The sequence below is a fragment of the Streptomyces naganishii JCM 4654 genome (genome assembly GCF_014650575.1).
In the GTDB taxonomy this organism is placed as follows: Bacteria; Actinomycetota; Actinomycetes; order Streptomycetales; family Streptomycetaceae; genus Streptomyces; species Streptomyces naganishii.
Window position 1 is genome coordinate 228,524 of sequence record NZ_BMVF01000004.1, and the last position, 113,765, is coordinate 342,288.

The window sequence follows — 113,765 nt, forward strand, 5'->3', positions numbered from 1 at the left end:
CGTGATCGACAACTGGAGGACGGATCGGGTCGGTGCTGCTCTGCGGAGGGAGAATCCGACCGTGCTGCGGCGGCTGGAGTCCGGATTCGCGGTGATCGGGGATGTGCAGTTCCTGCCCGGCTATTCGGTGCTGCTCGTGGACGAACCCGGTGTGCAGCGGCTGTCCGAGCTGCCGAGGGCCAAGCGGCTGGCGTTCCTCGCCGACATGGACCGGCTCGGAGAGGCGGTGGAGCGGGCCTGCCGGAAGCTGGACCCGGGGTTCCGGCGGGTCAACCTGGAGATCCTGGGCAACACCGACCCGATCCTGCACGCCCATGTGTGGCCGCGGTTCGCGTGGGAGCCCGCCGAACTGGTGGGCAGGCCCGTCTGGTTGTACCCGTCCGACCGGTGGAGTGACGAGCGGTACGGGCTCGGGCCGCACCACGGTGAGGTGCGGGAAGCCATCGGCGAGGAGCTGGATCGGTTGTGCTGAGGGCTTTCAGGGGGTCGGGCGGGAACGCAGCAGGTTCGTGACCTGGGTGTGGACCACGTGCCAGGCCTCGGCCGGCAGTTGGGCGAAGGCCGTGGCTCGCAGGGTGGCCAGGGTCTGCTCGGGGCCGTTGGTGTACGCGGTGTCGGCGCTGAGGGTCTCGTAGCCGTCGCGGACCGCGACGCGCAGACGGTCGTCGTCGTGGACAGCCGAGGTGACGACCAGCGGCGGTGGACCGCCCGCCACCGCGTCCAGTTTCCGGTACGCGCAGGCGATGGGCTCGCGCCAGCTCAGGCTCAGCAGGACGGGGCGTTTGGCCACCACCTCGGCCAGGTCGGTCTCGCGGACGCCCTCGGGTTCCAGCACGGTCGCCCGGGCGTCCAGGACGAGCGCCGGGGGCAGCAGACAGCGCAGCGCGCTGCCCACCAGGTTGCCGCCGACCGTCGCCGTCCGCCGCACGGCGCCGGTGCCCACCGTGCCTGCCGCCAGGCGCAGCACGTCCGGGACCCGGTCGTCCATCCGCCGCAGGACCACGGCGCCGCCCACCGTCCGCCGCCCCACCGCATTGGCCTCCGGTACGTCCCGCAGGGACATGGCCAGTTCCGGGAAGCCGTCCCGCTGCCAGGTGGCCCACACGAGGGTCGCGCCGCCGACCGGCACCGCCCCCTCGGCCAGACACTCGCGCGCTTCGGACACCGATGTGGGCAGACGCAACAGCACGGCCACCGACCTGCCTTCCCTCAGGGACCGGGTGGAGCGGCGGACGATGGTCTCGGGCCACCGGCCGCCGGTGAGGCAGTCTTCTCGTCCGGCCGGGGGCGCGTACAGGGCTCACACGAGCACCGCCCGCGCCTCGGTCGACGGCCCTGCGCGGGCTACGACCGGCTCAGGGCGCGCAGCAGCACCCGCGCGGCGGCCTCCTCGTCCAGCCCGACCAGGTTCACGGCACTCCGCAACGGCAGCGGCGCCGGCGTGCCGAGTCACCGACCACCACCGGCAGCACGGGTGCCCGCGAAGTCCCCCCGGCGTCACGGGACGCGGCGGACGTCCATGCCTCCCACCGCGCGCGTCCCGCCGTGGAGCCGACGTAGGAGGGGGACAGCAGCACGACGGTGCGGTGGTACCCGCCGTCACCCGCCCCGTCGGACACCTCCCCGGCCACCTCGTCCGCCGTCTCGCCGGCCTCCGCCTCCCCCGGCTGCCGCAGCAGCACCTGGTACCCCTCCGAGGTGAGCAGGACGAGCGCCCACTGCGCCCATGACTCGTCCTGCGGCGCGTGGTCGACGTACACCACCGGCCGTGGCACGCGGGGCCGGCGGCGCGTGAAGGCGTCCCGGTAGCGCAGCCGGATCTCCTCCTCGATCGGCGGCAGCGCCGTGACCTCCCCCTCGGTGATCAGCGCGGTGAGGCGTTCGAAGGCGCTCAGCAGGGAGGCGGGCGTCCCGGCCTGGTCGCCGAAGACCGCGAGGGTCTCCTCGTAGGCGTAGTACGGCCGGTAGGGGATCTCCACGGAGGCCCAGTAGGCGTCCGCGCAGGACGCCGGGACGTCCGGCAGGCCGTCGAACCTCATCCGTGCCAGCGCGCGCCCCGCGTCCGCCCGCTCCCTCTCGCCCTCGTCGATGCGCATGGGGACGGGCAGGATACGGATGCCGCGGTCGCCGTAGCGCTCCCTGATCTCGCGGGCGACGGCCGCGGCGCCGTCGATGCTCTGGTCGCTGAAGGTGAAGCAGTCCACCAGCACGTCGGGCAGGTGGGCGGTGCAGATGTCGGCGGTGTCGCTGAGGCCGGTGCGGCTGTCGAGGAGAACGTAGTCGTAGTGCCGTCTCATGTCGGCGCGCATGGCGTCCAGGAACTGGCCGCCGCCCAGGCGCTCGTAGAAGTTGTCCCAGTCGAAGGCGGTGACCTGGGCGGAATAGCTGCTGCTGCGCCGGCCGGCCGAGACGAGGTCGAGACTGCCGCCGTCCGGGAAGTCCCACTCGACGGAGACGGCGTGGGGCCGGATCCGCGCGTAGGGCAGGTGCCAGGGGCCCGTGTGGGGCCGTCCGTCGGTGACCGCCCAGACGTAGTCGCCCATCATGTCGATGACACCGGTGGTGGCGTCGAGCACGGCCCGGTCGAAGAAGGGGTGGAAGAAGCGGTGCAGTCCGGGGGCCTCGAGGTCCCAGTCCATGGCCAGGACCCGCTTGCCGTTGGCGGCGAGGATCCAGCAGACGTTGGCCAGGGCCATCGTGCGGCCCGTACCGCCCTTGTACGAGTAGAACGTGACGATGCGTCCGTCACGGCCTTCGGTCATCGCCGCTCCCCACCACGCCTTGCCGTCACTCGTGTCGCCGCGCGAGAGCCGCGGGCCCCCAAGGGCGTCCAGGGTAGCCGCCGGGGCGGGTGATTGCCCCGTTCCAGGGGCAGTTGATCCCTGTGGGGACTATCCTCACGGCGGATCACGGACCTTGGGGGCGCATCGTGAAGATTTTCCTGAGCTGGTCCGGGCCCGCGTCCCAGAAGTGCGCCGAGTTGCTCGCCTCGTGGCTGCCCTACTTCAGCGACGAGATCGAGCCGTTCGTGTCCTCGGAGAGCATCAGGAAGGGCGCGCGCGGCCTGACCGAACTCAAGGAGCAGCTCGACCAGAGCTCTTTCGGGATCGCCTGCATCACGCGGGCGAACATCGACGCGCCGTGGATCACCTTCGAGTCGGGCGCGCTGTCGAAGGAGGTGGACGAACACCGCGGCCTGGTCGTGCCGTTCCTGCTGGAGGGGACCCACAAGGACCTGGAGCTGGCGAACAGTCCGCTGCGCCAGTTCTCGTCGACACAGGCCGACGACCCGGCGGACGTGCTGAAGATGGTCAAGGCCATCAGCGCGGTCCTGCGCGAGTCCGCCAACCGCCCGCCCGACGACATCCGGGTGAAGAACCTGTTCGACATGGTGTGGCCCATGCTCCGCGACGGGCTGGCCGCCATCGACCTCACCGCGGACCGCGCCGAACAGGACCCGCCGCGGCGGTCGCCGGAGGAGATGCTGGAGGAGCTCACCCTGCTGGTGCACGAGCAGATCAGCCGGATCACCGACCTGGAGCGGGCGGTGACCTCGCTGCGCGGCGACCACACCGAACAGCCGAGGAAGCGCCCCCGCTTCACCAATGTGTACGACGACTCGATGCGTCTGAACCCGCTCCCCGGCGAGGGGAGCGCGAGCGACCCGGGGTGAGCCCGGCGCACGTGACGGCTTCAAGGAGCTGACGATCACGGCCCATCCGGAGGATGATGAGCGCGTCGACATGCCGGCGCCGGCCGCGTTCGCGCGGAGGCGGTGACGGCGGGGGCCGTGGGGAGGACTGCGCGTGAGCCGGGATGCGGACGTGACGGACGCGCGCGGACGGCCGTACTTCTTCCTGAGCTACGCCCACACACCGTCGTACAGCCCCGGCATGGACCCCGACTTGTGGGTGCACCGGCTGTTCCAGGACCTCAGCGACCACGTCATGGCGATGACGGACCATCCGGCGGGCCACCCGGTGGGTTTCATGGCCCGTCAGATGCGCCTGGGCGAGAGCTGGAGCGAACGCCTCGCGGTGGCGCTCGCCAACTGCCGTGTCTTCGTGCCGCTCTACTCGCCGCGCTACTTCCGCAGCGACATGTGCGGCAAGGAGTGGTACGCCTTCTCCCGGCGCGTCACCCGGCCGCTGATGCGTCAGGCCACCGCCGCGGCGATCGTGCCGGCCCTCTGGGTGCCGGTGCGCCACGAGGACCTTCCCCCCGCCGCGCGGGACGTGTACGCCGACCACCGCGCCTTCGGCGAGGACTACGCCACCGAGGGCCTGTACGGCCTGATGAAGCTGAGATATCTGCGCGACGAGTACGAGCGGGCCGTCTACCAGCTGGCCAAGGCCATCGTGACCACGGCGGAGCGGCGCCCCTCCCCCGCCGGCCGCCCGCTGGACATCGACGAGGTGCCCAGCGCCTTCGAACCGCGGACCGGCTCACGCCGGCTGCGCATCGTCGTCGCCGCCCTGAGCACCCGGCACCGGCTGCCGCCCGGCCGCTCGGCGGACTGCTACGGGCCGTCGTCCGTGGACTGGAACCCGTACCGGGCCGGCGTCTGGGGCGGTGACCACCGGCCGCTCGCCGAGGTCGCCGCCGAGGAGGTGCGGCGGCTCGACTACCTGCCGACGATCGAGCCGCTCGGCGAGGCCGCCGCCGAGCCGCTGACCGGCGAACAGCCGGACGGCCCCGCGGTGGTGCTGCTCGACCGCTGGGCCCTGGCCGACGCGGAACAGCGGCAGCTGCTGGCCCGCATGGACCTCGCCGCCCGGCCCTGGGTCAGTGTGATCGTGCCGTGGGACCGCTCCGACCCGGACGACCCGGCCTCGGGCGACGAGCTTCAGCAGACACTGGAGAAGACCCTCGCCCGCACCCTTCAGCGCGGCCGCAGCGTGTCCCGCGTGGCCACCAGCGGGGTGCCCTCGCCGGACGCGTTCGCGGACGTGCTGCCGACGCTGATCCAGTGGGCGGCGGCGCAGTTCGTGCGGTACGCGCCCGTGCATCCGCCGGAGGGCCCGGCCGTGGCCCGGCCGAGGCTGCGCGGGCCCCTGCCGGGCATGCCGGGGCCAGTGGAGGAGGCGGCCGATGACCGCCGGCCGTGACGGGCAGATCATCACCTTCTACTCCCAGAAGGGCGGCACCGGGCGGACCATGGCGGTGGCGAACATCGCCTGGATCCTGGCCTCCAACGGCTACCGCGTCCTGGCCTCGGACTGGGACTTCGAGGCGCCCGGACTGCACCGCTACTTCCACCCCTTTCTCGGCGCGGCGACCTCCGGCGCCACCACCGGCGTGCTGAACCTGTTCGCCGACTACGTGGCGGACTGGCGCACCAGCACCGACTCACCGGCCGACCTGCGACAGCGGCACGCCCGGGTGCGCCGGCACGCCGTCTCGGTCGAGTGGACCTTCCCCGGCGGCGGCACCCTGGACTACATGCCGGCCGGGCGGCAGGACCAGGAGTACGCGACCCATCTGATGGACTTCAGCTGGCGGGAGTTCACCACCGACCTGATGGACGGGGCCCGCTTCCTGGACGCGCTGCGCCACGACATGAAGAACCGCTACGACTACACCCTCATCGACAGCCGCTGCGGGGTGAGCCATCTGGTCGGGCTGTGCACCATCGACCTGCCGGACGTGCTGGTCAACTGCTTCACCCTGAGCTCGCAGAGCATCGAGGGCGCCGCGGCGGTGGCCCGCTCCATCGCGCAGGACGTCCAGCCGCGCACCCTGCGCATGCTGCCGGTGGCGATGCGGGTCGCCGCCGGCCAGGACGCCCGGCTCGCCGCCGCGCGGGAACTCGTGCGCGCCTCCTTCCCGGACCTGCCCGACGGCTACTGGGCGGGCATGGAGGTGCCCCACCAGCCCGCGTACGCCTACGAGGAGACGCTGGCCACGTTCGGCGACCGGCCGGAGCGGCCCGGCAGTCTGCTGGCCGCGTTCGAGCGGCTGGCGGACCGGATCACCGAAGGGCGCGTACGGCGTTTCCCGTCCCTGGACGAGGACTTGCGCCGGCGGCATCTCGCCTCCTACGCCCGGCCGATGTCGCCCGCCGCGATCCCGCTGCGGCTGTGGTACGCGCCCCAGGACCGGATGTGGGCCGAGTGGACCACCTCGCTGCTCACCCGCTCCGGCTTCGAGGTGCTGGCGCCCGGCGCCGGGGCGGAGCCGGCCGCGGCGGGCCGTGTCCCGCGCACGGTGGCCCTGCTGTCCTCGTCCTTCCTGCGCTCGCCGCAGTCGCGCACGCTGTGGGAGAGCGTCGGTGAGACCGCGCCCGGCGCGCCGCGCGCGCTGATCGTCCTGAGAGTCGAACCGGTCAATCCCACCGCGCGGTTCAGCGAGCACGACCCGGTCGACCTGACGGGGCTCGACGAGCCGCGGAGCGCCACGGCCGTCCTGCGTGCCGTCGGACTGACCGGCGAGGCGACCACGCGGGCGCTGGAGGCGGCGCGGCCCCGGTTCCCGGGACGGACGCCGGCCGTCTGGGACGCCCCTCCGCGCAACCCGTTCTTCGTGGGCCGCGACCGGCTGCTCGACCAGGTGCACGCCACCCTCGACGTCAGCCGCCACCGCGCCGCGGTCCTGCCCGCCGGCGGCCAGGGCGCCGTGGGCCGCACCCAGCTCGCGGTGGAGTACGCCCACCGCTTCCAGGCCGCCTACGACCTGGTGTGGTGGGTCCGCGCCGAGAGCCGGGAGTCGGTGCTGCTGTCACTGGCGCGGCTGGCGCGGCGGCTCGGGCTGCGCGACTCCGGCGGCGTGCCGGACGCGGCGCGCCGCGCCCTCGACGCCCTCGAACCGCCGGACGACGGCGAGGGGTTCGGCCGCTGGCTGCTGGTCTACGACAACGCGGGCCGCCCCGGCGAACTGACCGGGCTGCTGCCCTCCGGCAGGCGCGGGCATCTGCTGGTGTCGTCACGGGACCGGGCCTGGCGCGCGGTGATGGACGCCGTGGAGGTCGACGCCTTCCCACGTGAGCAGAGCATCGAGCTGCTGCGCAGACGGGTGCCGGCCCTGGCCGTCGGCGACGCCGACCGGATCGCGGCGGCGGCCCGCGACAACCCGCTGGCGGTCGCGCAGGCCGCCTGTTGGCTCACGCAGAATGCCTCGCCGGACCAGTTCTTACGGCAACTCAGCGAGCAGGCACAGGACTTGACGGATCAGGACGACCCGGTCGGCGCCTGCACCGCGACGGCGCTGGCCGCGCTCGGCAAACGCGCCCCGGCGGCCCTGCGGTTGCTGGCGGTGTGCAGCCATCTCGCGCCCGCGCCGGTGCCGTTGGAACTGGTGCAGTCCGACACCGCGCTGCACGTCCTGCGCCCCTTCGACGGCACGCTGCACGAGCCCATGCTGCTGGGTCCCGTGGTGCAGGAGCTGAGCCGGCTGGGTCTCGCGGAGGTCGACCAGGTGGGGCAGACGCTGCGGATCCACCGCGTGGTGCAGCGACTGGTCCTGACCCTGCTGCCCGCCGCCGTCACGGAGGCGGCCCGCCACGAGGCGCACAGGCTGCTGAGCGCGGCGGCACCGCGCCGCGACGGCTCCGGCGCGGACGGCCACGCCTTCGAGATGCTGTGGCCGCATCTCGATCACGCCGGGGCCGACGGGTGCGAGGACGCCGGGACCCGGGCCGTGCTCCTGGAGCGGCTGCGCCGCACCGCGCAGTGCGGAATGCCGGAGCAGGCCCTCGAACTGGGGCGACGCCTCGACGAACGCTGGTGCCGGACGGACGGCGCGTCCCCCTCCCACCAGGTGTTCCTGCTGCGCGGTCACCAGGCGGCGGCGCTGCGGGCGCTGGGCCGCCATGCCGAGGCCCGCGCACTCGACGCGGACACCCTGCGGCAGCAGCGGGAACTCCTGCCGCCGGGGCACGCGCACACCCTGATGACCGCCGCCGGCCTGGCGGAGGACCTGCGGGCGCTGGGCAGGTTCGACGAGGCCCTGGGACTCGCGCGGGAGGTGTCGGCCGGGCTGCGGGAGGCGTTCGGTGAGGAGCACCCGCGGACGCTGGCCGCCGCGCAGGAACTGGCCCATTGCCTGCGCCTGACGGGCGACTACGAGGCCGCCGGGGAACGCAGCCTCGCGGCCTGGCAGCGGCGGCGCGACGTGCTCGGGCCGGGCCACCCCTCGACCCTGGCGTCGGCGCTCGGCCACGCCCGTGACCTGCGCGAGGCGGGCGACTACGCCGGCTCGGTGCCGGTACTGCGCTCCGCCCTCGACGAACTGCGCACCCAGGGCGCGCCCGCCGCGCTGCACGCGGCCGTCAGCCTGTCGGTCTCCTTGCGCCGGCTGGGCGAGCGGGAGGACGCCGGCGCGCTGGCCTCGGCCGCCGAGGGGGACTACGGCGGCGCGGTGCCCGAGGACGACCCCGGCCGCCTGGCCGGAGCCGTCAACCTCGCCATGCTGAGGGCCGTCGAGGGCGCATCGCAGGACGCGAGCACCGCCCTGACGGCTCTGCGGGAGCGCTTCGGACGGGAGCGCGGCGCCGACCACCCGGACACGGCCGTCTGCGACCACGACATCGCGGTCTGCCTGCGCATGGCGAACGAGCGGGAGGCGGCGCTGGAGGCGTCCGTCCGCGCGGTACACGCGCTGGGCAAGCGCCTGGGCGACGCGCACCCGTACACGCTGTGCGGCACCGTCACCCTGGCCAACGTCCTGAGCGACCTCGAGCGCTTCGAGGAGGCCGAGCGGACGGCCCGGGCCTGCGCCTCCGCGCTGCGCGGCCGCCTGGGCGCGGCCCACCCCGACACCGCGATCGCGGAGCTCGGCCTGGCCGTCACGCTGCGCGCACTGGGGCGTACGGCGGAGGCCGCACGGCTGCGGGAGAGCGCGGCGGCGGTGCTCGGCCGGCGCCTGGGCGGCGGCCACGTCTGGACGACGGCGGCCAGGGACTGGCGGCGCGTGGACCGGGATCTCGAACCGCTGCTGCCCGTGTGACCTCGCGGGTTGTGCGGCTCCGCCTCGCGGGTTCTGCGGCTCCGCCTCGCGAATCGCGCGACTCCGCCTTGCCGGTTCTCGGACTCCGCCTCGCGGGTCCTACGACTCCGGCTTCCGGCAGCGCAGGAAGAGGTGTTCCTCGGGCGGTACGTCCGGGCCGGCCGGGACACACGTCCACGCGGACTCGCCGACGACTTCGAAGTGCGCCGCCTCGACCACGGCCCGCAACTCCTCCCGCCGGTACCCGGACACCCGGATGCGCCCGCCCAGGAACGGGATCGGGAAGTCGTCCAGGTCCGCCTCCACCATGGACAGCGCGAACAGGCCGCCGGGGACGAGGAGATGACGGATCGTCCGCAGCGCCAGGGGGATCTCCGCGCGGGGCAGCATGAGCAGCGAGAAGAAGGCCGCCACCGCCTGGAAGCGGCCCAGGTCGCGGGGGCCTCCGGGGCGCAGGTCGGCGATGTCCGCGCGGTGGAACTCCCCCGCCGGTACGTGGTCGCGGGCCAGCGCGACCATCACCTCCGACAGGTCGACGCCGACGACCTCAAGCCCGGCCTCGGACAGCCGGCGGGCGGTCGGCACCCCGGTGCCGCATCCCAGGTCGAGGACGCGGGATCCGGCGGGCAGTGAGCCGACGAGCCACTCGGTGGCCGCGAGCTGCCCTTCCTTGTCCGGGAAGGCCTCGTCGTAGCGGCTGCTGATCCGGTCGAACGCCTCGGCCTGCCCTGTGCGGTCGGGGCGCAAGTGCCGGTAGCCGTGCCCATCGTCGTGCTCGTCCTCGTGGTCGTGCTCCTGGTCGTGCTCCTGCTCCGGATCGCCGCTGGGGCCGCTCATGCGAAGTCTCCCGTCCGGTTGATCACGTCGAGCCGGCGAGGCGCCGCCGGTCAGCCCAGCGAGGCGGTCGCCGCGCGCAGGTCCGCCAGCGCTGTCAGCACGTACGGTGCGAGCCCCTCCGCGTCGTCACGATCACTCTCGCACCACTGGGCATACCCCCGCTTGAACGCGAGGACTCCCAGCTCGCCCGCGAGACGCGCGGTCGGGTCGGGGACACCGCGGCGGGCGAGGGCTGCCGTCATGGCGGCGGCGAGACCCCCGCTCTTGAGGGCGTCGCGATCCTGGAGTTCGGTGCCGGCCGCCACGGCCGCCTCCAGGCGCGGGCCGAGCTCGCGGTTGGCCGGGCCCATGGCGCTCGACGCGCACTCGTGACGGGCCGCCACCGCCTCGAGGGGGCCGGCACCCGCCGGCGCCTCGGTGATGCAGTCGGCGAGCAGGAAGAAGGTTGGGAGACCTCATGCACGCGCGACTACAGCACCCCGGAGGCGCTCGTGCGGAGCGTGGCCGAGGAGGGCGCGGCCCTCGCCGCGCTGGGCGAGGAACTCATCGGCAGCGGCGCGAGGTCGTCGCCGACGTCGGCGCAGGACCGCGTACCCCACTCGCCACGCCCGGCGGGGCACGAGGGGCGGGAGTAGGGTCGGTGGCATGAGGCGTGCGCGGGTCGGCGAGGCGCGGCGCCGCCCGAGCACGGCGGCGAGCCGTCACCCTGAAGGCATCCGGTTCCGGTCATGAGCAACCTTCCGCAACACCCAGAAGACCCGCGGGGCGTGCCGGCCGCCACGGAAGGGCTGCGTGAGGCGCTGGTGGCGCCGCTGTCGGAGTGCACGGCCATGCCCGGGGTGCTCGCCGCCGTCGTCTACCTGGCCGAGCCTGGGCGGTCACGGCTGAAGGCGGCAATGATCCAGGGCTCGGTACCCTTTCTGTTCGGCATGCCCGACACCATGCCCGCCGACGCCGGCCACGCCTCGGCCACCGCGTGGCGGACCGGCCGGTTCACGGTCGTCGGCGTCCCCGTGCCCGAACCCGGCACCGTGGCACCGCCCCGGCTGATCCCCTTCCCCTACGCCGCCGTTTCAGCGCCGCTGGTGTCCGGCGGCGGCGCGCGGTACGGAGCACTGACGCTCATCCGCCTCCTGGCCCCCGGCGGGAACTGGGCGGCCGATCCCGCCCAGGAGGCCGCGCTCACAGGCGTCGCGCGGCGGCTCACCGAGCGGCTGGACGCGCTGGCGGCGAGCGGGGCGGCCATCACGCCCGGCCCGAACGTCGTCCTGGTGGCGGGTCCCGACGGCGAGCAGCACGCCGGGGCGGCCGGCTGGGGAGCGCCGGGCGTGCCCGGCTCCGCGGGTCTGTCACTCATGTACCAGGTGCACAACCTCAGTACGCGGCTGACCCAGTTGACGAGTCTGGACGAGATCATCCCCGCGGTGATGACCCGTGTCATGGCCCCCTTCGGCGCGCGCGGAATCGTCGTGGGCCAGGTGACGGGCGAGCGGCTGTGGATCGTGGGCAGCAGCGGCGTGAGCACGTCCCTGGTCCGGGAGTTGCACGGAGCGGACGTGGCGGTGGGCAGTCCGTGGGCCGACTCGCTCCTCACCCACTTTCCCCGCTTCTTCGACAGCCCGGCGGCGCTGCGCCGGGACTACCCCGGCGCGTACGACGGCGACGACTCGGTGCGCGGCTGGGCGTTCCTGCCGCTGTGCGTGGGCTGCCGTCCGGTGGGCGTGTGCTGCCTCACCTTCGGCGAGGAGCGCTCCCTCACCACCGAGGAGCGGGCCGCGTTGATGATGCTCGCGGACCTTCTCGCCTCGGCCGTGGAGCGGGCCAGGCTGGAGGCCTACGAGCACACCCTGGCGGAGAGTCTGCAGCGCACCCTGCTGCCGCGGTCGCTGACCGCGCTGCCGGGTGTGATCACCACCGCGCGCTATGTCCCGGCCCGCACGGAGGCCGGTCTGGGGGGCGACTGGTACGACGTGCTGCCGCTGCCCGACGGGCGCCTCGCGCTGATCGTCGGTGACGTGGAGGGGCACAGCACCGACAGCGCCATCGTCATGGGCCAGTTGCGCAGCGCGGTGATGGCGTACGTCAAGGAGGGGCACGATCCCGCGGCGGTGCTCAGCAGGGCGGGGCGGCTGCTGTCCGACTTGGACACCGGGCTGGTCGCCACGTGCTGCCTGGCGTTCCTCAACCTCGAGGACGGCGTGGTCGAAGCGGCGCGCGCGGGCCATCCCGCGCCCCTGCTGCGCCGTCCCGACGGGCGGCTGGAGCACCTGGACCTCGTGGCGGGCAGGCCGCTGGGACTCGCCGACGCGGCGGGCACGAACTCCTCCGCGGTCGTCCCGCCGGGCAGCACCCTGATGCTCTACACCGACGGCATGTACCAGGCGCGCACCGGGGACTTCTTCCCCCGCACGCTGGACCTCCTGGCCCGCGACGACGCCGACCTGGAGGAACTGGCGGACCGGCTGGTGGAGACCGCGGCGGACGGCCACGACGACGACCTGATCCTGCTCCTGGCCCGCTTCGAGGGCGGGGTCGCGGGGGCCAGTCGGCGCATCGAGCAGCTGGAACTGCCGCGGCACGACCTCGCGGGTGTGGCGGCCGCACGCCGGTTCGTCCACGACTGCCTGCGGCGCTGGGACGCCACAGAGATCTCCGACGCCCTGGAGCTGATCACGTCGGAGGCGGTGACCAACGCCCTCATCCACGCCGACAGCGCCGTCGACGTCCGTGTCCGCGAGTACGACGACCGGGTCCGGCTCGAGGTCCGCGACTCCGACGCCCATCCCCCGCTGCCGTCGGCGATTTCCGTCTGCGACGAGGCCGCGCAGAGCACGGCCGAACACGGCCGGGGCCTGATGATCGTGGACAGTCTGGCCACCGCCTGGGGCAGTTCGCCGCACGGGCGCGGCAAGACGGTGTGGATGGAGCTACGACTCGGTCCCCGGGGCTCCCGGCAACCCGGAACGGCGTCCGCCTCCGTCGGCTGACCGTCCTTTCACGCGCCGCGTCCCGTGCGCGGGGCCACGTACAGGCTCTGCGTGCTGCGGCCGAGCGGGCCCTTCTCGTCGTGCAGGGCGGACTCGGCCAGGCCGATGCCCGCGCCGTCGACCATCGTCCGCGCGTCGAGGCAGACCCACTCGCCCTCGGGATGGCGGTGCAGGCTGACACTGAGGTCGGTGTTGACGAAGACGTAGCGGTGGTAGTCGAGTTCGGCGCTGACACCGTTGCCCGAGTCGGCGGCCGTGAGCACCCGGCTGAGCGGCGCGGTCTCCTCGCCCGCGACCAGGGGGACCCGCATGCGCATCCACGCCGTGGCCGGGCCGGACTCGAGGAACGAACCGGCGGCGAAGCGGACTTCCATGGCCGTGTGGTAGCCCTGGTCCCAGGGGACGGGGAAGAACTCCTTCGCGGGCACCGCCGACGGCCCGGGCACCCGCGGGCCCGGCGACACCTGCGGCACCGAGTCCGGCGCGGTCTTCATCAGCAGGGCCGTCACCTTCATCACCTCACGGCCGTCGTCCGGCGTGAGCACGGCCTCCACGAGTTCCACACTGCGCCCGGACCGCAGCACGCGCGTCGCCACGGTCAACGGCCGGATCGGGACCGGGCGGACGATCTCGTACGTCAGCCGGACGATCCGCGCGTCCGGGCGCGCGCCCCGGCGCCGCTCCACGGCCAGCGCGAGCAGCGCCGCCGGCGGACCGGCGTGCTGGGAGCCGGCGTCCCAGGGGCCCCGGGTGTACTCGGTCGGCAGGAACCGGTCGTCGGCCTCCCGCACGTAGAAGGCCTCCGCTTGCGACGTCATGGCTCTGCCGTCCTTCCTCCACCCGGGATACAACTAAGCGCTTGCTCATTCTGCAACGCACCCACTCCACCCGTCGACACCCGCATCGGCGCGCTTCCCCCTTCACCTCCAGCGGGAGGCGAGCCCGCGCATCAGAAGGGTCGAGGAGGCCGGTGCCGCCTTGACGAACCCGAAGAAGGGGCCGAAGTCCTGCGTGGCCGCGAAGCCGGTCAGGAACAGCCCGGGCACCGTCGTCCCGAAGCTCTCGTCGAGGACGGGGAAACCGTTCCGGGTGGCGATACGGTCCCGGAGCCCGGCCAAGTAGGGCACCCGGGAGAGATCCGGCGCGTACCCGGTGGCGAACACGATCCGGTCCTCTTCCAGTGTTTCGCCGTTAGACAGGCCGATCTCCAGGCGGCCCTCGGCACCCGCGTCCCCGCCCACGGCCACACCCACCACCTCGCACCGCGGCCGGACCCGCACGACCGAGGAGTCCAGACGCGGCGGCAGCCACGGCTCCAGCGTGGCCCGGCCGGCCTCCCGACAGCGGGCGACGACGGCGGCCCGCTCCGCGGCGGTCAGCCTGCGCCACCAGCCTTCCACCCTCAGCGTGCTCTCCACGTAGTCGTCGAAGAAGTCCCAGCTCACGGCCGCGAAGCGGGGCGCGGGGTGGCGGTGCACGATGTCGACGCGCTCCGCGCCGTGCTCGCTCATCAGCGCCGCCCACTCGTACGCGCTCTGCCGCCCTCCCACGATCAGGACGCGCCGCCCCGACAGGGCGTCGAAGGAGACCAGGTCACTGCTGTGGGCCATGCGGCCGGGGGGCACCTCGCGCGCCCAGCCGGGGAGCGAGGCGAAGTAGCCGACGCCGGGGGCGGCGACCACCACGTCGCTGCGCACGCGTCCGCCGCCGGACAGTTCGGCCTCGAATGCGCCGTCGCGCCGTGCGATGGCGGTGACGAGTTCCTCCCTGACCTCGATCCCTTTGGCGGCGCGGAACCAGTCGGCGTAGTCGAGGAAGACACCGACGGGGATCGGCTCGAAGCCGTCCGGGGTGAGACGCCGGTCGTGCAGGTAGGCCCGCAGGGTGTGCTCCTCGCTCGCGTCCAGGTGCCAGCCGGGGCCCGAGCGCAGGAGCATCCCGTCCGGCATGCGCTCGCGCCAGAAGCCCATCGGCCGGCCGACCGTCACCACGTCGACGCCCTGCTCGCGGGCGAGCGCGGCCGCGGACAGGCCGAACGGGCCCGCGCCGACGACGAGCATGTCCGTGGAGGTGGTGTGGTTCATGATCCGGCTTCCTGTCCCCCGGCCCGCTCGCGCGCCCGGGTGACCGCCCCGCTCCTGCCCAGGATCGGCCGGGCGCGGACCACACGGCAACCCGGCCCCGGTGCCCGGGTCCGGCGTAGGGTTGGCGCATGGCCGCGTACGAGCACCTCACCGTGGAGGCTCGGGGAGAGCACACCTGGGTCACCCTCGATCGTCCCGAACGCAGGAACGCCCTCAGCTGGGGCATGCTCCGGGACCTGCGCAAGGCTCTCACGGAGGTGGCGGGCTCCCCGGCGACGGGCATCGTGCTGGCCGCCAACGGCCCGGTCTTCAGCACCGGGCACGACTTCGCCGACGTCCTCGCCGCGGACACCGACGAAGTCCGCGAGCTGCTGGAGCTGTGCACCGAGGTGATGCGGCTGGTGCAGACCGTGCCGCAGGTCGTGGTCGCCCGGGTGCACGCCCTGGCCGTGGCCGCGGGGTGCCAGCTCGTGGCGAGCTGCGATCTGGCGGTGGCGGCGGAGTCCGCCGGATTCGCGCTCCCCGGCGGCAAGGGCGGCTGGTTCTGCCACACGCCGGCCGTCGCGGTCGCCCGCTCGATCGGGCGCAAGAGGCTCATGGAGATGGCCCTGACCGGCGACGTGACCGACGCCCGTACCGCCGCGGACTGGGGGCTGGTCAACCGGGCGGTGCCCGACGCGGAGCTCGACGCGGCCGTCGGGGACCTGCTCACCCGCGCGACCCGGGGCAGCCGGGCCAGCAAGGCGCTGGGCAAGCAGGCCCTCTACGCCCAGCTGGACCGCCCGGAGGCCGACGCCTACGAGATCGCCTGCGAGGTCATGGCCGACTCGTCCCAGTCCCCGGCGGCCCGCGAGGGCATCGCCTCCTTCCTGGAGAAACGCAAGCCGCGATGGCCCGAGTAGGGCCCTTGTCGAAGCCTCACCCGGGCAGCCAGGGCGTAGCAGCCCGTCGAGACGGGGACGCGGTTCCGGCCGGGACCTTCGCGGCGAGGCCACCGTTCGGGATTTCCGGCACCACGCGGTCCCCAGTCGGCGCTGAATCGCGAAAGTGATGGTCAACGGGGCGTATCAGGGGGGAAGATGGCGACCATGACGGTAGAAGGTTCCTCCATCGACCCCAGCAGGCCCAGCATCGCCCGCGTGTACGACTACCTGCTCGGCGGCAAGGACAACTACGCCGTCGACCGGGAGATCGGCGATGTGTTCAAACGCGACCTGCCGGGTTCGGTGGCCATCGCCTTCGCCAACCGCGCGGCCCTGACCCGGGCGGTCCGGGAGATCGCCACGACCACCGGCGTACGGCAGTTCATCGACCTCGGCAGCGGCCTGCCGACCGCCGACAACGTCCACCAGGTCGCGCAGCGGCACGCCCCGGAGTCCCGGGTGGTGTACGTCGACATCGACCCCCAGGTGCTGATCCACGGCCGTGCGCTGCTGGAGGAGAACGACCGGACGCGCGTCCTGGCGGCCGACGTGCGTGACCCCGAGGCGATCCGCACCCACCCGGACACCGCCGAGCTGATCGACTTCGACCAGCCCGTCGCCGTCATGTTCAGCGCCATCCTCCACCACGTGAACGACGAGGAGGACCCGGCCGCCATCGTCCGCTACTGGCGCCAACACGTGCCCTCCGGAAGCTACTTCTTCGTCAGCCACTTCCGTTCCGGCAGCAACCCCGAGACGGCGGAGGCGGAGAAGGTCCTCCAGGAGACGTTCGGCCGCGGCCGGTGGCGTACGGACGAGGAGATCGCGTCCCTGCTGGACGGCCTGGAGATCGTCGAACCCGGGATCGTCCCGGCGTCCCTGTGGCATCCGGACGAGGCCGAGGTCGAAGACCCGTGGAAGAGCGGGGGCGAGCGGGAACTGACCGTCTGGGAGCGGCTCATCGCGGCCGGTCTGGCCCGCAAGCCCTGAGTTCGCGGACCTGTGCGGCCGCGTCCCCGGCCCGGCGCCGGGCCTGACGCACCTCACGGCCCAGGTCCCGTGCGCGCTCCTGTGCCTGCCGGGCGGCCTCACGTGATCGCTGCTGCTCGCGCTCGGCCTCCCGGAGGCGGCGGGAGAGATCGGTGACACGCTCCTCGGCCTGCCGCTGTTCCGTCTCCGCCCGCGTCCGCTCCTCCTCGGCGGCGGCCAACTCGCCTTCCCGGTACTGAAGTTCCTGTTCGGCCTGCGCCGCCTGCCGCCGGGCCTGCTCCAGGCGCTCACGCTGTTCGCGGCGGCGGGCCCGCGCGGCCTCCAGATCGGCCACCTCTCCTGCGGACCGGGCGGCACGGCGCCGCGCGGGGCCGGGGCCGCTCGCCGTGCGGATGCGGCCGAGTCCGCGGCGGCGGCGGGGAAGCCGACGGGTGCGCTCAGGGGCCTGTCCAGACGGCCCTTCGCCCACTCCTCGGCCGCCTCCGGGTCGGCCAGCACCGCGTGCAGGGTGTCCTGTACCTCCTGGCGGGCGGCCTCGCTGATCCGCCGGCCTTCCCGTGCCGCAAGCTGCCCGGCCTGCCGGGCCAGGGCCAAGGTGAGCTGGTGCTGCCGCGCCGACAGCTCCCGCAGCTGATCTCCGTCCAGGTCCTGGTGGGCCTGACGCAGCGCCTCCCCGAGTTGGAGCAGGCCGTCCACCTCGTCCGGGCTCTCGCGCACCAGCAGGTTGCTCGCCCACGCGGCCAGCGTCGGCCGGCGCAGGCGGCGGATCCGCCCGGCCAGCTCCCGGTCACCGGCGGCCCGGGCCTCCTCGGCCCGCGCGTCCCGTACGGCCGTGAAGTCACCCGGCGCGAGGGCGTACAGCTCGTCGACGACAGCGTCCAGCTCCACTCGCGCCTCCCAGCCGCATCGCCCCCAGTGCCACGATTCTGGCACTGTTCGCCCCGAATGCCCTGAACGCCGAAGGTGCGGCCCGGGACCTGCTCGCAGTCCAGGTCCCGGGCCGCACCGGCATGCTCCGCCGGTCAGTACTGGGTGGAGACGGTCACCCCGGAGAAGCTCTGCGCTCCGTAGAGGGTGATGTAGTTGTAGCCGGCCGGGGGGTTGGTGAGGGTCAGGGTGTGGCTGTTGCCCGCACCGGTCGCGCGGCTGGTGTAGCTGGTGCTGGTGGCCCAGCCGCTGCCGCTGTAGTACAGGTCGGCGTCACCGCTGCCGCCGGACGTGGTGATCTTGAGCTGGCCCACGCCGGACGGCAGGTAGATGTAGAGGTAGTCGTTGCCGCCGGCGGCGGCGGAGCGGTTGCTGCGCTTGCAGTTCTGGTCGAGCATCCGCGTGTCGGCGCCGGTGCACTCGGTGCCGGTGCCGCCGCCGGAGCCCACCGTGACCGTCTTGGTGACCGTGCCGATCGCGCCCTTGTCGTCCTTGACGGTGAGCTTGACGCTGTAGGCGCCCGCCGCGCTGTACGTCTTGCTGGGGTTGGCGGCGGTGGAGGTGGTGCCGTCACCGAAGTCCCAGGACCGGGAGGCGATGGTGCCGTCGGAGTCCGTGGACTGGTCGGTGAAGGTGGCGGTCAGGTTGCTGACGGTGGCGCTGAACGCGGCGGTGGGGGCGTTGTTGCCGGGCGGGTTGGTGCTCCCGCCGCAACTGCCGGCCGCGCAGCCCGCCAGCCAGGTGTACCAGTCGCTGTCGTAGCGGCTGCCGATGGTGCCGGTGAGGTAGGAACGGGCGGCGTTCCAGTTGCCGGAGCGGTAGTAGCCGAGGACGGTGTTCATGTCGGAGGGGTGGTTCTCCAGCATGTACCGGACGGCGAGGTAGCCCCAGCGGTAGATGCGCGTGGTGTCGTTGCTGTAGGTGGTGTCGAACAGGGTGCTCAGGGCGTACGTGCCGCGTCCGGCCTCGGTCATCGCCTCGTTGTAGGTGACGCCCCGGTAGGAGTAGGAGACGTACTCGGCGAAGCCCTCGATCCACCACACGGTCGGGGTAGTGATGCCGGCGTTGAAGTCGCCGTACATGTCGAAGCGGCCGTCGAGGTAGTGCGTGTACTCGTGGTTGAGGTTCCAGATCTGGAAGTCCGGGCGCAGCCACTCGGCCTCGTAGGCGATGAAGCGGGGCTGGTTGCCGGCGGCGGCCGGGTCGCCCTCGAGGTACATGCCGCCGTTGTTGGTGTCGATGCCGTACATGGCGCCGGCGTAGGTCTGGTAGTCGGTGCTGGAGTCGAAGACGACGACTTCGATGGTGGTGTTGTTGTCGTTCGCGACGGGGCCGTTGTCGTGGACGACGCTGTGGAAGTACGCGTCCTGGTTGCGCAGGCTGGCACAGGTGGACGACAGCTCGCCCGAGGTCATCTGCTGCGCCTTGATGGTGATGCTGGAGCTGCACGGGTAGGTCACCGTGAGCACCGAACTGGTCAGCTGCTGCTGGAGGTTGCAGGTGCCGTAGTAGGAGCAGTTGCTCTTGTCGTAGGAGTCGGTCATCTCGGCCACACCGACCCACAGCGGGGCGGTGTTGCCCTTGATGGAGCTGGAGTTGAGCAGGCCGGCGGCCAGCGGACGGACCTTGCCCAACATGGCTGAGTGCTGCAGGAACCGGCCCAGTTCACGCCCGGCGTTGGACGTCAGGTAGGACTGGTCCGTGCCCAGCAGGGAGGTGTGGGTGGCGGCGAAGCCGTAGAGCGCGTCGATCAGGCTGGGGTCCGACTGGACGGCCGTGACGAACTCGGGCACCTGGTGGCCGCGGAACGTCACCGTGTAGACGTTGTTGACCGCGCTGAGCATCCACCAGGACGTGTTCCAGGAGGAGTTGTAGTCCGCCAGCAGCCGCTTGACGACGTAGATGTAGCGGGCGTTCTCCTCGGAGCTGTCGATGAGGGTGACCGCCTCGGCCAGCGTCTCGCCGTTGGCGTCGGTGACGTCACGGGAGTGGGCGCTGGCGAAGAACGCGTCGAGACCGGCACGGATGGCCGTCTTCAGGCCGGAGCCGTAGGCGCCCACCGTGCTCGCGTTGTAGTACTGGACGTAGTAGCCGGCGCGCAGATAGAGCACCAGCTGCGGCATGCCCGTGGTGGAGTTGCCCGGGTAGGACGCCGAGCCGTCGCGCAGGGCGTAGGCGACGGAGGTCATCTGGGACTCGCGGAAGGCGTTGTAGGCGTCGCTTCCGGTGAGGTTGAACAGCGTGTTGACGCAGTCGGTCGTGGACGACTTGATCTGCTGCACCAGGGCGCTGCCGGTACGGCTGGTGAAGTCCGCGACGTTGCAGGCGGCGACCGCGGCCGCCTTCTTGCCGGAGCGCGCCTGGTCGCGTCCGGCCGAGTCCATCGACTTGGAGGGCCGCGGCGGGAGCGTCTCCGGGCGGCCGTAGGGCTGCTTGAGCGAGTTCTTGCTCGCCGCCAGCGGCGGTATCTGTGACGCCTTCAGGCGCCCCTTGCCGACGTGGTCGGTGTCGGTGGCGGCGGTCTGCGCCATGGGCGCGGGGTCGTGCTGCTTCTGGGCGCCGGCCGCCGAGTGCGCGGTGTGCGCCGGGGCGCCGGTCCACGCGGCGGCCGGCTGGGCGAGCATCCCCGCACCCATGGCCCACGCCAGGGTCAGGGGGAGCACCGCGCCCAGACTTCGCCGGACGAGTGTGGTTCTCACTTACGCCTCCCATGAGGGGTTGGGCCACGCCGTACGTGGCCGATGGGATCCGCTGATGTGCAGGTCGTGCGTCTGGGGAGAAGGGCCGCGCTCTCGCTGGGGAGCGGTTCCGCCCTGCCTGCGCTTCGCGATCAGACTTGGCATGGCCACGACCTGTGCCATGTACCATTGCACAGGTGACATGGTTCCGGAAGCCGTCCGTGCCAATTCGAGGCCGCGAGTTGCCGCGGGGGGGCCGCCGGGGCGGCGAAGGGCCTGATCGGAACGGCCTTGCGGGACAAGAGAGTTGGTGGGGACCGGGCCACCGGGACGTGCGGGCGGGCGTCGGCGTCACACGGAGGCGGAACGGGTTCGACCCGCCGACCGCCGAAACTACCGGCCGGCCGCCAGAGCTATCGACCGCCGCGACTGTCAGCCGCCGGAACTACCGGCTGTCGGAACCACCGGTCGCCGGACCACCGACCGCTGGAACCACCGGCCGCCGCGGCTGTCAGCCGCCGGAACTGCCGGTCGCCGAGCCGCCGCTCACCAGACCTACCGGCTGCCGGAACGGCCGGCCGCCGGACCACCGACCGCTGGAACCACCGGCCGCCGCGGCCGTCAGCCGCCGGAACTGCCGGTCGCCGAGCCGCCGCTCACCAGACCTACCGGCTGCCGGAACCACCGGTCGCCGGACCTACCGGTCGCCGAGGCGGAGCGCGGGCTCGGCGGCCTTCGCGTCGGCCCGGCCGTCAGCCCACAGGGTGCGCACGTGCGCGAGGTGGCTGCGCATGCACTTCTCCGCCTCACGCGCCTTGCCGGCGACGATCAGGTCGAGCAGCTCGATGTGCTCCTGCGCGGAGGCGACCAGCCGCCCGGACTCGTCGAGGTTGGCCAGCCCGTACAGACGGGACCGCTTGCGCAGGTCGGCCACCACCTCGACGAGGTGCTGGTTCCCGGCGAGCGACAGCAGTTCGAGGTGGAATTGGTGATCGGCTTCCAGGTACGCCAGTACGTCGTGCCGCTCGGCCGCCGTCACGATCTGCCGCGCCAGCGGACGCAGCGCCTCGAGCTGCTCCGGACGTGCCGACCTCGCGACCCGCCCCACGGTGGGCACCTCGATGAGGGTACGGATCTCGGTGAACTCGTCGAGGTCCCGGTCGGTCATCTCGGTGATGCGGAAACCCTTGTTGCGGACCGCTTCGACCAGGCCCTCCCTGGCCAGGTCGAGCATGGCCTCGCGCACCGGGGTCGCCGAGACACCGAGTTCCGCGGCCAGGCTGGGGGCGGAGTACACGACGCCGGGGCGCAGCTCGCCGGCGATGAGCGCGGCGCGCAGCGCGTTGGCCACCTGGTCCCGCAGATGCGTCTGGACCGAGATCACCTGCGGTTTGAGATGAGGCATCGCCGCTCCCTGAGCCCTCGGTCCGATCGCCTCCCACTATACAATGTCACGTTTCCCGGTTACGCCCGTGCTCACAGGGACGCCATCCACACCTCCACCTCGTCGGAACCGCGCGGCAGGGCCGAGGACAGGCAGAGGGCCCCGTCCGCGGTGATCAGGAAGTCGTCCTCGATCCGGACGCCGATGCCGCGCAGTTCCTCGGGGACCGTCAGGTCGTCGGGCTGGAAGTACAGGCCCGGTTCGACGGTCAGGACGTGCCCGGCCTGGAGCACACCGCCCAGGTAGGCCGCGTCGCGGGCGCCGGCGCAGTCGTGGCAGTCCAGGCCCAGCATGTGCCCCGTTCCGCACACGGTGTACCGGCGGTACGGACCGGAGTCCGGAGGGGAACCGGGGCCCGGCGCCGTGCGGCCCGCCGGTCGCAGGCCCCAGGAGTCCAGCCCCTCGGCGATGACCCGCGTCGCGGCGGCGTGGAAGTCGCCGTAGCGCGCGCCGGGCCGCAGCGCGGCGATGCCCGCCGACTGCGCGGCGAACACCAGGTCGTAGACCCGCCGTTGGACGTCGGTGAAGCGTCCGCCGGCCGGCAGCGTCCTGGTGACGTCCCCGGTGTAGAAGGAGTCGGCCTCGACGCCCGCGTCCAGCAGGAGCAGATCGCCCTCGCGCACCGGTCCGTCGTTGCGCATCCAGTGCAGCACACAGGCGTGCGCCCCGGCCGCCGCGATGGTCTCGAAGCCGAGGCCGTGACCCTCCAGCCGGGCACGCCGGTTGAAGGTGCCCTCGATCCAGCGCTCGCCGCGCTCGAGCCGCATGGCGTGGCGCAGCTCGCCGGCCACGTCGTGGAATCCGGCGACGGTGGCGCCCACGGCCGTGCGCAGCTGGTCGATCTCCCACTCGTCCTTGACCAGCCGCAGCTCCGCCAGGAACGTCACCAGTTCGGCCTCGGCGCGGGGTGACGGCGGGACCAGCGCGTCGACGAGCGGGTCCTCGCCGCGCACCACGCGGGTGGGCACGTCTGCCGTCAGGGCCCGCTCCAGGCCGTCGCGTGCGGCGGCCTCGACGCCGAGGGCCTGCTCGGTCTCGGCGAGGGTCCGCCGCCGCCCGGTCCAGAACTCGCCGTAGCGGCGGTCGCTGTGGAACTCCGTGCCGTCCGGCCCGCCGTCGCGCGGCGAGCGCGGCCGGGTGAAGAGGGTGGCCGAGTGGCCGCTCCCGGTGGGCTGCAGGACGAGGACGCTGTCCGGGACGGCCTGCGTTCCCTGTTCGGCGGTGAGGTGGACGAACGCGGAGTGCGGCCGGAAGGTGTAGTCGAAGTCGTTGCTCCTGACCTTCAGTCCGCCCGAGGGGACGACGATCCGTTCGCCGGGGAACCGTTCGGACAGCGCCGAGCGCCGCTTGGCCGCGCACGCCGCCCCGGACACCGGCGGAAGACGCGCACGGGTGTCCGCCCAGCCTCCTCGGAAGGGGTCGGCCGCCGCGGCCGGAACCTCGCCTCCGTCGTCGTGCGGGCCTTGCCCGTCCGTGTGTGACATGTGTCTTCCCCCAATACCGATGGAAGCCGATGTAAGCCGCTGGATGCCTCTGGAACCGATGTGTGCCGCTGGATGCCTCTGGAAGCCGGTGGGTGCCCTGGAGCCGTTGGAAGCCCGGGGGGCGTCAGCCGCGCAGCCGCGCCATCCAGTCCTCCACCTCGTCGGCGCGGCGCGGCAGCCCGGCCGACAGGTTCTCGTTGCCGTCCGCGGTGACCAGGATGTCGTCCTCGATGCGGACGCCGATGCCGCGCAGTTCCTCGGGGACCGTGAGGTCGTCGGGCTGGAAGTACAGGCCCGGTTCGACGGTGAGCACCATGCCCGCTTCGAGGGTGCCGTCGACGTAGGTCTTGGTGCGGGCCCTGGCGCAGTCGTGCACGTCCAGGCCGAGCATGTGTCCGGTCCCGGCCAGGGTCCAGCGCCGGTGGAGTCCGAGTCCGAAGGCCTCCGCCGCCGGCCGGCGTCCGAACAGCCCCCAGGCGGCGAGGCGTTCGGCCAGTACCCGCTGGGCGGCGTCGTGGAAGTCGCGGTATCCGGCGCCGGGCCGCACGGCGGCGATGCCGGCCTCCTGCGCCGCGAACACCGCGTCGTACACCTCGCGTTGTAGCGGGGTGAAGCGGCCGTCGACGGGCAGGGTGCGGGTCACGTCGGCGGTGTAGAGGTTGCGGGTCTCCACCCCGGCGTCCAGCAGCAGGAGGTCGCCGGGGCGGGCCTCGCCGTCGTTGCGGACCCAGTGCAGGGTGGTGGCGTGCGGTCCGGCCGCGCAGATGGAGGTGTAGCCGACGTCGTTGCCCTCGACGCGGGCGCGCGTCCAGAAGGTGCCCTCGATGAGGCGTTCCGGAGTGGGTGCGGTGCTGCCGAGGGCGCGTACGACGTCCTCGAAGCCGCGGACGGTGGCCTCGCAGGCGAAGCGCAGGTCGGCGATCTCGAACTCGTCCTTGACCAGGCGCATTTCGGCGAGCGCGGTACGGAGGTCGTCGTCGGCGGCGGCCATCACCAGGCCGGCCAGGGCGGCGTCGACGGCCGGGTCGTGGCCGCGCAGCAGCCTCACCGGGCCGGTGGCCGCCTCCAGCAGTGCGGGCAGGGCGCGGACGTCGCGGCAGGGCAGGCCGAGGAGGCGCTCGTTCTCGGTGAGACTGTTGCGGCGGCCGTCCCATAGTTCGCCGTGCGGGTCGAGCCAGAACTCCCCGTCGGCCCGGTCGGAGCGCGGGAGCGTGTGCAGGACGGCCCGGTGCCCGCCGTACTGGCCCGGTTCCAGGACGAGTACGGCGTGAGGGGACTGGTCGCCGGTGAGGTGGACGTAGTCCGAGGTGGGCCGGAACGGATACGCCGTGTCGTTGGCGCGGACCTTCGGGACGCCGGCCGGGATCACCAGCAGCTCGCCCGGAAAGCGGGCGGAGAGCTCTGCCCGGCGGCGCGCGGTGTAGGCGGCCTGCGTGATGGGGGTCAGGTCGTGGCGCTCGGTGCCGGCCCAGCCCTTTTTCATGTTCTCGGCGAGTTCCGGGCTCACTCCCCGATTCAGGCCGTTCTTCCGCCGTCTGTTCTCGTCCGTGTCCTCGGTCACCCATGTCTCCTGTGTCGAGAGAATAGAAGCGGTGGTCATGTCGCCGGAAAGAGGAGCCGGAGCACATTCGCTCCCGCGGAAGTGACCGTCCAGCGCGCGGAGTCGTCGTCCCGGCGGCTTTCCATTACGGCATTCACCGGCATTTCGTCATCGTTCCGGACGGGCCGCTCGGACAGCGGGAGGACCGCCCAGCAGCGCTTGCCGGAGTCGGTGTATTCCGTGCCGTGGAAAAGACTCAAGGCGTCGATCAGCACGATGCCGCGCCCGCTCTCGTGGTCGCAGCCGGCCACGCAGGGCCGCGGCCGCACCCGGCTGCCGTCGAGGACCGCGAGAACGAGGAGGCCACCGCCGCGCTCCACGCGCAATTCGACCGTCAGGGGGCCACCGGCGTGCTGAAGACCGTTGGTCAGCATTTCCGAGGCGATCAATTCGAGGCGGAAGAGCTGATCGCCGTCGACCGGTACGTCCCAGGACGAGACGGCCGACGAAATACGGCGGCGCGCGTCGCGGACCGCTGCCGCCGTTCCTTCGACGGTGAAGCGGAGTTCGGTGTGGGGCATGGTGGCTCTCCTTCGCGGATCGTCCCGGCGGGAGGACGGCGCGAGTGGAGGTTTCCACGGCGGTGCCGGTCGGGACAACGGGCCGGGCCATAAGAAAACGAACGGCCGGGGCATAACGTCGCCGTGCGGGCGGTGACCGTGCCCGGTGCGGTTCTCGCCGCCGGTCGCATAATGGTGCCGCTTCTTCGAACAATGAGGTGTGCCGTGGAACTTGAGCTGCGTCATCTGCGGGTGCTGTGCGCGATCGCGGACTGCGGCAGCGTCGGCAGGGCGGCGGCCGCGCTGGGCCTGACCCAGCCGGCCATGAGCACGCAGTTGCGGCGCATCGAGCGGCTGCTCGGCGAGGGACTGTTCGTCCGCAGCAACACGGGCGTGGAGCTGACCGCCTACGGGACGGAGGTCGTCAGCCAGGCCCGGGACGTGCTGGCCCGCGCCGACGCCCTCGGACGGGGGCGCGCCGGCTCCGCGTCCGCGGCGGGCGCCAGGACGGTCCGGCTGGGGGTCACCAACACCCCCGTGGTCCCGGACCTGTTGGGCAATCTGCGGGACGCGTGTCCGGACCTCACCGTCACCGTGTCGAGCGTGTACGCCACCGGGGAGCTGGTGCGGCTCGTGGAGGCCGGTGAACTAGACGCGGCGCTGGGCGTCGACTATCCCGGGCTGCCGGTGCGGCACTCCCCCGCGCTGGCGCACCGTGCCATCAACACCGTGCCGATCTTCGTGGCCATGCACGCCGGCCACCCCCTGGCGCACCGGGTGGAGGTGCCGCTGGAGGAGCTGTCGCGGGACACCTGGTTCGTCACCGCCGACGACGGGGTGGGGTGGCCCGGTGCCTTCTACGACGCGTGCGAGGCCGCCGGTTTCGCGCCCGGGAACACCCACGAGTTCCACGTGCTCGAACAGTTGCAGTCGATGATCGCGATGGGCCTCGGGGTGACCGCCGTGCAGCCGACCCTGCGCCCCATCGACGGGGTGCTGGTCAAGCCGCTGGCCGGTGATCCGCTGTGGCAGCGCCTGCTGCTGGTCTGGCGCCGGGACGCCGTCGAGGCGCCGGTGGCCGAGGCCCTGCACCACCACGCCGTCCGGGTCTACCGGAACCTGCTGGCCCACGCCCCTCACCTGCAGAGCTGGCTGGCACGCGCCTACACGGCCACCCGCGCCGGCGACGCGCTCCGCTGACCCGGGGCGGGCGGCGTCAGGAACCGGCCGTGAAGGGCGGCACCAGCCGGGACGGACGCGCAGGGTCGCGGTAGGTCTCGCGTAACCCGCGGCGCCGTCATCCGGATCGGCCGCGACGCGGCGACGTGGATCCTGAGCCGACCGAGCTGGTCGCGCGGTGGCTGGAGGAGGCGGTCGGGGACATCGAGGCCGGGCTCACCCAGGCCGGGCGCCCCGAGCCGTACCAGCGGCGCCTGCGTGGTGTGCTCGCCATGGCGCGGCCCGACCACGTCGCCCAGAGCCGGGAGCGGGCCGGCCGGCGGCTCAGCCGGGACCACGTGCTCGACGAGCTCACCAGGAGCCGGGCACGGCTGCCGGGCACGGCTCCCGGGCCGGCGGGCCGCGCAGCAGCCGCCGGGATGCGGCCCGCCGGTCCGCGCGACGCCGCCCGCGGGGGCATGCTGGTCATACGTGCCGGTCCCTGCGGGCCCATCGCGCCGTGCGCGCGTCTCGCGGCGCGTCCTCGCGGCCGGCGCGGGACCGTACCGCCTCGTGGACGGGGCGGCCGGCCTGCCCGGCCCGCCGCCCGCTCCGGGCACCGCGGCGGGTGCGCGACGAGGCCGGCAGGGGAAGGAGCGACCGCGATGAGTCCGACGCACAGGCCCCCGGGCCTGGACCAGGCGGCTCAGCCGACCGGCCTGATGGATCTGCTGGGCGTCGCCGCGGTCCTCCTGGATGCCTCCGGCCGGGTCGACATGTGGAGCCCGCAGGCCGAGGAGCTGTTCGGCTACAGCGGGGCCGAGGCGGTCGGGCAGTACGCGGCGCCGCTGCTGCTGCACCCGGAGAACCAGGACGCGGCCATCACGCTGTTCGCCGAGGTGATGGAGACCGGCCGGGACTGGGCCGGGGCCTTCCCCGTGCGGCACAAGGACGGCCGCACCCGCATGGTCGAGTTCCGCAACATGCGGCTGACGGACAGCCTCGGCGACCACTACGCCCTGGGGCTGGCCGCCGACCGCACCATACTGCGGCAGGTGGAACGCGACCTCGCCCTGTCCACCCGGCTGGTCACCCAGGCTCCGATCGGCCTGGCCGTCCTCGACACGGAGCTGCGCTACCTGGTCGTCAACCCCGCCCTGGCCTCGATGCACGGCGTGTCCGAGAGCGAGCACGTCGGCCGCGCCTTCCGCGAGGTGCTCACCGGCCCGCGCTTCGTGGCCGCGGAGGCCGCGATGCGGCAGGTCCTTCGCACCGGGTCGCCCGTCATCGACCAGCACGTGGTGGGCCGTACGCTCGCCGACCCGGAGAACGACCACGCCTGGGCCGTGTCGTTCTACCGGCTGGAGGACCACCACGGGCAGACGCTCGGCATCGCCAACGTGGTCGTGGACGTCACCGACCGCTACCGGGCCGCGATGCAGGCCGACCGCGCCCAGCAGCGGCTGCGCCTCATCGCCGACGGCTCGGCCGGCATCGGCACCACGCTGGAGGTGGAGCGCACCGCCCAGGAACTGGCCGACGTGCTGGTGCCGGGCCTGGCCGACATGGCCGCCGTGGACGTCCTGGACTCCGTCCTGCGGACGGGCCGTACGGACACCGGTCAGGGCCCCGCCCTCCTGCGCGCCCTCGCGGTGAAGACCGCCTACCCCACCAGCGCCAGCCGGGCGCTCATCCAGCCCGGGCACCTCACCACCTACCACGCCGACCACCCGGCGGCCCGCGTCCTGCGCACCCGCCGCCCGCTCCTGATCAGCCACCTCGACGGCCAGGAGCTCACCCTGGTCGCCTCCGACTCCGCCGCGGCCCGCCTGCTCGCCGAGGCCGGCGTGCACACCGACATGGCCGTCCCCCTGATCGCCCGCGGCCAGGTCATCGGCGTCCTCGGCCTGGCCCGCGCCCGCAACCCCGTGGCGTTCGACGAGGACGATCTCGCGCTGGCCTGCGAACTGGCCGCCGTGGCCGCCCTGAGTATCGACAACGCCGTGCTGCACCAGCACATCCGGCGCGCCGCCGAGACCCTCCAGCGCAGCCTGCTGCCGCGGCTCTCGCCCCGGCATCCCGGTCTCGAGGTCTGCGCCCGGTACCGTCCCGCGCAGGCCTTCAGCGAGGTGGGCGGCGACTGGTACGACGTCATCCCCCTGGACGACGACCGCACCGTCCTCACCGTCGGCGACGTCATGGGCAGCGGCATCCCGGCCGCCACCACCATGGGCCGCCTGCGCACGGCCACCTCCACCCTCGCCGGCCTCGACCTCGACCCCGCGCAGGTCCTCACCCACCTGGACCGCATCACCCAGGGCCTGGACCCCTACATCGCCACCTGCGTGTACGCGGTCTACGACCCCAAGCGCGCCCGGCTCGAGGCCGCCTCCGCCGGCCATCTGCCCCCGGTGCTGCTCCGGCCCGGGCGGGCGCCCGAACTGCTCGACCTGCCCACGGCCACTCCCCTGGGGGTCGGCGGCGTGCCCTTCGAGGCGGCCACCGTCACGCTGAGACCCGGTGATCAGCTGGTCCTCTACACCGACGGGCTGGTCGAGACCCGCGAGGACCCCATCGACGCGCGCCTCGCACGCCTGGTGGAGCTGCTGGGACAACAGCAGGACTCCACCGAGGAGATGTGCGACCTGCTCCTGGAACAGCTGCGCCACCCCGCCGCCTACGACGACGTGGCGCTCCTCATCGCCCGCGCGCAGCCCCTCGCCTGAGGGGACGTCCACACGAGCAGGCCGGCGTCCGGCCGTTCGCGCAGCCCGGCGACCTCGGTGCGTGCGCCGCGCCCGCGCCGCTGACGGGCGCCGGCTTCGTCCGCGGCCCCGTCGTCGGCGCGGCCGCGCTCACAGGCGCCGCAGTGGGCGATCTTGCGTCGGGGCGTCCGCCCCGGGGAACTGTGAGTCGCGAGTGTCCGCGATGAAGGGGCGAGCCGGTGGAGGGTGTGGAGTCGTTCGCGAGGGCCGTGCTGGTGGTGGCGCTGGCGGCGACCGTGGCGGTGCTGTCCAACCGGCTCAGTGAGCGCACCCGCGTCCCGGCGCCGGCGTTCTTCCTGCTGGCGGCCGCGGTGGCCTCGGACCTGGTGCCCCGGCTGGAGAGCTTCCCGATCACCTCCGTGCAGAACGTGGTGACCGTCGCCCTGGTCGTGCTCCTCTTCCACGGCGGGATGGACCTGGGCTGGCGGCGACTGCGGCCCAACGCGGGCGCGGTGGTGTGGATCGGCGTGGCCGGTACGTTCGCCACGGCCGCCCTGCTGGCGCTCGCCGCCCTTCTGCTCGGGTTCGGCCGGCACGCGGCCCTGCTGCTGGGCACGGCCCTGGCGCCGACCGATCCGGCGGTGGTCTTCTCCGTCCTCGGCCGGCGCGAGATCACCGGCCGGACCGGAGTGCTGCTGGAGGGCGAGTCGGGGGCCAACGACCCGGTCGGCATCGCGCTCATGGCGGCGCTGCTGACGACGACCGGCGGTTCGGTGGCCGGGACGGCCGGGCAGGTGGCGCTGACCTTCGCCGAGCAGATGGCGGTCGGGGCGGCGATCGGGCTGGGCGGCGGCTGGGCGCTGAAGTGGTTCATCCAGAAGGTTCCGCTGCCCAGCGAGGGCCTGTACCCGCTGCGCGCGCTCGCCGGGGCGTTCGCCGTCTACGGGGCCGCCACGGTGGCGCACGGTTCCGGCTTCCTCGCGGTGTTCACCGCCGGGATCCTGCTGGGCGACGCGCGGGCGCCGTACAAACGGGAGATCGAACGGTTCCACGCGGCGCTGTCGAGCCTGGCGGAGATCGTCGCCTTCACGCTGCTGGGGCTGAGTGTCCCGCTGGCGACCTTCGCCGCCGAGGGCGCGTGGGCCGACGGCCTCATCCTGGCCGTGCTGCTCGTACTGGTGGCGCGCCCGCTGGCGATGGCGGCGCTGCTGTGGCCGCTGCGCCTGCGGGGCGGGGAGCGGGTGTTCCTGGCGTTCGCCGGGCTCAAGGGAGCGGTGCCCATCCTGCTGGGCAGCTTCGCGGTCAGCGCCCGTCTGGCGCACTCGCAGCAGATCTACGACGTGGTGTTCGTCGTCGTGGCGTTCTCCGTCGTCGTGCAGGGCGCCCTGGTGCCCACCGTCGCCCGGTGGTGCCGCATTCCCATGCGGGCCGGGGAACTGGAGCCCTGGGCGCTGGGGGTCCGGCTGCGCGACCGCCCCGAGGGGGTGTGCCGGATCGTGGTCGAGTCCGGCTCGGCGGCCGACGGCTGCGCCGTCGCCGACCTGGACCTCGGGGAGCACGTGTGGGTCAGCCTCGCCATCCGCGAGGGGGCCCTGCTGCCGGTGAGCGGGGCGACCCGGCTGGCGGCGGGGGACGAGATCCTGCTGCTCACCGACCCGGAACAGGCCGCTGATCCCAGCGGCCTGTTCCGGAAGTGAGTCGTGCGGACCTTCCCGCGGTCAGGTTCCCGCGGTCAGGTACGCCGGCTCCGGGCGGCCATCGCCGTGGTCACCACCCCCAGCAGGAGCGCGACGGCTCCCGTGATCGTATTGCTCACGATCGTGCCCGTGGTGGCCGAGGCGTGCTGCACGACCCAGGGGGCGATGATCGCCCAGGCGCCGATGCCGGCGGCCGCCCAGCCCATGCCGAACGTCCGCTCGTAGGCCGATCCGAAACCGAGGCCGAGGACCGCGAGGGCGATGCCGGTGACCAGGTTGCTGATCGCCAGCGGGTTGCCGTTGAACCCCACGACCCAGGGGGAGATCGCCAGGTAGAGACCGGTCAGCAGCGTCAGTCCCTCGACGGCCTGAAGGGCAGGCTTCGCCGAGACCTCGGCGGCATGAGCACGCAGGGCCAGAAGGTCGGGATGTTCTTCGATGCGGGAATGCATGGCCACGTCGGCCACCTTCTTCCTTTCCGTTTTTCCGTTCTTGCGTTCCACATGACGCGTATCCGAGGAGGGGAGGGCCAATCATGGCACAGTGCAATTATTTAGATTTGTTGTCTGCCGGGGAGGCCGGCGGCCACGAGTGCGCCGCCGCCGAGACGGTGGTCTGCCCAGACGGTGGCCTCACACCCGCGCACCGGTTTCGCTCCTTCGCCGGGCGGTCCGTTTGCGCCCGTGGCGATCGCGGGTACTCCGGTGTCTTCGACAGCGCAGGTGCCATCGGCTTCGCGCAGGAGGGAGACGGATCACCCATGCCGAGCAGAACAGGGCGCAAGCTCGCCGTGGTGACCGGGGGAACCGCCGGGGTCGGCCGCGCCACCGTGCGCGAGTTCGCCGCCCACGGCTACGACGTGGCCGTGCTCGCCCGCGGGCAGGCCGGGCTGGACGGCGCGGTCGCCGACGTCGAGGCCGCCGGGGGCACCGCGCTCGGCATCCCCACCGACGTGGCCGACCACAACGCCGTACGCGAGGCCGCCGAGCGGATCGAGGACGAACTCGGGGAGATCGACGTGTGGGTCAACGTGGCCTTCGCCGGTTCGCTGGCCTTCTTCTGGGACACCTCACCGGAGGAGTACGAGCGCATGACCCAGGTCACCTACCTGGGCCAGGTCAACGGCACCCGGGCCGCCCTGGAACACATGCGGCCCCGCGACCGGGGCGTCGTCGTCAACGTCGGCTCGGCCATGGCCTACCGCTCGATCCCCCTGCAGTCCGCCTACTGCGGGGCCAAGCACGCGGTGAAGGGGTTCAGCGAGTCGGTGATGACGGAACTGCTCCACGAGCACAGCAACGTCAAGGTCTGCATGATCCAGCTGCCCGGCCTGAACACCCCGCAGTTCAACTGGAACCTCAGCCGGATGCCGAAGCACCCCATGCCCGTGCCGCCCGTCTTCCAGCCCGAACTGCCCGCCAAGGGCATCGTCTTCCTCGCCGAGCACCCCCGGCGCAACATGTGGGTGGGCGTGTCGACCGCGTACACCATCCTGGGCGAACGCCTCGCGCCCAAGTTCCTGGACTTCTACCTCGGCCGCAAGGGCGTGGGCAGCCAGCAGACCGGCAGGGACCTCCCCCGGTGGGAGCCCAACCTCCACGAGCCCTCCGACGCGCGCACCGACCGCGGCGCCCACGGCGTCTTCGACGACCAGGCGCACGCCCGCGACCCGCTGCTGTGGCTGTCCCGGCACCGCCGCGCCCTCGCGTGCGCGCTGACCGCGACCACGGCGGCACTCGGCCTGGCCACCACCCGCACCCGCTCACACCGGTGACAGGAGAGGATCTCGTGTGAGGTGGTCGCCACGCCGGTCCCCGCGCCGGTTCCTGCTGGTCCTCGCGGGAACCGCGGGCTTCGCCGCGGCCGCGCTGGGGGCGGTGTGGCTGGCCGTGCGCATCACGCCGCTCCAGACCGTGTCGGTGGCGGGCCAGACCGTGCAGGTGGGCGCGGCGCCACCGGCGCTGAGTCCGTCCGGTCCCGGCGAACTCGACCTGTTCGGCCAGAAGATACCGACGAAGGTGGACTTCGACGGACCGCTCCGGCCGCGCCTGAAGCTCACCCACATCGCCACCAACGACCAGGTGGCGCAGCTCCTTCACTCCGGCGACCACGGACAGCTCACCATGACGGTGAGCGGGAAACTGGCGTCGGGCTGGCTCCACTACGGACTGTGGGAGACGGGGGTCGCCGCCGGGCTGATCCTTCTGGCCCTGACGGCGTGGACCGGCGTCCGCCGCATGTCGCCGCGCCGCACCCTGATCCTGCTGGTGACCGGGGTCGCGGTGGTGTGCGCGCTCAACGCCGTCGGCTTCTATCTGCTGGCCTCGTCCACTCCCCGCGCCCTCCAGCACGTGCGGTCGCTGCAGGACCTGGTGGGCAGCAGCCCGACCACCCCGGTCCCGCGCGCGGAGGGCCCGGTGCTGGGGGACGTACGGGCCGTGGTCGTCGGGGACTCCACCGCCGCGGGCACGGGCAACCGCCCGCTGCCGAACCCCAGTGACCTGGACAAGGCGTGCAAGCGCAGCGCCGACGCGTACGCGCGGGTGCTGGCCGCCACCAACCGGGTCAAGGTGGAGAACCTCGCCTGCTCGGGCGCCACGATCCGCGACGGCCTGCTCGGCGTGCAGATCCTCGGCTCGCAAGTGGCGCCACCGCAGATGTCCGAGGCGCAGCGGGCCGCGAACGCCTCGGTGATCATCGTCAGCGTCGGCGCCAACGACGTGCGCTGGGCGGATCTGGTCCGCCTGTGCGCGGCGTCGCCCAGCTGTGACGACAAGGCGTCGACGGCGTTCTTCCAGCACCGGCTGACCCGGTTCACGCTGGACTACCAGAAGCTGCTGCGCCAGCTGGCCGCGCTCAGACAGCACCCGAAGGTGCTGGTCAACGAGTACTACGACCCGTTCGGGCCGGACACCACGTGTCTGAAGGACGAGGGGCTCACCCCGGTGAAGGCGAAGGCGCTCGAGTCCCGGCTCGCCGCGCTCAACACGGTGCTGCGCCAGGGCGCCGAGCGGGCCGGCTTCACCGCCGTACGGCCCCTGTTCACCGGGCACGGCCTGTGCACCGGGCAGCCGTACGTGCAGGGCCCGACCGACCGGGCGCCCCTGCATCCGACCGCCGCCGGGCAGCTCGCCATCGCGGTGGCCGACCAGCGGGCCCTGCCCCCGCTCCACGGGTGAGACGCGGACGCGCCGGAAAGGAGTCACCGTGGACTTCGAACGTGAACTCGCTGAGATGGAACGCCATCTGGTGGCGCGGGATCCCCGCCTGGCGGAGAAGTTCGAGACGTTCGAGAGGATCACCGCGCCCCCGCCGGCCCACGGCGGCGGCAAACGGCGCGCGCTCCTCCTGGCGGCGCTGGTGTGCCTGGTCATCGCCGTGGGCTCCGCGCTCGCCGCCGGCGCGGCCACCGCCGCCTCCGGCCGGCCGGCCCAGCGCTCACAGGTCGTACGGCAGCTCTCCGGACGGCCGGGCTGACACCGCCCGGCGACAGGGAAGGATCACACATGCCCGCATCCATCGTCCGCGTCGCATGGGGCGCGGTACTCGTCGCCTTTCCGGGAAGCGTCCTGCGCCGCTGCCCCCGTACGCCGCAGACCCGGGCCGCGTCGAGCGTCGTACGGCTGCTGGGCGCGCGCCAGCTCGTGCAGGGGCTCGTGGCCAACCCCCGTAGCAGGCACGCCGCTTGGCAGGGTGTGCCCGACGCGCTGCACGCGGCGAGCATGGCCGGTCTCGCGCTGCGCAGCGACCGCTGGCGGACGGCGGCACTGGCCGACGCCGTCATAGCCTCCCTGTTCGCCGTCTCGGCGCTGCGCGGACGCGACCGGCGCGGCGGCAGGGCCGACGCCGGAGGGTGAGCTCCACCGCCGCTACCTTACTGACGGTCTGTCAGGATGTGGGCAGCGTACCGAGGGTGGCGTGGGCGGTGGCCGTGCGTCCGTCGCGGGAGTAGCCGATCGTCACCTGGTCGCCGGGGGACTTGGCGGCCAGCGCCTCGGTGAGGGTCTGCACGTCGGTGATCCGGGTGCCGTCCAGCTCGGTGATGATGTCCCCCGGCTTCAGCCCGGCCCTGTCCGCCGCGCCGCCCCTGGTCACGGCGACGATGCCCGCCCCGGCCGGGGCGGAGTCGGCGCCCAGCACCGTGCGTACGGTGATCCCGAGGGCGGCGCGGCCGCTGTTGGTGACCTTGCCGCTCTTGATCAGCTGGTCGGCGATACGGGTGACGGTGGAGCTGGGGATGGCGAAGCCGATGCCCGGCGCGGCGCCGCCGAGTTCCTGGTCGACGGCGGCGAGGGTGTTGATGCCGATCACCTGACTGGAGAGGTTGGCCAGTGCTCCGCCGCTGTTGCCGGGGTTGATGGCGGCGGAGGTCTGCACCATGTTCGGGATGGTGGCGCCGCCAGAGCCCTGGCCGGCCGGCTCGGACACGGTGCGGCCGACGGCGGAGACGATGCCCTGGGTGACGCTGCTGGACAGGCCCAGCGGGTTGCCCATGGCGAGGACGATCTGGCCGACCTGGACGTTCTTGCTGTCGGCGAAGGCGGCCGGGTGCAGCCCGGAGGGCGGGTCGTCGAGGCGGATCACGGCCAGGTCGTCGGCCGGGTCCACGCCGACCAGGCCGGCGTGCAGGAGCTGCTGCCGGTTGGCGAAGGTCACGCTGAAGCTGTGGTCCTTGCCGACCACGTGGGCGTTGGTGACGATGTCGCCCTTGTCGTCGTAGACGATCCCGGAGCCGAGGCCCGCCGAGGTGGTGATCTGGACCACCGAGGGCAGGACGTTGTGCACCACACGCAGGTAGTCGCTCTGGAGTTCGGCACTCACCGAGGGGGTCCCGCCGGAGTCCGGGCCGCTGCTCTTGGTCTGGGAGGAGCCGGAGGAGCCGGAGGAGCCGCTGGTGCAGCCCGCTGCCAGCGCCGCCAGGACGGCGGCGGCCGCACCTCGGGACACGATCAGGCGCAGGCGGCGCGCGGGCCCGGCGGGCGGTGGGCCGGCGGCACGCTCGGGGGCGGGGACAGGGCGCTCTCTTACGATCATGGTGGCACTCCCATGGCTACGACGCGGCCGGAGCGGGGAAGGCTCCCCTCGCACGTGGGTTCCCTGCCGCGGACCGCGCACGCCTGTGACCGGGGTGCCCTGCCCCGGCGCCCCGGAGCGGTGCCCAACTCCTTGGCAGGCGACGCCGGGCGGGCTGGAGGGCGAGCAGGCGCGATTCGCGTCGCCGACCGGGGCTTTCCGTGTCAGCGGTGGGAGACGGCCTGTTCGACGAGGGCCACCGTGGCGCGGGGGTCGTCGACCTCGATGACGAGGCGGTCGTAGGTCTCGGCGTCGGCGAGTTCTATGACGACGGCCTTGTCCGGGTTCTTCACGTCCCAGAAGAGGCGCTCGCCGTCATGGCGGAAGCGGCCGGCGGTGATCACACCGGGGAAGTGCGTGCCGCCGACGCGGATTCCCTTGGGTTCACGGGCCATTCCGGGATCGTGGGTGGCGCCGCGGACATGGGCGAGGGGGATCTCCAGGCGGCTCTTGAACGTCCAGAGTTTGTCGAGGCCCTGGAACTCGACGGTCAGCAGGCCGCGTTCACGGTCGATGTCGATCAGGGCCATGTCAGTTCTCCTTGGAGCGGTGAGGCTGGGCGCGCAGGCGCAGTCGGGTGCCGAGGACGGTGGAGGCGAGCTGGGGGGCGGCATCGCCGTGCGAGGGACGCAGGGCGTCCTCCAGGGCGGTGACACCCTCCGCCACCAGCGCGGCGACCTCCGGGTCGTGGGGCGCGCGCTCGGCGGCGGCGAGCAGGAGCAGTCCGGCGGCGGGACCGCTGTCGTACGAGGCGATGGCCGCCGCCAGGGCCTGCGCCGGGTCGGTGAGGCCGGCGATGGCGGCGGTGGCCGGGCGGATCTCGTGGTCGAGGTGGTTGCGCAGGACGGTCAGATGCAGGCTCCGTTTCGAGCCGAACACCTTGTAGAGACTGCCCCGGTGGACACCGGTGGCGGTGACCAGGTCGTCCACCGAGGTGCCCTCGTAGCCGTGCGCGGCGAAGAGGGCGGCGGCTGCGGTGATCGCCTGGTCGGCGTCGAAGGCACGTGGTCGTCCCATGGCCAGGACCGTACACGGTAGAAGAACGATCGGTCAAGAACGAACGTTCTTTTACGAGTACGGCCCCGGCCGCCCCTCACCCGCACCGGCGAACCGGCCCTCACTCCCGCCGGAATCCGGCCCTCACTTGCGCCAGAACACGTGGTGGGTCACGCCGCTGCGACTGGGCACGACGTCGAGGTGGTAGCGGTCGAGCAGTTCGTCGGGGGACTCCCACAGCCGCTCACCGGATCCGAGCTTCACCGGCGACACCGCCACGTGCAGGGTGTCCACGAGGCCGGCGTCGAGGAACTGCCTGAGGGTGGCGACTCCCCCGCCGAGCCGGACGTCCTTGCCCTCCGCCGCCTTGCGCGCCTGTTCGAGCACCGAGGCCGGGTCACCCTCGACGAAGTGGAAGGTGGTGTCGGAGAGGGTGAACGAGGGGCGCGGGTGGTGGGTCATGACGAACACCGGGGTGTGGAACGGGGGCTCCTCGCCCCACCAGCCGCGCCACTCGGAGTCCTGCCAGGGTCCGCGCTGCGGGCCGAACTTGTTGCGGCCCATGATCTCGGCGCCGATGTTGTGCGAGAAGTCGCGGGTGAAGTAGTCGTCGATGCCCCGGCTTCCCCCCGGTTCGGTGCGGTTGGGCCAGCTCGCGGTGGCGCCGGCCCACGACATCAGGGTCGCCGGATCGGCGTGCCCGAACGGCCGCTCCAGGCTCTGGTTCTCCCCGGAGCCGTATCCGTCGCTCGAGACGCAGAAGTTCTGGACCCTCAGCAACTGGTTCACGTCGTGCCTCCTGTGTGGTCGATGAGATGTGGACTGCCGGCGTGGGAGAAACTCATCGCCGGCCTCGACGCCCACCACGCGCCCCTCCCCGGCCAGGAGCACGCCCGGTCACGCCGTGGCGTGCTCCATCGGGTCGGCTGCCTCCTCGTCGGTCTGCAGGCACTCCGCGAGGCAGCGCGTGCGGGACAGCGCGAAGACGCCGTAGGTGAGCAGGCCGAAGCCGAGCACGGCCGCGACGATCCACGGTCCGGTGCGCGGCTGCTCCTCGTAGATCAGCACGCCGAGCACGACACCGGTCACCGCGTCCGTGAGGGTCAGGGCGGGCTGGGAGGCGATGAGCGGGCCGGCCTGCATCGCCGTGCTCAGCAGGAAGAGGGACAGGGCGCCGATCGCCGCGAAGGCGTAGGTCTGCCACGACAGGAAGAACGCGCGGACGCCCCAGGCGCCCAGGATGCCCATGGCCGACTTCATCAGGGCCGCGGTGAGGGCGTTGCCCAGCGCCGCCCCCGCGGCCAGGCAGGCCGCCCGCGTCAGACCCAGCGGCCTGCGCAGGGCGGCGAGCACGAGCGCCGCCTCGATGCCGCCGACGACCACGAGTGTCGGCACCCACCACAGCCCCGGCACCCACGTACGGCCCCCGGAGGGCGCGAGGGAGAACAGGAACACGGCGAGCCCCACGGCGATGCAGGCCACCGACGCCCACGATCGGCGCGACCGGTGCACGTGGAAGACGGCGCCACCGATCACCAGGGCCAGCGGCAGCTCCAGGATGAAGACCGGCTGGACCACGGCGAGCGAGCCGAAGGCCAGGGCGAGGGCCTGGAGGACGGCCGACAGGATGACCCCCACGATGCCCGCCAGCCAGACGGGGGTGCGCAGCAGATCGGTGATCAGCCCCAGGCGCAGCGACGTCGACGCCGGCACCGTCAGCGCCGCCCGCCGCTGCAGCACCGTGCCCAGCGCGTTGCTGCACGCTGCGAGGGCCGCGAGTATGACGGCAAGAGCCATGTCGGGACCACTCCTCGGTCGTCTGCTGCCACCGTCCGCCCGCAGGGGCCCCCGCCGCAACCGCGGCGACCGGCGTTCTGTTCCCGCCGACTGTGTGCGCCGTCCAGCCGTGGCCGCGCCGTCACCGCGCGGGACCGGCGGCGGACTGCGCGCGGTCCGTCCTCGGGAACTACCAGGTCGGGATGAACCCGCCGTCGATGATCATGTCGCTGCCGGTGATGTTGGCGGCCTGGTCGCCCGCGAGGAACAGGACCAGGCCGGCGACCTCCTCGGGCGTGGAGAAGCGGCCGGTGGCGGTGGATCCGGCGGCCTGCGCGACCACGTCGTCGGGGGTGACGTCCGCTGCCGCCGACACGGTGTCCGCGACCCCGCCCTCGGCCAGCCACAGGTCGGTGCGCACCGGACCGGGGCTGACGGTGTTGACGCGGACGCCCTTCGGGCCGACCTCCTTCGACAGCGCCTTGGAGAAGGCGACGAGGGCGGCCTTGCCGGCGCTGTAGTCGATCACCAAGGGGTCGGGCAGGGTGGCGTTGACGGAGGCGACCGTCACGATGGAGCCCCGGCCGGCCCCGAGCATGAGGGGCAGGGCGGCCCGGGTGACCCTTACGGCGCTCAGCAGGTTCAGGTCCAGAACGTGCCGCCAGTCGGCGTCGGTCACCGACAGGAAGCCTCCTGTCCGGGCGGGCGCGGCACCCACGTTGTTGACCAGGATGTCGACGCGTCCCCGCGCCTCCTGGACCAGCCGTTCGGCGTCCTGGGGCTCGCCGAGGTCGACGGGGACCCAGGTGACCCGGCCCTCCTTGCCCAGGGCGTCCAGTTCGGGTGTGGAGGTGCGGGATCCGGCGACGACCGTGGCGCCGGCGTGTGCCAGGGCGGTGACGACGGCCAGCCCGATGCCCTTGCTGGCACCGGTCACCACGGCGGTGCGGCCCTGAAGCGGGGTGGTCATTGCTGCTCCTCTTGACGCGGGGGTCGGGGGGCGGATCGATGCGGCAGTCGGGGGCGGATCGGCGCGGAGGTCGAGGGTCGGGAGGTCGGGGGATCGGGCGGCGGACGCGGTGCGTCAGGCGTACGAGGTGTCCTCACCATTGATGCCCCGGCGGGCCGGCCACCGCATGACTGGCCGGCGACATGGGCCGGCCGTGGTCGATCGCCGGCCGGTGGCCCCGGTCGGGGAACCGCCTGAGCTCGGTCACGGCCCGGCAGTCGCCGTGCGGCTTGCGGGCCGAGCGGGTCACGGCGCCGGGGGCGGATGACGCGTGCGGCCACAGGCCGTGGACTCGCCCCCAACTCTCCTGACAACGATGTCTGTTACGGGTGTGGACACGCGTCAGGCGCCGTGGTCTCATGCCTGAGGACCGCGTCTACAACGTTGTAGGCGCCCGGCCGGTACGCGTGTGAAGCCGTCGCCGCATGTCCGTCGTGCTCGTCAGAGTGCCCGCCGCCGTAGGGAGCGTTCCGTGAGACCTCCGTGCCCGAGATCCCCCCGCCGCAAGCCGCGCACCTCCGTCGCCCGCCGCCTACTGGCCGTCTCGGCCGTGACGCTCGGTCTCCTGTCCCCGGACGCCGCCTCGGCCGCCGCGCGCGATTCGCCGGGCGCCCCCACCGCGCGGGCCGCCTCCGTGGTGACGCTGCCCGACGCCAGGTTCGAAGTGCTGTCGCCGACGCTGATCCGTACCGAGTACGCCGGGGACGGGAAGTTCGAGAACCGGTCCACGTTCAACGCGATCGGCCGTGGCTCCTTCACGCCCACGCACTACGACTCGTCCGTGCGCGACGGCGTCCTGACCATCACCACCAGCGCGCTGACCCTGCGCTACCGCGTCGGTTCCGGACCCTTCACCGCCGACAACCTGACGGTGGCGCTCAAGGCGGGGCAGCAGCCGGTGCTCGCGGCGCCCTGGCGGCACGACGTGTGCGCCGTGGGCGCGCTGTGCGAGGCCGAGGACCAGGCGTACGACGGCCCCGGCATCGCCGCGGACCACGACGGGTTCACCGGCAAGGGGTTCCTCGCCGGCTTCGCGGTCGACAACGGCTCCTTCGCCACGGACGTGCGCACCACGGCGGCCGGCACCTACGAGTTCGCCGTGCGGTACGCCAACGCGGTGGGTGGGGACGGCCGCCACGAGACCCGGACCCTGAGCCTGGCCGTGGACGGCGGCGCCGACCGGACGTTCTCCCTTCCCCCGACGGACAGCTGGAACACCTGGGGCGTGGCCCGCCTGTCCCTGTCACTGGGCGCGGGCCCGCACACCCTGCGGCTGCACCGCACCGCCGCCGACTCCGGGAACGTCAACATCGACAGCGCCGCCCTGCTCACGCCCGGGGCCGCGTACCCCGGGCGGGGCGCGAGCACGGTGCCGGGCTGCCGGTTCGGCACGAGCTGCGAGGCCGAGGACGCCCTCCTGTCGGGCTCGGCGGCTGTGGCCGCCGACCACAGGGGATACGCCGGCGCGGGTTTCGTCGCCGAGGTCAACCAGGGGTCCTCGATCTCCGACCGCGTCACGGGCGTGCCCGCGGACGGCACCTATCTGCTGCGGCTGCGCTACGCCAACGGCACCGGGGGCGACGGCCTGCACCGGACGCGCACCATGACGGTCACCACCAAGGGCGGCACGGACACCACCCTGTCCCTGCCGCCGACGGACGACTGGAACACCTGGGCGTCGGCGTCGGTCCCGGTCACGCTGAAGGCGGGCACCGACGAGGTCGCCCTGGCCTGTCCGGACGCGGCGAGTTGCCACGTCAACGCCGACACCCTCGCGCTCGGCCCCCAGGGGGAGGCGGCCCCCGCGCCGCATCTGGCCCTCGGCGGCTACCGGCGCAGCCTCGACGGACTCGACGGCGACAGCGATCCGGCGCCCTGGACCACCCCGGGACTGCTGCACCGCGACGGCTGGTACCTGCTCGACGACACGCCCTCCGCGGTCTACGACCCCGCCACCGGGAAGGCCTCCGCGCGCCCCGGCCACGCCGGCCGGCCCTACCAGGACGGCTACCTCTTCGGCTTCGGCCACGACTACCGGCAGGGCCTGTCCGACCTCGCCACCCTCACCGGACCACCGCAGCTGCTGCCCCGCTGGGCCTACGGCGTCTGGTACTCCGAGTACATCGACCGCACGGCGAGCGACTACGAGAACACCGTCCTGCCCGCCTTCCGCACCGCGAACGTGCCCCTGGACGTGCTCGTCACCGACACCGACTTCAAGTCCCCCAACACATGGAGCGGCTGGAACTTCGACCCGGCCAAGTTCCCCGATCCCAAGGGGTTCTTCGACTGGTCGGCCGGCCAGGGCCTGCACAACACCCTGAACGTGCACCCGAGCATCCTCGGCTCCGACCCGCGGTTCGCCGAGGCCCAGGCGACGGCCAAGGGCAAGCTGCGCAAGGGCGGTTGCGCGTCCGGCGCCGGATCCGACTGCTACACCTTCGACTTCGGCGACCCCGACCAGCTCAGGGCGTACCTCGATCTGCACCGGCCGATGGACCGGGCCGGCAACGACTTCTGGTGGCTGGACTGGTGCTGCGACGCCTCGCGGTCCTCGCAGGCCGGCGTCACGCCGGACGCGTGGATCAACCAGAAGTACGCCGGCCTCACCGCGGAGACCTCCGAGCGCGGCTTCGTCCTCTCCCGCGCCTACGGATCGCTCCAGGCCGGCGGCTACAGCGGCGGGGTCGGTCTGCCCACCGGTCCCTGGGCCGACAAGCGGTCCACGCTGCACTTCACCGGTGACACCACGTCGAACTGGGGCACCCTGCGCGCCGAAGTCGGCTACACACCGGGCGAGTCCGCCGCCACCGGCCTCGCCGCCATCAGCCACGACATCGGCGGTCACAACGACGGATACGGCATCCCCGGCGCCGAGACCTACGTCTCGGGCGGTCAGACGCACCGCACCACCAAGCTGCCCGACGACCTGTACGCCCGGTGGGTGCAGTTCGGCACCTTCCAGCCGGTCGACCGCCTGCACAGCAACCACAGCGACCGCCTGCCCTGGCAGTACGGGCCCGAAGGACGCGACTCCGCCGAGAAGTTCCTGCGGCTGCGCGAGGCGCTGGTGCCGTACACGTACACCCTCGCCCGCGAGGCAAGCACCACCGGGACACCGATCGTCCGGCCGCTGTACCTGCAGTACCCGGAGGAGGAGAGCGCCTACGCCAAGGCGGACAGCGAGTACCTCTACGGTCCCGACATGCTGGTCGCGCCGGTCACCGCGCCCGGCAGCCGGACCACCACCTCCGTGTGGTTCCCGCCGGGCCGGTGGACGGACTACTTCACCGGCCAGACCTACACCGCACCCGCCGGAGGCGCCACGCACGACGTGACGACCACGCTGGACACCATGCCGGTCTTCGTCCGCGCGGGCGGCATCGTCACCACACGGTCGGGCGACGTCGCGGGCGACGCGCACAGCCCGCTGGACCGGGTCACGGTCACCGTCGCACCGGGAGCGTCCGGCAGCTTCTCCCTCTACGAGGACGACGGCACCGGCCCGGTCTCGCGGCGGGCGGCGACCACCCGAATCCGCTACGAAGAGCGCGCCGGCACGCACGAGTTGAGGATCGGTCCGGCCAAGGGCTCCTTCACGGGTCAGGTGAGCGGGCGCACCTGGACGGTGTCCTTCCTCGGCGTGGAGCGGGCGCCGAGCCGGGTGACGGCGCAGGGCGCGCGTCTGGCGGCCTCGGCCTGGCACTGGGACGCGGACACGCACGTGCTGCGGGTCAGCGTGCCCGCGCGCGGCATCCGGTCGGCCGTGACCGTCGGCTACCGGTAGCGGCCACGCCACGCTCCCACGGGGGCTGTCCCCCGTGGGAGCTACGCGAAGTGTCCACCGCGCGGTGACGACTCGCGGCGGCCCGGTCCCTAGCGTTTGGTCCGGCCGCGGCGCCCGTGCCGCGCAGTGGATGAGGGAGTCTTCGTGAGACTGGTGTGGCAGTTCCTGGCCGTCATGGCCGTCGCGCTGATCGGCAGTCAGGGCGTGAACGCGCTGGACGGAAAGCCGTGGCCGACGCTCGTCCTCGGCCTGCTGACCGCCGTGGCCGCCGTGTTCGTCTACGGCTGGGTGGTGCGGCGCACCGAGCGCCGGCCGGTCACGGAGGTGGGCCGGCCGGGGGCCGTGGCCGCGACGGTCCGCGGTGCGCTGATCGGCGTGACCCTGTTCGCGGCCGTGATCGCCAACCTCGCCCTCCTCGACCACTACGACGTGCGCGGCATGGGTTCGGTGACCGGCGCGGTGGGGCTGGTCGGCTTCATGGCCGCGGCCGCGGTGACCGAGGAACTCCTGTTCCGCGGCGTGCTGTTCAGGATCGTCGAGGAGCGCGCGGGCACGTGGTTCGCGCTGCCGCTGACCGCCGTGCTGTTCGGGCTGTCCCACCTGGCCAACCCGGACGCGAGCCTGTGGGGCGCGATCGCGATCGCCGTCGAGGCCGGCGGGATGCTCGCCGCGGCGTACGCCGCCACCCGCACCCTGTGGGTGCCGATCGGCCTGCACTTCGGCTGGAACTTCGCCGCGGCCGGCGTCTTCAGCACCGAGGTCTCCGGCAACGGCGCCACCCACGGACTGCTGGACGCCTCGACGTCCGGCCCGGCGCTGTTGACCGGTGGCGCGTTCGGCCCCGAGGCGAGCGTGTACTCGGTGCTGTTCTGCGTGCTGGCGACGGTGGTGTTCCTGTCGCTGGCCCGGCGGCGCGGCCGGCTGGTGCCCGGCCGCCGGCGGGCCGCGCGGGTCCCGGCCGCCTCTACACTTTCCCAGTGATCAGTCCTCGGCACCTTCCGGAGCGGTGGGGCCGGCTCGACGTCACGGTCCGCGATCTCCCGCCGGCCCTGCTGCTCCTGGCCCTGGCGCTCCTGCCGTCGTTCCGGGGCCACGGCACACAGCTCGGCGGCCTTCCGTCCCGGCCCTTCGACGCGGTGGCCGTCGTGGCGGTCGCACTCCAGTGCGCGCCGCTCGCCGTCCGCCGCAAGTGGCCCGTCGTCTGTCTCGCCCTGGTGTCCGCGGGCTTCGCGCTCGACCAGTTGCGCGGCTACCACTCGCCCGCGGGCACCGCGCTGCCCCTCGCCCTGGTCAGCGCCGGCTCTTACCTGGACCGTCACCGGCGGACAGCGACGTTCCTGTTCTCCCTGGCCTACGTGGCCCTCGCGGTCGCGCTGGTCCGGCTCGGGGCCGACGAACCGCCGTCCGAGTTCGTGACGTTCTACCTGGTGCTCGTCCTGGCTTGGGGGTTCGGCGCGTGGCTGCGTTCGTCGCGGGCGGCGGAGGCCGAACGCCGGCGCCGGGTCGCCGAGGACAGCCGCGTCGCCGAAGGCACGCGTATCGCACGGGAGTTGCACGACGTCGTGACCCATCATGTGACGGCGATGGTGGTGCAGGCCGAGGCGGCGCGCTGTCTGACGGCCTCGCCCGACCGGCTCGACCGGACCCTCACCGCCGTCAGCGACACCGGCCGCCGGGCGATCAGCGACCTGCGCCACCTCCTGGACCTGCTCAACCCCGACTACGGGCGGCCCGGCAACGGCGATCCGGGCCTGGACAGCCCCGATCCCGTCCCTCCCGTCGGCAGCCTCCTCGCCCTGGTGGAGCGGACCCGCGAGGCGGGGCAGCCGGTCGCGTTCACCGAGACGGGCACCCCGGCCGAGCCCGCCGGGAGCGCCGACTTCGTGGCCTACCGGGTCGTCCAGGAGGCGCTGACCAACGCCCTCAAGTACGCCCACGGCAGCCCCACGTCCGTCCACGTGCGACACGGCACGGGGGAGATCACCGTCGAGGTCGGCACGGACGGCCCCGGCTCCCGGGACCTGTCCCCCGGCGGGAACGGGCGGGGCCTGGCCGGGCTCCGGGCGCGGGTCCACGTCCTGGGCGGGGAGTTCAGCGCGGGCGACCGGACCGGCGGCGGCTTCGTCGTGCGGGCGCGCATACCGGCGGGGACCGCGTCGTGACCGCGCCGATCAGGGTCCTCGTCTGCGACGACCAGATGATGATCCGCACCGGTCTGGCCACGATCATCGACGCCCAGCCCGACCTGGAGGTGGCGGGCGAGTGCGGGGACGGGCGCACCGCGGTCGACCTCGCCGGCCGGCTGCGCCCGGACGTCGTGGTGATGGACGTGCGCATGCCGGTGCTCGACGGCATCCAGGCCACCCGCCTGCTCGCCGGCGCCGGGGTGGAGCAGCCGGTGAAGGTGCTCGTGGTGACGACGTTCAACCTCGACGAGTACGTGTACGAGGCGCTGCGCGCCGGGGCGAGCGGATTCCTGCTGAAGGACGCGCCGCCAGCCCAGTTGCTGCACGGCATACGGACGGTGGCCACCGGCGCGGCCCTGCTGGACCCGCAGGTGACGCGCCGCCTGGTGGGCACGTACGCCACCCGGATCAGGCCGGCCGAGAACGCCCCCGGCGACATCCCGCTGACGCCCCGCGAACTGGAGGTGCTGCGCCTGATCGCGGAGGGCCTGTCCAACGGGGAGATCGCCGCGGCCCTGCTGATCAGCCAGGAGACCGTGAAGACCTTCGTGTCCCGCATCCTCGCCAAGCTCCAGCTGCGCGACCGTGTCCAGGCGGTCGTCTACGCCTACCGCCGCGGGCTGGTGAACTGACCGGCGCCCCGGCTGTCACCGCGGATACCGGTCACGGCCAAAGGCCGCTTCGCCGATGCGGTCGCCCGTCCTCAGGGCGGGGTCTAGCACCTCGTGCGCGGTGGGGCCGTGCGGCGCCGAGAGGTGCGGGCGGCAGGGCGCCCGGTCGGAGGTGATCCTGACCTTGTCGCCGGTGAAGAACAGCTTCCCCCGGGCACCGACCTGGCGGGCAGCCGGCCCTCAGGTCTTCCTGAAGCAGCGGACCATGAGCACCACCGCCCGCCCCCACAGCATCACCACGAGGGCGGCCAGGACGAGCGGGGCGCACTTGAGCGCGCATCCCACCGCGAGCGTCACCGCCCACAGCACGAACACCAGCGGCCGCGCCAGCGACGCGGCGAGGCGCCGGCTCCCCGGGCGCCCCCGCATCGGGCGTCCCGGAGCCGGCCGTTCCCGGACCGGTTGTTCCTGGGCGGGCGGGCTCGGTTGTTCCGCATCCGGCCGGGCCGGTCGATCCCGGTCCGAGAACTGGGCCGCCCACCGCGGATCGTCCGCCACCAGGTGGGACTCGATCTCCTTGAGCTGTCGCTGCTCCCATGACGTGAACACCATGGCACCGCTCCTGAGCTGCGGCCGTGGGCCTGCGGGCCCGCACGGCGGCACGCGGACTTGACTGACGACAACCGGCTTCCCATCCCCAGGACGCCTAACCGGCGAATCGCCGCAGACCGTCCCCCAGGAGCGCGAACGCGTGTTCGTCATGGCGTGGCGGCGGACATCGGGCCGAGTCACTGGCCGGCCTTGGCTCCAGGCATGCCCGCGGCGTACTCGATGGGCCGGCCCTGCCGGTGGCCGGGCAGGTTGCCGCGCAGGCTCCAGCGGCCGAGGGGCAGGATGATCCGCCCGCCGTAGGACTGCTCCAGCATCATCGCGCCGGCCGTGTACCACGCGGCGGCCGAGGAGGCGATGAGCACCCAGCCGGCGGTCACGACCAGGCCGTGGACGGCGCCGAGGATCCCGGCCGCGAGGAGCGCCGAACCGGCGGCGAGCAGACCGAGCGTGAGGAACAGGCCGAGGTTCTTCCCCAGCGAGGCGAGCGCTCCGAAGATGGTCGTCACGGCGAGCACGATCCACCAGAAGCCGAACGCCTTGCTGACCGAGGTGGTCAGCGGCAGCAGGCCGTTGGCGATCATGAGCTGCATCATGCCCCAGGCGAGCCAGAACGCCCCCCAGGTGCCGTGCATGGCCGTGGCCACCGCGTCGCGCGCCCGGTAGGCCCACATGCCGGCGGCCAGCTGGGCCAGGCCGCCGAAGAAGATGACCAGGGGCGCGAGGATGACCGGCGACACGAGCGGGTCGCCCCACCACTCGGCCAGGTTGGAGGCCACCATGAAGGTCGACGAGGCGAAGCCGAACAGGCCCAGGATGGACGGGGCGGCTATGGGGGTGAGCACCATGCGACTGCGGCCGAGCCACGCCTCGTAGCCCTCCGGTCCGCCGGACTCCGGTTCGGACGGCGGCCGGGACGCGGGCCCCTGCCCGGCCGAGGCCGTTGAACCGTACGGCGGCTGCTGTCCCCGGTGTCCGGACGGCGGCTGCTGTCCCGGGTATTCGGTCATGGCACATGACTCCTTCGCGATGGCCTGGCGGGTTCGCCGGCGCCCGCGAAGCGATCACGGGCCCGGCGGAACCCTCCCAGGAGACATCGCGTGAACGACCCGCGCACCTCGGGCCACTGTGCGTGACGCCCGGCGGCCCCGCGGGCGGCCGGTCGGGCCGCGGTGGCCACCGGTGCCGGGTGCCCGGCCTCGGACAGCCACGCCACCAGGGACTTACGGGCGCGCGCCACCCACTAACGCGCCGTGCCATCGGACAGCCGCCGACACGGGCCGCCTCCGCAGGGGGCCGATCCGCCATCCGGGTGAGGCGAACGCCTCGCGGCGGTCGCCGGGGAGCGCGTCCAGCGGCTCCGTGAGGGTGTCTCAGATGCGCGCCGCGGTTCCCGACACGCGCACGCGCGCATCGCCGCCGCGGAGTTCGACCGTGAGGACGCCGGGGCGCCCCATGTCCACGCCCTGGTGCAGGGTGAGGACCGCGTCCTCCGGCACCAGGCCCAACTCCCGCGCGTACGCGCCGAACGCGGCGGCCGCCGCGCCGGTGGCGGGGTCCTCGACCACGCCGCCCACGGGGAAGGGGTCCCGCACGTGGAAGACGTCCGCCGACTCCCGCCACACGAGTTGGAGGGTCGTCAGGTCTTCCTGACGCATGAGCTTTTCGAGGCGGCCGAAGTCGTAGGCGAGGTCGGCCAGCCGCTCGCGCGTGGCGGCGGCGAGGACGAGGTGGCGCGCGCCCGCGTAGGCGATCCTCGGCGGCAGGGCGGCGTCCAGTTCGGCCGGTTCCCAGCCGAGCGCGGCGAGCGCCTCCTTGACGACGCTTCCCGGGGCGTCCTCGACGTGCGGTTCGACGCTGGTGAGGGTGGCGCGCGGGCGTCCGTCCGGCCCGGAGGTCACCGTGACGGGGACGGTGCCCGCCCGGGTGTGGAGGACGAGTTCGCCTGGGCCGGCGCGTTCGGCGAGGGCGACGGCGGTGGCGATCGTGGCGTGTCCGCAGAAGGTGACCTCGGCCTTGGGGCTGAAGTAGCGGACGTCGAAGGTGCGGCCGGTCTCCCGCTGCGTCCCGGCGTCCGCGACCGGGAACAGGAAGGCGGTCTCGCTGTATCCGACGTCGGCCGCGATCGCCTGCATGTCGCCGTCCGCGAGCCCGGTGGCGTCGAGTACGACCCCGGCCGGATTCCCGCCGTCGGGATCGTCGGAGAAAGCGGTGTAGCGCAGGACTTCGGTGGCGTGATCACGGCTCATGCCGGTAGTAACGAGGCCGCCGGGAAGGTGATTCCCCGCCCGTACTCCCTACGGCGACTTCGGCATCCGGACGGAGCGACTCGACGCCCCTCGCCGTCAGGACAGCAGCGGGAAGCGGGCGGCGTCCGCCCCGAGGGTCCGCCGTTCGAAGTCCGTCAGGGGCCGGCGTCCGGTGGCGGCGCGCGCGTACTCGGTGTCGTCCCAGCCGAGCGGCACGGGGTGGCCGAGCAGGCCGTCGAGTGTGGTGCGGACGGCGGCCAGCCCTCGCGGTGCGGGCGGGGGCGCGTCCGGCATGCGTGCCGTCATGTCCAGGTGGTGGATCGTCGCCTCGACCGCCAGGGTCGTCATCAGGTCGCCCGCGCTCAGCACGTGTCCCTGCGTGCCGACCAGCAGCCCCGGGTCGGTGGCCGCGGCCGCGTCGGCCGCGGCCGCCACGGTCTCCAGGAACAGCCCCTTCAACTGGTCGAAGTACAGGAACATGCTGCCGCCGACCCGGCAGTAGCGCCGCCCGTTGGCCGCGCCGACGGGGTCGGATCCCCAGTCCTGCCAGTAGGTGACCGCGTCGCGGTCGGCCGCCGCCCCGGCCGGGGTGTGCAGCGCCACCAGGGCGCGCTGGGCGTCGGTGACGACGTGGAAGACCAGGTCGCGTACCGCCCAGCCGGTGCAGTCGGTCGGCAGCCAGGACTGCTCGTCGTCGAGGGCCGCGACGACCCCGGCGAACGCCTCGTACGAGGCCCGCACGGCGCCCGCCGGACCACCTGTGCCGGTTCGCTCCCCTGCCACGCCGCCACCCTAACGGCGCAGCGCCGCGGGCCGCGATGACATTACGGTGGGTGACGGGCGTGCGACCCGCCGCGCAGGTCAGCGGCGGCGCGGTTTCCCGGCCGCCCGGCGGGGCTACTCGGCTGCTGCCGGGCCGCCCTTTTCCGCGTGTGCTGGAGGAACGATGAGCGACAACGGCCGTGGGACGGTCCTCGTGGGCATCGACGACTCGTCGCACTCCTGGCTCGCCGTCGAGTGGGCGGCGGAAGAAGCGGCGCTGCGCGGCATGGAGTTGAGGATCGTGCACTCCGTGGGTCCGGGCCCGGAGATCGGCTACGACCAGACCGGGGCCGGGCTGACGGAGCAGGTCTTCGAGGCGGCGACCGGCATGCTCCAGGAGGCCCGGGGCAAGGTCGCCTCCGCCCGGCCCGGTCTGGCGACGGACACCCTCCTCGTCCACGGCCGGCCGGAGGAGGCCCTCCTGGAGGCGGCCGGGGACGCCGACGTGGTCGTGCTCGGCACCCGCGGCCGGGGCGGTTTCGCCGAACTGCTGCTGGGCTCGGTGAGCCTGAAGGTGGCCGCGCACGCCGACCGCCCCGTGGTCGTGGTGCGCGGTGAGACACGGCGGCCCCCGGACGACGACGTCGTGGTGGGGATACGGGACGACCACGACGAGGAGGCCGTACGGTTCGGTCTGGCCGAGGCGGAGCCGCGCAGGGCCACACTGCGGCTGGTGCACGCCTGGACGCCGCTGCGCCACGCCGGCCTGGTGGTGCCCGAGGTCGACGACGTGGACGAGGAACGCGACGAACACGCGGCCCTGCTGCACCGCGCCGCCCGCCCCGCCCGCGAATCCCAGCGGGTGCGGGTGACGACCGAACTGGCCACGGGCTCGCCCGCCTCCGCACTCGTCGAGGCCTCCAAGCGGGCGGGTCTGGTGGTGCTGCCGCGTCATCCGGCCGAGGGCGGTCTCGGGCTGCCGCTGGGAAGCGTGACGCACGCGGTGCTGCACCACGCGAGCTGCCCCGTCGCGATCGTGCCCGTGGGCGGCGGCCGCTGATGGGCCGTGCGTTCGCGCCGCGCGGGACCACCGGCCGCCGCGGGTGAGGCGGCGGGATGACCAACCGCATCTGCACGGTGGGGCATTCGACGCGGGAGTTCGGCGAGGTGCTGCAGATGCTGCGCGCCAACGACATCACCTGCCTGGTGGACGTGCGTTCCTTCCCGTCGTCGAGGAAGTACCCGCAGTGGAACCGGAGTTCGATCACCGAGGCGCTGCCCGACGACATCGGCTACCGGTGGATCCGCGAACTGGGCGGCCGGCGGCACACCCCCGCGGGCGTGCCGAGCGAGAACGGCGCCTGGCGGGTGAAGGCCTTCCGCGACTACGCCGACCACATGGCCACCGACGAGTTCAGGAAGGGCCTGGACGAACTCCTCGAACTGGCCGATCACGAACGCCCGGCGATCATGTGCAGCGAGGCGGTGCCGTGGCGGTGCCACCGCAGGCTGATCACCGACGCGCTGATCGTCGCGGGCGCCCAGGTCGCCCACATCATGTCGGCCACGTCGACCAGGCCGGCCGAGCTGGACGAGAAGGCGCAGGTGCGGGACGGGCGTCTGACCTACCCGCCCGCCACCTGAGGCAACCGCCCGGGCCGGACGGCGGGTTCAGGACGTGAGCGCGACGACGGCCTCGCCGGTGCGGACCGGCGGCGTCAGCGTCCGGGGGCGGCGGCCCGCCACCGCTCACGCGCCGAGCCAGGCGAGGGCGGCCACGGTCATGGCGCTGACGCCGGTGTCCAGGGTGGGCTGGAGCACGGGGGCGAAGGTGGGGCTGTGGTTGACCGGGACGTCCTGGGCCACGGTGCCGTTGCGGGCGGCCTCGGCGTAGCGGTCGGGGTCGATGCCGCCGATGCCCCAGTAGGTGAACGGCACGCCGAACGCCTTGGGGATCTCGCTCATGTCCTCGCTGGCGGTCTGGAGGTCGATGGTGTGCGCGTCGTCGCCGAAGTGGGCGGCGAAGGCGTCGGCGACGCGGCGGGTGGGCGCCTCGTCGTTGACGGTGGGCGGGAAGGAGCTGGTGCGCTGGATCTCGGGCGCCTTGGGCGCGCGGGACGCCTCGCACTCCGCGGTGACGATGCGTTCGATCGCGTCCAGGACCTGACTGCGGGAGGCGTCGTCGTAGGTGCGCACGTTGAGCTGGATGACGGCCTTGTCGGGGATGACGTTGGGGCCGGAGCCGGCGTGGACGCTGCCCACGGTGAGCACGGCGGGAGTGGTGGCGGCCAGTTCGCGGGAGACGACGGTCTGCAGCCGCACGACGATCATCGCGGCCATCACCACCGGGTCGACCGCCGCCTGCGGCATGGAGCCGTGCGCCCCGCGTCCGTGCACGGTGATGCGCAGGCTGTCCGCGGCGGAGAGGAACGAGCCGGGGCGGGTGCCGACGTAGCCGGCCGGAAGGGGCAGCACGTGCTGGGCGAGCACGACGTCAGGGGTGGGAGACCGTGAGGTCAGGCCGTCGTCGACCATGGCCTCGGCTCCGTCGCCGTTCTCCTCCGAGGGCTGGAAGAGGGCCACGAAGGTGCCCCGCCAGGCGTCCTTGGCCTCGGCCATCAGGCGTGCGCAGCCGGTCAGGCAGGTCACGTGCACATCGTGCCCGCAGGCGTGCATGACAGGCTGTTCGGCGCCGTCCCGGTCGGTGACGGTCACCTCGGAGGCGTAGGGCAGGCCGGTCTGCTCGCGCACCGGGAGGGCGTCCATGTCGGCGCGGGCCATCACGACCGGGCCGTCGCCGTTGGCCAGGACGCCGAGGACTCCGGTGCCGCCGATGCCCTCGGTGACGTCGTATCCGCACGCGCGCAGGGCGTCCGCGGCCTTCTTCGCGGTGCGGTGCTCGCCGAATCCGAGTTCGGGATGGCTGTGCAGGTCCTTGTAGAGGTCCTCCAGGCCGGAGCGGATGGCGTCGAGACCGGACAACACGGTGGTGGCACGGTCGGTCATGATGACTCCTCGGGCGGGTGGGACTGCTCTTGTTCCCCGTCTGACCCCTCGCCGGTGGCGGGGGCGATGTGGCGGCGCACCGCGGACGCCACCTTGGACTGCGGCTCCCAGTCCAGGCTGTTGGGCAGGTTCCAGCCGTAGTGGACGGACACCAGGCGGAAGACCAGCGCGACGGTGATGCCGAGGCCGACGCCGAGCCCGGCGAGGCCGGCGTAGGAGCAGACCACCGTGACCCCGGCGACCACGGCGGCGACGGTGGCGTACAGGCCGTTGCCGCCGAACACCGCCGGGACCCGGCCGAGGATGATGTCGCGCAGGGCGCCGCCGCCGACCGCGGTCATCGTGCCCAGCAGGACGGCGGGCAGCCAGCCGAGGCCGACCCCGAGGGTCTTGTTGGCGCCGGTGACCGCCCAGAACCCGATCACCGCGGCGTCGAGCGCGGTGAAGAGTCTGGTCCACGACTCCTCACTGATCTTGATGAGGAACACCACCACCGAACCGGCCACCGCGGTCGTGACGTACGCGTAGTCGGTGAGCGCGACCGGTGTGCCGTGCTGGAGCAGTACGTCCCTGATCATGCCGCCGCCCAAACCGGAGATGATGCCGACGACCAGGAACCCGAACAGGTCCAGGCCGGCCGTCCGGGCCACGGCACCGCCCAGCAACGCGCAGGAGAAGACCCCGGCGAGGTCGAGGTACCGCGTCGCGGCGGCCACGTCGGCGGGGATCAGGGAGTCCGCCATCACGGATGCGGTGGACATATCGGGTGCATAAACACGATCTACCCCGGGGCGGCCGGACCGAACACCCCGGCCCGGCACGGCGGGCCGCGCCGGCACCGCGGACCGTGCCGGGCCGGGCCGGTGGACCGTGCCAGGCCGGTACACCGTGCCGGGCCGGTGACGGCCGCCGGTGGACACCCTGCCGGCGGAATCACCGGCGGCAGTCGGCCCCGCGCTCTGGCGGGGCGGGCCGGACGGGCAGAGAATCGAGCACGGGTTCACGCTGGATGAGGAAGCCGGATGACTTCGATGCCGCCACCCGCCGACGACGGCGATCCCCCGGGCGGCGGCCTGCCCGCGCCCGACCCGGAGGAGGGCCGGGCGCCGCGGGGGGCCGACGCGCACGCCCGCCGCGGGCCGGGAGGGCGCGGCGGGGGCTGGTTCGGCGTCGGCTTCTGGCTCGGGCTCGGCGCCACGGTGGGCTGGATGCTGGTGCAGACCGTGCTCCAGCTCAGCCAGCTGCTGACGCTCGTCCTCCTGTCGCTGTTCGTCGCCATCGGCCTGGAGCCGGTGGTGGCCTGGCTGACCCGGCACCGGCTGCGGCGTGGCTGGGCCGTGGCCGCGGTCGTCCTGGCGACCCTGCTGCTGCTCGCCGGGTTCGTCGCGCTCATCGAGCCCCCGGTCGCCAAGGAGGTGGACGCCCTGATCAAGGCGGTCCCCGGCTGGCTCCAGCAGCTGCACGACCGCCATTCCGCGCTGGGCAGGCTGGAGGACCGCTACCACGTGGTGGCCAAGGTCAAACAGGCGGTCGCGTCCAGGGGCACGGGGATCGTGGGCGGGCTGCTCGGCGCGGGCAAGACCGTGCTGGACACGCTGACCTCGCTGATCATCGTGGTGATCGTGACGCTCTACCTGATGGCCGGGCTCCCGGTGATCAAGAAGTTCTGCTTCCGCTTCGTCGCGGCCAGCAGGCGCGGGCGGGTCGAGGGGATCACCGACGAGATCCTCAGCAAGACCGGGCGGTATCTCCTCGGGAACATCGCCACGTCCGTGATCGCCGGTCTCGCCACGTTCGGGTGGTGCCTGGGCCTCGGCGTGCCCTACCCGGCGGCGCTCGGCATCTTCGTCGCCCTGATGGACCTCGTGCCCATCGTGGGTTCCACCATCGCGGGCGTCGTCGTCAGCCTGGTCGCGCTGGTCGTCTCGCTGCCCGTCGCTATCGCGACCGCGGGCTTCTACATCGGCTTCCGCCTGGCGGAGGACTACCTGATCCTGCCCAAGGCGATGAGGTTCGCCGTGGACGTCCATCCGATCGTGACCGTCGTCGGCGTGCTGGCCGGCGGCGCGCTGCTGGGGATCATCGGCGCGCTGGTGGCCATTCCCGTGGCGGTGGCGATCGGCATCGTCCTCGACGAGTACGTGTTCACCCGCACCGACGCGTCGTGATGGAAGGCCGTCCGCCGGTTCTCACAGGTGCCGGCCCGCCGGCCCCCGCGCGCGGCGGTACCGCTCGCGCGCCCCGGCCGCGAGGTGGGCGCCGAGCACGGCCGGGACGAGCACGGCGGCGATCCACGCCGCACGCAGGACGAAGTCCCCGGCGGCCGTGGCCGTCCCCGAGGGCTCGGGTATGCCGAACAGCACCATGGAGGCCAGGGCGGACAGGAGCACCGACCAGAGCACGGCGGCCACCGACCGGGTCAGCCACCCGGGGACGCGGACACCGGCACGCGTCAGCCACCGGGCGAGCCCGTGCACGGGCAGCACTCCGGCGAAGCCGGTGGCGCCGGCGAGCAGCACCGTGCCCACCAGTCCGCCCGCGTACGCGGTCACCTGCCCCAGCACACCGAGCACCACGGCGGCCGCGGCGGCTCCGGCCCAGAACGCCGTCCCGAAGTTCCCGTCCACCGCTCCCCCTCCCGGCCCCGGGGTGCAGTGTGGCCCACGAACCGGCAACCCGCCACAAACGCGCCCCGGTTGTGCGCCTCCGGGACCGTCCGCGCTTCCACCGCCGCCTTCCTGACCGCTGACCACGGCGGCGCCGTGACTTAACGTCCCTGCCATGACTGGTCCCGAACCAGACCATCCGACAGGCACCGAGGACGCGTCACGGGGCTCCACCGCGAAGCTGGTGGCGTGGCTGGGCTGCCAGATCGTCGACGGCGGCAAGCCTCGCGGCCGGCACCTGACGGTGGAGGCCGTCATGCAGGAGTTCGGCACCACCCGCCCCATGGCCCGCGAGGCGCTTCAGACCCTGCACCACAAGGGCCTGGTCGATCTGCAGCCGCGGATCGGCGCCACCGTGCAGCCGCTGGAGCGGTGGGACCTGCTCGACCCCGACGTGATCACGTGGCGTCTTGAGGTGGCGCCCGACAGCCAGATGCGGTCGCTGACGGAGCTGCGCGAGGTGATCGAGCCGCGGGCGGCGAGGCTGGCCGCGCTGAGCCGGTCCGCGCAGATCTGCCACGACCTGACTAGCCACGCCCGCACCCTGTTCGCCATCAGCCAGGACCCGGCCTTCGCGCTCCCGCGTGAGGGAGCGCCGGTCCGCCAGCACTTCCGGGACGTCGACGCGGCCTTCCACCGCACCCTCCTCGCCGGCTCACGCAACGAGCTGTTCCTGCGCCTGTCCCACCCTGTCGTCATGGCGCTGAACCACCGCATCGACCGCGACTGGGCCGGCGCCCATCATGAGGCCGCGGTGCTGCCGGTGCCCGCGATCGCCGGCGCGGGTGCCGTGCAGAGCTATCCCACGCGGCCCGAACCGGTCCCCATGTGGCTCCACTTGGGGCTCGCCTACGCCGTCGACCAGGGTCTGGCCACCGCCGCGGAGGCCTTCGCGGAGGCCGTGCTCGCCGAGATCCGCAGCGGGCGGCTGGAAGACCCCTCGGTACGCGAACGGCTGCGCGCGGGGCTGGACCAGTTCAACATCAGCTCCCTGCCCACCACTTACCGGGACGGCTTCCAGGACGCCATGTCGGAGCTCGTCGACACCGCGCACGTCCCCGTGGTCGTCATGGGCGTCTGCGGCTGCGGCAAGAGCACCGTGGGCAAGCACCTGGCTCGGTCGCTCCGGGTTCCCTTCGAGGAAGGGGACCTGTTCCATCCCCGGCGCAACGTCGAGTCGATGGAGAGCGGCAAGCCCCTCGACGACCGCACCCGCGGTCCGTGGCTGAGCGCCGTCGCACGCCGGCTGGAGGCGGCGGGCTCGGAGGACGGGCTGGTGATCACCTGCTCCGCGCTGCGCCGCATCTACCGCGAGGTGCTGCGCGCGGCCCGCCCCGACACGTTCTTCGTCCACCTGACGGTCGATCAGGACACCGCTGTGACACGGGTTTCGGGCAGGCAGTGGCACTTCATGCCCGCCTCCCTGGTGTCCTCGCAGTTCGCGGACCTCGAGCCGCTGGAAGAGGACGAGAACGGCATGACCGTCGACGCGAACGCGCCGGTCGAGCGGATCGTCGCCGAGATACAGACCGGACTGGCCGGCCGCTCCCGGCCGGACGAGAGGACGAAAGGCCCGGCGGCGCCGCTCAGTGGACGGTGATCCAGTGGTCGACCCGTTGCCACTGGGCGAGCAGCCACTGTTCGCGGGCCTCGTCGCCGTCGGGCACCTCGGCGGCCGGGACGCGCCACCAGTGCGCGCGGACCGGCTCGCCGAGCGGGATGCCGGCCCAGGCCGAGCGCACCGAGCGGATGCCGTCGAGCCCGGTGTGCGCGACGAAGACCACGTCGGCGTCCGGCGCCGCCGCCAGCGCGGCGAGCGTGCCGGACGGGCGCGGCGGCAGGACGTTGCGCAGCCTGGCGGCCCGCACGGCGGTACGCCTCCTGCCGTGCCGCCACAGCGACGCCAGGGCCCTGCGCCGCCGCCGCTCGGTGTAGTTGCCTCCCTCGGGGAAGAGCACGAGCGCGTCCGCGCCGGTCAGCCCGGCCGCCAGCCGGCCCACGGCCCGGGCCGGGCTCGTGCCCCGGCGCGGGGGCAGGAAGCAGTGCGGCAGCCGTCCGACGACCACGTCCAGGCAGGGGTCGAGGCGCAGGGTGCGCTTGAGCACGGTGCAGGGCAGCAGGCCCGCCTCGGTGAGCAGCAGGTGCAGCAGCAGGAAGGAGTCGCCGGGACCGGCGTGCCGGGCCAGCACGACGAGGGGCGGTGTACCGGTCCCGGCGCGTGGCACGGCCGGGGTCACCCTCACTCGTAGCCCGAACACCGATTCCGCCGCCCGCCGCAGCGCGCCCAGCAGCCGGGCGAGCAGTGCGTAGGTGGCCGCGGTGCGGCGGGCGGCGGCGTCGCGGGTGCCGGGCGCGTACCGCAGCCACAGGGCGCCTGCGGCGGCGAGTCCGTACAGGTCGACGGCGAGGTAGACCAACGCGAACCCGAGGATTCTGACCGGGCGTTGGCGGCCCCGGCGCAGGGCCGCGAAGGGGGCCGCGAGTACGCAGGCCACGATCAGCAGGGCGGCGGTCACGGGCACCAGGCAGAGCGCCGTGGTGGTGGTGGCGACGCGCCGTACGCCGGTCAGCAGGGCGAGGGCGGCGGTCACGGCGGGGCCGCCGTCACCGGTCCGGGCGCCCGCGCTCACCGCACGCCGCCACCGGGGAGTCCGCCGCCGGGGAGTCCGCCGCCGCGGGACGGCCCGTCGCCGTGCACCTCGTCGCCGTGCACCTCGCCACCGCGCGCCTCGTCACCACGCGCCTCGTCACCACGCGGCCCGTCGCCGGGCGGCTGGTCACCGTCGTGCAGGCCGTCGAGGTAGCGGCAGGACGCCGTGTACGCGCGCTCGATGCGTTCCGCGGTGCGGCCGAAGGTCTTGTAGCGCAACTGCCGCAGTGCGCCGCCCGGTTCCCCGGCCGGTGCGCCGCTGGGCAGGACGTGGACGGTCACCTCGGGCGGGAGGCCGGCCATGTCGCGGGCGAAACGGTGACGGCGGGCGATCTCGAACGCGACCGTCGCCACCTGCCAGGGCAGCCGCGGCGGGCTGAGCGGCGACTCCACCCGACCGACCTGGAGCACGTAGATCTCGCGCGCCCCGAGGTCGACCGCACGGCCGACGGGGATGCTGTTGACCAGGCCGCCGTCGAGGAAGTGCTCCTCGCCCACCCGCACCGGCGGCAGCAGCCCGGGCACCGCGCAGGAGGCGAGGACGGCGTCGGCGAGCGGTCCCTCGGTGAACCAGTGCTCGGCGGCGCGCTCGATGCTCGACGCCACGCACTGGAACGGCACTGTGAGGTCCTCCAGCCGTCCGGCGGGCACGTGTGTCTCCAGCAGGGCGCGCAGCGGTCCGGCCGTGTGCAGGTGGGTGCCGCTGCGCACCGCGGTGCCGAGCCGCTCCAGCAGCGAGCCGGAGAAGACGCCGGCGCGGCCGAGGCCCGACCACAGGTCGGCCAGGCGTTCGATGGCAGCGGCCCTGGGGTCGGCGGCGACCATCACGCCGTTGATCGCGCCGACGGACGTGCCCACCACCAGGTCCGGGCGCAGCCCCGCCTCCAGCAGGGCCTTGAGCATGCCGACCTCGTGCGCGCCGAGCGCTCCCCCACCGCCGAGCACGAAGGCACGGACGGGACGGCCGGGCGTGCGGACGGGGCGGCCGGGTGCGGGGGCCGGGCGGCCGGCCGGGCGCTCGGGCGGGTCCTGGCCGTCGTTCATGCGGTCACGAGGCGTTGTCGATGCCGGTGACGCTGGTGGGCCCGAGCGGGGCGTCGCCCTCGCCGAAGCCCGCCTCGCGCAGCGCCGACGCGGCCGTCCGCTTGGCCTCGCGCTCGGCGGTGCGGCGGTCTCCGGCGGTGACCTCCAGGCGGATGCTGAAGGTCTTGTCGTCGTTCACGGTCAGCAGGTCGAGATCCTCCTCGCGGCCGAGCGAGGTGTGGTGGGGATCGGCCGGCCGCAGCCGCCGCGCGAGGTCGTCCCGCCTGTCGTCGTCCAGCCCGTGCAGGAACGTACCGGGGATGGTGATGACGTAGGTGCTCACGTGAGTGTTCCTCCTCCTGGGATCGGACGAGTCCCTTCCTCTGCGCGTGCCCCGGCTCGGGATCACCGAACCGGCCTCGCGGCCACCTCGTACGGACTCGCCCCGACCAACTATCGTCTAGTTGACGATAAGCGGGGAGCCGTGACAGGCTGTCGCGCCGTCAGCATCCAGGATCGACGCCGCAGCACCGGGAGGCCGCATGGCCGGCACGCACGTACCCAACCCCCGCCTGGACGCGCGGGCCACCGACCGGGCGGCGGGCGTGCTGCTCGGCGCGGCCGCCGGGGACGCGCTCGGCGTGCCGTACGAGTTCGGGACGGCGTTGCGCGACGACCAGCGGCCCCGCATGATCGGCGGCGGCCTCGGGCCCTACGAACCCGGCGAGTACTCCGACGACACGCAGATGCAGGTCTGCGTCGCCGAGGTCGCGGCGACGGGGGCCGATCTGCGCACGCCCGAGGCCCTCGACGCCGTCGCGGCCAACTTCCGGCGCTGGCTGGCCGGGGGCGCCAGCGACGTCGGCGCCCAGACCCGTACGGTGCTCGGCGCCGCCGAGCGTGCGCCCGGGTCGCCCGGCGCCGCCCTGCTGGCGGCCGCCCGCGACTTCAGCGACGGCAACGACCGCGCGGCGGGGAACGGCTCGCTGATGCGCACCGGCGTCGTGGCCCTGGCCCACCTCGGGGACGCCGTCGAGATGGCGGAGGCGGCGCGTGCCGTCAGCGCGCTCACCCACCCGGATCCCGACTGCGCCGACGCGTGCGTGCTGTGGTGCGCGGGCGTCCGCACCGCGGTGCTCGAGGGCACCTTCGACGGCGTACGCGCCGGCCTCGACCTGCTGCCGGCCGGGCGCCGGGCGCTGTGGGCCGGGCGGCTGGACGAGGCGGAGGCCCATCCGCCGCGCCATTTCACCCACAACGGCTGGGTCGTGCACGCCCTCCAGGCCGCCTGGTCGGCGATCACCCGCACGCCCGTCCCCGAACCGGATCCGTCCGGGGGCGGCTTCCCGGCGCAGCACCTGGAACTGGCGCTGGAAGCGGCGGTGCGCGCCGGGACGGACACCGACACCGTCGCGGCGATCGCCGGGGCCCTGCTGGGCGCACGCTGGGGCCGCTCCGCCGTCCCCGCGCACTGGCAGGAGGCCGTGCACGGCTGGCCCGGCCTCAAGGCCCCCGACCTCGTGCGCCTCGCCGTGCGCACGGCGAGGGGCGGCCAGGACGACACCGAGGGCTAGCCTTCGCTCGCGCGCGTGCCGCTGCCCGCCGCCTCGCCCTGCGCGGACCCGCCGCCGGTCGGCCACGGACGCGCACGACCGCCCGGTCACGGGCGGGAACGTGCTCGCCGCCACCGGCGTGCCGGGCCGGTCAGGCCCGGTCCCGGTCCCGGATCAGCGACATGAGCTGCTGATGGGTCTCCGCATCGGCGGCCGCGACGAGCCCGCGGCCGCCCCGGCCGGGCGGCGCTCCGTCGATGCCGGTGACCACGCAGCCGGCGGCCCGGCAGAGCGCGATGCCGGCGGCGAAGTGCACGCTGTGCGACAGGTCGCCCCCGTCGGTGACGTACGCGGCCCGCCGGCCGGCGGCGACCCAGGTCAGCGCCAGCGTCGTGGACACCACGCGCGGCCGGAACCGCTCGGCGAACCCGGGGTGCGCGAGCGGGTCGACGGCCCGGAATCCGGGGGCGTTCGGGAAGGGCGGGTCCAGGTTGACGTCGACCAGCCCGGTGGTGGAGGTGGCTCCAGGCGGGTGTCGGGGCCGTCCTTCGGCCGTACCCACGCCGTCGTGCCGTCGGTGAGGAAGACCTCGCCGGCGAACGGGTCGGCGACGGCTGCCGCGCCGTCGCGCAGGGCCACGTTGACGGCCACCAGCATGTTGCCCACGGCGTAGTTGAGCGTGCCGCACAGGGGATCCACCAGCCACTGGCGGGCCGCCTCGGCCGAGCCCTGCCGCCCGCTCTCCTCGCCCAGCACCGCGTCCCCGGGGCGGGCGGCGCGGACGATGCCGAGGATGGCCTTCTCCGCCTCCACGTCGGCGGTGGTGGCGAAGTCCCCGCCGCCCTTGTCGACACGGTCGAGGCGGCGGCCGTACAGCTCGCGCACGACGTCCGCGCCGGCCCGGGCGGCGGCTACCGCGACGGCGGTGTCGTCGAGGTCGGCGTATGAATTGATCATGCCAAGCAGACTATCCACGGCACGCCGTTCGGCGGGGACTCAGGCGGCGCGTTCGCGCAGGCGGTGGGGGTGGGCCGGGTAGACGCCGAGGATGCGGACCTCGGAGGAGAAGAAGTGGAGTTCCTGGAGGGCGAGGGCCACGTTGGGGTCGTCGGGGTGGCCCTCGATCTCGACGTAGAAGCGGGTGGGGTTCAGGCCCGCGCCCATCTGGTAGCTCTCGATCTTGGTGAGGTTCACGGAGCTGCTGGCGAATCCGCCGAGGGCCTTGTAGAGCGCGCTGGGGATGTTCCGCACGCAGAAGAACAGGCTGGTCATCGTGGGCTCGCCCGTGCTGGGCGGGACGGCGGCGGCGCGGGAGAGCACGACGAAGCGGGTGGTGTTGTCCGGGTCGTCCTCGACCTCGGACCGCAGGACGTCCAGGCCGTAGCGCCGCGCCGCGGCCGGCGGGGCGAGGGCCGCGTGCCGCGGGTCGCCCAGCTCCGCCACCTCGCGCGCGGCGCCCGCCGTGTCGTCGCTGACGAGCGTGCGCCAGCCGCCCTCGCGCAGGATCTTGCGGCACTGCCCGAGCGCGTGCACATGACTGCGGACGCACTCCAGCCCGTCGAGGGTCGCGCCCGGGACGCCCATCAGGTCGAAGCGGATGGCGAGGAAGTACTCGGCGACGATGAACAGGCCCGACTCGGGCAGCAGGTGGTGCACGTCCGCGACGCGCCCCGCCGCCGAGTTGTCCACCGGGATCACGGCGACGTCGGCGTTGCCGAGCGTCACGGCGTCCAGAGCCTGTTCGAAACCGGTGCAGGGCAGTTCCCCGCAGCCCGGGTACAGATCGGCGGCGGCGGTCGCCGAGTTGGAGCCGGGTTCACCCTGATATGCGACGGTCGTCACCGTGTCTTGCCTTCCACTGTGGACATCGTGTCGCCGCGCCGGACGACAGGACGTCCACCGTAGACCTCACGCACCGTGTCGCGGTGGCGCCGCCCGCGATGAGAGACGTCAGGACGCCGCGCGCCTGGGCAGCCGCCAGTTCGGGCGCGGGAAGTGACAGGTGTAGCCGTCCGGGTAGCGCTGGAGGTAGTCCTGGTGCTCCGGCTCCGCCTCCCAGAAGGGACCGGCGGGCACGACCTCGGTCACCACCGGCCCCGGCCACAGCCCCGAGGCCTCGACGTCGGCGATCGTGTCCTCGGCGACGCGCCGCTGCTCCTCGTCCAGGTAGAAGATCGCGGACCGGTAGCTGGACCCGATGTCGTTGCCCTGGCGGTTCTTCGTGGTCGGGTCGTGGATCTGGAAGAAGAACTCCAGGAGGGTGCGGTAGTCGGTCACCGCGGGATCGAAGGTGATCTCGATCGACTCGGCGTGGCCGTCGTGACGCCGGTACGTCGGGTGGGACATCTCGCCGCCGCTGTAACCGACCCGGGTGTCCCTGACGCCCGGGAGCTTGCGGATCAGTTCCTGCATGCCCCAGAAGCAGCCGCCGGCCAGCAGGGCCCTGTTCTCGTCGCCGCTCATCGCGCGTCCCTTCCTCACGGGCCTGCTCCGCACAGGCCCGCGAACCATTTTCACACGCCCGCCCCCGCCGACGCGGGCCGCCGTGATCCAGCGCGGGTCACACCAGTCACACTCGTCACCCCCGTGACAGGCGATGTGCCGAAGCAGCCCGCCACCGGGCACACCGGCGGCCCCGCCGCCGAGACCTCCGGCGACCACGTGTGAGGTGGCGGGGCGCGGTGGCCGAGGCCGCTCCCACGCCCCGCGCACCCCGGGTCAGCTGAGCGCGAACTTCTGCGCGGCGGAGCCGTTGCAGTCCCAGATCTGCAGCCGCGTGCCGTTGGCCGTCGCGCCGCTCGGCGAGTCAAGACACCGGCCCGACTGCGGATTCAGCAGCGAACCGTCGGCCTGCTGCACCCACTTCTGACCACCGACACCGTTGCAGTCCCACAACTCCACCTTGGTGCCGTTCGCCGTTCCGTTGCCGTTGATGTCCAGGCACCGACCGAGCGTGGCGAGGGAGTTGTCGGCACGGTGGTACCAGTGCTGGTCCACCGCCCAGGACTGGCAGTCCCACAGCTGTACGGCGGCGCCGTCGCCGCCCGTGTCGTCGGCGGCCACGTCCACACACTTGCCGCCGGGTCCGGCCACGGAGGCGCCCCCGTTTACGGAGAACCTCTGTGCGGCGGAGCCGTTGCAGTCCCAGATCTGCAGCCGCGTGCCGTTGGCCGTCGCGCCGCTCGGCGAGTCAAGACACCGGCCCGACTGCGGATTCAGCAGCGAACCGTCGGCCCGCTGCACCCACTTCTGACCGCCGACACCGTTGCAGTCCCACAACTCCACCTTCGTGCCGTTCGCCGTGCCGTTGCCATTAATGTCCAGGCAACGGCCCAGTGTCCCGAGGGAGTTGTCGGGGTTGTGGGTCCAGTGCTGGTCCTCGGCGTACGACTGGCAGTCCCACAGCTGAACGGCCGCGCCGTTGCCACCCGTGTCGTCGGCGGCCACGTCCACGCACTTGCCGCCGGGTCCGGTGACCGTGCCCTGCGGTCCGTTCGGCACGTCGGTCTCGCCGGAGTAGCCCACGGACACGATGTCGGCCTGGACGGCGTTCTCGGCGGCGTCGGTGGGATAGCCGGAGACCATCACGCCCTCGAAGAACGTGCCCATGTTCCAGTTGCTGTTGTCCCCGCCCGTGCCGAGGATGATGCCGCCCTCCTGGTGCATGGGCCGGTATCCGCCGCGGGTGGGCAGGCCTCCGTCCCACCAGGTCGTCAGCCCGCCGGCCTGCGCGTCACCGCCCTTGAGCGCGTACGTGGTCTGCCCGTCGTTCTTCAGCACCGCCGTCACGAACGCGCTGCCGTTGCCGCGGTTGGCGGGGTTGGAGCCGTTGTCGCCCTGGAACATGCCGTTCTCCAGGTCCGCCTCGACCCACGGTCCCGAACCGGTGCACGGCGCGAAGTAGCAGGTGGTCGCGATGCTCACGGCGTCCATGTGGCCGTTGCCGGTGTCGGCGGGCGTGCTCTCGGCGTTGCCGTAGTCGAAGCAGCAGGCCGAGCCGACGTGGGTACCGCTGGCCACCATGTAGGCGCCCTCGGCCTGCCCGTTCACCGCCACGCCGGAGGCCGCTCCCGTGGAGCGGTAGCCGACGCCGGGCGAGATCCACACGCCGTAGACCTTGTGGCCGCCGGCGGTGACGGCGATCTCGGAGGCGTCCGCGCCGCGGTCCGCGCCCATGCCGGAGGTTCCCGCCGGCCCGGGGGTCAGGTCGTTGTGGCGCGAGGTCTGGTCGTAGATCTTCGTGATGCGGCAGGTGGTGCCGCCGCAGAAGGTGTCCTGGCGCCCGGCGTCCGCGTAGCCGCCCGCGGACAGCGGGCCGATGTCCGCGCCCGCGCCGTCCGAGGCCCGGGTGACCCGGTACAGGGGGCCGCCGTAGGAGGAGAAGAGGGCGCGCACCGTGCTGTGCGCGGCGACGCAGGGGGTGCCGGCGTCGCCGTAGATGTCGCACGGCAGTGATCCGGCGGCCTGGGACGGTGCGGGCAGACCGACCAGGACGCCCAGGGCGAGACCGAGTACGGCCAGGACCGAGAGCAGGAGACGTCTTCCACCGCTTCTTGTTCTACCGCTTCTTGCGCGCATCGTGTGCTCCTCGACAGATGGAGAGGGGGTTCCAACTGACGGACACAGCGGCCGGGTTCGAGCGCCGGGTGACCGCTGCGGAACCTACGCACGGCCGTGATGTGCGTCAAGATTTGTTGCTTAACGCTTATTCAAAGGCTTGGATCTGTCCTAACTTGTTGCTTCTCCCCCGCCGTTGTGGCGTTCGCGGCGTGCCGGATCGGCGTCCTCGAAGTCCCGCCAGGCCTGCCGCCGGCCCTCCTCGGCGTCGGCGAGCAGGGCCTCCAGTGGCTGTGCGGGCCCGGGGGGCGCGGGCGGGACGCGCGTGATCCTGGCGTGGAGGTCGGCGCAGGCCTCGTCCTCGGTGGGGAACCGGCGCAGGTCCCGGTCCTGGGCGCGTTCGCGCAGGCCGACGGCCCAGTGGCCGCCGGGCTCCCGGCGCAGGAAGTAGTGGGCGTCGGGGGCCGCGGTGAGGTCGTGGACGCCCGGGATCTCGTACCACGCGTCGGGTACGCCGGCGCCCCGCAGCCGCTCCACGAGTTCCGCGCGGTCCATCCCGTCCGCCTCCGCCTTCCGCCGTGCCCGGCCGGTGCCGCCTCCGCGGCCGTCCCCCACGAAAGGTGGCCGCCGCCCGTGCCGGGCGGCGGCCACCCACTGCATCCCGTCGTGCCGTCAGACCACCGGCAGTTCCTCCAGGAACTTCGAGGAGACGAGCTCCGGGATCGACGGGGTCGTCACGTACTGGAGCCCCAGGCCGGGCTGGCCGAACCAGGGCCGGATCGGCCCCGCCTCGACGGTGAACGGCTTGAGGACCCGGTACAGGTGGTAGCTGAACGGGTGGCTCTTGTCGAACGTGTCGAGGTTGCTCGGCGGGAGCGCCCGCTTGGCGTACGCGGTGCCGGCGGGGGCGAGGAAGTGGCCGAGCCCGCTGCCGAAGAGGTCGACGAGCCGGCCCTGGGGGAGCGACAGCGCACGCTCCACGGGCTTGCCGTTCCTCAGGACGAAGCCGTTGTTGTCGGGGTACCACCAGCCGGACTTGGTCGTGACCGGGTCCATCTGCCAGTAGCAGCCCAGGAACCAGTAGGCGGAAGTGCCGTCCGTGCGGTGGTAGCCGCGCAGCATCTCGCCGATGGCGCCGGTCCGGGGCAGCTGTGCCGGCCCCAGCCGCCAGTCGTCCATGTAGTACCGCTGGAGTGCCGGCGGTACGGTGCTGGTCCCCCGGTCGCGGTGCTCGGTCGGACAGTGGACGGCGTGGGCCGCGCGGGGCTCGGCCGCCTGGACCGTGGCCGGCGAGACGCCGACCACGAGGAGGAGCGACGCCAGGGCGCTCCCCATGAGGGCGCGCAGTACGCGCATCCGGTATCCCTTCTCTGCCTGGCGCCGGCGCCTGCCGGGCGCCCGATTGCGGGAACCGTCCGGCCCCTGAGGGCGGCGGACGGCCTCGGGGCCCAGTTCATGCGCCGTGGGCGAGGAGGAAGGGGGCAACGCGCGGCCGGTCACCCGGACCGGTGACCGCGACGACCCGGACGGGTCACAGCCGTGGGCCGCGAGAGGGGTTCAGTCGGCGAGGCCGGCGGCGAGCGCCGCGCCCAGTTCCCAGCAGGCCTGGACGTCGGCCTTGTCCGGCTCCCCGGTCACCGTGACCGGCGGGGCGGCGCGCCGCCAGCCCAGGCCGGTGGTGATCGACTCGATGGCCCGCACGGCGCCGGTGACGTCGTTCCCGCCGTGCACGTAGAAGCCGAACGGGCGGCCGCGCGTGGCGTCCAGGCACGGGTAGTAGACCTGGTCGAAGAAGTGCTTGAGCGCGCCGGACATGTAGCCGAGGTTGGCCGGGGTGCCCAGCAGGAGGCCGTCCGCCTCCAGCACGTCGGAGGCCGTCGCCGACAGGGCCGCGCGCCGCACCACGCGTACGCCCTCGATCTCGGGCGCGGTGGCGCCGGCGAGGACGGACTCGAACAGCGCCTGGCAGTTCGGTGACGGCGTATGGTGCACGATCAGCAAGGTGGCCACGTCCCGAACCCTGCCGTGATCTTGGCCGGGCCGCAAGGCCGCACGGAGCGAGGTCAGTCGGTGGCCGTGCCGGTGAGGCGGACGACGAGGAGGGCGATGTCGTCGTCGGCCGCGGCGGGCACGAGCCGGGTGAGGAGGCCGTCGCACAGCGCGTCCAGGGAGGAGACGGGCTGGGCGAGGACCTGGGTGAGCTCGGCGAGGCGGTCGTCGATGTCGCTGCCGCGGGCCTCGACGAGTCCGTCGGTGTAGAGCACGAGGAGGCTGCCCGGCTCCAGGACGAGGTCGGTGGTGGTGAAGATCTCGCCGCCCACGCCCAGGGGGAGGCCGGGCGGCACGGTGAGCAACCGCACGGTGCCGTCGGGCCGTACGGCCGCTGGGGGCGGGTGGCCGGCCCGGGTGACGCGGCAGTGGCCGGTGGCGGGGTCGACGACGAGGTAGAGAAAGGTGGCGAGCATCGGCTCGGTCAGGTCGTCGAGGGCGGCCTCCAACTGGGCCAGGACTTCCTGGGGTTGGAGGTCGAGCCGGGCCAGCGCCCGTACGCTCGCCGAGAGCCTGCCCATGATGGCCGCCGCCCTGGTGCCGTGTCCCATGACGTCGCCCATCACCAGGGCGGCCTTGCCGTCGGGGAGGGTGATGACGTCGTACCAGTCGCCGCCCACCTCGGCGGCGTCGCTCGCGGGCAGGTAGCGGTGGGCGACCTCGACGCCGGGGGGCGCGCTGATGTGCTGCGGGAGCATGCTGCGCTGCAGGACGAGCGCGGTGTCGTGTTCGCGGTGGTATAGCCGGGCGTTGTCCACGCACACGGCGGCCCGGGCGGCGAGTTCGCACGCGAGGGCGACGTCGTCGTCCGTGAAGGGTCCCAGTGCCCGGATGCGGTAGAAGGTGGCCAGCCCCAGGACGACGCCCCGGGCGTGCAGGGGCACCATCATGAACGAGTGGACGCCCGCGGCCAGGACCCGGGCCGGCGCGGTGGAGTGGCGGGCCGCCGGGGCGATGGACACGGCGTCCAGCTCCGGGACGACGAAGGGCCGGCTGGCGGCGAGCGCCTGGGTGTAGGGGGCGGTGGCCGGGAACCTCATGGTGCGGCCGAGCGGCGCGAGGATGTCGGCGACGGGGGATCCGGTGAGCGGCGCCCTGCCCAGCCGGCGTGTCTCCGCGCCGCCGATCAGGCCCGGGCCGAGGGCGTCGCCCGCGGCGAGCGTCTCCAGTACGTCCACGGTGACCACGTCGGCGAGGTCGGGCACGGCCGTGTTCGCCAGTTCCTGGGCGGTGCGCTCCAGGTCGAGGGTGGTGCCGATCTTCACGCTGGCCTCGTTGACCAGGGCGAGGCGGCGGCGGACGGCCTCGGTCTCGAGCTGGGCGCGCTGCTGGGCGGTGATGTCGATGAGGGAGGCGGCCAGGCCGATGGGCCGGCCGTCGGGGTCCTCCAGCCGGACGTAGGAGCAGGACCACACCCGGTCGTGGGCGGGGTCGGCGGGAGTGCGGCCGATGCGCCGGAAGTCGAGGACGGGCTCCCCGGTGGAGAGCACCCGGCGCATCGCGGACTCCATGTCGGCCGCGTTCACGCCGGGCAGGAGTTCCACCAGGCGGTGCCCGATGTGCGCGGCCTCGGGCAGCCCGTTCATCGCCTGGAGGGCGGGGTTGACGCGCAGGAAGCGCAGGCGGGTGTCGAGGACGGCGATGCCGACGGGCGACCGGGCGAAGAGCCCGTCCCACACGGCGGAGGAGCCGCGGATGGAGCGGGCCGCGTGGGCCTCGGCGGCGAACACGAGCACGGTGCTCCCGCCGCGCCGCCGGGTCGGCACGGGCGCCGCCCAGATCTCCAGCTCCAGGGGGTGTCCGTCGCGGTGCCAGGCGGTGACGGCGCCGGTCACCCCGCTGCCGGTGACCGCGAGGTCCCACAGCGAGCGGCCGAGGCTCCGGTCCGCGCCGGGATGGAGCAGATCGGCGATGTGGCGCCCCAGCACCTCACGGGAGGGGTAGCCGAGGAGTTCCTGGGCGGTGTCGTCCCAGCGGACGACCTTGCCGTCGGCGCTGGTGGCCACGACGGCGACGGACAGCGTTCCCAGCCAGCCGCCCGCGTCCCGGGCGGCGCCGCCGGTGACCTGATCGAAGTGGTCCTGCCGCATCGCCGCATTTCCGCCGTTGGCACAGGGTCGTCCCCTTCAGTATGCGGGGGCGCACGGCGGCCCGCCCGTCCGGTTTCCGGCTCCGGAGGCTGGTCCCGGGGCCGGGGTCCGGCGGGGCGGGCCGGAAGAGGGCGTGCGTCGGGCGGGGCGAGGGCCGCGGCCGGGGCCGGGTTCCGGTCAGCGTCCCGGCATGCGGTCGGACAGCGCACCCCCGCCCAGTTGCTCGAAGCGCTGCTGGACGTTGGCGGCGAAGGCCTGCGACTCGGCGCCGCCGTAGCCCTGGCCGGTGGTGTTCATGGCGACCGTGAGGACGCCCTTGAAGGGGGCGCTGGGCGAGGTGCGCACCGGGGTGCACAGGAAGCTGAAGTCCTGGGGCGCCGGGGAGTCGTACGTCCTGAGCGACACCTGGGGCAGCGTGGTGGTGCGCCCCATGCGCAGGGCGTCGTCCATCGCGTTGAAGACGCCGATCTTGTCGAGCCCGGGCAGCACGTGCCGGGCCGGGCTGAACTGCGGGACCATGCCGAAGGCCTGGCCCTGCTTGCCGTTGGCGTAGCGCAGCAGGTGGTCGGGGCCCTCGGTGAGCATGATGGGGAAGGGCGCCCCGTCGAACACCGCGAACAGCTCCTGCTGCTGGGCCAGCAGGCTGTCGCGCAGCTTGAATTCGGACAGCAGGGTCTCGGTGAGTTCCTGCATGCCCTGCCTGATCTTGGCGTCCCAGTTGCGGGGCTGGAAGTCGGCGACGCACACGGTGCCGAGGATCAGACCGGTGTTGTCGCGCAGCGGGGTGCCAAGGTAGGACCGCACGCCCAGGTCGTTGACGAGGGGGTTTCCCTTGAAGCGCGGGTAGTCGAAGACGTCGTCGAGGGCGAGCTGGGACTGCTGGGCGACCACGTGGGGGCAGAAGCCGTAGTCGCCGGGGGCCTCGCGGGCCAGGTTGCTCAAATCGAACGGTATGCCGCCGCCCTCGGTGTCCACCGGGTCCTCGGGCGAGGAGGTGGGCACGTACATGCCACGGAACATCTGCCGCTCGTCGTTGATGAAGTTGACCATGGCCAACGGGGACTGGGTGAAACTGGCCGCGAGCCGGGCGACCCGGTCGAAGGTGGCTTCCGCCTCGGCCGCATCAAGGCCGAGAATCCTCAGCCGTCGCGTCCGCTGCTCGCCGGCGAGACGGTGTTGTTCGGATGACAGGGATTCCATGAGGTCAGATCAAAGCAGAGATTCCGGGCCGCGGGGATCACCCCTCCAGGTCATTCCGGTCTCAGTCGCCTCACCGCCAACGCCTTTGACTACAGAGGGTATTGGGCGGACGGAAGGGCCGCCTCGGCGGTCACCGCGCGTCCACGGGGCGGTCTGCACCCGGCCATTCGGGGAGTCTGTCCAAAATCTTCGATGTTTCAACCAGCAGCGATCACTTCCCGTCATTCTCCCGGCGGCCGTCGAACCGAAACGATTTTCCACCCGACAATCGTCCGGTGGACTTGTTGTCGACACTGACGGAATCGCCCGACGTGACAGTAGGTGTTCGAAATTGCGTTCGGATTTGGGGTGGTGAGGCGGGTGCGCGGTCCCCGGTCGGGATCCGGTGAGCGGGATCGTCAAGACCTCCGGCGCCCCTCCCGCAGGTGGGTTTTAGGCCAAGCCTCCCGCCCTTTCGCCGTGTCCGTGTGACACCGGCCGGCCGGCCCCGCCCGTGGCCTGATGGCGACGATGCCGCGCGGGACGGTGCGGCCCCCCGGACCGGCCGCAGGGCGCTCCCGACACCCGGTACAGCGCAAGCCCGGACAGCCGTTCCCGCCCCACGTGCCGTGACCACCTGTGCCCGGTCCCAGCGCGCGCCGGAGCAGGACGGGACGGGCTCGAACCGCTCCATGACGCAGGGACAGTGGCGACATATGAAACGGAGTTCTCCCATGAACAGGCCCGACGACAGGCCCGGTGGCGTGCGGTCCGCTGCGGACGACCGGTCGGTGGCGGTGATCGGCATGGCCTGCCGGCTGCCCGGCGCGACGGACCCCGAGGAGCTGTGGGCACTGCTGCGCGACGGCGAGGACGTCACCGCCGAGACCCCCGGCGAACGCTACGACGTCGACTCCCTGCACTCCCCCGAGGCCGAGCCCGGGCAGGGCCGAATAGCCGGCCGCCGGGCCGGTTACATCGGTGACATCGCCGGCTTCGACGCGGAGTTCTTCGGCATGTCGGCCACCGAGGCCGCCGAACTCGACCCCCAGCAGCGGCTGTTGCTCATGACGGCCTGGGAGGCGCTGGAGGACGCCGGGCAGCGCCCCGACCGACTGGCGGGCACCCGCACCGCCGTGTACGTCGGCAACGCGCGCGCCGACTTCCTCGAACTCGCCCTGCGCCAGGGCCCCGAGGCGGTCACCGCCGCCCAGCTGAACAACTTCCGCTCGCTGCTGCCCGCCCGGCTGTCCCACTTCTTCGACTTCCGCGGCCCCAGCGTCGTCGTCGACACCGCCTGCTCCTCCTCGCTCGTGGCCGTGCACCAGGCCGTGCGGAGCCTGCGCTCCGGCGAGAGCCCGCTGGCGCTCGCGGCCGGGGTCAGCATCGCGTTGCGCCCCGACGAGAGCCTGGTGCTCACCCACGCCGGCGGCATGGCCCGCGACGGGCGCAGCAAGTTCGGCGACGCGAGGGCCGACGGCTACGCCCCGAGCGACGCCGTCGGGGTCGTCGTACTGAAGCGGCTGGCGGACGCGCTGGCCGACGGCGACCGGGTGCGCGCCGTCATCCGGGGCAGCGCGGTCGGCAACGACGGCCGCACCAGCGAGGCGGTGCTCAACCCGTCCCTGGAGGGCCAGTTGGACGTGCTGCGCTGGGCGTACGAGGACGCCGGGGTGGACCCGGCCGACGTCGACTTCGTCGAGGCGCACGGTTCCGGCTCGCCCCTGCTCGACCCGCTGGAGCTGACCGCGCTCGGCGAGGTGCTCGGCGCGGGGCGCCCCGCGGACCGGCCGCTGCTGGTCGGCTCGGTGAAGACCAACATCGGTCACGCCGAGGCCGCCGGCGGCATGGCGGGGCTGATCAAGACGGTGCTGTGCCTGGAGCACGGCGAGGTGCCGGCCAGCCTGCACCTGGACACCCCGCACCCGGACGTCGACTGGGACGGGCTGCCGCTGACCGTACCGTCCAAGCCCCAGCCGCTGCCCGGACCCGGGCGGCCCGTAGTCGCCGGGGTCTGCGGGCAGGGCGCCTCGGCCCTCAACGCCCATGTGGTGCTCGGCCGGGCCGACTTGGGCTCCGACGCGGCCGGCCCGGCGCCGGACGGTGCGCCGTACGTCCTGGCGATCTCCGCGCACACCCCGCAGGCGCTGGCGGAGCTGACCCGCTCCTACGCCGGCTATCTGCGCCCCGGCGGGGCGGGAGCGTCGTACGCCCTGCGGGACATCTGCTTCACCGCGGCCACCCGGCGCCACCACCACGAGCACCGCACGGCCGTGATCGGGTGCAGCCACGAGGAGTTGGCGGCCGCCCTCACCGGCACACCGGCGGTGGGCGGACGGCCGCTGACCGCCGTCGCCGAACGCTACCTGCGCGGTGAGGACGTTCAGTGGGAGACCGTGTTCGGCGACGAGCCAGGCCGTCATGTGCCGCTGCCCCGATACCCCTGGCAGACCCGGCGCTACTGGCCCGGTGAGGAGCACCCGCACGAGGACGACGGCGACCTCGCGGCCTGGGTCCTCCGGGAGCACGCGCGCACCGGATTCGACGACGCCTCCACGCTGACGGACATCGGCATCGACTCGCTGGCCAAGCTGCGGATCGTGGTGGAACTGGTCAAGCGCTGCGAGGCGGAGGTCGACCCGGAGGAGTTCGGCCGGCTGCGCACGGTCGGCGAGCTGCGGCAGTGGACGCGGGCACTGGAGGCGGTGGCCCGGTGAGCGGACCGACCTCGCTCTACGACTGGTTCGCCCGCTCGGCCGCCGAGCACCCCGGCGTCACCGCGCTGGAGGTCGGCGGGGAGAGCCTGACCTACGGCGAACTTCGCGACCTCGCCGAGCGGCTCGCCGCCCGCCTGCTCGTGGCCGGCGGTGGCAGCGCGCCGCGCCGGGTCGGGCTGCTGGCGGCCCGCTCGGTGACCGCGTACGCCGGTTATCTCGCGGTGCTGCGGGCGGGCGCGGCCGTGGTGCCGCTCAACCCCGAGCACCCCGCCTCGCGGACCGCCGGGATCGCCGAGGCGGCCGGCCTGGACCTGGTCCTGGGCGGCACCGCCGGCGCCGGGGAGGGCCTGGGCGTGCCCGTCCTCGCGGCCGGTCCCGGGGAACTCGCGGCCCTCGGGGACGGGCCGGTGCCCGACGTGTCCTGGCCGCGGCCCGGCCCGGACGACCTCGCGTACCTCATCTTCACGTCGGGCTCGACGGGCGTCCCCAAGGGCGTGCCGATCCGGCACCGCAACATCTGCGCGTATCTGGAGCAGGTCGCCGGCCGGTACGGCATCGGGCCGGGCGCCCGGCTGTCGCAGACATTCGAGCTGACCTTCGACGGGTCGGTGCACGACCTGTTCGTCGCCTGGGCCGGCGGCGGCACGCTGGTCGTGCCCGAGCGCGGCCAGTTGCTGTCCCCGGTGCGGACGGTCAACAAGCTGCGGCTCACGCACTGGTTCTCGGTGCCGTCGCTGATCTCCTTCGCCTCCCGGCTCGGCACCCTGACCCCCGGCAGCATGCCGACGCTGCGCTGGAGCGTCTTCGGCGGCGAGCCGCTCACCCTCGACGCCGCCCGCGAGTGGCGCGCGGCCGCCGCGGACAGCCGCCTCGAAGTCCTCTACGGCCCCACCGAACTGACCATCTCCTGCACCGCCTACCGCTTCCCCGACGACCCCGCCGACTGGCCGCGCACCCCGAACGGCACCGCGCCCATCGGCGCCGGCTACCCGGTCCTGGACGTGGTGCTGCTGGACGACACCGGCCGGCCCGCCGACAGCGGCGAGCTGTGCGTCAGGGGGCCGCTGCGCTTCGCCGGCTACGCGAACGCGGCGGACAACGCGGGCCGCTTCCTCACCGACGAGCTGCTGCCCGCCGGGGAGGGTCCGCCCGCCGAGGGCCACTGGTACCGGACGGGCGACCGGGTGGCGGTGCAGGGCGGCCACCTGGTCCACCTGGGGCGGACCGACCACCAAGTGAAGATCCGCGGACACCGGATCGAACTCGGGGAGATCGAGGCGGCGTTGCGGCGCCAGCCGGGGGTGCGCGACGCCATCGTCGTCACGGTGCCGGCCGCCGACGGGGAACCGGAACTGCAGGCCGCGGTGAGCGGATCGGGCTGCGGCGCCGACGGGTTGTACGCGGCCCTGGGCGAGCGGCTGCCGCCGTACATGATGCCGCGTCGGATCACCGTGCTGGAGCAGTTGCCGCTGAACACCAACGGCAAGATCGACCGGCGCGCGGTGCTGGCGGAACTCGGCAGCGTCCGCTGACCGTTGACGCCACCGCCACGCCCCGGCACCGCCACGCCCCGGCACCGCCACCGCCACGCACCGGCACCGGTGCCCCCACCGGAGACCCCGCTGTTCCCCCACGCTTCCCCCCACCGCTTCCTGTCCCCGACGTTCCCTGTGAGGCTTTCGCATGTACGACGTCATCGTGGTGGGGGCGCGCTGCGCCGGCGCTTCCACCGCCCTGCTCCTGGCCCGCGCCGGGCACCGGGTGCTGATGCTGGACAAGTCGGCGTACGGCTCCGACGTCCTGTCCACCCATCTCGTCCACCAGCCCGGCGTCGCCGCGCTCGCGCGGTGGGGCCTGCTGGAGCGGGTGCGCGCCTCGGGCTGCCCGCCGCTGAAGCGCACGGTCTACGAGGTGGCCGACATCCGCATCGAGGGGTGCGCGCGAGGGGTGGAGGGCCAGCGGACCGGGTTCGCCCCGCGCCGCCGGGTGCTGGACCCCGTCCTCGTCGACGCGGCGGTCGAGGCGGGCGTGGAGTTCCGCGACCGCTGCCGGGTGACCGGGCTGCTGCGGGACGACACGGGCCGGGTGGTCGGCGTGGAGGGGCGCCGGGGAAACGGAACCTTCACCGAACGCGCACACCTGGTGATCGGCGCGGACGGCATGCGCTCCACCGTCGCCCGGCTCACGGCGGCACCGTACACCGTGCACGATCGCCGGCTGACCTGCGCGTACTACACGTACTGGCCGGACGTGCCGGCCGACCTCGAACTGTACGAGCGGCCCGCCGGCTGGGTGGCCGCCGTGCCCACCAACGACGGTACGACGCTGGTCCTGGCGTATTTCCCGCAGTCGCGCTTCGAGGAGGTCCGCGCCGGCGCCCACCGTGCCTACGAGGAGCAGATACGCACCACCGCGCCCGCCCTGTACGAGCGGCTGCGCGGCCGGGAGCCCGCGGAACGCCTGCACGGCACGGGCGACCAGCAGAACTTCTTCCGGCAGGCGACCGGCCCCGGATGGGTGCTCGTGGGCGACGCGGGGCACCACAAGGACTCCATCACGGCGCGTGGCATCAGTGACGCCTTCCAGCAGGTCGAGAGCCTGGTGGCGAAGGTGACGGGCCTCCTGGACGGCGATCCGGCCCGGCTCGACGCGGCCCTCGCGGACTTCGCCCGGCAGCGGGACCAGGACCTCGCCCCCGGCTACGAGGCCACGCTCGGCGTCGCCCGGCTGGACCCGCACGAACAGCGGCTCTCCCTGCTGCGGGCCGTGCAGTCCGACCCCGAACTCACCGCGATCTACCTCGACATGGTCGCCGGGATCGTCTCCGCCGAGGCCCTCTACACCCCCCGGCTGCTCGCCCTTCTCTGATCGAGGACACCGCCGCGGCAGTCAAGTGCCCTGCGCCGGACAGCAGTTGACCATTGGCTGTCCGGTACCCCAACTACTGTGAAGAAAGGCACCAGTTGCCCGGAGGCCGGAGTGACGCTGCGCGATGATCCTGATACGGTGCAGCTCGCACCGGCCTTCGATCACGGTGAGCCACCAGGTCACTGCGCGGGGACGGGCGTTGAGCATCCCCATCACTCCGGTGTATCGCTGCTGTACGAGGAATCAGATGCCAGGCACCCGCGACCGGCGGACACGTCACCGCGCCGCCCCTCGCAGATCGCTGCGGTCCTCGTTCGTCGTCCCCTTCGTCGTCCCCGCCGTCTGCCTGAGCGCGCTGTGGGGATACACGGCGGCCGGGCTCGTCGACGAGCAGGTCCAGTCGCACACCGACGCCGACCACGTCTCGTCGGTCGCCGGCCCCCTCCAGGAGGTGCTGACCCGGCTGCAGACCGAGCGCGGCCTCACCGCGGCCTGGCAGGCGGGCCGCGCGAGTTCGGTCCGCTCGGACCTCGAGGCGGCCCGCACGAAGACCGACGCGGCCGTCGCCGGGTTCCGTCGCGCGTCCGGGCTCGACACGGCCGAGCTGCGGCGCAGGGCCAAGACGCTCGGCGGCACGCTGGACGCGCTGGCACAGCGCCGCAGCGCGATCGACGCGCGTACCCTGACCGCCGGCGACGCCTTCGGATACTTCACCGACGCCGTCTCCCAGGGCATCGACCTGCTCACCGAGGCCGTGCGCAGCGACGACGGCGAGCAGCAGCGCGCGGGCACGGCCACGGTCGCCCTGGCGCGCAGCACGGAGATGCTCGCGCGGGAGGACGCCCTGATGGCCGGCGCCCTGTCCGCGCACCGCCTCTCGGCGGCGGACCGCGCGCGGTTCGGCCAGTACCTCGCCGCGCAGCAGGCGGCCCGGGCCGATCTGACCGTCCAGGACCTGCCGGGCGACGCGGCCGGACGGTACCCGCAGATCGCCGGCGGCGCGCAGTGGGACACCGTCGGCTCGCTCGAACAGGCCGTGAGCGGCGGACAGGGCAACGCCCTTCCCTCGGACGCCGACGCGTGGCCGGCCGCCGCGGGCGGTGCGGTCGGCGACTTCCAGAGGCTCGGCGGCGACTCCCTTGACGCGCTGGCCGCCAGGGCCTCGGACCACGGCGACAATCTGCTGCTGGCGGCGCTGCTGGGCACGGCGGCCACGCTCGCCGCCCTCGCCGGAGCCGCCCTGCTGGCCCTGCGCGCCCGCCGGTCGGCTCTCGGCCGGTTCGCCGAACTCCAGTCGGAGATCGACCAGCTGGCGTCCCATCAGGTGCCCGCGATCCTCGCCCGAATAGAGCGCGGCGAACACGTGGACCCGTCCGTGCTGCTGCCCCACCGGGCGCACGCGGCGGACGACGAGTTCGGGCGGCTGTCGGCGGCCGTCGACCAGCTGGTGCGCATCGCGGCGGACTCCACCCTGCGCCAGTCGAAGGGCCGGCAAGGCACCGAGAAGGTCGTCGCCCAGCTCATCCGCCGCGCGCAGAGCCTGATCCACCGGCTCATCTCCCTGCTGGACGACCTCGAGCGCAAGCACGAGGACTCGGACCTGCTCAAGGACATCTTCCGGGTCGACCACCTGGCCACCCGTGTGCGGCGGCACGCGGAGAACCTGATGATCCTCAGCGGCGCCCCGCCGAGCCGCCGTATGACACCGCCCGTGCCCATCACCGACGTGATGCGCAGCGCGGTGGCCGAGACCGAGCAGTACACGCGCGTCAGGGTGAGGAACACCCCGTCGGACCGGAGGGTGGCCGTCTCGGGGCGGGCCGTCGCCGACGTCACGCACCTGCTCGCCGAACTCATCGAGAACGGCACCGCGTTCTCGCCCCCGCACACGCAGGTGACGGTCAGCGCGACCCGGGTCGCCAAGGGCCTGGCCGTGCACGTGGAGGACCAGGGCCTCGGCATGCAGCCCGAGCACCTGCACCGCGCCAACGAACTGCTCGCCCACCCGCCGCGGATCGACATGACGGCGCTGGGCGAGGACCCGCGCCTCGGCCACTTCGTGGTGGCCCGGCTCGCCGAACGCCACGGCATCCGCGTGGTCCTGCGCGAGTCCGACTACGGCGGCACGCTCGCGCTGGTGGTACTGCCCGCCGAGCTGCTGGAGGGCGTCTCGTCCCCCGTGGTCGACCAGCTCCAGTCGGCCGCCGTCGCCGCGGGCCGTGCGGTGGCGGCCCCGGACGAGCCCGCCGACCGCGCCCTGGGCAGCCGTACGGGCACCCCGGCGGGGGCGGGCGGCCGAACGGGCGGTCCTGCCGGGACAGCCGGCGCTCCGGGAGCCGGGGCGAGGGCTGGAACCGGCGTTCCCGCGGGGGCGGCCGGCGCTCCGGCGGGCGCGACGGACCCACCTCCCGGGGCGGCCGGCAGGGCCGCCGGTGCCGTCGGCGGCAGGGGCGCCACCCCCGGGGCGGGCGCGGACGCGCCGGTCGTCGTGGGGCATGCCGTGCCCGCCCGGCCGAGCGCGCCGGCCGTCGCGCCCGACGAGGTCGTCACGCACGCGCCTCTGCCCGACCCCAGCGGTTTCCCCGAGTACGGAGGTGCAGGCCTGTTGCCCCCCGCTTCGGAACATCCGGTGTCCCCGCCGGCCGAACCGCCCGGATGGGCGCCACCCGGGCAGGACACGGACCCGGTCCGGTCCCACCCGCCGGCGGCGCCGCCCGCCCCGCCCGCCGGTCCCACGGCATCGGGCGCCGGGCAGCCCGGCCTGCCCAGGCGCCGGCAGCAGGCGGCCCCGCCGCCCGCGGCACCCGCCCCCGGCGCGGCCGTGCCCCCACCGGGGCTCACCGCACCGGAGACCGCCGCACCCGGCGCCGGACGCCCCCTGTCCACGCCCGAGGTGCTGCCCCAGCGCGTCCGGGGAGCGAGCCTGGCGCAGCAGTTGCGCAGGGAGGCGGCGCAGGCACAGGCGGAGGGCGGCCACGGCGACGAGGGTGACGACGACGTCTTCTCCCCCGAGGCGTCCGCCCGGGCGATGAGCGCCATACACCTGGGGCTCAAACGGGCCGGGATGTTCCAGGGCGACGAACCGCACGGCGCGCACGGGCGGCAGGACGAATCGGCGGACCGTAGTGCCGACGAACTGTGAGGACAGTTACGCAATGACTGAGCAGGTACACACAGGACCTCAACTGGACTGGCTCCTCGACGCCCTGGTGGACAGGATCCCGGAGATCCGCTGCGCCATCGTGCTGTCCGGGGACGGTCTCCTCATCGGCAAGTCAAAGGCCATGCTCCGCGACGACGCCGAGCACCTGTCCGCGGTGGCGTCGGGCGTGCACAGCCTGGCGCGCGGCGCCTCACGGCACTTCCACGGCGGACAGGTGCAGCAGTCGGTCATCCAGATGGAGAAGGCGTTCCTCTTCGTCACGGCCGCGGGCAAGGGCGCGCGGCTGGCCGCGATCGCCTCGGAGGGAGTGGACGTCGGGATGATGGCGTACGAGATGGGCACGCTCGTCAAACAGGTGGGCCAGTACCTGACCGCGGCTCCCCGCGTGCAGTCCCCGTCCGGCGGCCCCTTCCGGGATGCCTGAACAGCGGTGGCGCACCGGTCCGGAGACCGGGCGCTACTTACGGCCGTACGCCATCACCGGCGGGCGCACCCGGCACAGCCAGCACGCGTTCGCCCTGATCACACTGGTCGTCGCGCGCACCGCGCACCTCGCCGACGCCGGTCACCTGGAGCCGGAGGCGGCGCACATCCTGCACCTGTGCAGGGACCGCGCGCTGGCGGTCGCCGAGATCGCCGCGCTGCTGGACCTGCCGGTGAGCGTGGTGAAGGTGCTGTGCGGAGATCTGCTCGACGCCTCGCTGATCCTGGTCCAGTCGCCGCCCGGGCGGGAGGACCAGCCGAGCGTGGAACTCATCGAAAGGGTGATGGATGGTATCCGTCAGCTCTGAGCCGCTCATGAACTCCGAGCCGGTCATGCCGACCGCGCTGAAGATCCTCATCGCGGGCGGCTTCGGCGTGGGCAAGACCACCATGGTGGGCTCGGTGAGCGAGGTCCCCCCGCTGGAGACCGAGGAGCGCATGACCGAGGCGAGCCTCGGCGTCGACGACCTGGCCGGTGTGGAGGGCAAGGCATCGACGACCGTCGCCATGGACTTCGGCCGTATCACCATCGCGCCGGAGCTGGTGCTGTACCTGTTCGGCACGCCGGGGCAGGACCGCTTCTGGTTCATGTGGGACGACCTGGCCATGGGCGCCCTCGGCGCGGTCGTCCTCGCCGACACCCGGCGCCTGCAGGCCTCGTTCGCCTCGATCGACTTCTTCGAGGAGCGGGGCATCCCGTTCGCCGTCGGCATCAACTGCTTCCACGGGCGGCGCGACTGCACGCCCGAGCAGGTGAGCGCGGCGATGGACCTGGATCCGGCGACTCCTGTGGTGCTGTGCGACGTGCGTGACCGCGCCTCCAGCAAGCACGTCCTGCTGAGCGTCCTGGAGGCGGCCCGCGCCCGCGCCTCGGCCCGGCTGGCCTCGGCGGGCGGCGGCCACTGACCTCCTGGCGGGGCGGCGGGACGGCAGGCGCGCGGGCCACGGTGGCGGTGCGGGCCGCCCGGTGATTTGCTCGGTGTGTCCGCTCTGGGAAGACGCACCGGCAAGGACCCCGTCGTGACTGAACCACCTCGCGCATCCGGATGGAGCGGGTCCGGGCTGGACGAGGCGGTGGCCGGGGTGCTGTTCGGGCAGTCGCCCGGCGGGCTGCACGTGTACGACACCGGGCTGCTGCTGGTGCGGGTCAACACCGCCGCGCGGCACATCCGGGAGTTCCCCGTCGACCGTATGATCGGCCGCTCGCTGCTGGACGTCCTGGAGGCCTTCCACGCCGAGGACCCGGCGGCCGTGGTGGACGCGGCGCGCGGGGTCCTGGAGACGGGGAACCCCGAGCTCGACCTGCGCTTCCGGGTGCGCAACGAGCAGGACCCGCCGCGGGAGCGGGTGGCCTCGGTGTCCCTCTTCCGCCTCCAGGACTCCGACGGGACCGCCCAGGGCGTGGCCGTCACCGTCGCGGACACGGCGCCGGACGACGGGCCCGGGATCGCCCGCCTGCTGGGGCTGCGGACGGAGGGCCTGCCCCGGTTCGGCAGGACGGACGAGCCGGTCCGGGCCGACTTCCTCGGCGACAGGATCGGCATCGTCGTACCGGTGGTCGAGGGCGCCAGCGTCGCCCACGTCCACGTGTTCGCCACCGAAGGGCATCTCGTCACCGTCCGGCGGGGCCCGCTGCAGGCGCTGGACGGCTTCGCCGCGCGGCTGGCGCGGGAAGGGGCCTCGGACACGGCGGCCGTGCTGTTCCGGCTGCTCCAGGAGTCCCTGGAGACCTTCCGCCGGGCCGCCGTACGGGCCCTGCTCACCACGGAGGACCTCGAGGACCGGATGTTCGAGCGGCGTCGGCCCGACCAGGTCTACCGCCTGGCCCGGCTGCGCCGGCGGGCCGGCCTCCTGCACCGGGCGCTCCTGCCCTACCTCCAGGTGACGGACGACGTCCTCACCCGCCGGATCATGAGCGGGGCCTTCCCCGAGGAGCACCGGCGGCTCGCCCGCGAGTTCCAGGGCGCCGGCCGGCTGGTGCTCGCGGACATCACGTCCCTCCAGGAGGCGACCCGCCGTGCCTTCGCCAGCTACTCCTCACTCGTCTCCGGCGAGCAGAACGGTGTGATCAACCGGCTCGCCATCGTCTCGACGATCTTCCTTCCGCTGACCTTCCTGACCGGGTACTTCGGAATGAACTTCACCTTCCTGACGGACGAGTTGGAGAGCCGGGCCGTCTTCTGGCTCCTCGCCGTCGGGCTCCAGGCGGGGGTGCTGGCCCTCGCCATGTACGTGCTGCACCGCACGCAGCTGTGGCGCAGACTGCGCGACGACGACCGTCCCGAGGACCACTGACGAGGAGACACGTTGACCGGCATGGCCCGTGACACGCGGATCGTGGTCGTGATGGGCGTTTCGGCGAGTGGCAAGTCCACCGTGGGAGCGCACCTCGCGGAGCGGCTCGGCGTGCCGTTCCAGGAGGGCGACGACCTGCACCCGGCGGCCAACCGCGCCAAGATGGCCTCCGGGCATCCCCTGGACGACGCCGACCGCGCGCCCTGGCTCGCCGCGCTCGCGGACTGGATCCGGGCCACGGCCGCCCGCGGCCGGGGCGGTGTCCTGTCGTGTTCCGCGCTGCGGCGCGCCTACCGGGACGAGTTGCGGCGCGCGGGAGCGGACGTGTGGTTCGTGTACCTGGCGCTGGACCGTGCGGTGGCCGCGCGGCGGATCGCGCACCGCTCGGGGCACTTCATGCCGCCCGCGCTGCTCGACTCGCAGTACGCCGTCCTGGACCCGCTGGAGGCCGACGAGCCGGGCGTCACCATCGACGCCTCCGGCAGCGCGGCGGAGGTGGACGCTGCGGTGCTGCGGGCCTGCACCGCATCCTCGTAGCCGCGTCGCCGCCACGGCTGCCGCGCACTGGCCAAAGCCGCTCGCCGCGGCCCGACGCGCCGGGCGCGGGAGTGCGGCCTACTCTGGTCCGGGGGGCGGCGTTCGGGTGAATCGCACACCGAGAGGGGCGCCCCGATGGTGGACTACCCGCTGATCGAGAACCACGGCCTGCTCGGCGATCTGCAGACGGCGGCCCTGGTGACCACGGACGGAACGGTCGACTGGCTGTGCATGCCCCGGTTCGACTCGCCCAGTGTGTTCGGGTCGCTCCTCGACAAGGACAAGGGCGGGCACTGCACGGTGCGGCCGCTCCATCCGACCTATGCCACCAAGCAGTTGTACCTTCCCGACACGGCGATCCTGGTGACCCGCTTCATGACCGAGGCGGGCGCGGGCGAGGTGCTGGACTTCATGCCGGTGACCGGGACGACGGTCACGGAGCGGCACCGGCTGGTGCGCATGGTCCGCTGTGTGCGCGGCAGCATGACGTTCGAGATCGTCGTGGCCCCGAGGTTCGACTACGGGCGCCAGGGACACCGGCTGCACATCACCGAGCACGGAGCGGTGTTCGCCGCGCAGGACGGCTCGGAACTGACCGTCCACTCCGTGCGGGAACCGGGCGACGACCGTCTCCTGGACGTCCTCACGGACCTCCAGAACGACCTCCACCTCAAGCTGACCCTCCAGGCGGGTGAGCAGCGCGGGCTGGTGCTCGAGTGGGCGGCCGACGGCCCGCCCCGGGAGATGCGCCTGGCCGAGTACGAGCAGATCTTCGACGACAGCGTCCACTACTGGCGTTCGTGGCTCGGCCAGTCGCGCTACACCGGCCGCTGGCGCGAGGCGGTGGAACGGTCCGCGATCACCCTGAAGCTCATGACCTACGCCCCGAGCGGCGCCCTGGTGGCCGCCCCGACGGCGGCCCTGCCGGAGCAGCTGGGCGGCGAGCGCAACTGGGACTACCGGTTCACCTGGATACGGGACGCCTCCTTCTCCGTGTACGCGCTGCTCGGACTGGGTTTCACCGAGGAGGCCACGGCGTTCATCCAGTGGCTCGGCGACCGGGTCAAGGAACGGGCGGGCAGCGAGGGGGACTCGGGGCCGCTGAACATCATGTACAAGGTCGACGGCTCCTCGGACCTGACCGAGGAGATCCTGCCGCACTGGGAGGGCTACGCCGGTTCCGCGCCGGTGCGGATCGGCAACGGGGCCGCCACGCAACTGCAGTTGGACATCTACGGCGAGGCGCTGGACAGCATCTGCTGCGCGCACCGGCACGGGCTCCAGCTGGGCCACCGGGGCTGGAACGCGCTGCTGACCAACCTGGACTGGCTGACCGACCACTGGGACCAGCCCGAGGAGGGCCTGTGGGAGACCCGCGGCGGCCGCGAACACTTCACCTACGGACGGGTGATGTCGTGGGTGGCCTTCGACCGGGCGCTGCGGCTCGCGCGGTCCAACGGCCGGCCCTCGGACGCCGCCCGCTGGGAGTCGGCGCGCGACGCGCTGTACGAGCAGGTCATGACGAAGGGCTGGAGCGAGAACCGTCAGGCATTCGTCCAGCACTACGGCAGTGACGTGCTCGACTCCTCGCTGCTGCGGATGGCGACGGTCGGGTTCATCACCCCGCAGGACACGATGTGGGCCTCCTCGCTCGACGCGATGGAGCAGGAACTGGTCAGCGACAGCCTGGTCTACCGCTACAACCCCGAGGCCTCGCCCGACGGACTGCGCGGCTCGGAGGGCACCTTCTCACTGTGCACGTTCATGTACGTCGACGCCCTGGCCCGCGCGGGCCGCGCCGAGCGGGCGCGGCTGGCGTTCGAGAAGATGTTGGGCTACGCCAACCATCTTGGCCTGTACTCGGAGGAGATCGACCCGACGGGCCGCCAACTGGGCAACTTCCCCCAGGCATTCACCCACCTCGCCCTGATCGACGCAGCGATCACCCTGAACGAGTCCCTCAACAGCCACTAGGGGCCGTCCGGTTCGTGCCCCAGGGGTACGAGGGTGCCGTCGTCCCGCGCGGTGGGCGGGCCGTTTCCGCTGGCGGACTGGAGGCGGCCGTCGCGCCGCACGACGAAGACGGTCTCGTGGCCCGGTGGGCGAGGGCCGGACGCGGGCTGCGGGCGGAAGCGGGCGCCCGCTCGCGGCGGGCCGCCGGCCGCCACGGTGTGCGGGGGCAGGCCGGGCCGAACAGGTCGTCCCCGGCGGGGCAGGGGACGACGACACCCTCTATGCCGGGCGGCGGGCAGATTCCGGCGGAGCGATCCAGTGGACCGACCCGGCGGAGCGATCCAGTGGACCGACCCGGCGGACCGACCCGGCGGACCGACCCGGCGGGCCGTCCCGGTGGGCCCGTCCGTCGACGGCGGTCGGCGAGGACGACCCGGGCGAGCACGCGCAAGTCGTCGGCGTCCGTGACCAGGAGGACCGTGGTGGCTCCTTCGAGCCGGGCGCTCGGGCCGGTGCGGGCGGCCATGAGTCCGCCCGTGCCCAGCTCGATGCCGGCCCGCTCGATCCACCGCCGCTGCGACTCGAGGGGCGCCCACATCAGCACGTCGAGGCCGGCGGCGCGCGCAGGCAGCCGGGGGGCTGAGGGGGTCAGCCGCCGGTGGCGAAGCCTGGGAAGAGGGTCATCCCGCCGTCGACGTAGAGGGTGGCGCCGACGACGTAGTCCATGAGGTCGGAGGCGAGGGCGACGGCCGCGTGGGCGATGTCGTCGGGGTCGCCGACACGGTCGTAGGGGATCAGCCGCAGGAGGTCCTTCTCGGCCTCGGGCGTCTGCCAGGCGTCGCGGTTGATGGGGGTCTTGATGGCGCCGGGGGCGATCGCGTTGACCCGGATCTTCTTCGGGGCGAGCTCCTGGGCCAGCGTCTCCATCATCATCTGCACGCCGCCCTTGGACGCCGCGTAGTTGACGTGGCCGCTCCAGGGGATGATCTGGTGCACCGAGCTCATGCAGATGATCTTGCCGGCGGCGCGGGAGACCTCGGGGACGACTCCCCGGCGCAGGAACACCTTGGCCGCCTCACGGGCACAGAGGAACTGTCCGGTGAGGTTGACGTCCAGGACCTTCTGCCACTGGGCGAGGGTCATCTCCGTGAAGGGGGCGTCCCGTTGCAGGCCGGCGTTGGCGACCAGGATGTCGAGGGTGCCGAACTCCTGGACGGTGTGCTCCATCATCGCGGCGACCTGGCCCTCGTCGGACACGTCCGCCTCGTGGGCCAGCGCCCGTACGCCGTGGGAAGTGATCTCCTCGACCACGGCCTCGGCGTCCTCGCGGCCGGTCACGTAGTTGACGACCACGTCGGCCCCGGCCTTGCCCAGGGCGATGGCGGTGGCCTTGCCGATACCCGAATTCGCGCCGGTGACCAGCGCTTTCTGCCCCTTCAGCAGGTGCTCGGGGACCACTGCCCGAGGTGCGTCCTGGCTGGAACCCACGATGTCCGTCTCCTCCGCTGTTCGACCCGGCCGGCCGGGCTCCGGCCGGAGGCTTCACGCGCCACCCCATCACCCCGCCGGTGCGGCGGCATTTCCGGAGCGGCCCCGGTTCGGCTGCCCGGCTGACGCCTTCGCCCGGCCGGGCCCACGGCAGGCGCCGGGCAGCCGCGTTCGACGCCGGGTGCCCGCGACCTGGGATGCCATGCCACGCCGGGCGCGCGAACCGCCGCTGCTCCAGGGCGCCCCGGCCGGCCCGAGTATCGGGCGCGGCGGCACCGGCACGGCGACCCCGTGCCGCGGCCACCGGCTCTCGCACACGGACTCTTGACGCGTACACGTATAGGCCGAAGAATGAGCGCGCTGTTCTTGACAACGTTGTCCAAGCTTCGGGGAGGGGCTGGCGCCCATGAGATGGACCCAACGGATACGTGGTGGCGTGGGCGTGGTGGTGACAGCGGGCGCGCTTCTCGCCGGCGCCCTGGCCGCCCCTTCGGCGCAGGCGGCCGCCGGCGACGCGGACACTCGCGGCGGCCGACTCACCGATCTGGTCAACCCGTTCATCGGCACCGAGAACGAGGGCAACACCTATCCCGGTGCGGCCGTGCCCTTCGGCATGGTGCAGTTCTCGCCCGACACCGGCCACAACACCGGCTACGACCACTCCCAGGACCACATCCGGGGCTTCTCGCTCGTCCACCTCTCCGGCGTCGGCTGCGGCCTCGGCGGCGACCTGCCCGTCCTGCCGACCACGGGTGACGTCACGGAGACGGACTACGCCAAGTACGCGGCCGAGTTCGGCCACGACACCGAGCAGGCGAGCCCCGGTTACTACAAGGCCGACCTCAAGAGCGGCATCGAGGCCGAGCTGACCGCGACGGCCCGCACCGGTGTGCAGCGCTACACCTTCCCCGCCACCGCCAAGGCCAACGTCCTGCTCAACGCGGGCCAGTCACTGCACCGGACGGTCTCGACCAAGGTGGAGATCCTGGACAGCCGCACGGTGCGCACCGCCATCACCGGCAGCGGCTTCTGCCAGGACACCAAGCCCTACACCGTCTACACGATCACCCGCTTCGACCGCCCGTTCACCGCCTACGGCACCTGGGACGGCTCCACGGTCACCGGCGGCGCCAGGACCGGACGCGACGGCGCCTACGTCCGCTTCGACACCACCAAGGACCGTACGGTCGAGGCCACCACGGCCCTGTCGTACGTCGACGCGCGCGGCGCTGCCCTCAACCTCCGTGCGGAGGGCGGGCGTTCCTTCGACAAGGTGCGCGCCGCGGCCCGGCGCGCCTGGGAGGACCGGCTCGACGACGTCCGGGTGCGGGGCGGCGACGACACCCTGCGCCGCACCTTCTACTCGTCCCTGTACCGGTCGTTCCTCGCGCCGAACATCGGCAGCGACGTGGACGGCCGCTACACCGGCTGGGACCAGAAGGTGCACCGGGCGCGGGGTTTCACGTACTACCAGAACTGGTCCTTGTGGGACACCTACCGCACCCAGACCCAGCTGCTGTCGCTGCTCGCGCCGCGCGAGGCGCGGGACATGGCGATCTCCGTCATCAGGATCGACGAGGAGAGCGGCTGGCTGCCCAAGTGGGGCTACGGCACGGTCGAGACGAACATCATGACCGGCGACCCGGTCACCCCCTTCCTGACCAACGCCTACCAGCAGGGGCTGCTCAAGGGCTGGGAGGAGCGCGCCTACCGCGCCCTGAGGAAGAACGCCGACGGAGTGCCGCCGGCCGACTCGCCCGCCGTGGGCCGCGAGGCCAACAAGGAGTACATCGCGGGCGGTTTCGCCCCGTACGTCAAGGGCCGCCCGCACGCCAAACCCGGCGACTCGGACTACGACCACGGCGCCTCAGCGACGCTCGAGTACGCCCTGTCCGACGCGATGCTCGCCGAGATGGCGCGCGGGCTCGGCCACGACGCCGACGCCGCGCGCTACGCCGCCCGGGCCCAGAACTACCGCAGGATCTTCGACCCCACGACGGGCTTCTTCCGCGCACGCGACGCCTCCGGCGCCTTCACCGGCCCCGCCGACCCGGCGCGCGGCGAGGGGTTCCACGAGGGCACGTCCTGGCAGTACCAGTGGCTGGTGCCGCAGGACCTGCCGGGCATGATCGGCCTGATCGGCGGCAAGCCCGCGGCCAACGACCGGCTCGACTCCTTCTTCGCCTACGACCGGCTCCTGAAGGACCCGGCGAAGACGGCCCGCGAGGTGTGGGTGAACGGCCCGTACGACTACTACAACGCGGACAAGTACAACCCGCAGAACGAGCCCGACCTCATCGCCCCGTACACCTACCTGTCCACCGGACAGCCGTGGAAGACCACCGACGTGGTGCACGCCGCGCTCACCCTGTTCACCGACACGCCGACCGGCATGACGGGCAACGACGACCTCGGCACCATGTCCGCCTGGAACGTGCTGTCGTCCATCGGCGTCTTCCCGGTCCAGCCCGGCTACGCCACCTGGGGCCTGTCCACGCCCGTCTTCGACCGGGTCGACCTCACCCTCGACCGGCGCTACTACCCGCACGGCTCGCTCGTCATCGAGGCGCCCGGCACCTCGGACACCCGCCGCTACATCCAGTCGGCCCGGGTCGACGGCTCCCCCTACGGCCGTACGTACCTGACCACCGCCGACCTGCGCCGGGCACGCTCGCTGTCCTTCACCCTCGGCGCGCAGCCCTCCGCCTGGGGCACGGGCGCCGAAGCGGGGCCGCCGGCCCTGAACTGACCCGGCGGGTCGGGCATCCGGAGCCCACCCCATGTTGCAAAGGGTTCTTCGCGAAGACATCTTTGCGAAGAACCCTTTGCGAACGCCCCTTCGCGGTCTACGCTGCCGGTATGACAGATCCCGAGGAGCGGACCGCGGACCCGGTGGCGGGGCCGGACGCGGTCGTGCTGGACGCCAAGGGCCTGCGCGCCCTGGCCCACCCCGTCCGCGTGCAACTGGTCGGACTGCTGCGCAAGTACGGCCCCTCGACGGCCACCCGCCTCGCGGAACGCCTCGGCGTCAACTCCGGCACCGCCAGCTACCATCTGCGCCAGCTCGGCGCGGCCGGCTTCGTCGAGGAGGACACCGGGCGCGGCAACGCGCGCGAGCGCTGGTGGCGTTCGGTGCACCAGTACACGGAGTTCGACGACCCGCAACTGGCCGACCGGGAGCCCGAGGCCACGCTGGCCTACCTGCAGTCCGTGGCCGCCGCCTACACCCTGCGCACGCAGCGGGCGCTGAACGAGCTGCAGACCATGCCCCGGGAGTGGCGCGACACCTTCGACATGAGCGACTGGGCGCTGCGCCTGACTCCCGAGGAAGCCGCCTCGCTGCGGCGGGAGTTGAGAGAGGTGATCGCCCGCTACCGCAGGGACGCGCCGGAGCAGGCGGCGACGGCCCCCGCGGGCGCGGCACGGGTCGCCGTGATCAGCCATCTGCTGCCCGAACTGGACGCCCCCGCCCCGGAAGCCGCTCCGGACGCCGCGACGGGTACGCCGTGACCGGGCCTGCCCCGGCGAGCGGGCAACGGGAGGGCGGCGGCCGGGACGGGCGGTCGATGCGGCCGCTGTGCGGCGTACTGGCGGCGATGGCCGTGTCCCTGACGGGCACCAGGGTCTCCGCCGTCGCGCTGCCGTGGTTCGTGCTCGTGACCACCGGCAGCGCCACGCGGACCGGCCTGGTGGCCTTCTGCGAGATGACGCCGTACGTGCTGGTCAAGGCGTTCACCGGGCCGGTGGTGGACCGGATCGGGCCGCGGTCCGTGTCCTGGACGACCGATCTGGCCAGCGCGGCCGCGGCCGCGGCGGTGCCGCTGTGCCACGCCCTGCACGTGCTGTCCCTGCCGCTGCTGCTGGTGCTGGTGGCACTGATCGGCGCGGCGCGCGGCCCGGGCGATCTGGCCAAGGAGGTCATGGTCCCGGAGGCGGCCGAGCGCGGCCGGGTGCCGCTGGAGCGGGCCACCGGGCTGTCGGGCGTGACCGAGCGGCTCGCCTCCACGGTCGGTCCGGCGGCCGGCGGCTCCCTGGTGGCGCTGCTCGGCCCGCTGCCGGGACTCGTCGTCAACGCGTGCTGTTTCGCGCTCGGTTCACTGATCATCGGGGTGACGCTGCCGCGCGGGATGGGGCTCGCGGCGGAGGAACACGGAGTACGGGAGGACGCGGGCGGCGGAGGGAGCGGGGGCTACTGGCGGCGGTTCGGGGAGGGGTTCACGTTTCTGCGCGGCGAGCCGCTGCTGCTCTCGGTGATCGTCATGGTGGGCGTCACCAATCTGCTGGACGCCGCCTTCACGACGGTGCTCATGCCCGTGTGGGCCAAGGAGTCCGGCAACGGGCCGGCCGCGCTGGGCCTGATGGGCAGTGCGGCGGGGGCCGCGGCGGTGTGCGGCAGCCTGGTCGCCGCGCTGACCGGGCACCGGCTGCCGCGCCGGCTGGTGGTCGTCACGGGCTTCCTGCTGGCCGGGGCGCCGAGGTTCCTGGTGCTGGCGGCGGGCGCGCCGATGTGGGCCGTGCTGGCGGTGTTCGCCGTCGGCGGGTTCGGCGGGGGCTTCCTCAACCCGGTGCTGGGCGCGGTCCTGTTCGAACGGGTGCCGCGCCGGATGCTGGGCCGGGTCAACGCGCTCGGCGACTCGCTGGCCTGGGCCGGCATCCCGCTCGGCGGGCTGATGGCCGGGGCGGCGGTGGCCGCGACGGGGCTCGTGCCGGTGCTGCTGGCGGGCGGGGCGGCGTACTTCCTCACCACCAACCTGACCGGGCTGCGCCCGGAGTGGCGCGAGATGGACGCCGCGCGCGGGCGCACGGTCACCGGCCCGCGCGCGCAGCGTGAGCCGGACGCCGGGGCGGCCGCGGCCGCGCGGCCCGGCGCCGCCAGTTCCTGACCACCCCGGGTCAGGCGCACCACACCGCGTCACGGCTGCCCGGGCGGAACCGGGGTGGCCTGGTGGTAGTACAAACGCCACTCCCCCGTGTCGCCGCTTCTGCGCCACAGCGAACTGCGGCGGGCACGCCTGCCGCCGAGCGACGTCTCGTAGGTGAGGTGCACCAGCCCGGGCGCCGGCACCGCTCCGGTCATGTGCGAAGGCTCGTAGCGCGGCCCGTCACCGGCGGCGCCGTCCAGTTCGGGGAGGGCGGCGAGCATCTCGTCGTACGTCCACCGCCGTCCCGAGGCGCCGACCTCCACGAACTCCGGGTCCAGCAGGCTCATCGCCTGCTCCCGCGAGGCCCGCACGGCGGAATCCATGAGCCGCAACTCCGCCGCGACGGCCGCGTCCACCTGCTCCGCTTCGTCATGCATCCCCCATCCTGGCGCAGCGCGCGGGGAGTTCAGGACTCGGTCTCCTGCCGGGCGAGGGCCAGCACGCCCACGACGATCAGGGCGATGCCGCCAAGCGCCGGCAGCAGCCACCAGCCGGCGCGTACGTGCTCCTCGTAGACCAGCACGCCGAGCAGGAAGCTCACCACGGCGTCGCCCAGGGTGAGCGCGGGCTGCGAGGCGATCAACGGGCCGCCCTGGAGGGCGTGTTCGAGGAGCAGCATGGCGCCCACGCCGCTGGCCCCGAAGGCGTAGGTCTGCCAGGAGGTGAGGAACGCGGCGAGGCCGGCGTCGGTGAGGATGTGCACGGCCGTCTTCATCAGGCCGGCCGTCAGCGCGAAGCAGATCGCGGTCGCGGCGCCGATGGCGGCGGCGCGGAAGCGGCCGGGCGGCCGGCGCAGCCCCGTCGCGGTCAGCACGACCACGGCGCCCGCGCAGGCGGCCAGGACCGGGAGCCACCGGTCGATGGACACATGGGTGCGGTTGCCGGAGGGGGCGGCGGACAGCAGGGCCAGCGCGAGTCCCGTGACGACGACGAGCAGCCGCAGCACCAGCGCGCCCGAGGGCCGGTGGCGCCGCAGCAGCGCGGCGAGCACCAGGGCGAGGGGCAGTTCGAGGACGAACAGGGGCTGCACGAGGGAGAGCGGCCCGGTCGCCAGGGCCACCGCCTGCCAGACACCGGCGGCGATGACGGTCAGGATCCCGGCCAGCCACACGGGCCGGCGCATCAGGTCGAGGATCAGCCCCGGACGGAAGCCGCGGGACTGCGGCACGGTGAGCGCGGCCCGGCGCTGCAGGACGGTGGCGAGGGCGTTGCTGAACGCGGCCAGGAGCGCGAACAGCACCGGCAGGACGTTCCCCATGCCCTCATCCTTCGCGGAACCGGCCGCTCCGGCGTGCCGCGACGCGCCCACTCCCCCACTGTTGATGGCAGGAAAGGAGCGCCCATGCCGAGCAGCGCAGGCGACGCGCCGCGGTGGCGCGCGCGGTACTCCCGGCTGGTGTCCTCCGCGCGGGCCGCCCATGCGCGGGCCGAGACGCGGTTCCCGGTGGTCACCCATCTCGCGGACCGCATGGTGTCGGTGAACATCTTCGACTCCGCGACCCGGCTGGCGGCCCAGTGCTTCCTGACGGCGGTTCCGCTGCTCTTCGTCGTCACCGCCTACGCGCCCCCGGCCGTCCGGCGTCAGCTCGCGAACTCGTTGCGGTCGGTGTTCGGGCTGACCGGGGCGGCCGCCCAGCAGCTCCAGCAGGTCCTCCAGCCGGCGACCGACGATCTGCGGCAGGCCACCGGAGTGGTCGGCGCGCTGATGGCGCTGCTGTCGGCGACCGCGGTCAGCCGGGCCATGCAGCGCCTGTGCAGGCGTGTCTGGGAGATCCCGCGCGGGGGCGCCAGGATCGCACCCTGGCGGTGGGTGGCGTGGCTGGTGCTGTGGCTGGCCGCCCTGATCGTGCAGGGACCGCTGCGCAACGGGTTCGGGGCGGGAGTCTGGCTGGGCGTGCCGCTGCTGCTGGTGACGCAGACGCTGCTGTGGTGGTGGACGCAGCACCTGCTGCTGGGCGGCCTGCTGGGCTGGAAGCCCCTGCTGCCCGGCGCCGTGCTCACCGCTCTCGTGCTCACCGTGCTGTCGGTGACGGCCCGGCTCTACATGCCGCGGGCGCTCAACCGCACCCTCGCCGAGTACGGCTCCGTGGGGTCGGTGTTCGTGCTGCTGTCCTGGCTGATCGTGGTGTGCGTGGCGGCCACGGTGGCGCTCAGCGCGGGCGCGGTCGCCGCCCAGGAGCCGCTCCTGGCCGGCCGCCTGGGCAGCCCCGCTCCCCTGCGCGAGCGCGGCCAGGGGTGAGCCGCGCCCGCGGGGACGGGTCAGCCGTGGGAGACGTTCAGCCGGTAGAACGCGACCCGGGCTCCCTTGGTGGTGCTGTCCGAGGAGGACTGGTTGTAGGAGCCGGCCTTGAAGTACTGCTTGTACTGCTTGAAGGACGAGGGGATGGAGTAGTGGGTGGTGCTGCCGTCGACGGTCAGGTCGACGGTGTCGCCGCCGGAGACCGCGATGGTGTAGCTCCACGTCCTGCCGACCGGCACATGGCCGACCGCGTGCGGGGTCTGGCCGCCGGAGGGCGAGTTCTCGGTGCCGAGGACGATGTCGCCGTTCGCGTGGTAGTACAGCTCCAGCAGCGGCTTGGTCGAGGAACCGCCCGTGCCGAGGTGGATCTGGCCCACGCAGACGTTGGACGTCACGGACACCACGCGCAGGGTGGCGCTCAGTCGATGGGCGCCGCTGAGCGGCCAGTTGGCGGGGCTGCCGTCGCGGTTGGTCTCGCGGAGCTCGGAGCGGGCGTAGTGCGAGTTGGGGGTGGTGACGCCCTTCTCCGGCGCCCAGAAGGTCATCGCCCCGTCGCGGGTGTCGGTGTAGAAGTAGGCGTCCTGGTAGCCGTGGGCTCCCTGGAGCCTGGACGAGGGGATGGTGGTCGGGGCGCCCGGGGAGCCGACCGGCTCCTGGAGCTGCCAGGTCGACAGGTCGAAGTTGCCGCCGGGCGCGACGTCAGGATCGGCGGCGCCGGCGCTGCCGGTGCCGAGGACCGCGAGGGTGCCGGCGAGGCCCGCGACGGTCGCCGCCGCGAGCAGCTGGGAACGGGTCATGTGGGGGGCCACCCTTCGATGGGGCATTCGTGGACATTCACGTGAGTGAACACAGTACGCATGCGTGGATGACTGGCTGACCCGTGAACCTAAAGGTCTGAACCAAAGGCGTCAAGGGGTGCGGAAGGAAGGCGCGGACGGATTCCGCCCAGGCGCTGTCCGGCGCATTTGGGTGCACAGTGGAAGGAGCACTACCGCAACGGGAGGCGGCCATGATCGTCCTCGGTGTCATCCTTCTCATCGTCGGTTTCGTCACCGGCATATCCATCCTGTGGACCATCGGCATCATCCTCGCCGTGGTCGGCGCCGCCCTGTGGATCCTCGGCTCCCTGGGGCACGCGGTGGCCGGACACCGCCACTACTGGTGATCCACGGGGCCGCCCTCGGCCGGCCGTGACCGTGGCCCGCGCCCCGTACACCGCTCGCACCCAACTGCCGTACGGCCACGGCCGTACGGCGACTGCCGGCGGTGCACGGGGGTACCCGGACCGACACAGGCTGACCTTCGGCCGAAGGGATACTGGTCATGACTGAGGACAAGAGCAGCCCCGTACCCGGTGAGGCGCGGGCGGCGGACGTGCGTCCGGCGCCCCAGGCCGACCCGGCGCCCCTGGGCCTGGCGGGCTTCGCGCTGACCACCCTGCTGCTGTCCATCATCAACACCAACCTGCTCAAGGAGACCGGCGCGATCGTTCCGGTGCTCGGCCTGGCGGCGTTCTACGGCGGGATCGCCCAGTTCGTCGCGGGGCTCTTCGAGTTCCGGCGCGGCAACACCTTCGGCGCGACCGCGTTCGCCTCCTACGGCGCCTTCTGGATGAGCTACTGGTGGATCGTGACGCACGTGGCCATGGCCGGCGACGTGCACAACGCCATCGGGCTGTACCTGCTGGGCTGGGGCATCTTCACCGCCTACATGGCCGTGGCCGCGCTGCGCACCACCCTCGCCGTGCTCGGCGTGTTCGTCCTGCTGACGATCACCTACATCCTCCTGGCCATCGGCGAGTTCCAGACCGGGGCGCCGCCGCACGTCTGGACCCAGGTCGGCGGCTGGTTCGGCATCGCCACCGGGCTCGTCGCCTGGTACGCCTCCGCGGCCGCCGTGATCAACGACTCCCACGCGCGGACCGTACTGCCCACGGGCCCCTGCGGCCCGAAGCAGACACCGGCCGTCCGCGGCTGAGGTGGCACCGCTCGTGTTGCCGGACGTGCGGGGCCGGCTGGGCCGGAGCCTGTTCCGCCGGGTCGCGGGGCCGGAGGGACCAGCCCAACGCGCCCGCATCCACGGCACCCCCGGCCCGCGCTGGTTCGGCCCCGAGCGCCCCATCCGCACCGTGCACGCGGACGCGTCCATGTTCACCGGCGGCCTCGCCGCCCTGCTGCTGCAGTCCCTGCACCCGCTCGCCATGGCGGCCGTCGCGGCCCACTCCGGCTACCGGGGCGACCCCTGGGGGCGCCTGCAACGCACCAGCACGTTCCTGGCCGTCACCACCTACGGCACCGCCCGGGACGCGCAGCGGGCGGTGGACCGCGTCCGTGGCATCCACCGGAGCATCAGCGGGACCACTCCGGACGGCGAGGCCTACCGCGCCTCCGATCCGCACCTGCTCGCCTGGGTGCACCTGTGCGAGACCGACTGCTTCCTGCGCGCCCACGAGCGCTACGGCGTCCACCGACTGGAGGCCGCCGGCTACGACGCCTACGTCGCCGACACCGCGCGCGTCGCCGAGGCGCTGGGCGTGGCCGACCCGCCGCGCGACCGCCAGGCCCTCGCCGAGCGGCTGGACGCCTACCGGCCCGAGCTGCGCGCCACCCCGGAGGCCCGGGCCACCACGCGCTTCCTGCTGCTCCAGCCGCCGGTGCCGCCGCCCGTGCTGCCCTTCTACGCCGTGCTCGCCGCCAACGCCGTCTCGCTCCTTCCGCCCTGGGCGCGCGGCCTGATGTGGCTGCCCCGGCTGCCGCTGCTGGAGGAGGCCGCCGTGCGGCCCGCCGGGCACGCGCTGACGTGGGCCATCCGCTGGGCCATGAACCCGCCGCCGCCGTGACCGCCGGACGGCTGGGCGATCAGGGCAGGTAGCGCACGGCGACAGGGGCGGTGTTGTCGCTCTGGTCCGGGTCCACGGCCCGGTCGGAGGGCGCGGTGACGCTGCCGCGCGCTCCCTGCACGCGCCGGTCGATGCGTACGCGGAGCAGGGTGCCGCCGGCCTCCGGACCGGGGCAGGCGACCGGGCCGCCCCTCCTCGGCCCCGGGCGGCAGTAGAGGAAGTCGCCGGAGTGGCTCTCCGGGTCCACCTCGACCAGGCTGACCCCCTCGGGGAGGGTCACCCACAGGTCGTCGTAGCCGCCGCCTGCGCCCCAGCCGTAGCCGCGCGGATACGGCACCTGGGTGTCGACCACCTGGCCCACGCCGCCCTCGATCGTGAAGCCCACGGCCTCCACGTCGTACTTGCCGGTGGTGTCGAACTCCACGCGCGCACCGGCCGATTCGCTGCGCCGCGCGAGGATGCCGGTGAACGCGCCGCCGTCCACGGGCCGCAGCCGCAGCGGCTCGCCGGTGCCGCGCGGCGCCGAGGCGGGCAGCCGGGAGAGGGGGTCGAGGTCCGCGGTGCGCCAGACGCCGTAGTCGACGGTGCCGGACTTCGCCGTGCGGTCGGCCACGGCGGTGACCGGGCCGGCGGTCTCGAAGGCCGCGCCCGCCGGCAGCGGGCCGGGCAGGTCGCACTGCGCCCGGGTGGCCCCGACCGCCTTGTCGTAGCGGCAGTTGCGGTACCGGAGCGGGAGAGTGGCCTCGTCGGTGCTCAGCATCAGGGTGATGCCGCCCGTGACGCCGGTGTCGCCCTTGTTGCCGAAGGCCGGCGTGATGCTCACCGGGCCGCCGGGTCGTACTCCGGTGATCCTCCGGAAGTCCTGACGGGACGTCAGGTAGGGCGAGCCGACGATCACTTGGGTGGTGTGGCGGATCGTGGGCGCGTTGGCGCTGCGCACGGTCACCGTGACCGCTCCGGCCGGCCCGGGAGCGGTGTCCGGCTTCGGCTTGACGTGGAACGGCAGGAAGTCGGGGCTCTCCCCGGTCCTGACGTCGCCCAGCGCGCAGTTCACGTGGAAGCCCGAGCGGACGCAGCCGTAGCCCTTCGGCACACCGTAGACGTCCGCCTTCCCCTTGAAGACGGACAGGTCGAAGGAGACGGCGACCTTTCGGACGGCCTGCTCCGGGGCGTGCAGCACGATGCGGTACTCGGGGGCGAAGGGCGCCCCGGCGGGCGCGCTGTAGCGCGGCAGATAGAAGAAGTGGAGCGCGGAGCGGAGCTGGAGCACGGCCCGCGCGGAGCCGGACGCGCTCGTCGTCCGGCCTCCGGTACCCGGCGCGGCGGGGGCTGCCTTCGGCGGGGTGTGGCCGGTACGCGGCGCGGTGTCGCCCGCGCCGGCCACCGCCAGGGCCACCCCGCACGCCACGGCCGCGTACGTCAGCCTCCTGTCCGCCCGCTGTCCGCTCATGTCACATCAGACCACGGGAAGCGCACGATGGTTGCACGGCGCCCGTCCGGGCCGGCACCCCAGCGGGAGCCGGCCCGGACGGCGTGGTGCGGACGCGCCGGTCAGACGAGGTCGAACCGGTCGAGGTCCATGACCTTGGTCCACGCGGCGACGAAGTCGTGCACGAACTTCTCCTTCGCGTCGTCGCTCGCGTAGACCTCCGCGAGCGCGCGCAGCTCGGAGTTGGAGCCGAAGACCAGGTCGGCGCGGCTGCCGGCCCACTTGACCTCGCCGGTGGCGGCGTCACGGCCCTCGAAGGTGCCGGCGTCCCCGGAGGTCGGCTTCCACTCCGTGCCCAGGTCGAGCAGGTTGACGAAGAAGTCGTTCGTCAGGGAGCCGGGGGTCGTGGTGAACACGCCGAGCTGCGACTGCTGGTGGTTGGCGCCCAGCACGCGCAGGCCGCCGACCAGGACGGTCATCTCGGGGGCGCTCAGGGTGAGCAGGTTGGCCCGGTCGAGCAGCAGGTACTCGGCCGGCAGGCGGTTGCCCTTGCCCTGGTAGTTGCGGAAGCCGTCGGCGGTCGGCTCGAGCGCGGCGAACGACTCCGTGTCCGTCTGCTCCTGCGAGGCGTCCACGCGGCCCGGAGTGAAGGGCACCTCGACCTCGTAGCCGGCCTCCTTGGCGGCCCGCTCCACGCCGACGCCGCCCGCGAGCACGATCAGGTCGGCCAGCGAGACCTGCTTGCCGTCGGTGCGGCCGGAGTTGAAGGACTGCTGGATGCCCTCCAGGGTGCGCAGCACCGTCGCGAGCCGGTCGGGGTCGTTGACCTCCCAGCCGCGCTGCGGCTCCAGGCGGATGCGGGCGCCGTTGGCGCCGCCGCGCTTGTCGCTGCCGCGGAAGGAGGAGGCCGACGCCCACGCGGTGGACACCAGCTGGGACACCGACAGGTCCGAGTTGAGGATGCGGCTCTTGAGATCGCTGACGTCGCCGGCGTCGATGAGTTCGTACGTCCGCTCGGGCAGCGGGTCCTGCCACAGCAGCGTCTCGGTGGGGACCTCCGGGCCGAGGTAGCGGGAGACGGGGCCCATGTCGCGGTGGGTCAGCTTGAACCAGGCGCGGGCGAAGGCGTCCGCGAACTCCTCCGGGTTCTCCAGGAAGCGGCGCGAGATCGGCTCGTAGACCGGGTCGAAGCGCAGCGCCAGGTCCGTCGTGAGCATCGACGGCGCGTGGCTCTTGGAGGGGTCGTGGGCGTCGGGTACGGTACCCGCGCCCGCGCCGTCCTTCGGCCGCCACTGGTGGGCGCCGGCGGGGCTCTTGAACAGCTCCCACTCGTAGCCGAAGAGGATCTCGAAGAAGCTGTTGTCCCAGGTGGTCGGGGTGTTGGTCCAGGTCACCTCGAGACCGCTGGTGATGGTGTCGCCGCCCTTGCCGGTGCCGTAGCTGCTCTTCCAGCCCAGGCCCATCTCCTCCAGGCCGGCGGCCTCGGGGTCGGGACCGACGTTGTCGGCGGGGCCTGCGCCGTGGGTCTTGCCGAAGGTGTGGCCGCCCGCGATCAGCGCGACGGTCTCCTCGTCGTTCATCGCCATGCGGCGGAAGGTCTCGCGGATGTCGCGGGCCGCGGCGATCGGGTCCGGGTTGCCGTTCGGGCCCTCGGGGTTGACGTAGATGAGGCCCATCTGGACCGCGCCGAGCGGGTTCTCCAGCTCGCGGTCGCCGGTGTAGCGCTCGTCGCCGAGCCAGGTGGTCTCGGGACCCCAGTAGACGTCCTCCTCCGCCTCCCACACGTCCTCGCGGCCGCCGGCGAAGCCGAAGGTCTTGAAGCCCATCGACTCCAGGGCGACGTTGCCGGCGAGGACGAGGAGGTCGGCCCACGACAGGTTGCGGCCGTACTTCTTCTTGACCGGCCACAGCAGGCGGCGGGCCTTGTCGAGGTTGGCGTTGTCCGGCCAGCTGTTGAGCGGGGCGAAGCGCTGCTGGCCGGCGCCGGCGCCGCCGCGGCCGTCGCTGATGCGGTAGGTGCCCGCGCTGTGCCAGGCCATGCGGACGATGAGGGGGCCGTAGTGGCCGAAGTCGGCGGGCCACCAGTCCTGGGAGGTGGTCAGCACCTCGGCGATGTCGCGTTTGACGGCCGGCAGGTCGAGGCTTTCGAAGGCCTCGGCGTAGTCGAACTCCTCGCCGAAGGGGTTGGCCACGGCGGGGTTCTTGGCGAGGATCTTCAGGTTGAGACGCTCCGGCCACCACTGCCGGTTTCCGCCGCCCTGCGTCGGGTGGGGGGCACGCCCGTGCGCGACCGGGCAGCCGCCTGCCTCCTCCGTCTTGGGATCGGTGACGATTGCATCGTGGTTCTCAGACATGGAATTCCTTCCGAACTGCGCGGATCACGGTGCTGTGCTGGGAGCGGTGGAGCAGTCGGGGCACAGGCCCCAGTAGATGACCTCGGCCTCGTCGATGGAGAACCCGTGGTCGTCGGAGGCCGTCAGGCAGGGCGCCTCGCCGACCTCGCAGTCGACGTCGGCGACGGCGCCGCAGGAGCGGCACACGACGTGGTGGTGGTTGTCCCCCACCCGTCCCTCGAACCGGGCCGGGCTGCCGGCCGGTTCGATACGGCGCACGAGTCCCGCCGCGGTGAGCGCGTGCAGCGCCTCGTAGACGGCCTGGAGGGATATGTGGCCGACGCGGTCGCGCACGCCGGCGGCGATCGCCTCGACACCGAGGTGGTCACCGCCGCGGACGGTCTCCAGCAGCGCGACACGGGCGGCCGTCACCCGCAGGCCGGCACCACGCAGCTCCTCGGCGGGGTTCGGTCTCTGGGACGCGGTCATGGCGCCGAACCTATCCCCGTAAACACGAGGGATTCAAGAAAGCGAGCGGTCAAAGTTTGGCCGCGTCGGCTTCCCGCACCGAGCGGCCGTGGGCGAAGGGCACCCGGCGCGGATCGAAGGTGGCGAGGCGGATCCCGCCAAGGCAGGCAGGAGGGGTGCGGCGGCTCGACGTCCCCCTGGCGGGCCGCCTCGCGGGTCAGGTGGCCGGAGCCGAACGCGGGGCCGAAGCCGGAGCCGAGGTCGTGCGCCTGTCCGGGGCCCTCACGGCACCACGCCACGCCGAGCCCACACGGCAGCCGCCCCCGCACCGCGCAGCCGGCCCGGGCATGGCACGGCCCCTCGCCGCCGGACCCCCACCGGCAGGTGCACGGCGACCGCCCGGCCGGACCCCTCACGACGCCACGCCCCGCCCCATGGCCGCCGTCCCCGCCACCGCGCAGGCGGCCAGGGTCCCTATCGGCGCGCCCCCGGTGCCGGGCGGACAGCTCCGCGTCGGCCTCCCGCACCGGGCGGTCGTGGGACCCCACCGGCAGGTGACCCGGCGCCCACTCGGCCGGGCCCCGCCCGTCACGGTGTGTCGCCTCGCCAGTCCCAGTGGTGGGGGTTCCCGGGGCGGGGGGCGTAGCAGGCTCGGCCGCCCGGGCCGTAGCGGCCCAGTTCCGTCGGGAGGGCCACCTGGTCGGGCGAGGGGGTGCCGGCGCGGTCGGTCACGTCCAGGAGCAGGCCGTCCAGTGGGCCGCCGACCAGTTGGGCGTAGGTGCGGCCGGGGCGGGGGCCGGCCTCCTCGTGGTCGGCGCCGTAGACCCGGCCCCGCATGAACTCCAGCTCATCCATGCGGCCCAGGGTCGCAGGCGCCACTGACAACGGGGTCCTCAGACGACCTCGACGAGGAGGTCGCCGCCCTCCACCTGCTGGATGCGGTTGATGGCGAGCCGGCCGACCCGGCCGGCCTTCGGCGCGGTGATGGCGGCCTCCATCTTCATCGCCTCGATGGTGGCGACGGTCGCTCCGGCGTCCACCTCGTCGCCCTCGGCGACCGCGAGGGTGACCACGCCGGCGAACGGGGCCGCCACGTGGCCGGGGTTGGTCCGGTCGGCCTTCTCGGTGACGGGGATGTCCGAGGCGGCCGCCACGTCGCGCACCTGGATGGGCCGCAGCTGGCCGTTCAGCGTGGCCATCACGGTGCGCAGCCCGCGCTCGTCGGCCTCGCCGACGGCCTGGAGCTCGATGAGCAGGCGCACACCGGGCTCGAGGTCGACGGCGTACTCCTTGGCGGGGCGCAGACCGTAGAAGAAGTCCTTGCTGTCCAGCACGCTGGTGTCGCCGAAGGACTGGCGGTGCGTCTCGAAGTCGCGCGTCGGGCCGGGGAACAGCAGCCGGTTGAGGGTGGCCCGCCGGGACTTCTCCAGCCCGTCGCGGTCCTCGGCGGTGAGCTCCTGGACGGGCTTGGCCTCCGTGCGGCCCCTGAGGGCCTTGGTGCGGAACGGCTCGGGCCAGCCGCCGGGCGGGGTGCCCAGCTCGCCGCGCAGGAAGCCGATGACGGAGTCGGGGATGTCGAAGCGGTCCGGGGTGGCCTCGAAGTCCTCGGGTGCGACGCCGGCGCCCACCAGGTGCAGGGCGAGGTCGCCGACCACCTTCGAGGACGGGGTGACCTTGACCAGCCGGCCCAGGATGCGGTCGGCGGCGGCGTACATCGCCTCGATCTCCTCGAACCGGTCGCCGAGGCCGAGCGCGACGGCCTGGGTGCGCAGGTTGGAGAGCTGCCCGCCGGGGATCTCGTGGTCGTAGACGCGCCCGGTGGGCGAGGCGAGGCCCGCCTCGAAGGGGGCGTAGATCTTGCGGACGCTCTCCCAGTACGGCTCCAGGTCGCCGACCGCCCGGAGGTCCAGGCCAGTGGGGCGCTCGGAGTGGTCGGTGGCGGCGACGATCGCCGACAGCGACGGCTGGGAGGTGGTGCCGGCCATGGAGGCGACGGCGCCGTCCACCGCGTCGGCGCCGGCCTGGACCGCGGCGAGGTAGGTGGCGAGCTGGCCGCCGGCGGTGTCGTGGGTGTGGAGGTGGACGGGCAGGTCGAACTCGCGGCGCAGCGCCGAGACCAGCTTGGCCGCGGCCGGGGCGCGCAGCAGTCCGGCCATGTCCTTGACGGCGAGCACGTGGGCGCCCGCTTCGACGATCCGCTCGGCCAGGCGCAGGTAGTAGTCGAGGGTGTAGAGGCGCTCGGAGGGGTCGCTGAGGTCGGCGGTGTAGCACAGGGCCACCTCGGCGACCGCCGTGCCGGTCTCGCGTACGGCCTCGATGGCGGGGCGCATCTGGCCGACGTCGTTGAGCGCGTCGAAGATGCGGAAGATGTCGATGCCGGTGGCCGCGGCCTCCTGCACGAAGGCGTCGGTGACCTCGGTCGGGTAGGGCGTGTAGCCCACGGTGTTGCGGCCGCGCAGCAGCATCTGGAGGCAGATGTTCGGCACCGCCTCGCGCAGCGCGGCCAGCCGCTCCCAGGGATCCTCGGCGAGGAAGCGCAGCGCGACGTCGTAGGTGGCGCCGCCCCAGCACTCCAGGGACAGCAGCTGCGGCAGGGTCCGCGCCACCGTGGGGGCCACGGCCAGCAGGTCCTTGGTGCGCACCCGGGTGGCGAGGAGGGACTGGTGGGCGTCGCGGAAGGTGGTGTCGGTGACGCCGATGGTGGGCGACTCGCGCAGCAGGCGGGCGAAGCCCTCCGGGCCGAGCTCGACCAGCTTCTGCCGGGATCCGGCGGGCGGCTCGCCGGCGGGCAGCGGCGGCAGCTTGGTGACCGGGTCGATGAGGTCCGGGCGCTCGCCGTGGGGCTTGTTGACGGTGACGTCGGCGAGGTAGGTGAGCAGCTTGGTGCCGCGGTCGGCGGAGGAGCGCGCGGTCAGCAGGTGGGGCCGCTGCTCGATGAACGAGGTGGTGACCCGCCCGGCCTGGAAGTCGGGGTCGTCGAGCACGGCCTGGAGGAAGGGGATGTTGGTGGCGACGCCGCGGATGCGGAACTCGGCCACCGCGCGCCGGGCCCGGCCGATCGCGGCCTTGAAGTCCCGTCCCCGGCAGGTCAGTTTGACCAGCATGGAGTCGAAGTGGGCGCTGATCTCCGTGCCGGCGTGGGTGGTTCCGCCGTCGAGGCGGATGCCCGAGCCGCCCGGCGAGCGGTAGGCGCTGATGCGGCCGGTGTCGGGGCGGAAGCCGTTGGCGGGGTCCTCGGTGGTGATACGGCACTGCAGCGCGGCCCCGCGCAGGCGGACCGTGTCCTGGGAGAGCCCGAGGTCGGCGAGGGTCTCGCCGGCCGCGATGCGCAGCTGGGACTGCACGAGGTCGACGTCGGTGACCTCCTCGGTGACCGTGTGCTCGACCTGGATGCGCGGGTTCATCTCGATGAAGACGTGGTTGCCGTCGCGGTCGAGCAGGAACTCCACGGTGCCGGCGTTGCGGTAGCCGATCTCGCGGGCGAAGCGCACGGCGTCGGCGCAGATCCGCTCGCGCAGCGCGGGGTCGAGGTTGGGCGCGGGGGCGAGCTCGATCACCTTCTGGTGGCGGCGCTGGAGCGAGCAGTCCCGCTCGAAGAGGTGAATGACGTCGCCCTGCCCGTCGGCGAGGATCTGCACCTCGATGTGGCGGGGGTCGACGACGGCCTTCTCCAGGAAGACGGTGGGGTCGCCGAAGGCGGAGGCGGCCTCGCGCGAGGCCGCCTCGATGGACTCGCGCAGCGCGGCGGGGTCCTCGACCCGGCGCATGCCGCGCCCGCCGCCGCCGGCGACGGCCTTGACGAACACGGGGAAGCCGACGTCCTCGGCGGCCCGGACGAGTTCGTCGACGTCGGTGGAGGGGGCGGAGGAGCCGAGCACGGGCACGCCGGCGGCCCGGGCGGCCGCCACCGCGCGGGCCTTGTTGCCGGTCAGTTCGAGCGTGTCCGCGTCGGGGCCGACGAAGGTGATGCCCGCCTCGGCGCAGGCGCGCGCCAGTTCCGGGTTCTCCGACAGGAAGCCGTAACCCGGGTAGACGGCGTCCGCGCCCGCGCGGCGGGCGGCGCGGACGATCTCCTCCACGGACAGGTAGGCGCGCACGGGATGCCCCGGCCGGCCGATCTCGTAAGCCTCGTCGGCCTTGAGCCGGTGCAGCGAGTTGCGGTCCTCGTGGGGGAACACGGCCACGGTGCGCGCACCGAGTTCGTACCCCGCGCGGAACGCTCGGATCGCGATCTCGCCGCGGTTGGCGACCAGTACCTTGCGGAACATCCTGGATCCCTTCGGCCTGCCGGTGACGAGGACCATGGTGTCGGCGTCACCCGCGTCACGCCATGTGAGCCGGGCCACTCGCGCCGGTGTGCGCCGCGCGTGCGCCGGGCGCCGCGACGCGCCCTCCGGCGCCGTCGCCGGGCCGCGCTGTCGTCAACTCCCGCTGGAATTGTCCGTGATCTGTAACGGAGGGATCCGGCGCAGGCTTTTCCCCGTCCTGACGAGTGCACGGACCCAGGAAGAGCGCAGGAAACGGGGCGGACATGGTGCGGCACGGCGGACGAGGGTGGCACGGGCGGGTGCTCGCGGCGGCGGTCGGGGTGACGGCGGTGGCGGCCGCCACCTCGGTGTGGACCGCGCAGGCCGATCCGTCCGCCGGGCGCGAGGCGCGGGGCAGCGTCTCCGCGTCCCCGTCGGCGGCAGCGGGCGACGCCGGGGGCGGCGAGCGGGCGGCCACGGTTCCCGTGACGATCGCGCACGCCTCCGACCGCGGCCCGCACGGGGTGAACATCACCATCGACGACGGCCCGGACCCCGTCTGGACTCCGCAGGTGCTGCGGGTGCTCGCGGACAACGGGGTGAAGGCCACGTTCTGCATGGTGGGCACGCAGGCCCAGGAGCACCCGGACCTCGTGAAGGCGGTCGTGGCGGCCGGGCACCGGCTGTGCGACCACACGGTGTCCCACGACACCACGATGGACAAGAAGTCCGAGGCCTACCAGTCGCAGCAGATCCTGGACGCCGAGCGCATGATCATCCGGGCGTCGGGCGGGGTGAAGCCGCAGTACTACCGGGCGCCGGGCGGCGCCTTCACGCCGTACAGCCGCGAGCTCGCCGCCTCGCACGGGATGCGGCCGCTGGGCTGGAACGTGGACTCCAAGGACTTCGAGCGTCCCGGCACCGCGGCGATCGTGGCGACGGTCCACCGCGAGGTCGCGAACGGGCCGACGATCCTCTTCCACGACGCGGGCGGCGACCGCTCCCAGACCGTGGCCGCGCTGCGCGAGGTCCTGCCCTGGCTGAAGCAGCAGGGCTACTCCTTCGGCTTCCCGGTCCGCTGAACGCCGCACGCCCGCACTGTGAGTGACGTCCCGTCAGGGACAAGCCGTCGCGGCCGCGGCCCGGGTCAGCCGGTCGAGGCCCGCGTCGATGTCCTCGCCGCGGCGGAGGCCGTCCGGGGGCCGTGGCACGTGCTGCGGGCGTGTCCTTGGCGAGGGAGGAGCGGCGGGAGCCGGTCACCACGTCCGCGGCGCTGTACCACGCGGGCGCCCGCTCCCGACTCCCCCGTGCACCGACGGCAGGCCGCGCTGCCGTGCGACTTGGACGACCGCCCCGACCGCCGCCGCGACGGCGGGGGTTGGGGCGGTCGCCCGATCGGTGGGTCAGATACGGCCGCCGGTGAGGCGGGTCAGCGGTCCCTGGGCACCGCGGCCGGCCCGGCGGCCCGCCGTGTACGAGGCGGCGCCGATCGCGGCGATGCCGCCGCCGAGGCCGGCCGCGACGAGCTTGCGCCGCGCCAGGGCCGCCCAGGCCGTCTTCGCCGTGGCCGCCGCCGTCCTGGCGGTGGCCGCGACCTGACCGGAGGCGGTCACGACCGCCTGGCGGCCGGCCTCCACGCCCTTGGCCGCGCCGTGGGCGAGGTCACTGGCCGTACCGGCGGCGCGCTGGGCGCCCGAGGCGGTCGCCGAGGCCGCGTCGTCCACCTTGGCGGCGGCGCCCGTGGCGGCCCGTGAGGCCGGCGCGGTCGCCTTGCCGGCGGTACGCCGGGCCTTGGCCGCGGCCGTCCGCCCGGACTCGGTGTTCTGATGGGTGCTGCCGTTCGGTTCACTCATGCAGTCCGCCTTGCCCCTCGCGCCCGCGGCAAACCCGGCCGACCGCACGGAGAGTAATGCTGCGTCAACTGGTGCTCGACGGGCCGATGTTACTGTCCTCGTCTGAGTCGCCGGTGAAGTCGGCGTACATGGGCGCACATGGTGCCCCGGCCATGGCCGGCGACCGCGGCCGACCGGCCCAGGTCGGGCCACAGGAGGTCGCGGAGCCGCGCGGCTCATCCGGCTGCCGGGCACCGGGCGCCGGGCACAGCAGTGTCATCGGGCCGCGCGCCTTGCGCGGCTGCCGCGCCCGGCGGCGACGGGGCGGTCTCCGACCGCCGCGTGCAAAGCGCCGAGGAGCCGGATGCGCACGCCGTCGGCCATGGCGGCCTCCTGAGCAGGCTGCCGCCGCACCGGGGGCCGGGTCCGGGGATCGGGCTACCGCTGCCGCACCGGGCTCGGTGCGGGAATCGGGCTACCGGCGCGCGCCGCAATCCATCGGCGGCCCGAAGCCGTATCCGTGGGTGGGAAATCCACGGCGGAACGCCCCGGCACATCCGGGCGCGTCGGCGGTGAGGAGGCGCGGCCATGGCGGGACGACGGGTCAGCCGGAGCGGTTGGGCGGCGGCAGCGGGCACGGCGGGCGCGGTGATGCTGGCCGCCCTGCTCGCGGCCTGCGGGAGTTCGGGGTCGTACGGCTCGGGCGGGTCGCACGGGTCGGGCGGTTCGGGGAGCCAGGGCGGCGCGGGGGCTGCCACGTCGTCCGCGTCCGCCGGCGGCGGGGCGAAGGGCACGACGGTGACGGTGCGGATGACCGAGTACCGGCTGAACCTGTCCGCGAAGACGTTCAAGCCCGGCGACTACACGTTCGTGGCCGTCAACGACGGACACACCCTGCACTCGCTGGAGATCCAGGGCCGGGGCAGCGACGTACGGCTGCCGCAGGGCCTGCGGCCCGGGCAGTCGGGTCAGGTCCGGGTGGTGCTCAAGGACGGCACGTACCACCTGTTCTGCCCGGTGGACCAGCACAGGGAGCTCGGCATGAGGACCGACATCACGGTCGGCGGCGCGGGCGGGACCTCGTCGGTGGCCCCCTCCGCCACGCACTCCTCGGGCGGCGGCTACTAGCCCGCGCCCCCGGGCTCACGAGGTGCCTGACCACAGGTCCCCCGGGGCGCACAGCAACAAGGGCGGGTCGACGACCACCGCGTGCGGGCGATGGTCGCCGCGGTGATGAGCGGCATCCGCGTCCATGGGCGGCGGGCCGGGCCGGCATTTGCCTAAGGGGTTTAGGCATCCACATAATCGATGCTCCCGGAACGGACGGAAGGGAGCGGCATGCCGCGCGCAGGGCTGACGGTGGAGCGTCTGACACGGGCGGGCGCGGAGCTCGCCGACGAGGTCGGCTTCGACCAGGTGACCGTCTCCGCGCTCGCCCGCCGCTTCGACGTGAAGGTCGCCAGCCTGTACTCGCACCTCAAGAGCTCCCAGGACCTCAGGACCAGGATCGCCCTGCTCGCCCTGGAGGAGCTCGCCGGCCGGGCCGCGGACGCGCTGGCCGGTCGGGCCGGCAAGGACGCCCTGGCCGCCTTCGCGAACGTCTACCGCGACTACGCCCGTGAGCACCCCGGCCGCTACGACGCCGCGCGGTTCAGGCTCGACCCGGAAACCGCGGCGGCCAGCGCGGGCGTGCGGCTGGCCCGGATGACCCGGGCGGTCCTGCGCGGCTACGACCTCTCCGAGCCGGACCAGACGCACGCGGTCCGGCTGCTGGGCAGCGTCTTCCACGGTTACGTCAGCCTCGAGATGGCGGGCGGCTTCAGCCACAGCGCCCCCGACTCCACGACGAGCTGGGTCCGGATCGTCGACGCCCTCGACACCCTCCTGCGCGACTGGCCCGCGCCCGTGCCCGCGCCGTGACCTCCGCTCCGCCGACCCGCCGCTGCGGATGCAGCCCGCAGGGGGGTCGGTGATCCTGAGAGGAGGACAACGCGCGAAGGAGCACGCCGTGAGCATGATGGACAAGATCAAGGGGTTGCTGAAGGGCCACGAGGATCAGGCCGGCAAGGGCATCGACAAGGGCGGCGACTACGTCGACCAGCGCACCCAGGGCAAGTACAGCGGTCAGGTCGACACCGCTCAGCAGCGGATGAAGGACGAGCTGGACGCCATGGAGCGCGGCCAGGACGAGCCGCCCCGGTGACACCGCCCGGACCCACGCCTCCGCCGGCGCGGGGTCACAACTGCCGGCGGACGCCCGGTTCCCGGGGAATCACGTCGCCCCGCCCGCCGATGTCGTCCTCGACGGCCTGCCTGGCGTCACCGCGCCGCAGCAGGGGCAGCACGGTGCGACGGCGCAGGTCCTCCACGAGGAAGGCCGTACCGGCGTAGAGGGCCAGCGCGACCAGCAGCAGGGCGGCCGCCGCGCCGGCGGTCTCCAGCGCGCCCGGCGCGCCGAGCTGGTAGGCCGCCGCGAACGCGGCGCGCACGATGGACACCGTCAGGACGAGCCCGAGCAGGCGCTTGCCCAGGAACGCCGTGGCCGCGACGGGGACGAGCATCAGGGCGAACGCGGCGAGGTAGATGCCCACGGCGACGCTGGTCCGCTGCGCGGGGCTGACGATGTGCAGGGCCCCGAGGGCGGCCCAGGACGTGGCGAACAGGCCGAGCGCGGCCGCCGCGCCGGTGTCGCGGGTCAGAAAGGCCATGACCGCGGCCAGGAACTCCAGCGGGAAGACGAACACCGCCAGCAGGACGCCCGCCGCGCGCACCTGCTCCCCGTCGACCGCTCCGAACCCGATGCCGGCGAGCAGCGCCATGCCGATGCCGAAGGAGAAGAAGCCCAGAGGCAGGGGGTTGGCGTACGGCCGCACCACGACCGTCGCGGTGTCCCTGCCGGCTTGGTCACCGGTCCTGTCCGCGCCGGCGGCAGGTGTGCCCGACATGCGTGCCGCGTACCCGACGGCGGATGCCGGAAACGGAGGGCGGCGCCCCGGGCGGGCGCCGGTGATTCGGGCGGGCGCCCGCGGGACCCGTCCGGGCATGATCCAGACCCTCGTACGCGGTGGCGCGGCGGGCGCCGTGGGGACCACCGTCCTGAACGCCGTCACCTACGCCGACATGGCGCTGCGCGGCAGGCCGTCGAGCGGGACTCCGGCCGAGGCCGTGGACAAGATGACCAAGGAGGCCGGGCATCCGGTGCCCGGTTCCGGCGAGAGCCGCGAGAACCGGCTGTCCGGGCTGGGGGCGCTGTCGGGGATCGCGGTCGGCTGCGGCATCGGCGTGGCGGTGTCCGCGCTGCACCGCGCGGGCTTCCGGATGCCGTGGTGGCTGGGCGGTGTGTGCACCGGCGCCCTGGCCATGGCGGCGACCGACCTGCCCATGGCCCGGATGGGCGTCAGCGATCCCCGGCAGTGGTCGGCGCAGGACTGGGCGTCGGACGCGGTGCCGCATCTGCTGTACGGCCTGGCGACCTACTCGATGGTCCAGGCGGGCGCCCGCCGGACCTGACCGCCCGGCCACCCCCCGCCCCCTTGCGTGTCACAGCCCCAGGGCGATGGCGACCCGCGTCAGCTCCGCCGTGCTGGTGATGTCGAACTTGGCGCGGATGCGGCGCAGGTACTCGTCGACCGTGTGCCGGGACAGGCCCATGTGCCGGGCCGTCTGCACGTAGGTACGGCCGGCGGCGATGTGCCGCAGCGTCTCGCGCTCGCGCGGGGCCAGCGCGGGGGCCTCGGCGTCGGTGGACGGCGTGGTGAGGGTGAGAGTCGGGCTCATGGGGGTTTCTCCTGCGGCGAGATTCGAGATATCGGCCCGGTCGCGTCTGCTCGCACCCTCGGAAGCAGCGAAACGAATGACCGAAAAGTTCGGTATGTCCGTTTCCAATTAGCCTGGACCCGCCGCTTCACAGCGATGTCCCGCGAATGTCACAGGACCGTCCCAGCGACCGCCGGCAATCGACGACCCGACGGTCAGAGCCGGGCGGAGGCCACGGCCAGGGTCACGACGGCGGCCCCGGCCAGGACGGCCAGCGCGGCCAGTACGGACGCCATGCACCGCGCCCGCAGCCTGCGGTACCGCTCCTCGTACTCGCCGCGCAGCGCCCGGCACCGGTCGGCGACCCGCTGCAGGTCCGACCGCGCGCGCAGCAGGCAGTCGCGCGTGTAGTGCTCCTCGATCTCCTCGCGCTGCGCGCTGGTCAGCCACGTCATGGGCTCGGTGAAGGACCGGGCCCGCTCCTCGGCCTCGGCGACGCGGGCCTGCCACAGCAGATAGCCCTCGACCTGGTTGACCACGTCCGCGGCCCCGGCGGGCCGGCCGTCGCGGCGCCCCGCCTCGCCCGTCATCCCGGCAGGCCCAGGTTCTCCCGCTTGTCCGTGAGCGACACCTCGGGATGGTGCACGTCGAACGCCGGGGACTCGCTGCGGATCATGGGCATGGTCACGTAGTTGTGCCGCGGCGGCGGGCAGGAGGTCGCCCACTCCAGCGAGCGGCCGTAGCCCCACGGGTCGTCGACCTCCACCTTCGGGCCGTACTTGGCGGTCTTCCAGACGTTGTAGAGGAAAGGCAGCATGGACGCGCCCAGCAGGAAGGATCCGATGGTGGAGACCATGTTGAGGGTCGTGAAACCGTCGGCGGCGAGATAGTCGGCGTACCGCCGCGGCATGCCCTCGGCGCCCAGCCAGTGCTGGACCAGGAACGTGGTGTGGAAGCCCACGAAGAGGGTCCAGAACGTGATCTTGCCCAGCCGCTCGTCCAGCATCTTCCCGGTCCACTTGGGCCACCAGAAGTGGAAGCCCGCGAACATCGCGAAGACGACGGTGCCGAAGACGACGTAGTGGAAGTGGGCCACCACGAAGTAGCTGTCGGAGACATGGAAGTCCAGCGGCGGCGAGGCCAGGATGACGCCGGTCAGGCCGCCGAAGAGGAAGGTGACGAGGAAGCCGGCCGCCCAGAGCATCGGCGTCTCGAAGGACAGCGAGCCCTTCCACATCGTGCCGATCCAGTTGAAGAACTTCACCCCGGTCGGCACCGCGATCAGGAACGTCATGAAGGAGAAGAACGGCAGCAGCACCCCGCCGGTGACGAACATGTGGTGCGCCCACACCGTGGCGGAGAGCCCCGCGATGGAGATGGTCGCGCCGACCAGGCCCATGTAGCCGAAGACCGGCTTGCGCGCGAAGACCGGGATGATCTCCGTGATGATCCCGAAGAACGGCAGCGCGATGATGTAGACCTCGGGGTGGCCGAAGAACCAGAACAGATGCTGCCACAGCAGCGGACCGCCGTTCGCGGCGCTGTAGATGTGGGCGCCCCACATGCGGTCCACCTCCAGCGCGAACAGCGCGGCGGCCAGCACCGGGAACACCATGATCGCCAGGACGCTGGTGAGCAGCACGTTCCAGGTGAAGATCGGCATGCGGAACATGGTCATGCCCGGCGCGCGCATGGTGATGATCGTGGTGATGAAGTTGACCGAGCCGAGGATCGTGCCGAAGCCGGAGAAGGCCAGGCCCATGATCCACAGGTTGGGGCCGAGCCCCGGCGAGTGCTCCGCGTCGGACAGCGGGGTGTAGGCGAACCAGCCGAAGTCCGCCGCGCCCTGCGGGGTCAGAAAGCCGGCCACCGCGATCAGCGAGCCGAACAGGTACAACCAGTAGGCCAGCATGTTCAGCCGCGGGAAGGCCACGTCCGGAGCGCCGATCTGCAACGGCATGATCCAGTTGGTGAAACCGGCGAACAGCGGGGTGGCGAACATCAGCAGCATGACCGTGCCGTGCATCGTGAACGCCTGGTTGTACTGCTCGGTGGAGAGGATCTGCAGGCCGGGACGGGCCAGCTCCGCGCGAATCACCAGTGCCAGGATGCCGCCGAAGAGGAAGAAGGCGAACGAGGTGGTCAGGTAGAGCGAACCGATCTTCTTGTGGTCGGTGGTCGTCACCCAGTTCACCACCACGGCGCCGGGCCGCAGGGGGCGCCGGGGTGCGGCGGTCTCCCGAGTGATGTGCTGAACGTCTGTCATGCGGCCCGTCACACGCTTTCTCTCAAGAGATGGGTACGTGAGTTCCACGCGGTTTTCCGCAGGGCTCGGCACCATCCTTGCGCCTGACGCACCCGGAGCGGCGGCTCGCTTAGCCGGTATGGAGCAACGGCGCGCTCAATGCACCCGGTCGGCGTAAGGCGGGAGTCGGGCGGGGCTCACGCGCTCGCCCAGGACCCCGGCCATGAACCGCACCGGCCGGCGCGGGTCCCCGCCCCCGTGCGCGGCACCGCGCTCGGATCGGCCTCGGGCATCGGCCGGATCGGGCTCCATCGCCGGCCCGTCCGTCACCGGCGCCCTGGTCACCCTCGAGATCGGCCGCCCCTGGGGCTTCTCCTTCTTCGCCGCGGCCGAGGTCCTCGGCTTCCTGGCCGTGCCGACCCCGCCGCGCGCCGCGGAGAGCGTACCGGCGGCGGCCGATCAGCGCCTCCGGGACGGACCCTGACACGGCGTCAGGGCCCGTTCGGGGTCGAGCCGGGGACGTCACCGATGGTGACGTCCCCGTGGCGTTCGGCAGTCTGGTCCCATGCCGAACACCAGGACCAGCCCGTACCGTTCGTCCCTCGCCCGCCTCGCCCGCCGCACGGCCCTCGCCCTCGTCGGCGGCGCCGTCCTGGCGGGCCTGGTCGGAGTCCCGGCCGCCTCGGCGCGGGACGCCCCCGCGAAAGCCCCGTCCGCCGGAGGCCTCCCGGCCGGTTTCGAGGACTGCCCGGCCCTGCCCGCCGGCGCCGACCCGGCCCGTTGGAGATGCGAGGTGCACACCGCCGCCCCGAGGTTGATCATGGGGACCGTCACGGTCACGCTCGCGCCGATCACCATGACCCACGCCGAGGGCCCGCTCCCCGACGGCACGCCGGGGCAGGTGTGGGGCGCGATGCACACCACGCCGACCGCCGTTCCCGGCGGCCTCACCGGCCGGGCGCCGGCCGGGAGGGGGCCGCTCGCACTGACGCTGCTGCCGGAGTACGGTGGCCGGTCCGACTTCTACACCGGGCGATTCACCCTGCGCTTCCGGCTGCTGAGCCCCTTGCTGCCGCGCACCTGCGCGGTCGGGGCGGATACCCCGGTCGACTTCGAGATGAAGCGCTCGGGTCCCTCCCGCTGGATCTCCACCGACCCGCCCG

At 73.3% G+C, this 113,765-nt stretch carries 98 protein-coding genes and 3 pseudogenes (1 of these 101 cut by a window edge); 49 read left to right on the top strand and 52 right to left on the bottom strand.

All coding sequences use genetic code 11. The annotated features are described in order from the left end of the window. Position 1 precedes the first annotated feature (1 nt). Complete coding sequence (locus IE217_RS09005; protein ID WP_190177213.1) at positions 2-472, top strand: HIT family protein; 471 nt, start codon at positions 2-4, stop codon at positions 470-472. Between the two features lie 6 nt (positions 473-478). Here IE217_RS09005 and IE217_RS09010 read toward each other — a convergent pair whose 3' ends face one another. Both IE217_RS09010 and IE217_RS09015 read right to left on the bottom strand, forming a co-directional pair. Then, on the bottom strand, positions 479-1,189 hold the full coding sequence (locus IE217_RS09010) for an FAD binding domain-containing protein (RefSeq protein WP_190177424.1): 711 nt from the start codon (positions 1,187-1,189) through the stop codon (positions 479-481). 161 nt (positions 1,190-1,350) lie between these two features. After that, positions 1,351-2,762 (bottom strand): annotated as a pseudogene (locus tag IE217_RS09015) (KGGVGR-motif variant AAA ATPase); the annotation flags it as partial. A 167-nt stretch (positions 2,763-2,929) separates the two neighbouring features. On the opposite strand from IE217_RS09015, the gene IE217_RS09020 reads away from it, so the two are divergent. The 3 genes from IE217_RS09020 to fxsT all read left to right on the top strand — a co-directional run bounded on the left by IE217_RS09020 (position 2,930) and on the right by fxsT (position 8,943). Continuing rightward, positions 2,930-3,673 carry a TIR domain-containing protein gene (locus IE217_RS09020; protein WP_190177214.1) on the top strand — a complete coding sequence of 248 codons (744 nt, stop codon included), beginning with the start codon at positions 2,930-2,932 and terminating at the stop codon, positions 3,671-3,673. A gap of 133 nt (positions 3,674-3,806) precedes the next feature. Continuing rightward, positions 3,807-5,108, top strand: a complete 1,302-nt coding sequence (locus IE217_RS09025) for a TIR-like protein FxsC (protein WP_229865134.1) — start codon at positions 3,807-3,809, stop codon at positions 5,106-5,108. Continuing rightward, positions 5,092-8,943, top strand: a complete 3,852-nt coding sequence (fxsT, locus tag IE217_RS09030) for an FxSxx-COOH system tetratricopeptide repeat protein (protein WP_190177215.1) — start codon at positions 5,092-5,094, stop codon at positions 8,941-8,943. The genes IE217_RS09025 and fxsT overlap by 17 nt, the downstream gene beginning before the upstream one ends. A gap of 99 nt (positions 8,944-9,042) precedes the next feature. Here fxsT and IE217_RS09035 read toward each other — a convergent pair whose 3' ends face one another. Next, positions 9,043-9,780, bottom strand: a complete 738-nt coding sequence (locus IE217_RS09035; protein WP_190177216.1) for a class I SAM-dependent DNA methyltransferase — start codon at positions 9,778-9,780, stop codon at positions 9,043-9,045. A 50-nt stretch (positions 9,781-9,830) separates the two neighbouring features. Next, positions 9,831-10,163: a hypothetical protein gene (locus IE217_RS09040; RefSeq protein WP_229865136.1), complete on the bottom strand. Its 333-nt coding sequence runs from the start codon at positions 10,161-10,163 to the stop codon at positions 9,831-9,833. A gap of 108 nt (positions 10,164-10,271) precedes the next feature. On the opposite strand from IE217_RS09040, the gene IE217_RS34590 reads away from it, so the two are divergent. Continuing rightward, positions 10,272-10,415, top strand: a complete 144-nt coding sequence (locus tag IE217_RS34590) for a hypothetical protein (protein ID WP_229865138.1) — start codon at positions 10,272-10,274, stop codon at positions 10,413-10,415. 132 nt (positions 10,416-10,547) lie between these two features. Next, positions 10,548-12,767, top strand: coding sequence for an ATP-binding SpoIIE family protein phosphatase (locus IE217_RS09050; protein WP_190177217.1), 2,220 nt, complete (start codon positions 10,548-10,550; stop codon positions 12,765-12,767). An 8-nt stretch (positions 12,768-12,775) separates the two neighbouring features. On the opposite strand, the gene IE217_RS09055 is transcribed toward IE217_RS09050, so the two are convergent. Further along, positions 12,776-13,585 (bottom strand): thioesterase family protein, encoded by an 810-nt coding sequence (locus IE217_RS09055; protein ID WP_190177218.1) that lies wholly within the window; start codon positions 13,583-13,585, stop codon positions 12,776-12,778. A gap of 102 nt (positions 13,586-13,687) precedes the next feature. After that, positions 13,688-14,851: an FAD-dependent oxidoreductase gene (locus IE217_RS09060; RefSeq protein WP_190177219.1), complete on the bottom strand. Its 1,164-nt coding sequence runs from the start codon at positions 14,849-14,851 to the stop codon at positions 13,688-13,690. A gap of 128 nt (positions 14,852-14,979) precedes the next feature. Between IE217_RS09060 and IE217_RS09065 the strand changes: the two genes are divergently transcribed. Both IE217_RS09065 and IE217_RS09070 read left to right on the top strand, forming a co-directional pair. Beyond that, positions 14,980-15,753 carry an enoyl-CoA hydratase-related protein gene (locus tag IE217_RS09065; protein ID WP_190177220.1) on the top strand — a complete coding sequence of 258 codons (774 nt, stop codon included), beginning with the start codon at positions 14,980-14,982 and terminating at the stop codon, positions 15,751-15,753. Between the two features lie 186 nt (positions 15,754-15,939). Next, on the top strand, positions 15,940-16,764 hold the full coding sequence (locus IE217_RS09070) for an SAM-dependent methyltransferase (RefSeq protein WP_190177221.1): 825 nt from the start codon (positions 15,940-15,942) through the stop codon (positions 16,762-16,764). On the opposite strand, the gene IE217_RS34595 is transcribed toward IE217_RS09070, so the two are convergent. Continuing rightward, a complete protein-coding gene (locus tag IE217_RS34595; protein ID WP_229865140.1) occupies positions 16,733-17,098 on the bottom strand; it encodes a hypothetical protein in 366 nt (121 codons plus the stop codon). The genes IE217_RS09070 and IE217_RS34595 overlap by 32 nt on opposite strands. A gap of 167 nt (positions 17,099-17,265) precedes the next feature. Here IE217_RS34595 and IE217_RS34600 point away from each other — a divergent pair, with 167 nt between their 5' ends. Further along, positions 17,266-17,718 (top strand): hypothetical protein, encoded by a 453-nt coding sequence (locus IE217_RS34600; protein WP_229865142.1) that lies wholly within the window; start codon positions 17,266-17,268, stop codon positions 17,716-17,718. 68 nt (positions 17,719-17,786) lie between these two features. Here IE217_RS34600 and IE217_RS09080 read toward each other — a convergent pair whose 3' ends face one another. The 5 genes from IE217_RS09080 to IE217_RS09100 all read right to left on the bottom strand — a co-directional run bounded on the left by IE217_RS09080 (position 17,787) and on the right by IE217_RS09100 (position 25,418). Beyond that, positions 17,787-20,390: a collagenase gene (locus tag IE217_RS09080; protein WP_229865144.1), complete on the bottom strand. Its 2,604-nt coding sequence runs from the start codon at positions 20,388-20,390 to the stop codon at positions 17,787-17,789. A 676-nt stretch (positions 20,391-21,066) separates the two neighbouring features. After that, the gene (locus IE217_RS09085) at positions 21,067-21,774 is read right to left on the bottom strand and encodes a GntR family transcriptional regulator (protein WP_190177222.1); all 708 of its coding nucleotides are present in this window, start codon (positions 21,772-21,774) and stop codon (positions 21,067-21,069) included. A gap of 71 nt (positions 21,775-21,845) precedes the next feature. Then, complete coding sequence (locus IE217_RS09090) at positions 21,846-23,297, bottom strand: aminopeptidase P family protein (protein ID WP_190177223.1); 1,452 nt, start codon at positions 23,295-23,297, stop codon at positions 21,846-21,848. Positions 23,298-23,421: 124 nt separating this feature from the next. Beyond that, positions 23,422-24,897, bottom strand: coding sequence for an aminopeptidase P family protein (locus tag IE217_RS09095; RefSeq protein WP_190177224.1), 1,476 nt, complete (start codon positions 24,895-24,897; stop codon positions 23,422-23,424). Next, entirely contained in the window at positions 24,894-25,418 is a 525-nt protein-coding gene (locus IE217_RS09100) for an ATP-binding protein (protein ID WP_190177225.1), read from the bottom strand. Before IE217_RS09100 ends, IE217_RS09095 begins: the two co-directional genes overlap by 4 nt. Before the next feature lie 204 nt (positions 25,419-25,622). Here IE217_RS09100 and IE217_RS09105 point away from each other — a divergent pair, with 204 nt between their 5' ends. From IE217_RS09105 to IE217_RS09115, 3 genes are all read left to right on the top strand, one after another. Beyond that, positions 25,623-26,597, top strand: coding sequence for a LysR family transcriptional regulator (locus IE217_RS09105; protein ID WP_190177226.1), 975 nt, complete (start codon positions 25,623-25,625; stop codon positions 26,595-26,597). Positions 26,598-27,220: 623 nt separating this feature from the next. Next, positions 27,221-29,281, top strand: coding sequence for a SpoIIE family protein phosphatase (locus IE217_RS09110; protein ID WP_229865145.1), 2,061 nt, complete (start codon positions 27,221-27,223; stop codon positions 29,279-29,281). 218 nt (positions 29,282-29,499) lie between these two features. After that, positions 29,500-30,957 carry a cation:proton antiporter domain-containing protein gene (locus IE217_RS09115; protein WP_190177227.1) on the top strand — a complete coding sequence of 486 codons (1,458 nt, stop codon included), beginning with the start codon at positions 29,500-29,502 and terminating at the stop codon, positions 30,955-30,957. Positions 30,958-30,992: 35 nt separating this feature from the next. Here IE217_RS09115 and IE217_RS09120 read toward each other — a convergent pair whose 3' ends face one another. Then, positions 30,993-31,460 (bottom strand): SPW repeat protein, encoded by a 468-nt coding sequence (locus IE217_RS09120; protein WP_308432702.1) that lies wholly within the window; start codon positions 31,458-31,460, stop codon positions 30,993-30,995. Positions 31,461-31,717: 257 nt separating this feature from the next. Between IE217_RS09120 and IE217_RS09125 the strand changes: the two genes are divergently transcribed. From IE217_RS09125 to IE217_RS09140, 4 genes are read left to right on the top strand one after another with little or no spacing between them, the layout of a single operon-like run. After that, complete coding sequence (locus IE217_RS09125) at positions 31,718-32,731, top strand: SDR family oxidoreductase (RefSeq protein WP_190177228.1); 1,014 nt, start codon at positions 31,718-31,720, stop codon at positions 32,729-32,731. 16 nt (positions 32,732-32,747) lie between these two features. After that, complete coding sequence (locus tag IE217_RS09130; protein WP_229865146.1) at positions 32,748-34,136, top strand: SGNH/GDSL hydrolase family protein; 1,389 nt, start codon at positions 32,748-32,750, stop codon at positions 34,134-34,136. Positions 34,137-34,164: 28 nt separating this feature from the next. Further along, positions 34,165-34,434 (top strand): DUF3040 domain-containing protein, encoded by a 270-nt coding sequence (locus tag IE217_RS09135; protein ID WP_190177229.1) that lies wholly within the window; start codon positions 34,165-34,167, stop codon positions 34,432-34,434. Between the two features lie 29 nt (positions 34,435-34,463). Beyond that, a complete protein-coding gene (locus IE217_RS09140; RefSeq protein WP_190177230.1) occupies positions 34,464-34,814 on the top strand; it encodes a hypothetical protein in 351 nt (116 codons plus the stop codon). A gap of 31 nt (positions 34,815-34,845) precedes the next feature. Here IE217_RS09140 and IE217_RS09145 read toward each other — a convergent pair whose 3' ends face one another. The 6 genes from IE217_RS09145 to IE217_RS09170 form a co-directional block, all read right to left on the bottom strand. Then, positions 34,846-35,991 carry a S1C family serine protease gene (locus tag IE217_RS09145; protein WP_190177231.1) on the bottom strand — a complete coding sequence of 382 codons (1,146 nt, stop codon included), beginning with the start codon at positions 35,989-35,991 and terminating at the stop codon, positions 34,846-34,848. A 203-nt stretch (positions 35,992-36,194) separates the two neighbouring features. After that, positions 36,195-36,560 carry a hypothetical protein gene (locus tag IE217_RS09150; RefSeq protein WP_190177232.1) on the bottom strand — a complete coding sequence of 122 codons (366 nt, stop codon included), beginning with the start codon at positions 36,558-36,560 and terminating at the stop codon, positions 36,195-36,197. 1 nt (position 36,561) lies between these two features. Continuing rightward, positions 36,562-37,047, bottom strand: a complete 486-nt coding sequence (locus IE217_RS09155; RefSeq protein ID WP_190177233.1) for a TetR/AcrR family transcriptional regulator — start codon at positions 37,045-37,047, stop codon at positions 36,562-36,564. Between the two features lie 123 nt (positions 37,048-37,170). Beyond that, positions 37,171-37,815, bottom strand: coding sequence for a dihydrofolate reductase family protein (locus IE217_RS09160; RefSeq protein ID WP_190177234.1), 645 nt, complete (start codon positions 37,813-37,815; stop codon positions 37,171-37,173). Between the two features lie 108 nt (positions 37,816-37,923). Then, positions 37,924-38,823 carry a DMT family transporter gene (locus IE217_RS09165; RefSeq protein ID WP_190177235.1) on the bottom strand — a complete coding sequence of 300 codons (900 nt, stop codon included), beginning with the start codon at positions 38,821-38,823 and terminating at the stop codon, positions 37,924-37,926. Positions 38,824-38,992: 169 nt separating this feature from the next. Further along, on the bottom strand, positions 38,993-39,772 hold the full coding sequence (locus IE217_RS09170) for an SDR family NAD(P)-dependent oxidoreductase (protein ID WP_190177236.1): 780 nt from the start codon (positions 39,770-39,772) through the stop codon (positions 38,993-38,995). A gap of 511 nt (positions 39,773-40,283) precedes the next feature. Between IE217_RS09170 and IE217_RS09175 the strand changes: the two genes are divergently transcribed. The 4 genes from IE217_RS09175 (at position 40,284) to IE217_RS09190 (ending at position 46,416) form a co-directional block, all read left to right on the top strand. Next, on the top strand, positions 40,284-43,598 hold the full coding sequence (locus tag IE217_RS09175) for a TIM-barrel domain-containing protein (protein WP_373297976.1): 3,315 nt from the start codon (positions 40,284-40,286) through the stop codon (positions 43,596-43,598). Positions 43,599-43,742: 144 nt separating this feature from the next. Beyond that, positions 43,743-44,579 (top strand): CPBP family intramembrane glutamic endopeptidase, encoded by an 837-nt coding sequence (locus tag IE217_RS09180; protein WP_190177237.1) that lies wholly within the window; start codon positions 43,743-43,745, stop codon positions 44,577-44,579. After that, positions 44,576-45,760, top strand: a complete 1,185-nt coding sequence (locus tag IE217_RS09185) for a sensor histidine kinase (protein ID WP_190177238.1) — start codon at positions 44,576-44,578, stop codon at positions 45,758-45,760. The genes IE217_RS09180 and IE217_RS09185 overlap by 4 nt, the downstream gene beginning before the upstream one ends. Then, positions 45,757-46,416 carry a response regulator gene (locus tag IE217_RS09190; protein ID WP_190177239.1) on the top strand — a complete coding sequence of 220 codons (660 nt, stop codon included), beginning with the start codon at positions 45,757-45,759 and terminating at the stop codon, positions 46,414-46,416. The genes IE217_RS09185 and IE217_RS09190 overlap by 4 nt, the downstream gene beginning before the upstream one ends. Positions 46,417-46,635: 219 nt before the next feature. Here IE217_RS09190 and IE217_RS09195 read toward each other — a convergent pair whose 3' ends face one another. The 4 genes from IE217_RS09195 to IE217_RS09210 form a co-directional block, all read right to left on the bottom strand. Then, on the bottom strand, positions 46,636-47,007 hold the full coding sequence (locus tag IE217_RS09195) for a DUF3040 domain-containing protein (protein WP_190177240.1): 372 nt from the start codon (positions 47,005-47,007) through the stop codon (positions 46,636-46,638). Positions 47,008-47,183: 176 nt separating this feature from the next. After that, positions 47,184-48,014: an acetate uptake transporter gene (locus tag IE217_RS09200; protein WP_229865147.1), complete on the bottom strand. Its 831-nt coding sequence runs from the start codon at positions 48,012-48,014 to the stop codon at positions 47,184-47,186. 363 nt (positions 48,015-48,377) lie between these two features. After that, complete coding sequence (locus tag IE217_RS09205; RefSeq protein WP_190177241.1) at positions 48,378-49,253, bottom strand: PhzF family phenazine biosynthesis protein; 876 nt, start codon at positions 49,251-49,253, stop codon at positions 48,378-48,380. Positions 49,254-49,349: 96 nt separating this feature from the next. Beyond that, entirely contained in the window at positions 49,350-50,036 is a 687-nt protein-coding gene (locus tag IE217_RS09210; RefSeq protein WP_229865148.1) for a maleylpyruvate isomerase N-terminal domain-containing protein, read from the bottom strand. 163 nt (positions 50,037-50,199) lie between these two features. Here IE217_RS09210 and IE217_RS09215 point away from each other — a divergent pair, with 163 nt between their 5' ends. Both IE217_RS09215 and IE217_RS09220 read left to right on the top strand, forming a co-directional pair. Further along, positions 50,200-51,075 (top strand): universal stress protein, encoded by an 876-nt coding sequence (locus IE217_RS09215; RefSeq protein ID WP_190177242.1) that lies wholly within the window; start codon positions 50,200-50,202, stop codon positions 51,073-51,075. 56 nt (positions 51,076-51,131) lie between these two features. After that, the gene (locus IE217_RS09220) at positions 51,132-51,659 is read left to right on the top strand and encodes a DUF488 domain-containing protein (RefSeq protein ID WP_190177243.1); all 528 of its coding nucleotides are present in this window, start codon (positions 51,132-51,134) and stop codon (positions 51,657-51,659) included. A 105-nt stretch (positions 51,660-51,764) separates the two neighbouring features. Here IE217_RS09220 and IE217_RS09225 read toward each other — a convergent pair whose 3' ends face one another. Next, on the bottom strand, positions 51,765-53,021 hold the full coding sequence (locus IE217_RS09225; protein ID WP_190177244.1) for a M20 family metallopeptidase: 1,257 nt from the start codon (positions 53,019-53,021) through the stop codon (positions 51,765-51,767). Next, a complete protein-coding gene (locus IE217_RS09230) occupies positions 53,018-53,782 on the bottom strand; it encodes a trimeric intracellular cation channel family protein (protein ID WP_229865149.1) in 765 nt (254 codons plus the stop codon). Before IE217_RS09230 ends, IE217_RS09225 begins: the two co-directional genes overlap by 4 nt. A 261-nt stretch (positions 53,783-54,043) precedes the next feature. Between IE217_RS09230 and IE217_RS09235 the strand changes: the two genes are divergently transcribed. Next, a complete protein-coding gene (locus IE217_RS09235) occupies positions 54,044-55,189 on the top strand; it encodes an AI-2E family transporter (protein ID WP_229865150.1) in 1,146 nt (381 codons plus the stop codon). 21 nt (positions 55,190-55,210) lie between these two features. Here IE217_RS09235 and IE217_RS09240 read toward each other — a convergent pair whose 3' ends face one another. Next, complete coding sequence (locus tag IE217_RS09240; RefSeq protein WP_190177245.1) at positions 55,211-55,648, bottom strand: hypothetical protein; 438 nt, start codon at positions 55,646-55,648, stop codon at positions 55,211-55,213. A gap of 154 nt (positions 55,649-55,802) precedes the next feature. On the opposite strand from IE217_RS09240, the gene IE217_RS09245 reads away from it, so the two are divergent. Next, positions 55,803-57,287 carry a gluconokinase, GntK/IdnK-type gene (locus tag IE217_RS09245; protein ID WP_190177246.1) on the top strand — a complete coding sequence of 495 codons (1,485 nt, stop codon included), beginning with the start codon at positions 55,803-55,805 and terminating at the stop codon, positions 57,285-57,287. Here the strand turns inward: IE217_RS09245 and IE217_RS09250 are convergent. The 3 genes from IE217_RS09250 to IE217_RS09260 are packed head-to-tail and all read right to left on the bottom strand — an operon-like array spanning position 57,274 to position 59,703. Beyond that, entirely contained in the window at positions 57,274-58,317 is a 1,044-nt protein-coding gene (locus IE217_RS09250) for a hypothetical protein (RefSeq protein ID WP_190177247.1), read from the bottom strand. The two genes, IE217_RS09245 and IE217_RS09250, sit on opposite strands and share 14 nt — an antisense overlap. After that, positions 58,314-59,381: a patatin-like phospholipase family protein gene (locus IE217_RS09255; protein WP_190177248.1), complete on the bottom strand. Its 1,068-nt coding sequence runs from the start codon at positions 59,379-59,381 to the stop codon at positions 58,314-58,316. Before IE217_RS09255 ends, IE217_RS09250 begins: the two co-directional genes overlap by 4 nt. Before the next feature lie 4 nt (positions 59,382-59,385). Next, a complete protein-coding gene (locus IE217_RS09260; protein WP_190177249.1) occupies positions 59,386-59,703 on the bottom strand; it encodes a hypothetical protein in 318 nt (105 codons plus the stop codon). Between the two features lie 199 nt (positions 59,704-59,902). Here IE217_RS09260 and IE217_RS09265 point away from each other — a divergent pair, with 199 nt between their 5' ends. After that, complete coding sequence (locus IE217_RS09265; RefSeq protein ID WP_190177250.1) at positions 59,903-60,934, top strand: ADP-ribosylglycohydrolase family protein; 1,032 nt, start codon at positions 59,903-59,905, stop codon at positions 60,932-60,934. Between the two features lie 130 nt (positions 60,935-61,064). On the opposite strand, the pseudogene IE217_RS09270 reads toward IE217_RS09265, so the two are convergent. From IE217_RS09270 to IE217_RS09310, 9 genes and pseudogenes are all read right to left on the bottom strand, one after another. After that, positions 61,065-61,870: pseudogene (locus tag IE217_RS09270) on the bottom strand (inositol monophosphatase family protein). Positions 61,871-61,909: 39 nt separating this feature from the next. Continuing rightward, positions 61,910-62,755: a prephenate dehydratase gene (locus tag IE217_RS09275; protein WP_190177251.1), complete on the bottom strand. Its 846-nt coding sequence runs from the start codon at positions 62,753-62,755 to the stop codon at positions 61,910-61,912. 108 nt (positions 62,756-62,863) lie between these two features. Then, positions 62,864-63,376: a peptide-methionine (S)-S-oxide reductase MsrA gene (gene msrA / locus IE217_RS09280; protein ID WP_190177252.1), complete on the bottom strand. Its 513-nt coding sequence runs from the start codon at positions 63,374-63,376 to the stop codon at positions 62,864-62,866. A 255-nt stretch (positions 63,377-63,631) separates the two neighbouring features. Continuing rightward, positions 63,632-65,491 (bottom strand): arabinofuranosidase catalytic domain-containing protein, encoded by a 1,860-nt coding sequence (locus tag IE217_RS09285; protein WP_190177253.1) that lies wholly within the window; start codon positions 65,489-65,491, stop codon positions 63,632-63,634. A 150-nt stretch (positions 65,492-65,641) separates the two neighbouring features. Continuing rightward, positions 65,642-66,025, bottom strand: a complete 384-nt coding sequence (locus IE217_RS09290) for a hypothetical protein (RefSeq protein ID WP_190177254.1) — start codon at positions 66,023-66,025, stop codon at positions 65,642-65,644. Between the two features lie 117 nt (positions 66,026-66,142). After that, positions 66,143-66,826: a TNT domain-containing protein gene (locus IE217_RS09295; protein ID WP_190177255.1), complete on the bottom strand. Its 684-nt coding sequence runs from the start codon at positions 66,824-66,826 to the stop codon at positions 66,143-66,145. A 201-nt stretch (positions 66,827-67,027) separates the two neighbouring features. Continuing rightward, positions 67,028-67,480, bottom strand: a complete 453-nt coding sequence (locus tag IE217_RS09300; protein ID WP_190177256.1) for a flavodoxin family protein — start codon at positions 67,478-67,480, stop codon at positions 67,028-67,030. 53 nt (positions 67,481-67,533) lie between these two features. Next, positions 67,534-69,609, bottom strand: coding sequence for a SpoIIE family protein phosphatase (locus IE217_RS09305; protein WP_190177257.1), 2,076 nt, complete (start codon positions 69,607-69,609; stop codon positions 67,534-67,536). Between the two features lie 177 nt (positions 69,610-69,786). Next, positions 69,787-70,809: a GAF domain-containing protein gene (locus IE217_RS09310; protein ID WP_190177258.1), complete on the bottom strand. Its 1,023-nt coding sequence runs from the start codon at positions 70,807-70,809 to the stop codon at positions 69,787-69,789. Positions 70,810-71,522: 713 nt separating this feature from the next. Between IE217_RS09310 and IE217_RS09315 the strand changes: the two genes are divergently transcribed. The 10 genes from IE217_RS09315 to IE217_RS09360 all read left to right on the top strand — a co-directional run bounded on the left by IE217_RS09315 (position 71,523) and on the right by IE217_RS09360 (position 84,825). Further along, the gene (locus IE217_RS09315) at positions 71,523-73,505 is read left to right on the top strand and encodes a beta-ketoacyl synthase N-terminal-like domain-containing protein (protein ID WP_229865152.1); all 1,983 of its coding nucleotides are present in this window, start codon (positions 71,523-71,525) and stop codon (positions 73,503-73,505) included. Continuing rightward, positions 73,502-75,037, top strand: coding sequence for an amino acid adenylation domain-containing protein (locus tag IE217_RS09320; protein ID WP_190177260.1), 1,536 nt, complete (start codon positions 73,502-73,504; stop codon positions 75,035-75,037). Before IE217_RS09315 ends, IE217_RS09320 begins: the two co-directional genes overlap by 4 nt. A 151-nt stretch (positions 75,038-75,188) precedes the next feature. Beyond that, positions 75,189-76,373, top strand: coding sequence for an NAD(P)/FAD-dependent oxidoreductase (locus tag IE217_RS09325; protein WP_190177261.1), 1,185 nt, complete (start codon positions 75,189-75,191; stop codon positions 76,371-76,373). A gap of 247 nt (positions 76,374-76,620) precedes the next feature. Then, a complete protein-coding gene (locus IE217_RS09330) occupies positions 76,621-79,515 on the top strand; it encodes a sensor histidine kinase (protein WP_190177262.1) in 2,895 nt (964 codons plus the stop codon). A gap of 13 nt (positions 79,516-79,528) precedes the next feature. After that, on the top strand, positions 79,529-79,960 hold the full coding sequence (locus tag IE217_RS09335) for a roadblock/LC7 domain-containing protein (protein ID WP_190177263.1): 432 nt from the start codon (positions 79,529-79,531) through the stop codon (positions 79,958-79,960). Further along, on the top strand, positions 79,953-80,327 hold the full coding sequence (locus IE217_RS09340; protein WP_190177264.1) for a DUF742 domain-containing protein: 375 nt from the start codon (positions 79,953-79,955) through the stop codon (positions 80,325-80,327). Before IE217_RS09335 ends, IE217_RS09340 begins: the two co-directional genes overlap by 8 nt. Continuing rightward, positions 80,308-80,925, top strand: coding sequence for a GTP-binding protein (locus tag IE217_RS09345; protein WP_190177265.1), 618 nt, complete (start codon positions 80,308-80,310; stop codon positions 80,923-80,925). Before IE217_RS09340 ends, IE217_RS09345 begins: the two co-directional genes overlap by 20 nt. 114 nt (positions 80,926-81,039) lie before the next feature. After that, positions 81,040-82,314, top strand: coding sequence for a CorA family divalent cation transporter (locus IE217_RS09350; protein ID WP_229865153.1), 1,275 nt, complete (start codon positions 81,040-81,042; stop codon positions 82,312-82,314). A 21-nt stretch (positions 82,315-82,335) separates the two neighbouring features. After that, the gene (locus tag IE217_RS09355; protein ID WP_190177266.1) at positions 82,336-82,851 is read left to right on the top strand and encodes a gluconokinase; all 516 of its coding nucleotides are present in this window, start codon (positions 82,336-82,338) and stop codon (positions 82,849-82,851) included. A gap of 135 nt (positions 82,852-82,986) precedes the next feature. After that, positions 82,987-84,825 carry a glycoside hydrolase family 15 protein gene (locus IE217_RS09360; RefSeq protein ID WP_190177267.1) on the top strand — a complete coding sequence of 613 codons (1,839 nt, stop codon included), beginning with the start codon at positions 82,987-82,989 and terminating at the stop codon, positions 84,823-84,825. A 627-nt stretch (positions 84,826-85,452) separates the two neighbouring features. Here the strand turns inward: IE217_RS09360 and IE217_RS09365 are convergent. Next, positions 85,453-86,247, bottom strand: coding sequence for an SDR family oxidoreductase (locus IE217_RS09365; RefSeq protein ID WP_190177436.1), 795 nt, complete (start codon positions 86,245-86,247; stop codon positions 85,453-85,455). Between the two features lie 451 nt (positions 86,248-86,698). On the opposite strand from IE217_RS09365, the gene IE217_RS09370 reads away from it, so the two are divergent. The 3 genes from IE217_RS09370 to IE217_RS09380 all read left to right on the top strand — a co-directional run bounded on the left by IE217_RS09370 (position 86,699) and on the right by IE217_RS09380 (position 91,175). Then, positions 86,699-89,041: a GH92 family glycosyl hydrolase gene (locus IE217_RS09370; RefSeq protein ID WP_190177268.1), complete on the top strand. Its 2,343-nt coding sequence runs from the start codon at positions 86,699-86,701 to the stop codon at positions 89,039-89,041. Positions 89,042-89,151: 110 nt separating this feature from the next. Further along, positions 89,152-89,802, top strand: coding sequence for an ArsR/SmtB family transcription factor (locus tag IE217_RS09375; protein WP_190177269.1), 651 nt, complete (start codon positions 89,152-89,154; stop codon positions 89,800-89,802). After that, positions 89,799-91,175 carry an MFS transporter gene (locus tag IE217_RS09380; RefSeq protein ID WP_373297979.1) on the top strand — a complete coding sequence of 459 codons (1,377 nt, stop codon included), beginning with the start codon at positions 89,799-89,801 and terminating at the stop codon, positions 91,173-91,175. Before IE217_RS09375 ends, IE217_RS09380 begins: the two co-directional genes overlap by 4 nt. Positions 91,176-91,204: 29 nt before the next feature. Here the strand turns inward: IE217_RS09380 and IE217_RS09385 are convergent, their stop codons facing one another. Both IE217_RS09385 and IE217_RS09390 read right to left on the bottom strand, forming a co-directional pair. Next, entirely contained in the window at positions 91,205-91,591 is a 387-nt protein-coding gene (locus IE217_RS09385; protein WP_190177270.1) for a nuclear transport factor 2 family protein, read from the bottom strand. A gap of 29 nt (positions 91,592-91,620) precedes the next feature. Beyond that, positions 91,621-92,472 (bottom strand): DMT family transporter, encoded by an 852-nt coding sequence (locus tag IE217_RS09390; protein WP_190177271.1) that lies wholly within the window; start codon positions 92,470-92,472, stop codon positions 91,621-91,623. Positions 92,473-92,556: 84 nt separating this feature from the next. Between IE217_RS09390 and IE217_RS09395 the strand changes: the two genes are divergently transcribed. Beyond that, positions 92,557-93,453: a YhjD/YihY/BrkB family envelope integrity protein gene (locus IE217_RS09395; protein ID WP_190177272.1), complete on the top strand. Its 897-nt coding sequence runs from the start codon at positions 92,557-92,559 to the stop codon at positions 93,451-93,453. 20 nt (positions 93,454-93,473) lie between these two features. On the opposite strand, the gene IE217_RS09400 is transcribed toward IE217_RS09395, so the two are convergent. Then, complete coding sequence (locus IE217_RS09400; protein ID WP_190177273.1) at positions 93,474-94,250, bottom strand: polysaccharide lyase family 7 protein; 777 nt, start codon at positions 94,248-94,250, stop codon at positions 93,474-93,476. A 212-nt stretch (positions 94,251-94,462) separates the two neighbouring features. Between IE217_RS09400 and IE217_RS09405 the strand changes: the two genes are divergently transcribed. From IE217_RS09405 to IE217_RS09415, 3 genes are all read left to right on the top strand, one after another. Then, on the top strand, positions 94,463-94,618 hold the full coding sequence (locus IE217_RS09405) for a DUF6131 family protein (protein ID WP_190177274.1): 156 nt from the start codon (positions 94,463-94,465) through the stop codon (positions 94,616-94,618). A gap of 158 nt (positions 94,619-94,776) precedes the next feature. Next, positions 94,777-95,430: an acetate uptake transporter gene (locus IE217_RS09410; RefSeq protein WP_190177275.1), complete on the top strand. Its 654-nt coding sequence runs from the start codon at positions 94,777-94,779 to the stop codon at positions 95,428-95,430. Positions 95,431-95,443: 13 nt separating this feature from the next. Next, positions 95,444-96,292, top strand: coding sequence for an oxygenase MpaB family protein (locus IE217_RS09415; protein WP_190177276.1), 849 nt, complete (start codon positions 95,444-95,446; stop codon positions 96,290-96,292). A gap of 19 nt (positions 96,293-96,311) precedes the next feature. Here IE217_RS09415 and IE217_RS09420 read toward each other — a convergent pair whose 3' ends face one another. From IE217_RS09420 to IE217_RS09440, 5 genes are all read right to left on the bottom strand, one after another. Then, the gene (locus tag IE217_RS09420; RefSeq protein ID WP_190177277.1) at positions 96,312-97,742 is read right to left on the bottom strand and encodes a hypothetical protein; all 1,431 of its coding nucleotides are present in this window, start codon (positions 97,740-97,742) and stop codon (positions 96,312-96,314) included. A gap of 101 nt (positions 97,743-97,843) precedes the next feature. Then, complete coding sequence (gene katG, locus IE217_RS09425) at positions 97,844-100,075, bottom strand: catalase/peroxidase HPI (RefSeq protein WP_190177278.1); 2,232 nt, start codon at positions 100,073-100,075, stop codon at positions 97,844-97,846. A gap of 24 nt (positions 100,076-100,099) precedes the next feature. Further along, positions 100,100-100,543, bottom strand: a complete 444-nt coding sequence (locus IE217_RS09430; RefSeq protein ID WP_189707542.1) for a Fur family transcriptional regulator — start codon at positions 100,541-100,543, stop codon at positions 100,100-100,102. Between the two features lie 567 nt (positions 100,544-101,110). Beyond that, complete coding sequence (locus IE217_RS09435) at positions 101,111-101,377, bottom strand: hypothetical protein (RefSeq protein WP_190177279.1); 267 nt, start codon at positions 101,375-101,377, stop codon at positions 101,111-101,113. A 38-nt stretch (positions 101,378-101,415) separates the two neighbouring features. Continuing rightward, positions 101,416-104,790: a pyruvate carboxylase gene (locus tag IE217_RS09440; RefSeq protein WP_190177280.1), complete on the bottom strand. Its 3,375-nt coding sequence runs from the start codon at positions 104,788-104,790 to the stop codon at positions 101,416-101,418. A gap of 263 nt (positions 104,791-105,053) precedes the next feature. On the opposite strand from IE217_RS09440, the gene IE217_RS09445 reads away from it, so the two are divergent. Next, positions 105,054-105,851 (top strand): polysaccharide deacetylase family protein, encoded by a 798-nt coding sequence (locus tag IE217_RS09445; RefSeq protein WP_190177281.1) that lies wholly within the window; start codon positions 105,054-105,056, stop codon positions 105,849-105,851. Positions 105,852-106,172: 321 nt separating this feature from the next. On the opposite strand, the gene IE217_RS09450 is transcribed toward IE217_RS09445, so the two are convergent. Next, complete coding sequence (locus IE217_RS09450) at positions 106,173-106,622, bottom strand: hypothetical protein (protein ID WP_190177282.1); 450 nt, start codon at positions 106,620-106,622, stop codon at positions 106,173-106,175. A gap of 567 nt (positions 106,623-107,189) precedes the next feature. Here IE217_RS09450 and IE217_RS09455 point away from each other — a divergent pair. The 3 genes from IE217_RS09455 (at position 107,190) to IE217_RS09465 (ending at position 108,804) form a co-directional block, all read left to right on the top strand. Then, a complete protein-coding gene (locus IE217_RS09455; protein ID WP_190177283.1) occupies positions 107,190-107,729 on the top strand; it encodes a copper-binding protein in 540 nt (179 codons plus the stop codon). Between the two features lie 210 nt (positions 107,730-107,939). Further along, positions 107,940-108,521, top strand: coding sequence for a TetR/AcrR family transcriptional regulator (locus tag IE217_RS09460; RefSeq protein ID WP_190177284.1), 582 nt, complete (start codon positions 107,940-107,942; stop codon positions 108,519-108,521). Between the two features lie 88 nt (positions 108,522-108,609). Further along, on the top strand, positions 108,610-108,804 hold the full coding sequence (locus tag IE217_RS09465) for an antitoxin (protein ID WP_190177285.1): 195 nt from the start codon (positions 108,610-108,612) through the stop codon (positions 108,802-108,804). A gap of 34 nt (positions 108,805-108,838) precedes the next feature. Here the strand turns inward: IE217_RS09465 and IE217_RS09470 are convergent, their stop codons facing one another. Continuing rightward, complete coding sequence (locus IE217_RS09470) at positions 108,839-109,546, bottom strand: GPR1/FUN34/YaaH family transporter (RefSeq protein WP_190177286.1); 708 nt, start codon at positions 109,544-109,546, stop codon at positions 108,839-108,841. 97 nt (positions 109,547-109,643) lie between these two features. On the opposite strand from IE217_RS09470, the gene IE217_RS09475 reads away from it, so the two are divergent. Beyond that, positions 109,644-110,111, top strand: coding sequence for a hypothetical protein (locus tag IE217_RS09475; RefSeq protein WP_190177287.1), 468 nt, complete (start codon positions 109,644-109,646; stop codon positions 110,109-110,111). A gap of 30 nt (positions 110,112-110,141) precedes the next feature. Here the strand turns inward: IE217_RS09475 and IE217_RS09480 are convergent, their stop codons facing one another. The 3 genes from IE217_RS09480 to ctaD all read right to left on the bottom strand — a co-directional run bounded on the left by IE217_RS09480 (position 110,142) and on the right by ctaD (position 112,623). Further along, positions 110,142-110,378: a response regulator transcription factor gene (locus IE217_RS09480; RefSeq protein ID WP_190177288.1), complete on the bottom strand. Its 237-nt coding sequence runs from the start codon at positions 110,376-110,378 to the stop codon at positions 110,142-110,144. 194 nt (positions 110,379-110,572) lie between these two features. Beyond that, positions 110,573-110,947, bottom strand: a complete 375-nt coding sequence (locus tag IE217_RS09485; RefSeq protein WP_190177289.1) for a cytochrome C oxidase subunit I — start codon at positions 110,945-110,947, stop codon at positions 110,573-110,575. Next, a complete protein-coding gene (gene ctaD / locus IE217_RS09490) occupies positions 110,944-112,623 on the bottom strand; it encodes an aa3-type cytochrome oxidase subunit I (RefSeq protein WP_190177290.1) in 1,680 nt (559 codons plus the stop codon). The genes IE217_RS09485 and ctaD overlap by 4 nt, the downstream gene beginning before the upstream one ends. A gap of 228 nt (positions 112,624-112,851) precedes the next feature. Between ctaD and IE217_RS09495 the strand changes: the two are divergent. Together IE217_RS09495 and IE217_RS09500 are read left to right on the top strand one after the other, a co-directional pair. After that, a pseudogene (locus IE217_RS09495) lies at positions 112,852-113,086 on the top strand (MFS transporter); the annotation flags it as partial. 81 nt (positions 113,087-113,167) lie between these two features. Beyond that, positions 113,168-113,765: the 5' portion of a hypothetical protein gene (locus IE217_RS09500; RefSeq protein ID WP_190177291.1), read on the top strand. The gene runs 173 nt beyond the window's last position; the window shows 598 of its 771 coding nt (coding positions 1-598); its start codon is at positions 113,168-113,170; its stop codon lies beyond the right edge, outside the window.

Excerpts from the sequence above, each read along its gene's own strand:
- fxsT (WP_190177215.1), top strand. The coding sequence starts at position 5,092 with ATGACCGCCGGCCGTGACGGGCAGATCATCACCTTCTACTCCCAGAAG.
- IE217_RS09035 (WP_190177216.1), bottom strand. The coding sequence starts at position 9,780 with ATGAGCGGCCCCAGCGGCGATCCGGAGCAGGAGCACGACCAGGAGCAC.
- IE217_RS09055 (WP_190177218.1), bottom strand. The coding sequence starts at position 13,585 with ATGACGTCGCAAGCGGAGGCCTTCTACGTGCGGGAGGCCGACGACCGG.
- IE217_RS09060 (WP_190177219.1), bottom strand. The coding sequence starts at position 14,851 with ATGAACCACACCACCTCCACGGACATGCTCGTCGTCGGCGCGGGCCCG.
- IE217_RS09065 (WP_190177220.1), top strand. The coding sequence starts at position 14,980 with ATGGCCGCGTACGAGCACCTCACCGTGGAGGCTCGGGGAGAGCACACC.
- IE217_RS09070 (WP_190177221.1), top strand. The coding sequence starts at position 15,940 with ATGACGGTAGAAGGTTCCTCCATCGACCCCAGCAGGCCCAGCATCGCC.
- IE217_RS09085 (WP_190177222.1), bottom strand. The coding sequence starts at position 21,774 with ATGCCTCATCTCAAACCGCAGGTGATCTCGGTCCAGACGCATCTGCGG.
- IE217_RS09090 (WP_190177223.1), bottom strand. The coding sequence starts at position 23,297 with ATGTCACACACGGACGGGCAAGGCCCGCACGACGACGGAGGCGAGGTT.
- IE217_RS09095 (WP_190177224.1), bottom strand. The coding sequence starts at position 24,897 with ATGACCACCGCTTCTATTCTCTCGACACAGGAGACATGGGTGACCGAG.
- IE217_RS09100 (WP_190177225.1), bottom strand. The coding sequence starts at position 25,418 with ATGCCCCACACCGAACTCCGCTTCACCGTCGAAGGAACGGCGGCAGCG.
- IE217_RS09110 (WP_229865145.1), top strand. The coding sequence starts at position 27,221 with ATGAGTCCGACGCACAGGCCCCCGGGCCTGGACCAGGCGGCTCAGCCG.
- IE217_RS09125 (WP_190177228.1), top strand. The coding sequence starts at position 31,718 with ATGCCGAGCAGAACAGGGCGCAAGCTCGCCGTGGTGACCGGGGGAACC.
- IE217_RS09140 (WP_190177230.1), top strand. The coding sequence starts at position 34,464 with ATGCCCGCATCCATCGTCCGCGTCGCATGGGGCGCGGTACTCGTCGCC.
- IE217_RS09145 (WP_190177231.1), bottom strand. The coding sequence starts at position 35,991 with ATGATCGTAAGAGAGCGCCCTGTCCCCGCCCCCGAGCGTGCCGCCGGC.
- IE217_RS09150 (WP_190177232.1), bottom strand. The coding sequence starts at position 36,560 with ATGGCCCTGATCGACATCGACCGTGAACGCGGCCTGCTGACCGTCGAG.
- IE217_RS09155 (WP_190177233.1), bottom strand. The coding sequence starts at position 37,047 with ATGGGACGACCACGTGCCTTCGACGCCGACCAGGCGATCACCGCAGCC.
- IE217_RS09165 (WP_190177235.1), bottom strand. The coding sequence starts at position 38,823 with ATGGCTCTTGCCGTCATACTCGCGGCCCTCGCAGCGTGCAGCAACGCG.
- IE217_RS09170 (WP_190177236.1), bottom strand. The coding sequence starts at position 39,772 with ATGACCACCCCGCTTCAGGGCCGCACCGCCGTGGTGACCGGTGCCAGC.
- IE217_RS09195 (WP_190177240.1), bottom strand. The coding sequence starts at position 47,007 with ATGGTGTTCACGTCATGGGAGCAGCGACAGCTCAAGGAGATCGAGTCC.
- IE217_RS09200 (WP_229865147.1), bottom strand. The coding sequence starts at position 48,014 with ATGACCGAATACCCGGGACAGCAGCCGCCGTCCGGACACCGGGGACAG.
- IE217_RS09205 (WP_190177241.1), bottom strand. The coding sequence starts at position 49,253 with ATGAGCCGTGATCACGCCACCGAAGTCCTGCGCTACACCGCTTTCTCC.
- IE217_RS09215 (WP_190177242.1), top strand. The coding sequence starts at position 50,200 with ATGAGCGACAACGGCCGTGGGACGGTCCTCGTGGGCATCGACGACTCG.
- IE217_RS09220 (WP_190177243.1), top strand. The coding sequence starts at position 51,132 with ATGACCAACCGCATCTGCACGGTGGGGCATTCGACGCGGGAGTTCGGC.
- IE217_RS09225 (WP_190177244.1), bottom strand. The coding sequence starts at position 53,021 with ATGACCGACCGTGCCACCACCGTGTTGTCCGGTCTCGACGCCATCCGC.
- IE217_RS09230 (WP_229865149.1), bottom strand. The coding sequence starts at position 53,782 with ATGTCCACCGCATCCGTGATGGCGGACTCCCTGATCCCCGCCGACGTG.
- IE217_RS09235 (WP_229865150.1), top strand. The coding sequence starts at position 54,044 with ATGACTTCGATGCCGCCACCCGCCGACGACGGCGATCCCCCGGGCGGC.
- IE217_RS09245 (WP_190177246.1), top strand. The coding sequence starts at position 55,803 with ATGACTGGTCCCGAACCAGACCATCCGACAGGCACCGAGGACGCGTCA.
- IE217_RS09255 (WP_190177248.1), bottom strand. The coding sequence starts at position 59,381 with ATGAACGACGGCCAGGACCCGCCCGAGCGCCCGGCCGGCCGCCCGGCC.
- IE217_RS09265 (WP_190177250.1), top strand. The coding sequence starts at position 59,903 with ATGGCCGGCACGCACGTACCCAACCCCCGCCTGGACGCGCGGGCCACC.
- msrA (WP_190177252.1), bottom strand. The coding sequence starts at position 63,376 with ATGAGCGGCGACGAGAACAGGGCCCTGCTGGCCGGCGGCTGCTTCTGG.
- IE217_RS09285 (WP_190177253.1), bottom strand. The coding sequence starts at position 65,491 with ATGCGCGCAAGAAGCGGTAGAACAAGAAGCGGTGGAAGACGTCTCCTG.
- IE217_RS09290 (WP_190177254.1), bottom strand. The coding sequence starts at position 66,025 with ATGGACCGCGCGGAACTCGTGGAGCGGCTGCGGGGCGCCGGCGTACCC.
- IE217_RS09295 (WP_190177255.1), bottom strand. The coding sequence starts at position 66,826 with ATGCGCGTACTGCGCGCCCTCATGGGGAGCGCCCTGGCGTCGCTCCTC.
- IE217_RS09305 (WP_190177257.1), bottom strand. The coding sequence starts at position 69,609 with ATGCGGCAGGACCACTTCGATCAGGTCACCGGCGGCGCCGCCCGGGAC.
- IE217_RS09310 (WP_190177258.1), bottom strand. The coding sequence starts at position 70,809 with ATGGAATCCCTGTCATCCGAACAACACCGTCTCGCCGGCGAGCAGCGG.
- IE217_RS09315 (WP_229865152.1), top strand. The coding sequence starts at position 71,523 with ATGAACAGGCCCGACGACAGGCCCGGTGGCGTGCGGTCCGCTGCGGAC.
- IE217_RS09325 (WP_190177261.1), top strand. The coding sequence starts at position 75,189 with ATGTACGACGTCATCGTGGTGGGGGCGCGCTGCGCCGGCGCTTCCACC.
- IE217_RS09330 (WP_190177262.1), top strand. The coding sequence starts at position 76,621 with ATGCCAGGCACCCGCGACCGGCGGACACGTCACCGCGCCGCCCCTCGC.
- IE217_RS09335 (WP_190177263.1), top strand. The coding sequence starts at position 79,529 with ATGACTGAGCAGGTACACACAGGACCTCAACTGGACTGGCTCCTCGAC.
- IE217_RS09340 (WP_190177264.1), top strand. The coding sequence starts at position 79,953 with ATGCCTGAACAGCGGTGGCGCACCGGTCCGGAGACCGGGCGCTACTTA.
- IE217_RS09345 (WP_190177265.1), top strand. The coding sequence starts at position 80,308 with ATGGTATCCGTCAGCTCTGAGCCGCTCATGAACTCCGAGCCGGTCATG.
- IE217_RS09355 (WP_190177266.1), top strand. The coding sequence starts at position 82,336 with ATGGCCCGTGACACGCGGATCGTGGTCGTGATGGGCGTTTCGGCGAGT.
- IE217_RS09360 (WP_190177267.1), top strand. The coding sequence starts at position 82,987 with ATGGTGGACTACCCGCTGATCGAGAACCACGGCCTGCTCGGCGATCTG.
- IE217_RS09370 (WP_190177268.1), top strand. The coding sequence starts at position 86,699 with ATGAGATGGACCCAACGGATACGTGGTGGCGTGGGCGTGGTGGTGACA.
- IE217_RS09375 (WP_190177269.1), top strand. The coding sequence starts at position 89,152 with ATGACAGATCCCGAGGAGCGGACCGCGGACCCGGTGGCGGGGCCGGAC.
- IE217_RS09385 (WP_190177270.1), bottom strand. The coding sequence starts at position 91,591 with ATGCATGACGAAGCGGAGCAGGTGGACGCGGCCGTCGCGGCGGAGTTG.
- IE217_RS09390 (WP_190177271.1), bottom strand. The coding sequence starts at position 92,472 with ATGGGGAACGTCCTGCCGGTGCTGTTCGCGCTCCTGGCCGCGTTCAGC.
- IE217_RS09395 (WP_190177272.1), top strand. The coding sequence starts at position 92,557 with ATGCCGAGCAGCGCAGGCGACGCGCCGCGGTGGCGCGCGCGGTACTCC.
- IE217_RS09400 (WP_190177273.1), bottom strand. The coding sequence starts at position 94,250 with ATGACCCGTTCCCAGCTGCTCGCGGCGGCGACCGTCGCGGGCCTCGCC.
- IE217_RS09405 (WP_190177274.1), top strand. The coding sequence starts at position 94,463 with ATGATCGTCCTCGGTGTCATCCTTCTCATCGTCGGTTTCGTCACCGGC.
- IE217_RS09410 (WP_190177275.1), top strand. The coding sequence starts at position 94,777 with ATGACTGAGGACAAGAGCAGCCCCGTACCCGGTGAGGCGCGGGCGGCG.
- IE217_RS09420 (WP_190177277.1), bottom strand. The coding sequence starts at position 97,742 with ATGAGCGGACAGCGGGCGGACAGGAGGCTGACGTACGCGGCCGTGGCG.
- katG (WP_190177278.1), bottom strand. The coding sequence starts at position 100,075 with ATGTCTGAGAACCACGATGCAATCGTCACCGATCCCAAGACGGAGGAG.
- IE217_RS09430 (WP_189707542.1), bottom strand. The coding sequence starts at position 100,543 with ATGACCGCGTCCCAGAGACCGAACCCCGCCGAGGAGCTGCGTGGTGCC.
- IE217_RS09435 (WP_190177279.1), bottom strand. The coding sequence starts at position 101,377 with ATGGATGAGCTGGAGTTCATGCGGGGCCGGGTCTACGGCGCCGACCAC.
- IE217_RS09440 (WP_190177280.1), bottom strand. The coding sequence starts at position 104,790 with ATGTTCCGCAAGGTACTGGTCGCCAACCGCGGCGAGATCGCGATCCGA.
- IE217_RS09445 (WP_190177281.1), top strand. The coding sequence starts at position 105,054 with ATGGTGCGGCACGGCGGACGAGGGTGGCACGGGCGGGTGCTCGCGGCG.
- IE217_RS09450 (WP_190177282.1), bottom strand. The coding sequence starts at position 106,622 with ATGAGTGAACCGAACGGCAGCACCCATCAGAACACCGAGTCCGGGCGG.
- IE217_RS09455 (WP_190177283.1), top strand. The coding sequence starts at position 107,190 with ATGGCGGGACGACGGGTCAGCCGGAGCGGTTGGGCGGCGGCAGCGGGC.
- IE217_RS09460 (WP_190177284.1), top strand. The coding sequence starts at position 107,940 with ATGCCGCGCGCAGGGCTGACGGTGGAGCGTCTGACACGGGCGGGCGCG.
- IE217_RS09470 (WP_190177286.1), bottom strand. The coding sequence starts at position 109,546 with ATGTCGGGCACACCTGCCGCCGGCGCGGACAGGACCGGTGACCAAGCC.
- IE217_RS09475 (WP_190177287.1), top strand. The coding sequence starts at position 109,644 with ATGATCCAGACCCTCGTACGCGGTGGCGCGGCGGGCGCCGTGGGGACC.
- IE217_RS09480 (WP_190177288.1), bottom strand. The coding sequence starts at position 110,378 with ATGAGCCCGACTCTCACCCTCACCACGCCGTCCACCGACGCCGAGGCC.
- IE217_RS09485 (WP_190177289.1), bottom strand. The coding sequence starts at position 110,947 with ATGACGGGCGAGGCGGGGCGCCGCGACGGCCGGCCCGCCGGGGCCGCG.
- ctaD (WP_190177290.1), bottom strand. The coding sequence starts at position 112,623 with ATGACAGACGTTCAGCACATCACTCGGGAGACCGCCGCACCCCGGCGC.